Source organism: Silvimonas sp. JCM 19000 (assembly GCF_054652575.1).
The window spans coordinates 1-95,548 of record NZ_BAAIHC010000018.1 but is presented as its reverse complement, the minus strand read 5'-3'; the positions used below and the strand labels follow the sequence as shown (position 1 = coordinate 95,548).

Below are 95,548 nucleotides of genomic sequence, written 5' to 3'. Positions count from 1 at the left end.
CCATTTGCACTGGTCCTGCATGGCACAGCCTCCCCGGCTCTGATGGATGTGGGGCATAAGGATGTCGTCGGGATGGAATACCTGGAGGCAACGCTCTATGCCATGGGATTCAATGTATACGAGCTGCATCGCCGTGGGTATGCGGAATCCGAAGGCCCTTCCTGCGAATCGTTGGCGGCAAGAACCCACTCATATGATATTACTCTGGTGCACGAGGCGGATTACGATGCTTCAGCAGCACTCAAGTTGATAAGGGCACAGGCTAATGTCATTGATGAAGGCATTGTCGCTGGGCATTCTTTTGGCGGACTGGAATCGGTGCATCTTGCTGATGGTTCGAATGACATCATTGCCAGTATCAACATGGCAGGGGCGTTGACTTATATCTTCCACGATCACGTCACCCCACCATCACCTGAATTCTTGAAGCAATATGCTGTAACCCGCAAACCCACCATGTTCATCTACTCAGAAACGGATTGGTTAGCCCCCCTTCCCGCCATGCGAGCGTGGTACGCACTTCAAACCGCTCCTTCAGGGAACCGGTTTCTGGCACTCCCGACTTTAAAAGAAATCGATGGGCACGATGGAATCAATACAGGTGATGCGGCAGACCGTTGGACAGGACCCCTGCAGGAGTTCGTGCTGCAGGCTACGCACTTGGGAAACCGTTAGATCCAGTCAGAGGCTCCATTTTTCAGGGACAAACAACCCGTGGGCCGACGGTTTTATCATTGCGATCTGACCTGGGATTAATAGCGAAAAAAGAAAGTGCCGTAGCCGCGTGGCTCATTGCCCATGCGCTGCGCTTTGGAAGATTTAACCAAGTCGATAGTTTTGGGATTTTCCCAGCCAAATAATGTGAATGTGCGTTCAGCAAGGCGTACATAACTCATCCATTTGCGGCCCGTTGACCACACAAATAAAGAGTAGAAAGGAATAAAGAAAAGCATTGTCCAGAGAGCAAAGCCTGCTGAATTTAGCGCGCTATCAAAGCCGTCAGCAAATATGTTAATGCTAAATGCGAGACCTTCATTTAAAATCAATGTCATGAGTAATAAATAAAATAGCCATTTTATAGCGTTAAGCCAATGGCTACGGGTTCCACGAGAGCAGTGCGGATAAAGGGCCACCATACGATCCTTAGCGCGTTTGATTCCGTAGGCCTCAAAGTGATCGTCCTGCCATTCGACAGCAGCCTCCACTTCGTCACCTTCTGCAAAGGGTGATCGCCATACCCAGCCTCTTATCGATTTATCTCCAAGGTCAAACGTTACGAAACTGGCCTCTTCTTCCATGGAAGAAGAACTGTGCAGGGTTGCCGCAGATTGTGCTGTTAAACCAACCAAGCCTGCCGCAATTGCGATGATTCCCATTTTAGCTTTATCTGAGTCGGTAAAATCAAAAAGCGCGGTGCTTTGCTCGCACTTGTAATTTTTAATCTGCCCACTGACTAATTCCATATCCTTCCTTTTCAGGCAGCGTATCGGGTCGCTTTGAAAAGCGACTCTTGTTGCGTCTTCACATTTTTATATGCATCGGCCGCTTTATGTTTTCGCCAAAAGCACTTAATTTGCACCAGGCTTCCAGATCATTGTCACTTACCGCCCAAATCAGCACTGTCATACCTGTAGCCGCTACCGCAATCCACATCCCAAGGGACATGAAAAGAACACGTGCTCCAATAACAGCCTCTCCAGCGGCCCCGATACTCACTGCAGCCTCAGACACGCCTGTACCCATTAATCGGTCAGTGGTTGGTTATAAGGAATGTATTTTATATTATGGGCACTTATGGTTCTATTATCTTTGGTGCATAAGAAGCGGTCACTGAACACCGGCCAATTCGAAAACTACCAAATAATCGCTGCACCAATCGCATTACTTCTTCTGGAGGCAATTTTATGGTGGTCAAACATCCAGGGGCTTGTCGATGAGCTACTGCATCGCAAACCAAGTTGGCAGACAAGATAGGGGGTTATATGAGGCCGCGTATCACTGAACACGTTAGCGAAGCGAACCGGGATGTTCTAACTGCCATTGGCACAGCTACATGGCTTGCTGCGAAATGTGAAAATTATAGAAAATATAAAATAGAATCTGTTAGTCATTGGATCGAGTCGCCTATTCAATTATCACAAATAAGATTTTTCTATGACCCATTCGGCAATCCCATGGGATATGTAATTTGGGCGTGGCTTGCCCAGGACGTTGCGGAAAAGCTAATTAGCGACCCGGATTTCAGTCTTCATTTTTCAGAATGGAATGAGGGCGATCAGCTCTGGATCATCGATTTTGTAGCTCCATTTGGTCATGCAATGGATATTTCACGTGCGTTGCCGGTAACTCTTCCGGCTGCGAACAGCGTATATTTTTTGCGTGGCAATAGAGTGAAAGTTATCAGCAGGCGAGCCAGTCCGTAGCTGGACTTTCTTGCTATGAAAACCTTGCCGCTACTGCCTGGGGATAATTTCCCGGCAACTATCCTTATTTTCTAATTTGAATGAGTGACATCATGCCAAAGCTGGCGCTTCTTTTTATCCTTTCTCTCTGGTGCGCCGAAACGCTGGCAGTGGATTGCAGCGTTTTAAATACCGATACCATACATGGGAGCTTAAATAAGGGGGAGAAACGATGCTATATAATTGCCGAGGAAGCGGGTGGCCTTAGCAGTTGGGAAGTGCGCAGCGCTAATCGGGCTGTTCATATAAACATACAGAACACTGCCGGCGACGAAATTGGCCATGCCATTAACGGGCTTTATCAAGATGCTTGGCGTAATAAACGTTACGTTGCGCCCGTAAATGGCAACTATAAGCTCATAGTCAGCACGACTGATCAATCTGCTGGCGAGTTTGACCTATCTAAACGGGTGGCACTAGACGATAAGGGCCGAAAAGGTCAGCTTGAAGCTTTCGACCACTATCTAAACCAGAATGCGATTCCGTTGGTTACCGATTCGGATATGGCCTCCCTGGCGTCAAAGCTCGGTGGGAGATCTCTCATTGGTATTGGCGAGGCAGCCCACGGGGCTCGGGACTTTTGGGACTTGCGTGCCCGCGTAGTGATTGGACTCGCCGAGAGGCAATCTCTTAGAACAGTTCTTCTTGAAATGCCTTTTCATACGGGCAAATTAATGAATCAATATGCTCAGGGCAAGATAGCTTCTGCGGAGAGCGTTTTCCAGGATATTCGAAATCCTATTGCCCGATTAGAAGGCATGGCTGCTTTTTTGAAACAGATTCGTGGGTACAATGAAAACGTGAGCCAGGAGAATAGAATCCGCATTATCGGCATCGATATTCATCCTGGTCCGAATGAAGACGATCTAGTTGCGGCATTTCTCGGCAAAGTTGCGCCAGACATGAAGGGAAAAGCGGCGGATTTGATGTCAGATTCAACAATGAACGAAGTATGGCGAAGGCTTTCCGGAGATATGGTTAATACGGACGGCTGGGCAATCTTGGCGAGAGAGGGTGAAGAACTAAAATCTCAATTCGCACTGAATCACGATAAATGGATTGCCGCATCGTCAAAGGAAGATTGGCAAGATTCTTATCTAGCGGTCTCAGCCAGAACAGCCGCCATTACTGTTTTCTCGCTTCCTTTCAAAGATGCGATTCCTGCTCGCGATCAATTCATGAAAAGCGGGATTATGGATGCTTTACGTGAAACAAATAGGCCGGTGGCATTTTTGGCCCACGACGCGCATGTGTCGACTGCCCCCGATTTTTTCACGGGCCCGACCGTAGGGAGCCTCTTGCGCAAAGATCTTGGAGATCGCTACTTAGCGATAGGTACGGCGTACGATGAGGGCTCAGTATTGGCAATGTATAGGGGTGACTACCGTCTCGGTGCTGGCACGTTTAAATTTGGGCCTGCGATGGAGGCGTCACTTCCCAGTTACCTTCGAAGAGGCAAGTTGGAAACCTACGCATTAATGATGAACTTTTCTGGCGAACACAGTGCCGATGGAATCGCGGTCCTCAGTGAACCATTGCAGACCAGAATGGTGCCAATGGATAGCAGCGCTGCGGCCATTGATTTGCAATACGAGGCGATCGTTCCAAAGCGCGATTTTGACGTGTTGATCTTCAAACGAAAGATTGAGGCAGATAAAGCTCTATAACTGCGTCACTCGGACGTCAGCCACGGTGCCGTGCGTATCCATACCAGGCGCGATGTAAGCCGGTATTTCGAACGGCTCTCAAGTGTCTAGTGAGGCCGGGCCGGTTCAGATCTGTGAAACGACGCGTTGCCTGGCTTTCCTGCATCCTCGGCCATTTCAAATGGTGTGAGCTTGCCCCAGGGCGCTTACTGACCCTGTGACGTAAACACAAGTTCGCTGGGGATGCTGGTCACCCCGACGTCCCCCAGATTTGAGTAGCGTCGCGATTTAAAGTCCGATCCTTTTATGTCAGGAGACTGGACCTAAGGAAGCGTTATTCGGAAGAGCAAATCGTCGGTTTTCTGCGCGGTAAGCTCGGCGGCATGTGCGTCTTCGATGCCAAACGCCTCAAGGAGCTGAAAGCCGACCAGGAAAGTGGACAGGAACAGTAAATGCTGTCGGCTTATTTTGAAGAGTTTCGATGCCTCCCATTTTTTTCTTCCTTTAGTCATCACTTGGATTATTTATTTTTAACAAATAGAAATTTTCAAATAAATATATTACTTCCTCAGGAGGATATCCAATGAAATCAATTTTTTTTGATACGGGATTTATTTCACAAAATCCATCTCTATAGTTAATGCAAAATCGTCCAATATATCTTTGGGCTCCGGTCTTTTTGGCAATATCCCCAGTGGAATCATTCACTATTAACCAAATGCCTTCATAGTGATATTTCAAATCCCATGCATATAATGAAGCACTGCCAGAATCTTCTATCGATCTGGCCACCGCCAAGAGCGGTTCATTCCCCTCATAACGGCCAAACCTCTCGTTATTTTTTTTATAATTCTCGATATTATTAGCTATAGAAAATCTTTCAACGGCTGCGAAAAACCTATATTCCACAGGCCTGATTATTGATATAAAAATCGACACCAATACAAGATACGCGATCACGGATTCGAATTTTCTTTCAGGAAAACGAGAAATTGTGAAAATAAGCCCAAACACAAAAATGAAAATACAAATCGGAAAAAACCAGCCCAACATAATTTCAGCAAATTTTCCATAAGCCGGGAACAAAGAATTGCTTGGCATAGACAAGATTGAAAGAAAAATTGCACCTAAAGAAATTGCGTCAATTACAATTCCGAATAAAGATGAAAAAATTACGACTCTTAAAATAAAACTTTTTCTGGTTTTGCCAGGAAAAGGAAAAATTTTTCTGAAAAAACTCTTAACATTTTCATGATTTCATTACCTCTCGCACACATTCGCATGCTCAAGCAATGAGCAAGAGCGGCGCATTGAAAAATCCAAAGCAATTTGGAAAAAAATCTCCCGATTTCGCATCAGCTCTTAACGATTCGAAAAAATTCACGCGAACTGCTGCTCGCTTGTGCGTAGAGCACCGAACCAAATATACCCCCATTAATATTATGTACACAGAGTCAATGAGGAATAATATATATACCAGCGCAATGTACATGCGCTAACCTTTTATATACGAATAATAAAAAATTATTTTCGCCTTTCCCGTAAACTTTCACTTCCATACTCAATCAGCGGACTTAAAAAATACTTCGCAGGTCTTCTCTTTCCGGTTTTAACCTCAACCGTCACTTTCATGCCCGGCGTCAGATTCACCCATTTGTTATTCACGTAAATCCGGTTAGTGGGCAAAGTCAGCCGCGCCGGATAGATCAATCCTTGTTTTTATCCTGTGCCGAGTCATTGCTGACCTTGATGACTTTTCCGGTCAAATAGCCATAGCGGGTATAGGGAAACGTTTCGATCTTGATAATCGCTTCGTGCCCTGCGTCAACAAAGCCGATGCCCTTGTTATCCAAGCTGGCCTCAATTTCCAGCGTGTCATCGGGCACGATTTCCATCAGTGATTGCGCGGTTTGCTCCACGCCGCCAACGGTATGCACGTCCCGTTGTTGAACGGTGCCATCAACAGGCGCGTTGATCTGCATGCGCGTCTGACGTTGGGGGCTTTGGCCTCGTGCTGCGTGTTCTGCCCCAGTTGTTGTGACTGGTCCAGGATACCCAGTTGTTCACGGCGGAACTGGGCTAACGCCGGAGCGATTTCGCGTTGCCGTTCGTCGGTGCCTGCGAGCAATTCGTGTGCGTGGCTGTGCTGGCCCGCCAGCTCCCACTCCTGCTCGATCCGTGCCACCGATTCGCGAAAAAATGAATAATGTCGCGATCTGTGTCCCGCTCACGCCCATTTTCTCAACCTACTCGCATTCAATTATTGGAGCTGCGCTGAGACGAGGATATGCCGAAGTCGCACAATATTTCGCTCCACTAGTCTGCTAACTGCACAGCTCAAAACAGCTCTCCCTTGATCTATATCAATATTGCCTTGGGCATTTATCCGGCACGATTTCCGAACATTCAGATACTGACGTAAGCATGAACTCTAATTAGGGCAGGTTCAACCAAGGCGCATTTATCTCGCACATACAATACGGGCAAGCAATACTTTTACTTTTTTTCAACCTGATTTAAATATTTTTTTGCGTTCCGCAGAAAACCACAAGAACTCATTTTTCCGCAAGAAAATTGTTTCGCGACTTCTTTCTAATAAAATAAAATTTTAGTGCACGAAATTGTTAAATAATAAAACCCGTGAAGTTATCTATATTTTCTATTAGCTTTTAGCGCAATTTCCCGGATAAAATTAAATTTGACAAACAAACCAATTAAATCTTCAACAATAAAAATAATTTTTTGGCCATATTTTTATAGGCTCTAGCACTGCAAAAAATGCGGCCCTCGTTAACGCACTTTTTATTAACGTCAGTAAATTTAATTACCCACGCTTATGATTGATAACACATTTGGAATTCAATGCGTTTGTCTGGCCTGCTTTGCACTGCTTAATAATAATATTTTTCCTGAATTATTTTAAATCCCACTTAACATTAACGGAAATTACTATTTACCATGGAAAAAAATTCTCTCGCCCAGATCATGACCCAAAAATACCTCTTGGATGATCTGTCAACGGACAACGCCGAAGACTGGGCGTGGGAGTTCGTTCGCCGACATCCCGATTATCGCGCGCTTTATGATGCATACATGAATCTGGACGAACCTGCACGCCTCTTCAATCTGGACAGTCCTTTATTCTGGGAAACGACTCTGTTAGAAAAAAATGCAGTAGTTGTTGCGGAACTCAAACGGCGAAGCAAGTTAGAAACAAATGCAGGAGTTGTTGCGCATCTCAAACGGCGAAGCAAATTTTATTCGGGCCTTAAAAGTTGCAAGATAAAAAATTTTGATATCGCGTGGTTTTTTACTGATGTCATCGACGACAACACCCATAAAAATGATGATGCTCATGACACCGACTCCGCTCTGCACCAAATGCAGCAAATCGAAATCAATGATGAAATGACGGTGTCCGAGTACATCAAACTCTGGCAAAAAAAGGGGGAAGCCGGCGTCGGGTTTTCTCCAAAATATGGTCACGCATTGAAACAGTTTGGTCTTGAATATTTTTTTGACTATAAAAAGTCCCTGCATGAATTAAAATTGGAACACAACATTAAAGTTAATTTCTTCGTGCCATTCGTTCTCGCAGATATTGACCGGGAAGGTATGTTGACAACAGATTTCCAGACCGATATCACTGTGGATCTACGCTGGTCGGCGGATGCGCTGTCGAAAAAGCTCAAGTGCCTCCTTTTACGGCTGCAAGATGAAAGAAAAGCAAAGGTAACTGGATTTACTGTCATCAAACCCCTAAAGCAGAAAACGGACATACTGATCGATTCATTGAGAATCAGTGACGCTGTTCTGGCTGGCTACTCCCTGGCTGAGATCACAACTTACCGGTACGAGCATCCCGGTGGCGAAAGAACGATTCCAGACAAAAGTGATATCCGGAAAGAAGTCAAGAACCTACATACCAAGTCGCTCCGTTTCGCAAAATCCGGCGAATCACTGGAGCGATTGTTGTTGTTGTCAAAATATTAGGCTGTCAGCTCCGGTGATCAGATTAGGCCATAAATGAACGAGTTTCATGCGTTTCAATACTTTCGGATATCCCATATGAAAGTTTTCAGGTTTGAGTATTTCACTGAGTTTTAAATCGAATTCGTTTTCCAGAGCTGATTGGGCAATATCAACACCGTGGTATTGTTTGAGATAATTGCGGTGTTTGTTGTAGGTAACGCGGTTCTCAAGAAACGTTTTCGGGTCGAGGCCGACACGATGAAGTGCAAACGTGGTCTTATATGGCGCTTTTATCTGCTCCAGCTCTGGTACCACCCCGTTGATGATTTTCCATTCGGGATTTACTCGTGACAAACCGCGATTCAACAATTCACGCGGCGTATTGCTTTTCCAGTTTTTCACCTTGTCGAGATTGTATCGTTTGAGAATTTTGTAGCTGGCAACCACTTCAAAACGAAGCATGCGCTCCAGCAGGGAATCGAGCTTTACTTGGTCCTTTGAAGGGTGGCGCGAAAGCATGGACATCAATGCCGTGTTATCACGCTTGTTTCGTTTGATCTCTGCATGTTTACCGTAAAACTTCAGTGTAGGGTTTCCTTTGCCCAGGTCGAAGTAAACGCTGGGCGGGTTACCAAAAAATGCACTCTTTGTTTCAGTCTGCGCGGCCCATATTTTCAGCGCTTTGCAAACGTCATTCACTTGAGCGTTGCTCTCAAGCAGCGTGCATCCGTTGACGTCGACGCGTTTCAATACTATCTCGCCGTCTTTAATTGCAGAGAGTTCCTTCTTCGTTGGCGTGATGCCAAGCCGGGATAATAGATGCAGCACCATGCTGGTCGCGATTTTGCGCATGTTATTCGATCCGGCAATATTGTGGCCCTGATAGAACTTGTGCGGATTACCCTGTAACTCAATGATGCTGCCGTGCTGTATCGATCGTGCGTAAATGCAAAATTTCTGTTGGTCAATGTAGTTGGATATGGCCACCCTGTTCGAGTTCTTTACAGTTATCCATTTATCGTCATTTTTCTGCAGATATAATATGTCGCCAAATGGTTTATGCTTTACACGTATGTGGACAATAATGGTGTCAATCATTGCATTTTCCTCGTGGCTATATGTATTTCGGTATTATTGAATAATGGCTACATACGGAATTGCATGTCCTGGCTGGATATCCATATCGCATCCAGTTATGTAGCCATGTATGTCAATATCTATACAACGGGAGGGTATTACATCGTCTCGCGCTGGCGTTTTACCCAATCGAAAAAAGCTTCTTCGTCAATCAATACACGGGTGCCGACTTTGATACCGACGCCATCAAAACCGTTTTTTTTCCGATAAAACCACAGGTGCCTCAAACCTGCTGTTGTTGGCCAAGGATGAAAATCGATCCATTTGGCCAGTGGAATGAAATTGGGTTTGCGGACTGGTTTTTCCTGGTTCATGGCTCTTCTGCCGTAGTGGTGATGTCGCTATCTTGTGCGAACCACATCACGCTGCCGAGGGGAGAGATTTGCGCAAAACTCTCCCCTTTTCGTCGCTCTGGCAGAGAACAGCCCATGCGGGCACAGCACTATTCGACTGTGGATGTGCTGAATACGCGGTTGGCGATGCGTTCGACTACGGATGCATTGTGAACTGCGCTGAAGTGCGAATAGCGCTTCACCATCTGCAGCGTTTTATGCCCGAGGATTTCTGCAATTTCGGGGTCGGTAGCGCCGGACATCGCCATATAGCTGGCGGCTGTGTGGCGCAGGTCGTGATAGCGGAAATCGATGAGTTCTGCCCTGATCAGTGCGCGGCGCCACTGACTCGTGAGATCCATGGGTTTACCTGCCACGAGCCCTGGAAACAGATAATCACCGGGCGTGGGCATGCGTTCGCTTTTCCGCGCCTTCAGCAATGGCAACATTTTCTTTATCAAGGGCAGGCCGCGGATCTGTTTGTTCTTCGTCTTGTACAACGTGATCATTTCCCGGTTGAGGTCGATCTGATGCCACTGCAGATGCCAGATTTCGCTGCGGCGCGCGCCAGTCGTCAATGACAGCAACACGGCCAGATGGAGGTCGGGATAAGCAGCGCATGCCGCGAGCAGGCGTTCACGTTCCTCATCGCTGAGAAAACGGGTGCGCGCATTGTTCAATGTCGGGCGGCGGATATTGCTGACGGGATTGCGATCCAGCCATTCCCATTCCTTCACCGCTATCGTGCAGACATGAGAAAGCGCGGCGAGATAGGAGATGACGGTTGAGTTGCTGCGGTAACGTGCCTTGCCGGCCTTTTCTGCCGTTCTGGCGAGACTCTTGACGGGCTCCTTGACCAGTTTGCTGCGACACGCCGAAACCGCTGCGGTGGTGAGCTCGGCAAGTGGCGTGTCGCCAAGCTGTTTCTTCCACCAGCGTAACTGACGTTGCTGGGTCGGGATGGTGGATGCGCCCTTGTGTTGGAGCACTTCGTCCATGTAACGGTCAATTGCATCCGCCAGCGTGGTACCGCGTGATGCATTGCCCACGAAGTAACGGCCGCTACGCATTTCTGCTTCTTTTGCATTTGCCCATTCGCGCGCATCCGTTTTGCGGTCAAACGTGGCGGATAAAGGCGGAAAACCTTTGAGGCGGATTGCAGCCTGCCAGGTCTCTTTGCCCGTTTGTTTGCTGGTGCGTTTGGTGAAGGTTGCCATGATCTGTTTCCTCGTACGGCGAGTGCCGTTTTGAGTATTGGAACAATGGCCTGCAATGACCGACAAGCTCGTTTCGGGACGTTGCAGACCACGACAGAGGGCAATCACTGGCAATAAGCGGACTGTGGTAACAGCGCAACAAGCAGTGTGGGGTGGTCTTTCGTCCTGGGAAATGGACGTGAGACTACGTGCAGCACCAGAAAACGGATCTGGTTGTGGCGGCGTGTGATGGCTTGTTGCGTGGGAGTGTGTTGAGAGTGCGTTGCGGAATGCAAAAGGGGTCAGCACAAAAGCGCTAACCCCTTGAATTCGCTGGTGGGTCGTGAGTGGCTCGAACACTCGACCTACGGATTAAGAGTCCGCTGCTCTACCAACTGAGCTAACGACCCAACGAGTCCGCAATCTTAGAGACGAGCCTTACAACTGTCAACCCCTCGTCGGCGATTCATTACAAATTGAGGGCAGGCATGGCGTCGGGCGTGATGAGGGCGCCGCGATGCTGGATGACCGTGCCCGCCAATGCATTGCCGGCGGCGGCGGCCATATTGGCGTCGTAGCCGAGCAAGCGAGCGGCCAGATAAGCCGCGCCAAATGAATCGCCGGCGGCGGTGGTGTCCACCACGTGGGCTACGGGCACCGGCGGGATCGAAACCGGTGGCAAGCTGGCCACACGCACCAGCGTGTCGGCGCCGCCTTGTTTGACCACCACTTCCGGCACCGGCAATTGCCAGACCGCGGCCAGCGCCTCGGCCGCGCTTGGCGGGGTGGACTGCATGGCGATGTGGTCATCCAGCGTAATCAAGGCGATGTCACTGACGGCAAAAGCGCGTTCATACCAGGCGCGGGCGTGACTGCTGTCGGACCACAAGCGTGGACGATAGTTGTTATCAAACACCACCCGCGCGCCCCGAGCGCGCACGGAGCGGGCTGCGGCCAGCAGACTCTCGCGGCCAGCTTCGGGCAGGATGGCCAGGCTGATGCCGCTGAAGTACAGCACATCGATACTGGCAAGGTCGACTTCCAGCGGCACGGGTGCGGTCTCGAAATAAGCTTTGGCTGCGCTGGTATCGCGCCAGTAGCTGAATGTGCGTTCGCCGCGCGCATCCACCTGGATCAGATAAAGTCCAGGCATGCGGCCCGTCAGGCGTCGCACCAGCGAGGTGTCGATGCCCTCCGCTTGCCAATGTTCCAGCATCGACTGGCTGAGCGCGTCGTCGCCCAAGGCGGTGGCATAGCTGACTTGCGCCGCGTGCTTACGCAGCAAGCGCGCCAGATAAACCGCGGTGTTGAGCGTATCGCCGCCAAAACCGCGCCGCAGCAAGCCGCCCTCCCGTTCTTGCAGTTCGATCATGCATTCGCCCACCAGGGCTACGCGCAGCACTGTCATACCGAAATCCTTGAATCTTGCTTTTGATGGGTCTGATGCCAGGCTTTAACCGGCAGGGTCGTGCGGGCTCCTATGCTGCCCATCGCGCTCGCGGGCTGCAATATTCAAACCGACAGCGGGCTGCGATATAGTGCGCTACGGTCCATCAGAAGGCTGCGTCGCGGCGCGTCAAACGCGAGTGCGGTGCGCCTTTCCTCTCTTTATTGCAAGGCATGAGAACTCCCATGAAATACCTCCACACCATGGTCCGCGTGACCGATCTTGAAGCCTCGATGGCGTTTTATCGCGACGCGCTCGGCCTGCAGGAAGTGCGCCGCACTGAGCATGAGAAAGGTCGCTTTACCCTGGTTTATCTGGCAGCGCCCGGCGATGAAGAGGCGCAAGTTGAACTGACCTTTAACTGGGATCCCGAGGTCTATACCGGCGGCCGCAACTTTGGTCATCTGGCCTATGAAGTCAACGATATCTACGCCACCTGTCAACGTTTGATGGACCATGGCGTGACCATCCTGCGCCCGCCGCGTGATGGCCATATGGCCTTTGTGCGCTCGCCCGACCAGATTTCGATTGAACTGCTGCAAGCGGGTGATCGCCTTGAGCCGCAAGAGCCGTGGGCATCGATGGCCAACACAGGTTCCTGGTAAAAGCGCGGTAATCAGACACTGCCTGATGTGGGGCGTTTCTGGCACCCTGCCTCGGGCAGTCCGGGCCACCGGCTGCTTTTTTATCGTAATCGCCACTTTAATGTGGCTCCGACTTGAAGAGTGCCGATGTCCGCTTTGTTAAAGATCTTGCGTGCGGCGAATTTGCGCCCCCTGTTTGTGGGCACGTTCGCCCTGTTGCTGCCCTCGCTGGCTTGCGCCGCCACCGGTGTGGAGGGTGCCAGCCTGTCGCTGGCCTGGTGTGTCCCGTTTGCCGGGATGTTGCTCAGCATTGCGTTGTTTCCGCTGCTGGCGCCGCATTTCTGGCATGCCCATTTTGGCAAGATCGCGGCCTTCTGGGCCGTGGCGTTGTTGCTGCCGTACGCTGGCGCGTTTGGCCTTGATGCCGCTGCCCACGCGGTCGTCCATGCACTGATGGGCGAATACATTCCGTTTATTTTGCTGCTGCTCGCGCTGTATACGATCTCGGGCGGCATTCTGGTGGCGGGCGATCTACACGGCTCGGCCCGGCTGAACACCGCGCTGCTCGCGCTCGGCACGGTGCTGGCCTCGATCATGGGTACCACCGGCGCCGCGATGTTGCTGATTCGCCCGCTGTTGCGCGCCAATGCCCAGCGCCAGCATCAGGTGCATGTGGTGGTGTTCTTTATCTTTCTGGTTGCCAACATCGGTGGCGGCCTTACCCCGCTGGGCGATCCACCCTTGTTTCTCGGTTTTTTGCAGGGCGTGTCTTTTATGTGGACGGTGCAGCATATGCTGCCATCGGTGGCCTTCTGCGCCGTGGTTTTGCTGGCAGTGTTCTACGCGCTGGATCGCTATCTGTGGCGCAAGCAGACCGTGGCCATGCCGGAGACCATCACGCCGCAGCCAGTACGCCTGAGCGGTCTGTGGAATGTGGTTCTGATCGCGGGCGTAGTGGGCGCAGTGTTGCTGTCCGGCCTTTGGCAAAGCGGCATCACGCTTGATGTCTACGGCACCCCGGTCACGCTGCAAAGCCTGGTGCGCGATGGCATCTTGCTGCTGCTTACCCTGGTGTCCTTGTGGATCACGCCCAAGGCCATCCGCAGCAGCAACGCCTTTAGCTGGTTTCCCATCGTGGAAGTGGCCAAGCTGTTTATCGGTATCTTTATTACCATCGCGCCCGCCATCGCCATCCTGCGCGCGGGTGAGGCCGGGCATCTGGCGCCCTTGATCAAACTGGTCAGCGCGCCTGACGGCCAGCCAGTCGACGTGATGTATTTCTGGATGACGGGTTTGCTCAGCAGCTTTCTGGATAACGCGCCCACCTATCTGGTGTTTTTCAATCTGGCCAGTGGCGATGCGCAGCACATGATGGGGCCGTTCGCTTCCACCCTGCTAGCCATCTCGATGGGCGCGGTGTTTATGGGCGCCAACACCTATATCGGCAACGCGCCTAACTTTATGGTCAAGGCCATCGCCGAGCAGGCCGGCATCAAGATGCCCGGTTTCTTTGGCTATATGCTGTGGTCGCTGGCCATACTGCTGCCGCTGTTTGTGCTGGTCACGCTGGTTTTCTTCTAGCTTCTTCCGTCGATTTCTGTTTTGCCGCGGCACGTGCCAGACGTGCCCGGCGCGCCGCCACGCCTGGCACTTTTACATTTCCGTCCTGGATTAGCCCGGCATATTTTTCAAAATATGCCAGGATATTTTCACGGCACTTGCTAGCTCTTAAGCTGACCAAACGCGTAGATGTTGCCCGTCGTAACGTCAAGGCAACGACCGCAGCGCACATTACGCGAACTCGCAGGAACCAGTTGGCAATCCACTTTGCTTTGATATGCGTCAGAAAGACGCAGGCGACCGCTGCCTATACTGGCTCCCAATCGCTGCCCGCCGCATCATCGGCGGACATCGCCCCAGTTTGATCTTCCTTACCTTTGAGGTGAAACGTGGCTCAATCAGCGCTCCCGAACGATCTCGTCGACAAAATGCACGCCTACTGGCGCGCCGCTAACTACCTGTCGGTGGGCCAGATCTATCTGCTCGACAATCCCCTGCTCAAAGAGCCGCTCAAACGCGAACACGTCAAGCCGCGTCTGCTGGGCCACTGGGGCACCACGCCGGGTCTCAACTTTATTTACGTCCATTTGAACCGACTGATCAAAGAACAGAATCAGTCCGTCGCCTATATCGCCGGCCCCGGCCATGGCGGCCCTGGTCTGGTGGCCAATACATGGCTGGAAGGGACTTACAGCGAGGTTTATCCCAATATCGGCCCGGATGCTGATGGCATTCAACGCCTGTTCAAGCAGTTTTCTTTCCCGGGCGGCATTCCGTCGCACGTGGCACCAGAAACCCCGGGGTCGATGCACGAAGGCGGCGAACTGGGGTATGCCGTGTCGCATGCCTATGGCGCGGCCTTTGATAACCCTGATCTGCTGGTGGCCTGCGTGGTGGGGGATGGCGAAGCCGAAACCGGGCCGCTGGCTACCAGTTGGCATTCCAACAAGTTTCTGCACCCGGTCAATGACGGCACCGTGCTGCCCATCCTGCATCTGAATGGCTACAAGATTGCCAACCCGACCGTGCTGTCGCGCATTTCGCATGACGAATTGCAAAAGCTGTTCGAAGGCTATGGCTACAAGCCCTACTTTGTTGAAGTGGGCGCCGACGTCCACGATTACGCCGACATGCACCAACGCATGGCCGCCACACTCGACACCATTTATGCCGAGATCAAGGACATCCGCAGCAAGGCCAAGGCTGAGCAAGATGCGGGCAAACCGGTTACGCGTCCACGCTGGCCAATGATTATTCTGCGCAGCCCCAAAGGCTGGACTGGCCCGGTGGAAATCGATGGCAAGAAGGTCGAAGGCTACTGGCGCAGCCACCAGGTGCCGTTCTCGGACATGACGCCTGAGCACGTCAAGAACCTGGAAGACTGGCTCAAGAGCTACAAGCCGGAAGAACTGTTTACCGACAAAGGCGCGCTGCGCCCTGATCTGGCCGAACTGGCGCCGCATTACGATCTGCGCATGGGTGCCAACAAGCATGTGCACGGCCTGGCGTCACGCGATCTGCGCATGCCGGACTTCCGCGAATATGAAGTCAAGTTCGACAAGCCAGGCAATGCCGTGGCCGAAGCCACGCGTGAGATGGGCAAGTTCTTGCGCGATGTGATGAAAGAAAACCTGGAATCGAAAAACTTCCGCCTGTTTGGCCCGGATGAAAACGCCTCCAACCGTTGGCAAGATGTCTATCAGGTCAGCGGCAAGCAATGGCAGGCCGAATATCGCGACGAAGACAAAAACAATGATTTCCTGGCGCAAAACGGCCGGGTGATGGAAATCCTGTCCGAGCACACCTGCCAGGGCTGGCTGGAAGGCTATCTGCTAACCGGTCGTCACGGCTTCTTTAGCTGCTACGAAGCGTTTATCCACGTCATTGATTCGATGTTCAACCAGCACGCCAAGTGGCTGAAGACCACGCGCCATATTCCGTGGCGTCGTCCGATTCCGTCGCTGAACTATCTGCTGACCAGCCACGTCTGGCGCCAGGATCACAACGGTTTCTCGCATCAGGATCCGGGCTTTATCGATCACGTGGTCAACAAGAAGGCCGAGGTCATCCGCGTCTACCTGCCGCCTGATGCCAACACCTTGCTGTCGGTAACCGACCATTGCCTGCGTTCGCGCCATTACGTCAACGTGGTGGTGGCGGGCAAACAGCCGGCACTGCAATACCTGACCATGGCGCAAGCCATCAAGCATTGCACCAAGGGCGTCGGTATCTGGGATTGGGCTTCCAATGATCAGGACGGCGAACCCGATGTGGTGCTGGCTTGCGCTGGTGATGTTCCGACCATGGAAGCACTGGCTGCTACCGATCTGCTGCGCCAGCATTTTCCGGATCTGAAAATCCGCTTTGTGAACGTGGTCGATCTGATGACCTTGCAACCCAAGGTGGAACACCCGCACGGCCTGGATGACCACGAGTTTGATTCGGTGTTCACCACGGACAAACCGGTCGTATTTGCTTTCCACGGCTACCCATGGCTGATTCACCGCCTGACCTATCGCCGCAATGGCCATGACAATCTGCACGTACGTGGCTATATCGAAAACGGCACCACCTCCACGCCGTTCGATATGGTGGTAATGAACCAGGTCGACCGTTATTCGCTGGCCATGGATGTGATTGATCGCGTGCCGCATCTGGCCGTCAAGGGTGCGCATATCCGGCAGAAATTTGAAGACAAGTTGGTGGAACACAAGCATTACATCAACGAAGTCGGTGATGACATGCCGGAAGTCAAAGACTGGAAGTGGCCGTACTAAGCTGTAGCTAGCTTGCGGAGCACAACGAAACAGCCCGCCGTAACGCGGGCTGTTTTAACGTGTGCAAAGCCGCGCCGACATGGCAATACGCAAAAAACCGGCTGACCATTACTTTGTGCTCGCATACAATCGATCGACTCCTGGTGCGTAGCACAATGGTTACGACTACGTTGCGCGCCGTCCCCAACACCGCTGCTGGAGCCGCTTGTGTCAGACCTGGAACTGCTCAACCGACTGTGTGATCTTGCCCGTGATGTTGCTGCGCAAGAGGTCATGCCACGATTTCTGAACGTGGCCAGTGGCCGCAAGCAGGATGGCAGCCTGTTTACTGAGGCCGATCTATCCAGTCAGGCCGCATTGGTCAAAGCGCTGCCCCAGCTGGCCCCGCATCCGGTCTTGGGCGAAGAGATGACCACGCATGAGCAGCTCGATCTGCTCAACCACCATCGTGATGGCCTGTGGGTGGTGGATCCCATTGATGGCACCACCAACTTTGTGCACGGCCTGCCGTTTTTTGCGATCTCGATTGCCTTGATGCGCGAAGGCAAATCGGTGCTGGGCGTGGTGTATATGCCGGTGACGGACGAATGTTTTAGCGCAGCCGCAGGCCATGGCGCCTGGCTGAACGGCCAACCGCTGCCGCTGACCAGCCCGGACATCGTCAGTGGCGACGGCATTGCGCTGGTCGACACCAAATATCTAACCGGCCGCCTGCCCGCGCGCGTGGTCACCGTCGCCCCATTCAGCAGCCATCGCAATTTTGGCGCCTCCACCGTGGACTGGTGCTATCTGGCTGCCGGTAAGGTCGACATGATGTTGCACGGTTCGCAAAAGCTATGGGATTACGCGGCAGGCGCGCTGATTGCCGAAGAAGCCGGTTGCAGCCTGGCCACGTTCCATCACGACAATTATTGGGAAGACGTGCAGATGCAACGCTCGGTGATCGCGGCGCGCACCCCCGAGCTGTTCGCGCCGTGGCTGCATTGGGTGCGCTCTAACCTCTAACCAGGCGCGAACCGCAACACGCATAGGGTGGGTCCAGACCCACCAGGTAAAGCCGCATGCATGGATCTCTGCACGTGGCTAATGGCTTTGAGGGGTGGGTCTAGACCCACCCCATGCCGCGCCTGGTGAGTTACAACCCGCGCTCAAACGGGTACACCAGATCCAGCCCGGCGCGGGCATGGTCCAGCAGCCGGATCATGGCGCGCGACACGTCGTGCGACACAATCGGGCTTTGCAGTTTGCCTGTGCGCAGCAGATCGCAAAAATGCGCGGTCTCGTAGTTCAACCCGCTGCCCACGATGTCTTCCGACAACTCCACCACACGGCCGTCCTTGTAGTGGATGCTGGCGCGTTGCGGGCTCCACCATTTTTCATGGATCACCACGTGGCCACCCGGTGCGGCCAGCATCGCATCGCCCGCGCCGTCAACGCCCAGCCCGCAATAGATTTGCGACCAGCCTTGGGCATGCTGGCTGTTGACTGCGGCAAAGGTATCCACACCGCGCACCACTTTGCCCTGGGTCTGCACATTGGTGGCGTCGCCGAGGAAAGAAACGGCCAGATATGCACCATAAATGCCGATGTCCAGCAGCCCGCCACCCGCCATATCGGCACGGTACAGATTGTGTTCCATCGGCACGTCGGGGCTGGCAAAGCCCGCGCGCACAAACTGGATATCGCCGATCGGATCCGCTGCCAGCGCATCACGCAGCTTGCTGAACAGCGGATAAAACGGTGGCTTCATCGCTTCCATAAACAGCTTGCGATGCACCGCGGCATGCGCCAACACGGCTTCGAGTTCACCCAGGCTGGTCGCCGCTGGCTTCTCACTCAGCACGGCTTTGCCTGCCTGCAGCGCCGCGATGCTGTATTGCGCGTGGCTGGTATGTGGCGTGCCGATGTAGACCGCGTCGATATCGCTGGCCAGCAAATCTTCCAGCGATGCCGCAGCGGTGGCGCCAAATGCCTGCGCATATTGCTGCGCGTTTTCCGGATTGCGGCTCCACGCCGTCACCAGCTGCGCATTGGGCACATCCTTCAAACCTTCGGCAAACCGGCGTGCAATGCCGCCGCTACCAATCACACCAAAACGTACCAGGTCCGTGTTCGCCATGCTTGTCCTCGTCCTTATTTGTTTGATGTCGCATTCGAGCGCTGCGTTGCAACATAAGTTCTAGTCAGCTTGCTGTCTACGTCAGTCTTTTTCAAAGCGCATCAGCGCCAGGCTGCCGCGCAGATTGGGCAGTACATGAATGCGCGCATTCTGATGCATCACCACCTGGCCCGTGGCGTGCATGCCCAGTTTGTTGAGCAGGCGCCCAAAGTCATACACCGTGCACAGGTGGATGTTGGGCGTGTTGTACCACTCATAGGGGATGGTCTCGGACACCGGCATGCGCCCCAGCGCCAGTTGCCAACGGTTCTCCCAAAAACCGAAATTGGGAAAGGTGACGATGCCGGTGCGGCCGACGCGCAGCATTTCGTTAAGGATGTTCTCGATGTTGTGCATGGCCTGGATAGTCAGCGACAACACCACAAAATCGAAACTGCCATCCTCAAACGTACCGAGGCCGCTTTCCAGATCGGACTGGATGACGTTAACGCCATGCTCCACGCACGCCGTTACGCCAGCCACATCGATCTCGACGCCATAACCACGCACGCGCTTGTTGGCCGCCAGCCAGTGCAGCAACGAGCCATCGGCGCAGCCCAGATCAAGCACATTGCTGTCGGCCGGAATCCAGTCGGCCACATTGCGCAAATCGGGGCGCAGGTCTTTGTGCTGGTTTTTGATAGCAGGATGGTGAACGGCGCTCATGCGTTGATCTCCGCGGCAACGCGGTTCAGATACGCCCGCATGATGTTGATATAAGGCGCGTCTTCCATCAGGAAGGCATCGTGGCCATGGCGCGATTCAATCTCGGCATAGCTGACTTCCTTGCGTGCATCCAGCAAGGCTTTGACGATCTCGCGCGAACGCGCCGGCGAAAAGCGCCAATCCGAGGTAAACGACACCACCAGAAATTTCGCCACGGCCTGGCGCAAGGCCTCGGTCAGATCGCCATCGTAATGGCGCGCCGGATCAAAATAATCCAGCGCCTTGGTCATCAGCAGATAGGTATTGGCGTCGAAGTAATCCGAGAACTTGTCGCCCTGATAACGCAGATACGATTCGATTTCGAATTCAACGTCATAGCCATACAGATATTCGCCACTGCGCAGCAAGCGGCCGAATTTCTCGCCCATGCCGTCGTCGCTCAGATAGGTGATATGGCCGAGCATGCGCGCCAGACGCAGGCCGCGGCGTGGCACGGTGTTGTGCGCGTAGTAATCGCCGCCATGAAAATCCGGGTCGGTCAGGATGGCCTGGCGCGCCACGTCATTGAATGCGATGTTCTGCGCGGTCAGCTTGGGGGCCGAGGCGATCACCAGCGCATGGCGCACGCGCTCGGGGTAACTGATGGTCCAGCGCAGCGCCTGCATGCCGCCAAGGCTGCCGCCGATAATGGCGGCGAAGCGATAAATGCCCAGCTGATCAGCCAGCCGAGCCTGGGTCTCTACCCAGTCGCGCACCAGCACCAGCGGAAAACTCGAGCCATACGGCTTGCCGGTGGCGGGGTCGATGCTGGACGGGCCGGTCGAACCATGACACCCGCCCAGGTTATTCAGGCCAATCACAAAAAAACGGTTGGTATCGATCGGCTTGCCCGGCCCGACCATGTTGTCCCACCAGCCTGCGTTCTTGTCGCTTTCCTGGTAGCGTCCGGCCACATGGTGATGCCCCGACAGCGCGTGGCAGATCAGGATGGCGTTGGATTTTTCGGCGTTCAGCGTGCCGTAGGTCTCGTAGACCAGTTCATAACGCGGCAACACAACGCCGCTGGAGAGTGCAATCGGCGTGTCGAACACCGCCGTTTGCGGTGTGACCAGACCAACACTGCCAGAACCTTGCATGGGTGATTCCTGTGTACTGTGCGGGCCGCCCGCGTACGGGCCCCGGCGTGAGCGAGTGGATGATTTTATCCAATGCCGCCGCCCCTCGCATCAAGCAATCACCGCAGGCGCCGCACCAGATCAAGTCGGGCGCGCATCCGGGCGCGCTTGTGTTGGGGTGCCAGGTTGGCGATCATAGCGCCCTGTCCTTTCTGCGCTCTTGATCATGCCCACACTCGGCGTTGCCCTGATTACCAAAAACGCCGCCGCGCACCTGGCGCAATGCTTGCAGGCTGTGGCCTGGGCCGATCGCATTGTGGTGCTGGATAGCGGCAGCACTGATGCCACGCTGGAGATTGCGCGGGCGCACGGTGCCGAGGTGCATATCAACGCGCAATGGCCCGGCTTTGGTCCGCAAAAAAATCGTGTGCTGGCCTTGCTCGATACCGACTGGATATTGGCGATTGATGCCGATGAAGTCGTCAGCCCGCAACTGGCGGGTTCGGTGCAACAACGCGTGGCCGATACGCAAACGCCGGGCGACGTCTACAGCTTGTCGCGGTTGTCCAACTATTGCGGGCGCTGGATGAAACACTCCGGCTGGTATCCCGATCATGTCGCGCGTTTGTTCCGCCGCGGCACCGCGCATTATTCGGACGATCTGATCCACGAACGCCTGGTCTATCAGGGTGATGCGCCGGCGCTCGACGGTGAATTGCTGCATTACTCGTTTGATAACCTCGATCAGGTGCTGGACAAGGTAAACCGCTATTCCGCCGCCGGGGCCGAGCAACGTTTGCAGCGCGGCCAGCGTGCGTCGCTGGGCAAGGCGGTGTTCAAAGGCTGCTGGACCTTTGTGCGCACCTATCTTTTCAAGGCCGGTTTTCTGGACGGGCGCGAAGGTTTTATCCTGGCGGTATCGAATGCCGAAGGCGCGTACTACCGTTATCTCAAACTCATGTATCTGCAAGAACGCCCGTGAAACTCGCCATCATTGTTTCAACCTACAACCGCATCGATGCGCTCAACGCGGTGCTGAGCGCGCTGGCGCAACAGACCGGCGTGAGCGCGGGCGACTGGGAAGTCCTGGTGGCCGACGACGGCTCCGGCCCGGCTACGCGCCAGTGCATCGAGAGCTGGCAACAGCGCTTTCCATGCCGACTGGACCATGTCTGGCATGCAGACACCGGCTTCCGGCTGGCGGCCATCCGCAATCTGAGCGTCGGCCGCACCCGCGCCGATTACCTGGTGTTTCTGGATGGCGATTGTGTGCCATTCCCGGACTTTGTCGCACAGCATCGGGCGCTGGCGGAACATGGCTGGTTTGTGGCCGGCAATCGTGTCTTGCTGAGCGAACGCTTTACCCCCGAACTGCTGGCCTCGGCCGAGCCGGCTGCGCCGATCCACTGGAATGCCCTGCAATGGCTGGCGGCGCGCTACGGCGGCAAAGCCAATCGCGGCTGGCCGTGGCTACGACTGGGACTGCGCCAGATGCGCAAACGCCGGCCCACCCGTTGGCAGGTGCTGAAGGGCTGCAATATCGGCGTATGGCGCAGTGATTTTCTGGCGGTGGATGGCTTTGATGAAGCGTTCTCGGGCTGGGGGCATGAAGATTCGGACTTTGCCATCCGCCTGATCCGCGCCGGACTCAAGCTCAAGGACGGTCGCTTTGCGGTGCCGGTGCTGCATCTGTGGCACAAGGAAAACGACCGCAGCCAACAACCGGAAAACCAGCGCCGCCTGCAGGCGACCCTGAACGGCAATCACACACGGGCCGAACGGGGCTTAAGCCAATATGCCAGTGCGAACACCCGCAATCAGGCCACTGATATCCAGGGCGCGGGGGGCAGCACCTGACTCGGCGCCAGCCGCGTGCATGCAGCCCACAGCGCTCAGCCGATGTACATCAAGCAGACTGAGAGCGTGACCAAAGACCCCAGCGTGGACACCAGAATCACACTCGACACCACCGCCGCCTCGCGCCGATAAAACTCGGCCAGCATAAACGGGCCGGTTCCGGTGGGTAGCGCGCTCAGTAGCAAGGCCGAGTTGGCCCACAGCGGCGGCAGATGCAAGACGCGGAACGCCAGAAACCACGTCAGCAGCGGCTGGATAATCAGCTTGGCCACCACCAGCGCGATCGAACCATCGCGCTTGCCTTCCTGTTTTTGCGCCAGGAACAAGCCCAATGCGACCAGGGCGCACGGGCTGGCGGCACCACCCAGCAATTTCATGAAGGTATGTACGGCACCGGGCAAAGGCTGACCGCTGGCCGCCCAGCAAGCGCCCAGGATGGGCGAGACGATCAGCGGGTTGCTGGCCAGCGCCTTCAGCACTTTGAATAGCGCGTGATGCAGTTTCTTTTCGGTCTGCAGCCCCACTTCGATGCACACCACCGCCACACCAAACAGCACGCACACCACGATCAAGGTGGCGAGCAAAGCCGGCTCCAGACTGTCCTGACCCAGCGCCAGCACACACAGCGGAATGCCGATAAATCCGGTATTGGCATACGAGGCGCTCAGGCTATCGATACTCGCATCGACCAGCCGCCGTTGCTGACGCAAACGCCCCAGTAACGTAATCACGAACACAGCGGCCGAACCCGCACCAAACGCCAACAAAAAACCCGGCTGCCACACTTGTTGCCAACTGGATGCGGCGGTCACATCAAACAACAGCGCGGGTAGACCAAGCCAGACCACAAAGCGGTTGAGTTCAGACGAAGCAGCCGGGCCGAGCTTGCCGCTGCGGCGGCAGATATAGCCCGCCAGGATAAGCGCAAAGACCGGCAAAACAGCGTGGATGACGGCGGACATGGGGGCGCAGAGCCAAAGAAGAATGCGGAAGACGCCAGCTTAACCATCGCTATCCATGCCGACCAATGCTATATAGAGGGCGGATTGATACCGGATAAGCATCGATGCTGGAGACTCGTCAGCTGCAATACTTTGTGGCGCTCGCCGACACGCTGCACTTCGGCCGCGCCGCCGAACAACTGCACATGACCCAACCGCCCTTATCGCGCCAGATTGCCGCACTGGAACAGCAACTGGGCGTGCGCTTGCTGGTGCGTAATTCGCGCAGTGTGGCATTAACGACAGCGGGTCGGCGTTTGCATGCCGAGGCCACACAGATTCTGGCTGCGCTGGCGCAGGCCGAACGCGTGACCCGTTCCACGGCGCAGGGTGAGCTGGGGGAAATACGGGTGAGCTTTACCATGGCGGCAGCGTGGAACGTGCTGCCAACCTTGCTCAAAACCTGGCAGCACGGTGCGCCCGGCATTACGGTCACGCTGCGCGAGGTGACGCCCGATGTGTTGGCCGACGCGCTGGCGCGGGGCGAGACCGATCTGGCGATTACTTTTCCGTGGCGGCAACCCAGCTTGCTGCACTATCAGTCGCTGTTTAAAGAGCCCTTGTGCGCGGTGCTGCCCGCCGCGCACACGCTGGCACAACAAAGCACGCTGGATGTGCGTTCGCTGGCGGCCGAGCCGTTTATTACTTTTCCGCGCGAGGTAGCGCCCGCCTTGTATGACGCGGTATTCGGCTGCTGTATGCAGCATGGCTTTGCCCCGCGCATCCAGCTGGAAACCCGCTTGCAACAAACCATCGTCAATCTGGTGGCGGAAGGCCTGGGCGTGGCATTGGTACCCGCGTCGATGCGCAAAATGCAGCTGGCCGGCGCGGTGTTTATCCCGCTGGCTGACAGTCCTGAAGTCGAGCTGGGCTTAAGCTGGAGCGCGCATAACGATAATCCCTGCCTGCCGGTGTTGTTAGCGCTCACGCCGGCCCCATCTTGAGCACACTTGCCTTCCAGGAAAACGCTGCCATGCCTCAAACCGTCGAGCTCGCCAAATCGTATCGTCTGCTTAACCACGGCCCCACCGTGCTGGTCACCAGCGCGCATGGCGGCAAACAGAATGTGATGGCCGCAGCGTGGGCGATGCCGCTCGATTTTGCGCCGGCCAAAATGCTGGTCATCATCGACAAAAAGACCGCCACGCGTGGCTTGATTGAAGCGTCGGGAGAGTTTGCCCTTAATATCCCCAGCCGTGCGCTGGCGGAGGCCACGCTCAAGGTGGGCTCGGTGTCGGGGGCAGAGGTGGACAAGTTTGCGGCAGCGGGTTTGACCACATTTGCCAGCAGCGAAATCGGCGCGCCCCTGATTGAGGGCTGCCTGGGCTGGCTGGAATGCAAGGTGATTCCTGAGCCGCACAATCAAGAAGCGTATGACATGTTTATTGGCGAGGTGGTGGCGGCGCACGCCGACCCGCGCGTGTTCAATAACGGCCACTGGCAACACGATGAAGGCGTGCCGCGCTCCATCCATTACATCGCCGGCGGCTCGTTCTTTGAGACGGGCGATATCTTTGAAATCAAATCCGAGCGCTGATCTGCGCTGAGGGGATCACGCGTGCAGCGTGATCCCGCATCCACGATGTTATTTAGCCTTTGCCTTGGGCGTGGCCTTGCTGGCGGCCGCCTTGGGCTTGGCTTCGGCCTTGCTGGCGCCTGCCGGTTTCAGCGCGGCTGATTTGGTGGCGGCGGGCTTTGCGCTCGCCGCTTTGGCGCTGCTCGATTTTGCCGTCGCCGTTTTTGCGGTGCTGGCCTTGGTCGTGGCCGCTTTGGCCTTGGGCGCTGCCGCTTTGGTTTTGCTGGCCGTGGTTTTGGGGCTGCTGCTCGCGCTGGTGGACTCGGCGGCGGTCGCGGCGGCTGGCTTGGCGGCGGCCGATTTCGGCGCAGCTTTTTTTGCAGTCGCAGCTTTGGCCGTCGTCGCTTTGGCCGCGCCGGTTTTACTGGTGGCCGTCTTTGCGCTATCTGCTTTGGCCGTCACCGTTTTGCTGCTAGCGGCCTTGGTGGTGCTGGCCTTGGCGGTGCTGGCTTTGCTCGCACTGGCGGTTTTAGGGGCTGGGGCTTTCTTTGCAGTGGCGCTGGTCGCTGCAGCCGACTTCGCCGCCGTTTTTGCCGCCGGCTTTTCTGCCGCGGCGGTCGTGGTTTTGGCCTTGGATGCCGCTACTTTGGTTTTTGCGGCCGTCGATGCGCTTGCATCCGCTTTGGCGGCAGACTTGGGAACGGCCTTGCTACTTGCTTTGCTGGCTGGTTTTGCTGCCGCTTTGCTGGCCGGTTTTGCCGCTGCTTTGCTCGCGGTTTTCGGCGCGGCTTTGCTTGCTGGCGTTGCCGTGGTTGCGGCGCTGCTTGCGCTTGCTGCGGCCGACTCGGTGGCAGCGGCTTTAGGTTTCGCGGTTTTGGGTGTCGCGGTTTTGGCGCCGGTGGCCCGGGTGGCCTTGGGAGGAAGCTTGGCCGCAGCAACGATGCCAGGCGTAGTGGAAGTGGTTTTGCTGGTTGCGGAAGCCTTGGCCATGGTGGTCCTCATCAAGTGAATTCTGAGCATGTTTCTGCACAAAAATAGGCGGTGCCTGGGCCCGCGCCTACCAGACAACTCATTCGCGCCGCCAGACGGCGCATATCCACAGCCCCACAGGCCCATCGCCCACGAACCGCACGCCAGCTTTGCAAAGTCGCACCAGCGCCGCTGCGGATGCATTCAGCATAGCCGCTCTTGCGCGACATAAAAGTCTATGCGCCAGCTGCAATCAAATTGTGGTGTTTTCTGCCAGCGCCAACACGCCGGTTTCGCCAATCTGGCCATCGGCCGCATCGCTGCGCAACCACTGCGCTACAAAGTCGAGCAGCAAGAATTGCGCGTCGCGTTTTGCCGCGCGCACCGCGCATTCCCACACCACCAGCACGCGCCAGCCCAAGGCCTGCAGCGCGGCGATATCGCGTTGATCGCGTGCCTGGTTTTGCCGGATTTTGCCCATCCAGAATTCAGTACGTGTTTGCGGCACTTTGAAATAACGGCAGGCGTGACCGTGCCAGAAGCAACCGTGGATCAGCACCACGGCGTGGTGACGTGGCAGCACCAGGTCGGGCCGGCCGGGCAGGGTTTTGACATGCAGGCGATAACGCAATCCGCGCGCATGCAGGCCGTGGCGCAGGATCAATTCGGGGGACGTATTCTTGCCGCGTATGCCGGACATCATGCGGCTGCGGGTGGCGGCGTCCACCACGTCCACCATCACGCCACCACACGTTCCGGCACATCATCCAGCCACGGTCGCACCAGTCGCGCCACTTCGGCAAAGACCGGTACCACCACCGAATTGCCAAACTGTTTGTACGCCCGGGTATCCGAGCATGGAATGCGAAAACTATCCGGATATCCCATCAGCCGCGCGCATTCGCGCGGGGTCAACCGGCGTGGGTTACGCCCTGGGCCGGCATCCAGCAGAATCTCGGAGCCATCCTTGTAATAGCGCGCCGATAAAGTCCGCGTCACGCTGTGCGCGTTGACCAGGCCAAAGCCAAAACCATTGCCTTTGGCGCGATGTTTTTCGGCATACATCTGCAGATAGCGCCATAGCTTGTCGGTGAGGGTGTATCTGGGCTGCACCTGGCGCCGTGAGTGATCAAAAAAGCGATCCCCGTCGTGCGCCAGCAGCGGCTCGCTGCCGTCAGTGCGATGCAGGATGGCGCCCAGTTTGATGGCGCCTTTTTCCGGCAGGTCGAGCGCGTCCCAGCTAAACGGCACGGGATCGCGGAAGCCGACAATCACAATGCGTTCCCGATGCTGCGGCACCCAGTGCTGCCCATCCAGAATGCGGTAATGCACGTGGTAACCCAGCTCTTCACGCAGGGTCTGCAAGATGACGGCAAAGGTGCGGCCCTGATCATGCGAATGCAGATTCTTGACGTTCTCCAGCACAAAGGCTTTGGGCCGATGCGCCGCCAGAATGCGCGCGACATCAAAAAACAGCGTGCCCTGGGTGGCATCGGCAAAGCCGTGCGCGCGGCCGAGGGCGTTCTTTTTTGACACGCCGGCAATCGAGAAAGGCTGGCACGGAAAACCCGCCAACAGCACATCGTGCGCGGGCACGGCGGCCTCTTGCACTTGCGTGATATCGCCCGCCACGGCCTGCCCATCCGGGTAATTGGCGTGGTAGGTTTTTTGCGCGTAGGCGTCCCATTCGCTGGTAAACACGCACTGCCCGCCCGCGCCTTCAAAGGCCTGGCGCAGCCCGCCGATGCCGGCAAACAAATCGATAAAACGGAACTCATCGCCGCCGCCCGCGTAGGGCGTTTGCGCCAGCATCTGGCGTAACGCGGCGTCGACATAGGCTTTGGGTTTGCTCTCGCCATTGATCCAGCGCCCGACGGTGACCGGGTCTACGCCCAGTTGTTGCGCCACGGCGGGGCGGGAATAACGTTGCAGTACGTCGTGCAAGAGCGTGAGGGTGGGATGGGTCATGCAGCTTCCGGCGGGAATTTTTGCTGCATTATGCATGCAGTTATCCCGCCGAACCAAGCGCGGTGCGGCGTTGAGCCAGGCGTTTGCGCATGCGGTTGAGCGACATCAGCAAGGGCGAGCTCAGCACAATGGCATCGCCCATCAAGGGCACAAACAAGGTCAGGAACAATAATTTGCTGCGTTTGCTGGCCAGCGAACTGATGCCGTCTGGCAACGCAATCGGCCGATAAAATTCGCGCGTGCGCCCCAACAGGCCGCGCCGCTGCCGCGCGCTCTGGCTTTTAAGGCAGGCCAGGTAGCACACCAGCAACATCTCCAGCGCGGTGGTTTCGTACACCTTGCGTGGCATGCCCAGGCGTTGCACCCGCTGTTCCAGTTCGCGCAGAGAATCGAGCATGCGAAATTGCACTTCGGGGGCCGACCGCGAAAGCGAGCCCTCGCGTTTGCGATACCAGTACAGCGGCACATCAATCCACGCCACGCGCGGGCAGGCTTTGGCCAGCAAGGGCGCGACCACCGTGTCTTCGTAGATCAAGCCGTCAGGAAAAGGATGGGTGGCGTAGTGATGACGCGAGGCCACGCGGATGCAGGCAAAGTTGGGCAGGCGCGGCACTTTGCTCGGGGCCAGCCAACGCCAGGCATAGGGTGCGCCGCAATCGATCTGCGCATCGTGTTCAAACTGGCGGTAGCCAAAAATGACCATATCGGCTTGCGATTCCGCCTGGGTGCGCGCCACGAATTCCAGCAAGCGCGGGTCCACCACGTCGTCAGAATCAATCAGGATAATGTCATCGCCGCTGGCGGCAGCGATCCCGGTATTACGCGCATGCGACAAGCCTCGATTGGCTTGCTGGATCAGGCGGAAGCGCGGGTCTTGTGCGCAAAATGCGGCAGCCAGCAGCCCGCTGTCATCGGTGGACCCGTCATCCACCACAATGCATTCAAACTCAGTCCAGGATTGGGCTGCGATCGAACGCAGGCAAGCAAGCACATACGGCTCGACATTGTAGACGGGCACGACAACGGAATAGCGGATCGACGCTGCGGGAAGGGCCATGGTTGCTCACGCTGTAGTCGGGATCGACAAGATTATTATCAGTTTAGGCGTACATTACCTTACAACTGGCGTATTCCTCAATCGTGGATTGATGAATGTCTTATCGATCACAACGGGGCAGCGCTGCCCTCTTTTGCAGCACGATGCTCTGGCTTCTTGCGCACATAAACGGTCTTCTTGACCAGGGCCACGCGCTTGTTTTGCGCATCACGAATTTCCACGTCGAACTCGGCCAGATGTTTGTCGCCATCGGCGGTGGCAACACGGATTGCGTCGATCTGCGCCTGGTCCAGGCTAAAGCGCGCCCGCACCGTGCCACGGCCCGGCGCTTCAAAATCAATTTCGGCGCGCCGGTCCCACACGTAGTAATCGCGGCCCAGGATCTGCATCAACATGGCCATATACCAGGGATCGGTCATCGCATACAGGCTGCCGCCAAAGTGTGTGCGCATGATGTTGAGGTTGAGCCAGTACGAATGCATGGCGACATCGATGCGGCGAAAGTCCCTCGCCACATAGGTACAGCGGATACCGGCAAATAGAAACGGCGGCCACAGATTAATCAGAAAGCGCCACAGAAAAAGCTGCATGGTTCGGCTACCCCGTAGATACAAAGCAGTCGCGCAGTGTGCCCGCCGCCGGTGTGCACAGCGATCAGCAATCACCGCGACGCCCGTGTTTGAAACAGCGCGTTGGCTTAGCCGCCGGCCAGTTCGTCCGTTTTGGGATAGACGCGCACCAACAAAATCCGCGGGCCACGCATCTTTTTGATCACCAGGCTGAAGGCATCAAACTCGATGCGTTCGCCTTCATCCGGCACCCGGCCGGTCTGCAATTGCACCAGCCCCCCCACGGTATCGGCATCGCCACTTTCGATATCGACGCCTAGCGCGCGCTCCAGCGTAATCACCGGCAGATTGCCTTTGCCGATCATTGAGCCATCGTCGAGCATGGTCCAGTCGTCCTGGTTCTGCCGGAATTCGTCGCGGATTTCGCCGACCATGGCGCTGAGCAAGTTATCCATGGTGATAAAGCCTAGCGGTTCACCGTCGCCATAGGCCACGATGGCAAAGTGCGGCGCGCCGCGGCGCAAACGATCGAGCAGATCGCGCGCCATCAGCGTGGGCGGCACTACTTCGGCCGGGCGCACCAGCGGGTCGAGCGTGTTACCAAGCCGGCCATAGCGATTGGCCAGAAAAATGTCTTTGACGTGGACGATGCCCTCAACCTTGCCGACGTGATTGAGGTAGGGATAGCGGCTATACCGATGCTGCGCCATGCGGTCGAGATTGGCTTCGAGCGGCTCACGCGCATCAAGGCACACCGCTTCGCTGAACGGATGCATCAGGTCTGCTACATCCAGGGTGGGAAAGTCGAGCGATTGCGCCAGCACACGCCATTCTTTGCGGCTGCGTGACGCGTCGGGCTTGCTGCTGCGCAAGATCAGTTTGAGTTCGTCGGCTGAATAATCGCTGTCATGACCATGTTCCGGGTCCAGCCCGACCAGTTTGAGCACCAGCGACGCGCTGGTATTCAGCCCCCAGATTGCCGGATACATGGTCCAGTAAAACGCATACAGCGGCGGCGCAGTCCACAGGCCGATTTGTGCAGAGCGGCGGATGGCCAGCGATTTGGGCGCTAGTTCGCCCACCACGATATGCAGAAACGAGATGGTAAAAAACGCGATGGCAAAGGCAACACCACGAATCAGATCTTCGCTGGTAAAGCCCAGCGCGTGCATCAGCGGCTCGATCAGGCGCGCAAACGCGGGCTCACCCACCCAACCCAGGCCGAGCGAGGCCAAGGTAATGCCCAGCTGGCAGGCGGAGAGATAGGCATCGAGATTGCTATGGGTCTTTTCGAGGATGCGGCCGCGCCAGCCATAGATGCGGGCCATGGCCTTGACCTGAGTGGCGCGCAGTTTGACCAGGCCGAATTCGGCAGCCACAAAGAAACCGTTGAGGAACACCAGCGCAACGGCCAGCAACACTAACAGGAGACTACTGCTCATCAGGTCGGTGAAAGCGAAGGGGAATGGGGGTCACTCTAACATGCCGGCCCGTGCGTGAGCTGCATTGCGCATGGGGTGGGTCTCGACCCACCGTCCAAAGTGGCATAGCAAAGCGCTGTGGCCTAGCCTCGGCTTTGAATGGTGGGTCGAGACGGCGGCGCCGAGCCCCACTCTACGGATCGCGGGCAATCAACCGCTTTTTACTACGCCGCTGCGCATAGGGTGGGTCTCGACCCACCGTCCAAAGTGGCATAGCAAAGCGCTGTGGCCCAGCCTCGGCTTTGAATGGTGGGTCTAGACGGCGGCGCCGAGCCCCACTCTACGGATCGCGGGCAATCAACCGCTTTTTACTACGCCGCTGCGCATAGGGTGGGTCGAGACCCACCGTCCAAAGTGGCGTAGCAAAGCGTTGTGGCCCGGCCCTCGGCTTTGAATGGTGGGTCTAGACCCACCCTATGAACGCATTTGCGTTGGCGGTAAACGTGGGTGGAGCGGCGGGCCCCACCCCGTGGGTTAGTGGCCCAGCGCCAGTTCGAGGCTTGCGCGGTAGTGGCGCGCGGCTTCTTCGTGGCGGTCGAGCTGTTCCAGCAAGCTGGCCAGTTCGGCGTGCGCCAGTGCGGTTTTTTCGACGGCCAGGCAGGCTTCCAGGTAGTTCTGCGCTTTACCCCACAAGCTGCGTGCGTGGCACAAACGGCCCAGCGTCAGCAGCAGCTGGTAATCGTTGGGACGGGTGTGCAGCCAGGTTTCCGCCAGTTGCAGTTGCTGTACGCGCGCTTCGGCGGGCAGATGCAGACGGCCATAGCGTTCGACCAGCTCGGGCGACCACTGCAGCGCCAGTGCTTCTTCGATGATGCGGCGGGCGTCTTCCGGCGCATCGTGCGCCACCAGTTGGTCGACCATCGCCAACACAATCGCCGGCGCTTGTTTGTCGTCGGCGCTGAGCTTGCTCCACCACACTTTCAGCTCCGCCAGCGACATCGGCACACTGGACAGCAAAGACAGCTGCGCCTGGACGCGGATACGGCTCGCCTGGGCGGCGTCCAGCGCTTCGGAGCGCGACAACTGGTCCACCAGTTGCAGCACCGCTTGCGGATCGTCTTCGCGCTGGCGCAAACGCAATTCCAGCCGCATGGCCGCGGTCAGCTTGGGCGAAATCGCCCGCGCTTCGGCAATGGCGACATCGGCGTCGGCATAGCGGCGCTCATCCAGATACAGCTCGGCCATATTCATGGCCAGCGCCAGCTTTTGCGGGCCACCCAGCTTTTGCTTGAGATCGGCAAAGTGCTTGTCGCGGCGCGCAAAGTCGCGCATCGCATGGGCGGAACGCGCGGCCAGCAAACCGTTTACCGCAATCGCATCCTGCGCGGTGCTTAGCGCCAGCGCCTCGGCGGCCAGGCGTTCGGCGCGTTGATAGCGGCCTTCAAAAAACGCAATGCGCGCTTCGCGCTCCAGCTTGATCGAAGCATCCAGCCGCTGGCGTTCGCGATACTTGCGCACGCGCGTGGGCAAGCCGCCCAGCTCGGCCACCACGCGGGTGATCGCGTACACGATCACCACGGTGAGCACCACCAGCAGGATAAATACGTTGATGGAAATTTCGATGCGCCACGGCGGCACAAACAACAGCGCGTAACCGGTGTTGAGTTGCGCAAACAACGTCACACCGACCGCAAGCGCAAACAGCGCAACCAGCCAGATCAATATCTTCACGGCTTGGCCCTTTCCGCCACGGCCCGCGCATTACGCACGGCGGCCAGGCTGGTGTCGAGCGTGGGCAGCGTCAGCGTCAAAGACGCTTGCGCCAGCTGCTTCAGGCGCGCCTGCACTTCTTTGACGTTGGCCGCGCTGTTATCAAAATACTGTTGCAGATAGCTTTGCGCAGCGGCCAGGTCGGCGCTGTATGACTTCTGATCGTGGCGCAGCAAGGCGCTGCGCGCATCCAGCAAACGCAGCTTGATGTTCTCGCGCAAAAAGAAAGCCTGGTCCGGCGACAGCAGCACGGCGTCGGGCTTGTCCATGCGGCGGATGACGATCAGTTGCTTCAGCTCGTTCCAGACTTCGCTACCAAAGTCGCTGACTGCGCCGCGCGTGGCGGGCTGGTTGCCCGGCGGCACGATGGGATGGGTGTCGATGGCCAGCGGCAGACGGTCCAGCGTTTCCATCACGCTATCCAGTTGCGCGGTCATGCCGACGATATCGAGCGACGGCAGGGTTTTCAGCTTCTCGATATCTTTGCTGAGCACCTGGCGCACAGTGATGAGTTCGGGCTTGTTCAGCTCCAGCAGCTTCTGGTCGGCGCTGTTAAGCGCCACCAGCGCGGCGTCAACGCCCCCGGCCAGTTGCAGTTGCTGGCTGGCGGCGGTGAGCGTTTGTTCGATATCGGCCAGCGCGCGTTGGGTTTCGGTACGGGTGAGGCTGTCGTACAGATTGTTGAGCGTGGCCTGTTGGCCCTGCGCCTGCTGATCATGCGCGCTGAGCAGCGCCAGCTCTTGTTCCATCGTGCGCAACCGCGTTTGCGATGCGGTGAAGGCCGCTTGCGCTTCGTTGGCGCGCTGGGTTTGCACGGCCAGTTGCGCCGCCAGATGGTCTTTTAGCGCGGCGGTTTGCTGTTGCTCATAGATAAATGCGCCCGCAGCGGCGATCAGCGCCAGGCCACCCAGCACGAGTGCCACTTGCGGCGGGCCAAAGCGCCGGGGCGCGGTGTTCGGCGTAAAGGCAGCCGAGAGAGAATCTTGTTCCAGAGTCATGGCGTCCTGTTGAAATGACGGCACAGCGTGTTCACGATGCCTTGGTCCCCCGCTTCGGTCAGCACGTGCCGGCTGGCGCCATGGTGCGCCAGGACAGCGGCAATGCGCGGGTGTGGCGTGAAATACTGCATGGATTGTAGCCGCTGGACAAGCGCGGCTCCAGACTGCGTAAACAGGTAAGCCGCGGCTTCGGAGCTGGAAACGATGATGCCATCGCAACCGGCGTCCAGCAGACGCGCCAGTGTGGCGGCATCAAGCTGCGGTGGCAATCGGCGATAAGCCGACACGATATCGACCAGTGCCCGGCGAGCGATCAATGTTTGCGCCAGCAGTTCGCGCCCGCCATTGCCGCGCAAGATCAGCACGCGCTGGCCCTGGATCACATCAGGCGCAAAGGCGGCTTCGGCCAGCAGGCCTTCACTATCAAATTGCGTAGCCGGGCAGATGATCTGCTCGTCGCGCAAACCGAGTTCGCGCGCGCGGCGGGCGCTACCGGGGCCGACCACCGCCAACGGTACGTCGGCGGGCCAGGCTTGCTCCCCCAGCTGCGTAAACACGGCATCGAGCGCCGAGGGGCTGATGGCGATGGCCACGGCGTAGTCGCCCAATCGCGCCAGCGCCGCGTGCAAAGCCTGCGGGTCTTCCGGCGGCAGGATTTGCAGCAGCGGCAGGCGCACCGGGGTGGCTCCCGCTTGCTGCAACAGGTCGCACAGCGGGTCGGCCTGCGCTTGCGGCCGGGTAACCCACAGGCGGCGACCTTGCAGCGCCAACGACATCGCTTATTGGCCCAGCGTTTTAAGGATTTCGGCCGCGCCCTCGGTCAGCAGCAGATCGGCCACCTGGTTGCCCAGGCCATCGGCCGCCGCGCGCGAGCCATTGGCTTCGGCATAGACGATATCGCTGCCATCGGGGCTGGCGACAAAGCTGCGCAGGCGCAAAAAGCCATCATCATCTTCGGCAAACGCACCCAGCGGCACCTGGCAAGAACCGCCCAGGCGACGCGACACCGCGCGCTCGGCTTCCACACATGCGGCAGTGGCGGCGTGGTTCAGCGGGGCCAGCAACGCTTTCAGATCATCGCGGCTGGCCAGGATTTCGATGCCCAGCGCGCCTTGGCCCGGTGCGGGCAGGCTGTCTTCGGCACTCATCAGCGCGCGGATGCGCTCGCCCATCTCCAGGCGGATCAGGCCGGCGGCGGCGAGGATGATGGCGTCGTATTCGCCTTCGTCCAGTTTGCGCAGCCGCGTGTTGATATTGCCGCGCAACGGCTTGATGACCAGATGCGGAAAGCGTGCGCGCAGCTGGCTTTCACGGCGCAGGCTGGAGGTGCCCACCACCGCGCCGGCGGGCAAGTCGGCCACGGCGGCGTAGGTATTCGAGACGAAGGCGTCAAACGGCGATTCGCGCTCCGCCACGGCGGCCATGGCAAAACCTTCCGGCAGCACCATCGGCACATCTTTCATCGAGTGCACGGCCAGATCGGCGCGGCCATCCTGCAACGCGGTTTCGAGTTCTTTAACAAACAGGCCCTTGCCACCGATTTTGTTGAGGGTGACATCGAGAATGCGATCGCCCTGCGTGGTCATACCCAGCAGCTCAACCGTCAGGCCGGGGTACAGCGCCAGCAGACGGTCGCGGATATGGTGGGCTTGCCACAGCGCCAGCGGGCTTTCACGCGTGGCGATGACGAGACGGGTAGGAGCGGTAGTGGTCATCTTTTCAAATCACAGAGTTATGGGGTGGGTCCGGACGGGGGCGCCTGGTCCCACCGTTCAAAGCCATGGGCACATGGCGCAGCACGGCCCCAGGTTTGAACGCCGTAAGGAATTCATAGCAACCGCCACAGCACAGGCATGCGCCTTTGAGTGGTGGGTCGAGACCCACCCTATGGGTCAGTGGGCTTGATCCCAGTTAAGGCCGATGCCGACATCGGCCACCAACGGTACCTTCAGCGCCGCCACGTCGGCCATGATCTTGGGCAATTGTTCCTGCACCAGCGCCACTTCGGCATCGGGCACTTCCAGTATCAGTTCATCGTGCACCTGCAACACCAGGCGGCTGCTGAGCGTGCCGCTGCTCAGCCAGTCGTTGGTGGCCAGCATCGCCAGTTTGATCAGGTCGGCGGCGGTGCCTTGCATCGGCGCGTTGATCGCGGCGCGTTCGGCCCCGGCGCGTTGCATCGGGTTGGCGGCCTTGATGGTGGGCAGCCACAGCTTGCGGCCGAACACGGTTTCGACAAAGCCGCGCTGCCGCGCTTCGGCGCGGGTGCGTTCCATATATGCGGCCACACCGGGAAAACGCCCAAAGTAACGGTCGATATAGTTCTGCGCGGCGCTGCGTTCAATTTCCAGCGATTGCGCCAGGCCAAAGGCGCTCATGCCGTAGATCAGACCAAAGTTGATGGTCTTGGCATAACGGCGCTGTTCCGGCGACACCTCGATCGGCATCACGCTGAATACTTCGGCGGCGGTGGCGCGGTGTACGTCCATGCCTTCCTGGAACGCCTTCAGCAGCGCTTCATCGCCCGACAGATGCGCCATGATGCGCAACTCAATCTGCGAATAATCGGCCGAGATAATCTTGTGCCCCGGCGGCGCAATAAACGCCTCGCGAATGCGCCGGCCTTCGGCGGTGCGGATCGGGATGTTCTGCAGATTGGGGTCGCTGGAACTCAGCCGCCCCGTCACCGCCACGGTCTGGTTAAAGCTGGTGTGCACGCGGCCGGTAGCCGGGTTGAGCATGCTGCCCAGCTTGTCGGTATAGGTGGATTTCAGCTTGGACAGGCTGCGATGTTCCAGCAGCACTTTGGGCAGCGGAAAATCCTTGGCCAGTTCTTGCAGCACATCTTCATCGGTGGACGGCGCGCCTTTCGGCGTTTTTTTGGTCACCGGCAGGCCGAGCTTTTCAAAAAAGATTTCGCCAATCTGCTTGGGACTGCCCAGGTTGAACGGCATGCCAGCCAGTTCGTAGGCTTGCTGTTCCAGCGAGATCAAGCGCAAGCCCAGCTCATGGCTTTGCTTGCTGAGCAATTGCGCATCCAGCAGCACGCCGGTGCGTTCCATCTGGAACAACACATCGCGCACCGGCAATTCGATATCGCGATACAGCGCTTCCAGCCGCGGTTCTTGCGCCAGTCGTTCTTGCAGCGCGGCGGCCAGGCGCAGCGCGATATCGGCATCCTCGGCGGCGTAATCGGTGGCTTGTTCGATGGCGACTTCATCAAAGCCGATCTGCTTGGCGCCTTTGCCGCACAGATCTTCATATTTGATGGTGGTTTCGCCCAGTTCGCGCTCGGCCTGGTCGTCCAGATTGTGGCGTTCGTGGCTGGCCAGCACATAGGACATCAACAGCGTGTCATCGGCCACGCCGCGTAGCGTGATGCCGTGGTTGGCAAACACGTGCTGATCGTATTTAAGGTTCTGCCCCAGCTTTTTGTGGGTGGGCGATTCCAGCCACGGTTTGAGTTGCGCCAGTGTTTCATCAAACGGCAACTGGTCGGCGGCGGCGGTGCCCCGGTGCGCCAGCGGTAGATAGGCGGCCTGGCCCGGCGCAATCGCAATCGAAATGCCGACGATGCGCGCGCGCAGCGGATCAAGGCTGGTGGTTTCGGTATCCACCGACACCACGTCGGCATCGTGGATTCTGGTCAGCCAGGCGGCCAGTTGTTCGGGCGTGCGGATGGCCTCGTAATGGCGCTCCACCTTGCTGACCGGCGCGGCCACGGCTTCGGTGCCCGGCAATACGCCCGCGCCATCAGCGATGCGGGTTTCGGCCTCGCGCAGCCAGGTGCGGAAGTTGTAGCGGCGGAACATTTCCAGCAGCGTGTGCCAGTCTTCGTGCGTGGGGGCCAGGTCGAGCAGCTGGTTGGGCAGTTCCTGGGTCAGGTCGACATCGCATTTGATGGTGACCAGGCTGCGGCCGGTGGGCAGCCACGCCAGCGTATCGCGCAGGTTTTGCCCGACCACGCCGCCGATCTTGTCGGCATTGGCCACCAGGTTATCCAGCGTCTGATATTCGGCCAGCCATTTGGCTGCGGTCTTGGGGCCGCATTTGGGCACGCCGGGCACGTTGTCGACGGTATCGCCCACCAGCGTCAGATAATCGACGATCTGATCGGGCCGCACGCCAAACTTGGCCAGCACACCGGCTTCGTCCAGCACTTCTTCGGTCATGCTGTTTTCGATGCGTACGCAACCGTTAACCAGCTGCGCCATATCCTTGTCACCGGTGGAGAGGATAGTTTCGATACCCTGGGTGCAGGCCACCAGCGCCAGCGTGCCGATGACGTCATCGGCCTCAACGCCATCCACGCACAGAATCGGCACGCCAAACGCGCGCACGGCGGCATGGATGGGCTCCACTTGCGAGCGCAGTTCGTCCGGCATCGGCGGGCGCTGGGCTTTGTATTCGGGGTAGATATCGTCGCGGAACGTTTTGCCTTTGGCGTCAAACACGCAGGCGATGTAATCGGCTGGCGTGGTCTGGCGCAGTTTGCGCAGCATGTTCACAAAGCCGTAGATGGCGTTGGTGGGCGTGCCATCGGGGGCCGACAGTTCGCGGATCGCATGAAAAGCGCGGTACAGATAAGACGAACCGTCAATGAGCAAAAGCCTGGGCATCAGGGCAAACCCTCTTATACTGGAAACCGGACGACGCCCTCGCCGCCCGGCTTTATTCACAAACATCAAAAGATACGATCATGAGCTTGAAAGACAAGCTGCCGCAGTATTCTGACCCGTCCACGGCCACAGAAGACCTGCAGCAATGGCGCACCCGCGAGTCGTGGCGCGTGTTTGAAATCATGGCGGAATTTGTTGAAGCCACCGAACGGTTACAGCCGATCCAGCCCGCTGTTTCGATCTTTGGCTCGGCCCGTACGCCGGTGAGCCACCCGTATTATAAGCTGACCGAACAACTGGCCCGCTTGTTATCTGATGCCGGCTTTGCGGTGATCTCGGGCGGTGGCCCTGGCATTATGGAAGCGGCTAACAAAGGCGCGTTTGAGGGCAAGAGCCCATCGGTGGGTTTGAATATCCAGTTGCCGCATGAGCAAAGCGGCAATCCGTATCAGGACATCAGCCAGAGCTTTCGTCACTTTTTTGCGCGCAAGGTGATGTTTGTCAAACACGCCACGGCTTATGTGGTGATGCCCGGTGGCTTTGGCACGCTGGACGAGCTAAGCGAAGCGCTGACGCTGATCCAGACTGGCAAGACTCGCAAGATTCCGGTGATTCTGATGGGCAGCAGTTTCTGGGGCGGTATGGTCGAGTGGTTTAAAACCACGCTGGTTAACGAAGGCATGATTGCCGCCCACGATATGAACCTGATCCAGGTGATCGACGAGCCAGAACAAGTCGTTAACGCCATTTTTGATTTTTATGAGACGCGTGGTTTTGAAATGTCGCCCGCCGAACGCGAGATGCAGTTCTCGCTCTAAGCGACGATGGACTCCGCGGATCGGACCAGCGTAATCCGCACCGCGTCTTTAACCGTTATTTGCAGAGCACCCACAACAAAAAAGTGCCCAAGGAGAAACGCTCATGCGCCCCCTCATCAAATTAGTCCCCCTGCTGGCTTTGCTGGCGGGTTTTGCCCAGGCCGCGGCCCCCAGCAACGGCAAGACTGAACCCGAAGCGCCACCGCCGCCGCCGATGCCCGCCACCGACAGCCCGGTGCAGGCCGCCGAACAACCCGAAGTGCGCATCATTGAAAAACCCGATTCCACCGTTACCGAATATCGTATGCACGGCAAGCTGTACATGATGAAAGTAACGCCCAAGGTGGGCGCGCCGTATTACATGGTCGACCGGGAAGGCAACGGCCGTTTTAGTGAATCAGGCGATCTGGGCGGTGACAACCTGGCGCCGCCGCGCTGGGTTCTGGTTGAATTCTGATAGCGGGTTTGAAACAATGCCGGCGGGCAACCCCGGCATTGCCTTATCAGGTCAGCCCCAGCCATCCGCTGGCGCCCCTTCCCCAAGCCTGTCATGAGCGGCGCGGTCAGCCCCGGGGTCTCGTGGTTCAATCCGTTTGCACTACCGGTCAGTAGCGCCGCAACTCCAGGCACAGGTTTACAGCATGTCCGTTTTTACCACCGTAACGCCCGACGATCTGGCGCCGTTTTTAAAGCGTTATTACATCGGGCAATTGGTTGACCTTAAAGGCATTGCTGCCGGGATTACCAATACCAATTACTTTGTGACCACCACCCATGGTCGCTATGTGCTGACTTTGTTTGAAGCCCTGCAAAGCAGCGACCTGCCTTACTACGTCAATCTGACCGCGCATCTGGCGCATCACGGCATTGCGGTGGCGGCGCCCATTGCCAATATCGACGACCAATACACCGACACGCTGAATGGTCGCCCCACCCTGCTGGTGCCCTGTCTGCCTGGCACCGTGGTGGATGAGCCCAATGTGGCGCAATGCGCGCAAGTGGGTGAGATGCTGGCGCAAATGCATCTGGCCAGCCGCAGCTATCCGGCGCACATGCCCAATCCGCGCGGCGTGCAATGGTGGGCCGATACCGCCGCCGAAGTCATGCAATACCTGGACGCCGACACCGCCGCGCGCTTGCAGGCCGAAGTGGATCTGCAATTGCGCCAGGACTATACAACGCTGCCGCAAGGCGTCATCCACGCCGATCTGTTCCGCGACAATGTGCTGCTGGATGGCGACCGCATCGGTGGTTTCATCGATTTCTATTACGCCTGCAACGACGCGCTGCTGTACGACCTGGCGATTGCGCTTAACGACTGGTGCCGCACAGACGATGGCGATATCGACCGCGCGCGCGCCGAGGCGATGCTGCAGGCCTACCAGAGCGTGCGCCCGCTGGAAGCCAACGAATTTGCGGCATGGCCGGTGATTTTGCGCGGCGCGGCACTACGCTTCTGGACTTCGCGCTTGCTCGACTTTTACAAGCCCGCCACCGGCGAAATGACCTACGCCAAAGATCCGGCGCAATACGAACGGGTGATTACGCACCACGCCCAGCGCCAGGATTTCTGGCTGGTGCCGGCGCCGGTCTGACCGGCTGAACCCCACGACGGCAGCTACAGTGATGTAGCTGCCGTTGGCTTTTGCTGTAGCCGCTTTTGCGGTTGACCGATAACCCCGCTTCGAGCCTGCCATGACCGATCTGCTGCACGCCTTGTCCGAAATCCTCGACCCCGCCGGCATCCTGACTGGCGCGGCCACCGAGGGTTATATGATCGACGGCCGCCGCCGATATCACGGCCGCAATCTGGCGGTGCTGCGCCCGCGCAATACCGAAGAAGTGGCCGCCATCGTCAAACTATGCGCAGCGCATGGCGTGCCCATGGTGCCGCAGGGCGGTAACACCAGCCTGTGCGGCGCGGCCACGCCCGACGAAAGCGGCCACGCCGTGGTGATCGCGCTGGAACGCATGAACCGCGTGCTGGACGTGGATGTAGGCAACAACACCATTACCGCCGAAGCGGGCGCCATCATCGCCGATCTGCAAAACGCCGCGCGCGAGGCCGACCGTCTGTTTGCCGCCGATTGGGGCGCCAAAGGTTCGGCCCGCGTGGGCGGTGCGCTGGGCACCAACGCGGGCGGGCTTAATGTGCTGCGCTACGGCAATATGCGCGATCTGACGCTGGGCCTGGAGGTGGTGCTGGCCGATGGCCGCATCTGGAATGGCCTGCGCGGTTTGCGCAAAGACAATACTGGTTACGACCTCAAGCAATTGTTTATTGCGGGCGAAGGCTCACTCGGGATTATTACGCGCGCTACTTTCAAACTGTTTCCGCTGCCCACGGCGCAGGCCACGGCGCTGGTGCCGGTGGCCAATCCGCAAGGCGCGGTGGATTTGCTGCGCGGCTTGCAGCATCGGCTGGGCGATCGTGTTACGTCATTTGAATTGCTGTCGCGCCGCTGCTGGCAATTGCTGGCGCAATATTGCCCCGAATTGCCCAAGCCGTTTGCCGAGCTGCCCGAATGGAGCGTGCTGGCCGAGGTGTCCGATGGCGGCACCGATGACGATCTGCTGACGCGCTTTGGCGTAGCCCTGCTGGACGAAGGTGCGGACGAGGCGCTGATTGCCACCTCGCGTAGCGACGCCGCCGATTTCTGGGCGCTGCGTGAGGCGGTGCCCGAGGCGCAGAAGCGCAAAGGCGTCAGCATCAAACAGGATATTGGCGTGCCGACCTCGGCGTTTCCGCAGTTTCTGCAAGAAGCCGAAGCCGCGCTGCACGCCGCCCTACCTGGCGCGGATATCATTGCGTTTGGCCATCTGGGCGACGGCAATCTGCATTACAACGTGTTTCTTGATGACGTGACCAACGCCGCGTATCAGCACGAGCCGCGCATCAATGAAGTGGTGTACGAGATCGTGCAGCGCCACGGCGGCACCATTTCGGCCGAACATGGCATCGGCCAGCTCAAGCGTGATCTGCTGCCGCAATACCGTAGCGACGTGGAGCTGGATTTGATGCGCACCATCAAACACGCACTTGATCCGCACAAGCTGATGAACCCAGGCAAACTGCTGGCGGGTTGAGCATTCCCGCACCGATTGTTTATGCCGTCGCCAAGCCCACAAAGCCAGCGGCGGCCCGTGTAACCCCACCCAGGCACACCACCATGCTGACGATTTCCACCGCATTTGATTCCGGCGCGATTGACGTAATTTCGCTGGAAGACCCGTCCCATATCCGTCTAAACCTGCGCGCCGATAACGCGGCGCCGCTGCGCCAGTGGTTTCATTTCCGCCTGGCGGGCACGGCGTTTCGCGAATGCGTGATGCATATCGAAAACGCCGGGCAATCAGCGTATCCGGGCGGCTGGACTGATTACGCGGCGCGCGCCTCGTACGACGGCGTGGAGTGGTTTACCGTGCCCACCAGTTATGAAAATGGCGTGCTGACCATCCGCCATCAGCCGCAACGCGATTCGGTGTATTACGCCTACTTTGAGCCGTATTCGTTTGAGCGCCATCTGCAAACGCTGGGCCATGCGCAAGTGACCGGCGAAGCCGTGGTGCAAGAGCTGGGCCAGACCGTGGATGGCCGTCCGCTGGACCTGCTGCGCGTGGGTACGCCCGCTGCGGGCAAGAAAAAAATCTGGATCATCGCGCGCCAGCATCCGGGCGAGACCATGGCCGAGTGGTTTGCCGAAGGTCTGGTCAGCGCCCTGCTGGATCCGCATCATGCCGTCGCGCGCAAATTGCTGACCGAAGCGGTGTTCTACATCGTGCCCAATATGAATCCGGACGGCAGTGTACGCGGCAATCTGCGCACCAATGCAGCGGGCACCAACCTCAACCGTGCCTGGTTTGCCCCCAGCATCGAAACCAGCCCCGAGGTACTGCTGGTGCGCAATGCCATGGAACAGACCGGCGTGGATGCCTTCCTCGATGTGCATGGCGACGAATCGATTCCGCATAACTTTGTGGCGGGTTGTCAGGACAATCCTTCGTTCTCGGAACGCCAACGCGCGCTGAGCGCCACCTTCAAAGCCGCCTGGCTTGCTGCCAGCCCGGACTTCCAGGTCGAGCACGGTTATGGCGACGGCCGCTTTGGCCCGGAAACGCTGACCATGGCCACCAACTGGGTGGGCGATCGCTTTGATTGCCTGGCGTTCACCATCGAGATGCCGTTTAAAGACACCGCCAACCTGCCGGTGCCTGATGTGGGCTGGAATGGCGAACGCAGCGCACAGTTTGGCGTATCGGTGCTGACGCCGCTGCTGGCGGTGGTGCGCGATCTACGCTGAGTTTGATCGACACCGTGGCGCCGGGCTTGCTGCCGAGCGCCAGTTTGCCCGGCCTGCGGAGTGCTTCCGCCGCCGGGCTTTTTGTTGCGTGTGAGCGCTTAAGCTGATGCTCGTTATCGGCATTTAAGGTGGGGAGCGGACGAGATGCAGATGGATGCGTTGGCACGCTTTGCGGCGGCCTTGGTCGCGAAACCGGTGGCCGTCGCGCCCTTGGTCGAGGGCTTTTATGCACGGCTGTATCTCGCTAGCGCGACCGATGGCCCCGTGTGCGTGCTCAAGGTATTCAAGCAGCGCGGTCATCGCCAGGCCGAGATCGACGCACTGGCGCGCTTGGCTGCTTGCTCGGTGGCGCCATTGCCCGGCGTCATCGGACAGGGTTCGGTCGAAACGCATGAGGTGTTGGCATTGAGCTGGCTGCCCGGCATTAACCCGGACCAGTTGACTGAGCCCACCGCGCGCATCCGCTTTAACGCCGACGCGACTGCGGCGTTAGCGCAATGGCATGGGCAATCAGCCACTTATTTTGAGGACGTGGATGGCGCGCGCTATGCCACCTTTACGGATGCGTATGCCGCGTTTGTGGCGGCGCGGCAGGCGTGGCTGGCCGCACATCCGGAAAAAACGGCAGCTTGGTTGGCCGCTGCGGTGGCCCACGCCTGGCGGCGAGCTCGGCCGTTGCTGGATGCGCTGGCCGACGATACCCCCAGCCTGATTCATGACGATCCGCATCCGGGTAATTTTCTGGCCGATGCCCAGACTGGCGCATTAACGGCAGTGCTGGACCCGGGCCGTAGCCGCTTTAGCCATCGTGAGCTGGATGTGTTTCATCTGGCCGATGGCGGGCCGCAGCTGGGTCTATACGACGCTTATCTGGCGAGCTATCCCCTGCACGCGGGCTATGCGACGCGGCGGCTGTTATTCAGCGTGCTGGACGATGTCTGGCATATCGAGCGCGCAGACTGGTTTGATGAAGCGTGGATGCAGCGCAAGCTGGGCGCGCTGGATGCCGCATTAACCGCGGCTGGCCGGTGACAATAGTGCGGGGCCGGGCGGCGACTGGCGTGTGCTGATGCGGCCGCGGGCCGCTCAGGCCAGGATAGAGAGCGAAACGCGATCCGGCAGGTCATCCGCGCGACGACCCTGGCGGCGGCGATCTTGCCCGGCGCGCGTATTCAGCGGCGTGGTCACCTGCTCTTGCCGCCGTGATTGCTTCAGGCGGCGGTCTTCACCTCTGCGGCGCTCTTCGCCGTTCCAGGCCGGAGCGGGAGGCTGTGCATAGGCGGCTCGCACGTTCTGGGGACGATAAGGCGTGCGCACGCTGCCCCCGGTGCTATCGGCAATCGCCGAGGCGCCCAGCGTGCCCGTTTGAGTCGGGACCGGAGTAACAATATCCATACGCGTTCTTCCTTTTAGATCGGGTTGCTTACCTTCTCTATCGGAGGCTGGTCCAACAACTTGAGTAGATTACGAAAAAATAAGAACTTTTCTGACACTACTCCATATTCACTCGTAAAAAAAGGCACCCGAGGGTGCCCTTTTCTTACCACTTTGCATACGCTCAGGCGTCAGCCGGTTCCAGCGCCACTTTCATTTTTTGTAGCGCTTTGGCTTCGATCTGGCGAATACGCTCGGCCGAAACCTTAAATTCGGCGGCCAGTTCGTGCAGCGTGGTGCTGCCATCGTCACCCAACCAGCGGGCTTCGATAATGCGACGGCTGCGCGGATCCAGCGAATCCAGCGCGTGCAGAATGCCGTCGGATTGCAGCGTGTCGTAGGCGCGGCGTTCCAGCTGCTGGGTCGGTTCGTTATCCGAATCGGCCAGCCAGTCGATCGGCGCGTAGCCATCGTCATCGCTGTCATCGGCCATCAACGCAATATCCTGGCCGCTCATGCGCGTTTCCATTTCCAGCACTTCTTCCGGCTTGACCCCCAGATCATCGGCAATTTCTTTGGCCTGAGCGTGGGTCAGCGCGGCAAAGCCGGCCTTCATGGAACGCAGATTAAAAAACAGTTTGCGCTGCGCTTTGGTGGTAGCAATCCGCACCAGGCGCCAGTTGCGCAGTATGTATTCGTGGATTTCCGCTTTGATCCAGTGCACGGCAAACGAGTACAAGCGTACGCCGCGAGTGGGTTCAAAGCGTTTGACCGCTTTCATCAAGCCGATGTTGCCTTCCTGGATCAGGTCGGCTTGTGGCAGTCCGTAACCTGCGTAACCCCGAGCGATCGAGACCACCACACGCAGATGGGACAACACCAGCTGGCCGGCGGCTTCAAGATCATTCTCATGGGCGTAGCGGGTTGCCAGATCCACCTCTTGCTCGTGGGTCAGCATCGGTACGGCATTGACGCGCTGTACGTAGCTTTCAATGCTGTCGCCACCAGTGATAACGGGCAGTGCAACGCTATGGGCCATGTGATTCTCCTGTCTTTATCGGCGTCGTTTCAAACGACGACGCTGGATATTAGCACTCCGAACCTCAGAGTGCTAACCGAACTAAAAAGTTCAGTCGTGAATTCAAGCACACGAAACCCTATGTTGCACGGCAATATTTTTTATACAGGCGATAGCTATCAACTACCACATGCCCCGAATATAACCCTTTGTTTATCAGGGTTTTATCAGGCAACTACCGAAATTGACGTAGATGTCGGCTGACAGCGATCAGCGCGCCGACCAGGCAAAGCACCGTGGTCACCGCCAGCGTAATCGCCGCCAGCAGCCAATCCGGGCGCGCCAATGCAAAGGGTTGACCGTAGCTTTGCGCCAGTGCCAGCACCGATGGATTGAGCCAGCTGCGTGCACCTGCCACGATGCCGCACGCCAGTAGACCGCCCAATATGCCCTGCAGTGCGGCAAAGTAGACGAACGGTCTACGAATAAAAGCATCGGTGGCACCAATCAACTTGGCGACTTCGATCTCATCCCTACGGATGACGATCTGCAGACGGATGGCGTTGCCGGTAATCAGCACCAGCGCCACGGCCAGCAGCACGACCACCACCTGCAACAGTGCCATGCCTGCAGCGATCAGTTGTTGCAGCTGATGCGCCCACGCCGAATCCAGTTGCACTTGCTCCACCGCCGACTGCGTGGTCAGTTCGTTCTTGAGTGCTTCAAGCTGCTCGGCGGGCACGTCGGTGCGCGCGGTCAATACAAAAGCATCGGGCAGCGGGTTATCAGTCAGGCCAGCCAGCAGATCGGTGCCGCCCAGGCCAGCCTGCATCTGCTTCAGCGCCTCGTCTTTGCCGACAAAACGGCTGGCCGACAAGCGCGGATCGGTTTTGAGCTTTTGTTTGAGCGCTTCGATTTCTGGCGTGCCCGCGCTGACGCGCAGATAAACCGAGAGCTGCGGCTCCACCGGCAAACGCGCGGTGACGCTTTGTGCGCTCGCTATCAATAAATAGAAGCCAAGCGGAAACGCCGCCGCAATCCCGATCACCAGCAGATTAAGCAAGCTGGTAAACGGTGCCCGCAGCATGGCGCCCAAGGTGCGACTCAGCGCAATCAGATTCAGTCGTATCCAGTGTTTCATCGTGGGCTCACGCGGTGAACTGGCCGTTTTTAAGGCGCAGGATACGGCGACCGTAGTCGGCCATCAGGTTTTCATCGTGCGCCGAGATCACCAGCGTCACGCCCACCTGGTGGAAGGATTTGAACAGCTGCAGGATGTCCTGGGCGTAATCGCGATCCAGGTTGGCAGTGGGTTCATCGGCCAGCAAGATGGACGGCCGGTGTACTACGGCGCGCGCAATGCACAGCCGTTGTTGCTCGCCGCCCGACAGGCTGACCGGATTGAGCTTGTCTTTGCCGCTTAGCCCCACCTTGTCCAGCGCGGCCAGCACCCGGCGATGCCCTTCCTGATGGCCAAAGCCGATGATATCGAGCGGCAGCCGCACGTTGTCGTACACGCTGCGATCAAACAGGATTTTGTGATCCTGAAAAATCAGCCCGATATGACGGCGCACATACGGTAAAGACGCGCGGCGCATGCGCGCCAGATTCTGGTTGTTGACCAGCACCGAGCCCGCTGTGGGGCGTTCGATGCCGGCAATCAGCTTCAGCAACGTGGATTTGCCCGCGCCCGAATGGCCCGCCAGGAAGACCAGTTCGCCGTCCTGGATTTCAAAACTCAGTTGTTTGATGGCATCAAAGCCACCCGGATAACGCTTGGTGACCTGCTGAAACTGGATCATCGGCTGTCCGTGCAAGGTGATCGGAACGGGGCGCTGGTCGATATCCAACCGGGTTTATTCAAACAGCGCGTCCACATAATCTTTGGCGGTAAACGGGCGCAAATCATCAATGGTTTCGCCCACGCCCACGAAACGTACCGGCACCGGGCGTTGCTTGGCAATAGCTGCAATCACGCCGCCTTTGGCCGTGCCATCCAGCTTGGTCAGCACCAGACCGGTCAGGCCCAACGCATCGTCAAACGCCTTGACCTGGCTAACCGCGTTCTGGCCGGTGTTGGCGTCCAGCACCAGCATCACTTCGTGCGGTGCGGTGGGGTCAGCCTTTTGCACCACGCGTTTAACCTTGCGGATTTCATCCATCAAATGCAGCTGTGTGGGCAAACGGCCTGCGGTATCCACAATGATGACGTCCACTTTGCGCGCCTTGGCGGCGTTGACGGCATCAAACGCCACGGCGGCGGCATCGCCCGATTCTTGCGCAATCACCTGCACACCATTGCGCTCGCCCCACACCACCAGCTGCTCGCGCGCGGCGGCACGGAAGGTATCGCCTGCGGCCAGCAACACGCTCAGACCCTGGCTTTGATAATACTTGGCCAGTTTGCCGATGCTGGTGGTTTTGCCCGCGCCGTTAACGCCCGCCACCATCAGCACAAACGGCTTGGGACTGTTGGCGTCGATCACCAGCGGGTTTTCCAGCGGCTGGATCAGCTCCAGCAGCGCTTCTTTCAGCGCCACGCGCAGTTCGGACGCATCTTTAAGACCGCGCAGCGACACGCGATTGCGCACGTCTTTCAGCAACTGCGTGGTGGCGTCGACGCCCATATCGGCGGTCAGCAGCACCGTTTCGAGTTCTTCGTACAAGTCCTCGTCAATCTTGCCGCCGCCAAACAGGCCGGCCAGATTCTTGCCCAGCGTGTCGCGCGTGCGCGCCAGACCGGCTTTCAGCCGTTCGGACCAGCTTAGCTTGGGCTTGTCTTGCGGCTGCGCCACCACCAGCGTCGGCATCTCGCCCACGGCATCGGGCGACGGCATGATCAGCGTCGGTGCGGCTTCGGCCTCGGGCGCAGGCGTTTCGGCCGGCAGCCATTGCACGGGCGCGCCGGGCTCGACCACAGCGGCCACTTCGGGTTCGACCAGCGGTGGCGTTGGCTGCGGGGTGACATCCGCTGCGGGTGCAGCGGGCGTTTCGGGCTTGGGTTTCTTGCGGAAAAAATCGAACATGGGCTTTGCGCTTGTCCTGCAATGGCGGAAAATATCTGATTTGGCGCGATTTTAGCGCGGGGAAGGCATGGCGGCACAGCACAAAAACCAGGTTCGGCTTATTGGCGGCCAATACAAGCGGCGCATCATTCATTTTCCTGACGGAGACGGCCTACGTCCCACGCCGGATCGGGTGCGCGAAACGTTGTTTAACTGGCTGGGGCAGGATCTGAGCGGGCTGGATTGCCTGGATTTGTTTGCCGGCAGCGGTGCGCTGGGCTTCGAGGCCGCATCGCGCAATGCGCGGCGCGTGGTGATGATCGAAAAAGCCCGGCCGGTGTATCTGGCGCTGGACAGCAACCGCAAAACCATCGGCATCGAACGTGTTGATCTGTTGCAAGCCGATGCCCTGGCGTGGCTGGGCCGCACCGCTGATCAGTTCGATATCGTGTTTCTGGACCCGCCCTTTGCCACCGATCTGCTGGCGCAGGTGCTGGCGCAGCTGGCCCCGAGGTTAAAGCCGAACGCCGTCGTCTATGCGGAATGCGCCGCGTGGCCCGATCTGGCCGGCTGGACGCTGTCAAAAGAGCTTAAAGCTGGCGCGGTACGCTGCGGCTTGTTGCAGCGGGCGGACAGCACGTCGGGCGATGCGATCTGAACAGCGGCGTATTGCCGTTGTCCCAGCTGTCATAAACATGGGACAATCCGGCCCCGTTTCAAACATCTTGTTTTTGAAGGAAGAATGCCATGGCGCTGATGATCACTGACGAGTGCATCAACTGTGATGTCTGCGAACCCGAATGCCCCAATAGCGCAATCTCGCAAGGTGCCGAGATTTACGAGATTGACCCCAACCTGTGCACCGAGTGCGTCGGCCACTACGACGAGCCGCAATGTCAGCAGGTCTGTCCGGTGGACTGCATTCCGCACAATCCCGATATGAAAGAGAGCAAAGAAGAGCTCTATCAAAAGTACATGATCATTTCGGCGGCTTGATAGCGCGTTCGCAGTCCGCCCTGTCCCTTGGCGGACCAGAAAAAACCGGCACCTTTACGCTGCCGGTTTTTTTACGCGCATCGCTCGCGTTCCCGATCAGGCGGAAGCGGCGCACACCGCCACGTTGCGCTGCGCCTGGCGCGACCACTTCAGTGCCACCAGTCCACCCAGCATCGCCAGCGCCGAGGCCAGCAGCAGCGGCCGCGTACCCCATTGATGATCGATCCAGCCTGACAACGCCGAGCCGCCCGACATGCCCAGGTACAGCGCCGAGGCATTCAACGCCAGCACCATCGCGCGGGCATCGGGGGCCAGTTCCACCAGGCGGCGCTGTTGCGACGGCATGAACAGATCGTTGGCGACGGCCCAGGCCATCAGCATCGCAAAGGCGCTAACGGCAAACGGCGGCAGCATATAGCCGCTTAGATAGATGATGGCCAGTGCGCTCAGCGCTAACGTCAACGCCTTGTCGGCAGTCCAGCGGTCGGCCGCAGCGCGGGCAAAAAAGTTGCCGAGGATGCCCGCCACGCCAAACGTCACCAGCGCGATTTCCAGCACGCCGGGCGCCATGCCGAAGTGTTCGTGCAGCAGCGGCACAATTAGCGTGTAGCTAATAAAAAAGCCGCCCATTTCAAACATCACCACCGCCACGCCGCTGGCAATGCCCGGTTGCAGCAACAGCCGCGCCAGATCGGGCAAAGGCAAGCGCGAACCCAGGCCACCATCGCGCACCAGCAGCAACACCGCCAGCGCCGTACTGACGTTGAGCGCCGCCACGCACATAAACATGACGCGCCAGCCCACATGCGCGGCCAGCCAGGTGGTGAGCGGCAGGCTGACCACCGAGGCAATCGTCATCCCCATAAACACGGTAGCCAGAGCGCGGCCGTGATGTTCGCGCGCCACCAGCGTGGTGCCGATGGCGGATGCCACCGGGCCAATGGCCGCCGCGCCCAATGCGGTGAGCACACGCGTCGCCATCAGCGTAGCGACGTCCTGCGCCAAGGCGGATGCCAGCGCGCCCAGCATCGCCACCAGCAACCCTGTTATCAACAGGCGGCGGCGCGGCAGATGGCCAAACAGCATCTGGATTAACGGGGCGGCAATGGCAAAGGTCAGCGCAAACACCGCCGTTAGTGGCGCGATCTGCGCGGGCGTGCTGTGCAGGCCTTGGGCAATGGCGGGCAGGCCGCCAATCGCGGCCATGGTATTGGTGCCCATGGTGAAGTACGCCGCGGTCAGCGTGTACAGCGCGGCGGTGCGTGCGGAAGTCGGAGTAGATTCGGCCATGATGACGTCATATCAGAAAGACAATGCCGCCACTCTACGCAGCGCCCAGCTATCCATATAATGGATTATTCGTATACCTGACATAACGCCCATGGATTTGCGCAGCCTGGATTTAAACCTGCTGGTGTCGCTGGATGCCTTGCTGGAAGAACGCAATGTCACGCGTGCCGCCGCGCGTTTGCACCTCAGCCAGCCCGCACTCTCGGCGCAGCTGGCGCGCCTGCGGTTGAGCTTTAATGATCCCTTGTTGATACCGGCGGAGCGCGGTCGTGGCATGGTGGCCACCGCGCGCGGTCTGCAATTGCACGCCGAACTGGCGCCCTTGCTGCAGTCGCTGGCGCGCGTGGTCAGCCATCGGCCGCAATTTGATCCGCTCACGCATGAGCAGGTGTTTCATATCGCCGCCAGCGACAACGCCACCGCCGTGATCGGCCTGCCGCTGATCGAAGCCTTGCGCACGCATGCCGGCGAAAAAATCCGCCTGGCTTTCCACAATCTGGAACCCGACCGCATCGCCAGCCAGCTCGAAAACGGCGAGATCGACTTTGTCATCGCCTCCAGCCGCACGCTGCCGCCGCAAGTACGCTCGCTGCTATTGCTGGATCAGGGCTGCGTGCTGGCGCAGCGCAAGGGCCATCCGCGCGGCAACCAGGCGGTGAGCGTGGACGAATACTGCACGCTCAAACATATATTGGTATCGCAGGATGGTGGCGGCCTGTATGGCTTTGCCGATGAGGCGCTGGCGCGGCTGGGGCGCACGCGCCAGGTGGCGTTGTCGGTGCAGCATTTCACCGTGGTGCCGTTGATTTTGCAGCGCACCGACTATGTGAGCATCTTGCCCACACCGCTGGTGCAGCGGCATCTGCATGTGCTGGATGCGTTTGAGGTGCCGTTTGAGGTGCCGATCAGCAATTTCAGTCTGGCGTGGCACCCGCGCAACCAGCAAGACGGCGCCAGCATCTGGTTACGCCAGCTGGCGCTGCGCACCATTCGTGATGTAGCGCAGCCCGAGCTGTATAGCGTGTTTAGCGCCGTCACTTAAGGTGCGGTTTCTTCCACCTGCTGGGTGAACTGCACGCGATGCATTTGCGCATACGCGCCGCCTTTATCCATCAGCTCGGCATGGCGGCCCGCTTCCACGATGCGACCCTGGCTCATCACCACAATGCGGTCGGCGTTTTCGATGGTGGACAAGCGATGCGCGATCACGATGGTGGTACGGTCCTGCATCAGGTTTTCCAGCGCGGCCTGCACTTTGCGCTCGGATTCGGTATCCAGCGCACTGGTCGCCTCATCCAGAATCAACACCGGCGCATCTTTATAGATGGCGCGCGCAATGGCCAGACGCTGGCGCTGCCCGCCGGACAAACGCACGCCGTTTTCGCCCAGCATGGTGTTAAAGCCTTCCGGCATCGCTTCGATAAAATCGAGCGCGAAGGCGGCGGTGGCGGCGGCGCGGATGCGTTCCAGATCGGGCGCGGCGTCGCCATAAGCGATGTTGGCAGCCACCGTATCGTTAAACAGGATCACATCCTGGCTGACCATCGCAAACTGGCGGCGCAGATCATGGATGCGGAACTGGTTAACCGGCACGCCATCCAGCGTAATGCCGCCGCTGGTGGCTTCGTAAAAGCGCGGCAGCAAATTGGCCAGCGTGGTTTTGCCGCTACCCGAACTACCCACCAGCGCCACGGTCTGGCCCGGCGCGATATCCAGCGAAACATGGTCCAGCGCGGGCCGGTTGTTGCCGCCGTAATCAAAGCTGACGTCGTCCAGCTTCAGCGCGCCTTTGGCCCGGCCGATTTCTTGCGTGCCGTCGTCCAGTTCTTCGGTTTCATCCAGCACGCCAAACACGGTTTCAGCCGCCGCCAGGCCGCGATGCAGGCTTTCGTTGATGCGGGTGATGTTCTTGATGGGCGACTGGATCATCATCATCGCCACCATAAACGACACAAACGCACCCGCCGTCAGCTGGCCCTGTTGGGCGCGCAGGCTGGCGTAATACACGATAAACGCCAGCGTGATGCCGATCAGCAACATGATCACGCCCGAGTTCATGCTCGACGTGGCCGCGCGTTTTACCGTCAGCGTGCGCACGCTATTGTTGACGCGCAAAAACCGCGTCAACTCAAAGCGAAAGCCGCCAAAAATCTTGACCATGCGTTGGCCGGACAGGCTTTCATCCAGAATGCGCGTCATATCGCCCATGCTGGATTGCGTCTCGCGCGAAATCCGGCGTTGACGACGGCCCACAATGCGGATCGACAGCGCCACCCCAGGAATCAGAATCAGACACAGCAAGGTCAGTTGCCAGTCGCGGTACAGCATCAGCCCCAGCAAAAACACGGTGGTGACGGAATCGCGCACCAGCGTGGTCATTACCTGCACGCCCGCATCCATAATCTGGCTGACGTCATAGGTGACGCGCGACACCAGCACGCCGGTCGACGATTTGTCGTAATAGCGCACCGGCAATTTAAGAAAGCGGCTGAACATCTTTTCGCGCAGGTCGTACATCACGCGCGCCGAAATCCAGGCGCTGCCGTAATCGCTGCCAAAGTTGGTCACCAGCCGGATCACGGCCAGGCCAAAAATCTCCAGCGGCAGATCCCACGCTTCGGAACGCGCCAACGAATCGGCACGCAAATTCTGGTCAACCAGCGGCTTGAGCAAGCTGGTCAGATACACATCCACGCCAGCCGCAGCGGCCAGACAGAAGATCGACAATGCCACCACGGGCCAGTACGGCTGGATTTCTCTTAACAGGCGGAAATACAGGGCTCGGCTAGAGTTCATGCCCGGACTCATCAAAAAACAAACCGCGAGTATAACCGCTGATGGCCGCGCCGCCGCCTACCAGTCACCCCATTGGGATTGCAGCACCGCCAGCACGGCCTGGCCCGCGGTTTCGGTTCTCAGAATGCGCGGGCCTAAGTGGATGCCGACAAACCCGGCTTGCTGCGCAGTCATTTCCTCTGCGCCGGTCAGGCCGCCTTCGGGCCCGACCAGCACGGCGGCGTGCGTAACCGGCGTGGTCAGATCGCGCAAACGCGTGACCGCGCCGGGGGCCAGCGTCAGCTTGAGCAGGTCGGCGGGCAGATCGCGCAATACCGATTCCAGCGTGCCCACCGCGCGGATTTGCGGCACGCGGGTGCGGCCGCTTTGCTCGCAGGCCGCTTGCGCAATCGATTGCCAATGCGCCAGCCGGCGCTCGGCGCGTTCGCCACTCAGGCGTTGCTGGCTGTACTGGCTGTAGAACGGCCAGATTTCCGTGACGCCCACTTCGGTGGCTTTCTGCACGGTAAAGTCCATGCGCTCATTGGCCGATACCGCTTGCAGCAAAATGCTGTGGATGGCCGATTCGCGTTCGATCGGCTGGTGCTCCGTCACCAGCACGCCCACCTCCCGCTTACCCATCAGGCTGATGCGGGCGCTGTATTCGCCGCCCTGGCCATTAAACAGCGTGATCGATTCGCCCGGCTGCATGCGCAGTACCTGCACATGGCGCGCCACGGTTTCGGGCAGATTGAATGCGCTTTCCAGCGCCAGCGGATGGTCAACAAAAAAACGAGGCATGGCAGCAGTATCTATATAAGGCGGCATCGCGATGCCCGGATTGTGGCCCGGTTTGGCCGCACAACGCCAGCCACTGTCACGGCACATTTGGATAAGGATTGCGCCATGACTCGGCGCAAGCGTTGTGGCTACAATGCAAGACTCCTCCGACTCCCACCCTGCGCTGACCTCACCATGCCCGAGACCGACCACGATTATCTAGAACGTATCCTCACCGCCCGCGTGTACGACGCCGCCATTGAAACCCCGTTGGACGCGGCGCCGAATCTGTCGCGCCGAATTAACAACACGGTGTTGATCAAGCGCGAAGACATGCAGCCGGTGTTCTCGTTCAAGCTGCGTGGCGCTTACAACCGCATGGCGCAGCTGACGCCAGAAGAACTGGCGCGCGGCGTGGTCACCGCCTCGGCCGGTAACCATGCGCAAGGCGTGGCGTACTCGTCACGCGTACTCAAATGCAAGGCCACCATTTTTATGCCGGCCACCACGCCGCGCATCAAAGTCGATGCCGTGCTGCGCAATGGCGCCGAAGTGGTGTTGATCGGCGATTCGTTCTCGGACTGTTATGACTCGGCCGTGCAGCGTGCCGAAGAAACCGGCGCCACCTTCGTGCATCCGTACGACGATCCGTATGTGATTGCCGGCCAGGGCACCATCGGCATGGAACTGCTGCGCCAACACACTGGCAAGATCGATGTGATTTTTATCCCGGTGGGTGGCGGCGGGCTCATCAGCGGCATCGCGTCGTACATCAAACGACTGCGCCCCGAAACGCGCATCGTCGGCGTGGAACCCACCGATGCCAACGCCATGTATCTGTCGCTCAAGCTGGGCGATCGCGTGGTGTTGCCGCAAGTGGGCATCTTTGCCGATGGCGTGGCGGTCAAGCAGGTGGGCAGCGAAACCTTCCGCCTGGCGCAAAAGCTGGTGGATGAAGTCATCCTGGTGGATACCGACGCCATGTGCGCCGCGATCAAGGATGTGTTTGAAGAGACCCGCTCCATTCTGGAACCGTCCGGTGCGCTGGCGGTGGCCGGGGCCAAAGCCTGGGCCGCGCGCGAAAACGCCACGGGCCAGACCTTTATCACCATCGCCTCGGGCGCCAACATGAACTTTGACCGGCTGCGTTATGTGGCCGAGCAAGCCGAACTGGGCGAACAGCGCGAAGCCGTCATCGCAGTCACGCTGCCGGAACGCCCCGGCGCATTCCGCACGCTGTGCAGCGCCATCGGCGCCCGCAATATCACCGAATTCAACTATCGCTACGCCGATACTGAACAGGCGCATGTGTTTGTCGGCCTGTCGATCAACAAGCGCAGCGAAGTGACGGCGCTGATCGAAAACCTGGCCGAAGCCGGCCTGGCCGCGATTGACCTCACCGACAACGAACTGGCCAAGCTGCACATTCGCCATCTGGTGGGCGGCCACGCGCCGCATGTGGATAACGAACGCGTGCTGCGCTTTGAATTCCCCGAACGCCCGGGCGCGCTGCTTAACTTTCTGAATACCATGAGCACGGAATGGAATATCTCCTTGTTCCATTACCGCAATCACGGCGCGGACTACGGCCGCACGCTGGTGGGCATGCAAGTGCCGCCATCGGACGAAGCCGCGTTTGCCGCTTTCCTCGAAAAACTGGGCTATCGCTACTGGGTGGAAACCGACAACGTCGCTTACAAGCATTTCCTCGGCTAAGCGCTGTCGATATTTGATCCACGTTTGTTGATAAGCCAGAGAGAACGACCATGCAGCGATATCGCGTAGGTGGCGCCGTGCGCGACCGCTTGTTGGGTTTACCGGTCAAGGACATCGATTGGGTGGTGGTCGGCGCCACGCCCGAAGCCATGCTTGCCGCCGGCTACAAGCCGGTGGGCAAAGACTTTCCGGTGTTCTTGCACCCCAAAACGCGCGAAGAACACGCGCTGGCGCGCACCGAGCGTAAATCCGGCCCCGGCTATAAAGGCTTCCAGGTTTACGCCGCGCCCGACGTCACGCTGGAAGAAGACTTGCTGCGGCGCGACCTGACCATCAACGCGATGGCCGAGAACGACGCCGGCCACGTCATCGACCCGTTTAACGGCAAAGCCGATCTGCAAGCGCGCCTGCTGCGCCACGTTTCCGATGCGTTTATCGAAGACCCGGTGCGCATCTTGCGGCTGGCGCGCTTTGCCGCCCGCTTCGACTTCGACGCCGCCCCCGAAACCATGACGTTGATGCGGCAAATGGTCGCCAATGGCGAAGTCGACCATCTGGTGCCCGAACGCGTGTGGCAAGAAGTGGCACGCGGGTTGATGGAACAGAAACCCTCGCGCATGTTCCGCATCCTGCGCGATTGCGGCGCGTTGGCGCGCGTGATGCCCGAAGTGGACGCGCTGTTTGGCGTGCCGCAACCCGAACAACATCACCCCGAAATCGACACCGGCGTGCACGTAATGCTGGTGCTCGACTACGCCGCCGCTGAAGACCTGCCGCTGACCGCACGCTACGCCGCGCTGTGCCATGACCTTGGCAAAGCCACCACCCCCGCCGACATCCTGCCGCACCATATCGGCCACGAGTCACGCGGTGTCGAGCTGGTGGAACAACTCAGCGCCCGCCTGCGCGCCACCAGCGAATGCCGCGACCTGGCCGTGATGGTCTGCCGCGATCACACGCTGGTACACCGCGCGCTGGAACTGCGCGCCAACACCGTGCTGGACCTGCTGCAACGCAGCGACGCGCTACGCAAACCCGACCGCTTTGCGCTGATGCTGCGCGCCTGCCGCGCCGACGCCCGCGGCCGCACCGGCAAAGAAGACACGCCGTACCCGCAACTGGACTATCTCACCCACCTGCTGAACGCCGCGCGCGCCGTGGATGCGGGCGCGATTGCCAAGGCGCTGGACGATAAATCGAAGATTCCCGACGCGGTGGCGCTGGCGCGGCTGAATGCGATCAAGGCAGCAATGCCGCCGAAGGACAGCTAAGCCCACATCGCGGATGGCCGCCAGCACATAGGGTGGGTCACGACCCACCATGCAAAGCCGTAACCCATTGCGCAGCACGTGGCCGATCACTTTGCCTGTTGGGTCAAGACCCACCCTATCGCAGCTGATGGTGATATCGCAGTGACATCGCCAGCGCGCCACGGGCAACGCACAAAGCCCCATGCCCCAGCGCGAACATCGGCCGGGTTATCATTCAGCCTGCCTAACCCAAAGACCTCGCCCCATGATTGCCTCCAACGACCTCATCGCCGCCATTGCCACCGCTCCCGGTCGGGGTGGGGTGGGTGTTATTCGTTTGTCGGGCCAGGGGCTGGCGGCGGTGGTGGCGGGCTTGATCGGGCGGGCGTTGCAGCCGCGGCATGCGCATTTTGCAAAGTTTAAAGCGCAGGACGGCGCGGTCATTGATGAGGGCCTGGTGTTGTATTTTCCCGGCCCGGCCTCGTTTACCGGCGAGGACGTGCTGGAGCTGCAAGGCCATGGCGGGCCTGTCGTGTTGCGCATGTTGTTGGCGCGTTGCGTTGAGCTGGGCGCGCGGCATGCGCAGCCGGGTGAATTTACCCGGCGCGCGTTTCTTAACGGCAAGCTCGATCTGGCGCAGGCCGAGGCCGTGGCCGATCTGATTGATGCGCAATCCGAGGCCGCTGCGCGTTCGGCGCTCAAATCGCTGGATGGCGCGTTCTCGCGCGAGATCAACGCGCTGACCGAGCAGATGATTACGCTGCGCATGTTGGTCGAAGCGACGATTGATTTCCCGGAAGAGGATATCGATTTTCTTGAAGCCGCCGATGCGCGCGGCAAATTGCGCTTGATCGATGCGCAGTTGGCGCGCGTGTTAGCCACCGCTAGCCAGGGCCGTATGTTGCGCGAAGGGCTGCATGTGGTGCTGATCGGCCAGCCCAATGTGGGCAAGTCCAGTTTGTTGAATGCGCTGGCCGGCACCGAAGTGGCCATCGTCACCGATATCGCCGGCACCACGCGTGACACGGTGCGCGAGCTGATCCAGCTGGATGGCGTGCCTTTGCATGTGATCGACACCGCCGGTTTGCGCGAGACCGAAGACGCCGTGGAAAAAATCGGCATTGCGCGCACGTGGCAGGCGCTGGAAAAAGCCGATCTGGCTTTGCTGTTGCTGGATAGCCGCGAAGGTATTACCGCGCACGACGAGGCCATCCTGCAGCGTTTGCCCGCGCAATTGCCGGTGCTGCGCGTGTTCAACAAGATTGATCTGACTGGCGAGCAATCGGGCGCGGTGGACGATTACGAAGTGCACGTTTCGGCCCAGACCGGCGCCGGGCTGGACACCTTGCGCCAGCGTTTGCTGGCCCTGGCCGGTTGGCATGGCGCCAACGAAGGCGTGTTTATCGCGCGGGAGCGCCATCTGGACGCCATCCGCCGCGCGGCCGGGCATGTTGATTCAGCAGCGCATGCCTTCCATGCGCTGGAATTGTTTGCCGAAGAACTCCGGCTGGCGCAGCAAGCGCTGAATGAGATTACCGGCGAATTTACTTCGGATGATTTGCTCGGCGTGATTTTCAGCCGCTTCTGCATCGGCAAGTAATCGCCGCTGAGGCGGCTGCGGATTGCCGCATCAGGATTGTCGATGTTATAAAGCCGCGTCGGAAAAGGCAGGCCTGGTTTGGTAAGCCCAGGCTCTTTCGGTAACGAAAGCTCTGGTCTTTGGCCTCGCGCACAGGATCCCCACGACGAATATTTGACGCTGTACTGGCGTCGGGATGTTCGTCCGTGTTGGCTCCCACCCTGAGGAACGCTCCGGTCGAACATATTCATTTCGACATGGAGATTCCTGTGTATCCGCAACATTCCCCTTTGTTTGACGTCATCATCGCCGGCGCTGGCCCAGTCGGTCTGTTTCTTGCCTGCGAGCTGCGCCTGCAAGGCGTTTCAGTGCTGGTGCTGGAGCAAGCCAGCGATCCACATAGCGCACTTAAACAGCTGCCATTCGGCTTGCGCGGTTTGTCCGCGCCCACGCTCGAAGCCTTGTACCGGCGCGGTTTGCTCGATGCACTGCGTGCAGCACAAGCAGCCAACACCAGCGCTGACGACACCGCGCGCGCGGCGCATTGGCTGCAACAGCCGCGCCAGCCCGCCGGGCACTTCGCGGGCATTCCGTTTTATCTGGATGACGTCGATAGCAGCCGTTGGCCCTTCCGCTTGCCCAGCCCGGCGGGCACCCAGCTGGCCGTCACCCTCGACACGCTGGAAACAGTACTGGCACAGCGCGCCAGCGAACTCGGTGTCGATATCCGCCGTGGCTACCGCGTCAGCGGATTTGAAGCCAGCGCGGACACTGTCGTGGTCGAAGCGGGCGCGCAGCGTTTTAGTGGACGCTGGCTGGTTGCGTGCGATGGGGGCCGCAGCAGCGTGCGCAAGCTGGGCGGCTTTGCCTTCGAGGGCACCGCGCCTGAATTCACCGGCTATTCCATACAGGCCGAGCTGGCCGATCCCGCGGTACTGACGCCAGGCCGCCATTACACCGCCGAGGGCATGTATACCTATGCCCGCCCCGGCACGCTGGCCCTGGTCGACTTCGATGGGGGCGCCTTTCATCGCAGCCAGCCGCTGACCTTGGCGCATGTGCAATCCGTGCTACGTCGGGTGTCCGCCGCCCCGGTAACCCTGACGCGGCTGGAGCTCGCGACCACCTGGACCGACCGCGCATGCCAGGCCACGGCCTATCGCCACGGCCGCGTGTTGCTGGCGGGCGATGCGGCGCATGTGCATTCGCCGTTGGGTGGGCAAGGGCTGAATCTGGGCGTGGGCGATGCCATCAACCTGGGCTGGAAGCTGGCCGCCTGCGTGCGCGGCGATGCCCCGGTCGATCTGCTCGATACTTATCAACAAGAACGCTATCCGGTGGGTGCGGCGGTGCTGGACTGGTCGCGCGCGCAAGTGGCCTTGATGCGGCCCACGCCCAGTACGCGGGCGTTGGCCGCAGTGCTGCGCGAGGTGATTGCCACGCCCGATGCCGCCACCTGGTTTGCCGAGCGCATCTGGGGCGTGTCACTGCGCTACGAAACCGGCGGCGAACCGGCCGCTACGCACCCGTTGGTGGGGCGCAGCACGCCGGATTTCCAGCTGCAGGACGGCACTCAGCTGGGCAGTTTGCTGCACGATGGCAAAGGCTGCTTGCTGTGTTTTGGCCCCAGTGCCAGTGGGTCCGCGTTGATTGCGCCGTGGCGCGCGCGCGTCAACTTCCTGGCCGCCCCGGTCAAAGACAGCCTCGGTCTAAGCGCTGTATTGCTGCGGCCCGATGGCGTGGTGGCGTGGGCCAGCAGCGTGGACGCCCCGCTGGAGGCCGATGCCAGCCTCAAGGCTGCGCTGCAGCGCTGGTTTGGCCTGCCCCACCCGGCACCCCGCGCGATCACCACAGATAGCGTCCCTTGATCTGGCCTTGCAGCGCGTTATAGCCGCCTGCGCCACTTTGCACGCCCACATCCGCCCACCAGCGCCAATGGGTACTGGCCAGATATTCGATGCCGGCTTTGATCTCATATCGATCGGCCGGGATGTTTTGCGCAATCGGGGTGCCGTCAAACGTGATTGCGGCGGTACCAAACCGATGCCACCAGTTGCCTTCCAGATACGGTGCCCAACTCGAACCGTCTGTGCGTTTGAAATTGCCGTAAGCGCGCGCACCGAGGCGGCTGTTAAACACATCGGTATTGCGGCTTTGCACCCGCGTGCCATTGACTTCGGTGTGATCGTCCTGCACCAGGTCGGTGTAGACCAATTGCGCTTGCGGACGCAGATGCCAGTTGTCGCTGATGACGATATCGGTGCCGGCTTCGAGCGAGCCACTCCAGCTATGGCTGTCGTAATGCTCGTCCGGCAGATCATCGCCATGCACGTGATTGCTGAAGCGCGCGTATTGCCACCAGGTATCCAGATAAGGACCGCTGGGATAGGCGCTGTCCTGGCCGTACCAGGTGGCGTAAACACCCACGGCATAGCCGCTCAGTTGCCCATCGGCCTTCACCGCCAGGCCTTGCGCCGCGCTATCTGAACTGGCCGTGGCATAGCCCGCCATTACCCCTGCGCGCAGTTGGCCCTGGTCCAGATTGCCGTGCCAGACATCCACGCCCATTTGCAGCACGGTGGCATCGCTATCGATATCCAGTACGCCGGCGGCGGCGGAACTGCGACTACGGCCGCTGACCAGCCTGGCCCAGGCGGCATCGGGATTATGCTCGGCCGGGTTGGGGCCGGGGATTTGCGTATCGGGCATGCGATCGTGCAGCGAGGTCACAAACAGCGTGCTGGCCAGGCTTTGGTTGGCCAGATAGCCACCGGGTTCCGGCCGGACTTGCGGCGTGGGCGCCGGGCTGGGGCCAGGCGCGGGCGTGGGGGCAGGCGTCGGCGTTGGCGTGGGGCTCGGCGCCGGGGTGGGGGTCGGTGTGGGAGTAGGCGATGCGGATTCCGACCGCAGATACCAACTGCCGTCGCTGGCGTCTTTGGCCAGCTGGTATTCCCACGCCCCGGCCACCGCGCGGCCTTGCAGGGTAAACGTACCCGACGAATCGCCGCCCACCGCCACCACGCGAATGCCGCGATCTGTTTGCGCGCCCAGGCCATGCAGATTGTTGACGCTGACCCGGGTATCGCCCTGGGTGCCGCCTTGCACGATCAGTTGATCGGTGGCCGAGGTGTCGTCGCCCAGCACGCTATTCATCTGCAGGCGGCCGCCGTTACTGCTGTAGTTGCCTTTGACCGTGAGCGTATTCCCCGCCGTGCCACCAGCCAGATTGATCAAACCGTTGTTGCTCAGATCGCCATTGATGGTCAGGCCATTGCTGGTTACGGCGCCCACCACGGCTCGGCTGACGTTCTGGCGGCTGGCGCTGGGCGTGACCGCATCGACGGCCGCGATGGTGCCGTTATTCAGCACGCTGCCGGCAATCTGGCCCAGCCCGGTCAGGGTGGCGCCACTGGCAATCTGCACGGTGCCGCTACTATCCAGCCGCCCGCTGGCATCGCTGCCTACGCGCAAGGTGCCGGCGTTGACCTGGGTGTCACCGCTGTAACTGAGCCCGCTGTTGACGGTCAGGATGCCGTTGCCGGTCTTGACCAGACTGCCACTGCCGCCGATGGCGTTGGCCAGGGTCCAGTCGTTGTTATTGCTTAATACCAGCGTGCCTTGATTGCTGACCGTGCTGCCGCCCAGGCTGCCTGCCTCCTGCGCCGTCAATTGGGCGCTGGGGTCGATTTGCAGTGCGCCGCTCCAGCTCGGGTTGGCCCGCGCGAGGGTCAGCTGCGAACTGCCGCTGACACTCAATCCGCCCGCGCCGATCAGGGCGTTGGCCAGGGTGCCGCTGGCGTTATTCATGATCAGGGTTCCGTCGATGGCGATATCGCCAGTGCCCAGGCCATCGCTGTGATCCAGTCGCGCCTGCGCGTTGGCAGCGATATGCACAGCGGCGGTCAGCGCGCTGTTGCTGCTGCTCACCCCCAGCGTGCCGCCCGCAATATCAATCGCACCCGCACCATTGAGCGCACCATCCACCTGCCCGCCCTGGGTAATCGACAAGGCACCGTTCTGCACCGACAGCGTGCTGCCTGCGGCGCTGTTCAGGCTGCCCACGGTTTGCGCATGGCCGTTCAGATCCAGCCCCGCGTTGGCGGCCAGGCTCAGGGCGCTGGTATTGCCCAGCGCATGGTCTTGCTGCAACTGCGCGGTGCCGCTGCTGATGCGGGTGGCGCCGCTGTAGTCATTGTTGGCATTAGCGATCAATACGGTGCCGCTGGCTTGCACATCAATGCCACCCGCGCCGGTCAGGCGTGCGCTCAGCGTGTTATCCCCGGTGGGTGCATTCTGTAGCACCAGCGTCTGGCCGCTTTGCAGATCGAGTTGGGTCAGGTTGTAGCCCAACCAGATGCCGTCGTTCTGCACGCTGGCGTTGTAGTTGTAATCCGCAATGGCCAGGGTGGTGCCCGCGCCGTCCTGCACATCAAGGCTGACTGGTGTGGTGACGGGGGTGACCCCATCGGCTTGCATCAGCGCCAGCGTCGCCCCCACCCCGCTCACCGTACCAGCCTTGACCACCTGCAAGGTGCGCAGGCTGTCCTGATCAAAAAACGAGGGTTGGGACGGGATGACCGGTACGGTCTCGCTGCTGGGCAATTGCGCCGCCAGCGTGCCGCCGGCCGTGGCATCCAGCGTGTTGACGCTCAGCGGCAGCGTGGTGTTGGAAGGCGCAAACTGCAGCGTGCCGTTATCCAGCGTCAATCCGCCCAGGCTGCGTGGCGCGCTCAGCAGCAGCACGCCATTCTGCGAAACGCGAACGCTGGCCTGGCCCAGCACCGCTGCCGCAGTCGCATCCAGCGCCAGCGTGCCGCGCTGCAGCCATACCGTACCGCTAAAGGCGGAACCGGCGCTGCTGGCAAAGCCAAACTGATCGCTGTTCTGCGCCATTTCGGCAATCAACACGCCATTGCCGGTCAGCGCGTTGCTGAACACCGACACGTTGTCGTACAGATCGAGCCAGCTGTTGGCCCCGTTCAGAAATACCGTGCCGCTGCCCAGTTCATTGGCGTGTGCGCTATCCAGCCACGCCACGCCGCGGATATCCCACAGGCCGTTGAAGGCGCTGTTATCGCCGGTCAGCACCACAGTGTTGCCACTGATGCGCACCGTGCCGCTCCCGGCCACATCCGGCAGCAAAAAGCCGCTGTTAAACGCCGCGTCCACGGTGGCGCCGCTGGCAACATTCAACTGATGAGTGCCGGCAGATTGCTGGTCGAGCATGGTGAAAGTGCCGGCGTTCACCAGCGTGTTGCCGCTCAGGAATTGCGCCAGCGACACGCTGAGATTGCCCGCGCCGGTCTTGACCAGATCGCCGCTGCCGGACAGGCGATTGGCCCAGGTCACGTCATCGGAGCGGTCAAACACCACGGTGCCATCGCTATCGATATCGGCGCTGACACTGCCATGGGTGGCGCCATCGCCAATGCGCAAAGTGCCCGCCACGACGTCGACACCCCCATTGTTGATCTGCCCGCTCAGGGTCAGCGTGCCGCTACCGGTTTTTTCAAAGGTGCCGCTGCCCACGATCTGGCCCGCCCAACTGCTGTCGGTTGCAATATTGGCGCTAAGGGTGGCGCTGCCCAAGGTGATCAGACCGTCCCCACTCAGGCCATTGATGTGTTGGTTCAGGTTGTTCAGATCAAAGGTGCCGCCGCTGGCCACCTGCAGCCCGCTGCTGCTGTTGATGGCATCCACCACGCCAGCCTTGAGCGTGCCCTGCTGGATGACGCTGGCGCCGCTATAACTGGCCGCCACGCCATAGGTGAGCGTGCCACTGCCGGTTTTGGTGATGCCGCCGCCGGTGGTGGCGCCGCTCGCGTCCGCCAGTACCACATCGAGTTGCGCATTGGCCGCAGTGCCGTCGACTTCAAAATAATGCGCGGCCCCATCCGACAAGGCGATGTTGATGCCGCTCACGCTCATGTTCTGGCCATCGGCCTGGTTGCGCAGTGTGCCGCTGTTCCAGTTGAGGTTATGGATGCTGCTGGCTGCATTAGTCCCGATGGCGCTGCTGGCCAACGTGCCGCCGTTCAGGTTGATGACCGCGCTGACCGCGCCGCTGCCGGTCAGGTCGCCCATGGTCAGCGTATCGGCACTGACCGTGCCCCCGGTCAGATCAAGCAGGCCCGAGGCGTTGGCGGTACTGGCGCCTGCGCCGATCTGGCCGAGGGTGAGTTGGGTGGCATTGACCGTGCCCGCATGGACCGTGAACGTGCCCTGCGCGCTGCCGGCGCTGGCGCTGCCGACCAGCAACTGCCCCACCTGGATGTCGGCCGTACCACCGCTCAAATCCAGTACGCCCGTGGTCTGGATCGAGGCCGTCGCCGCGTCGACACCAATCTGGAGCGCCGTGGCGGCACTGCTGCCGTCTTCGCCACGTAATTTGAAGCTGCCATTGCTGGAGCCGCTGCCAAAGTTGATGGTGCCACTCGAATCCGATTGCCCGACCACAACATTGGCCACATTCAACACCGTGCTCTGCGCCAGCGTCAGCACGCCGGTGGCAAACTGCACCCCGCTGCCGATCACCACCTTGTGCCCGGCGCCGGTAAACACCAGGCTATCCAGCCCCGACATGTCCAGCGTCTGGCTATTGCCGCTGGTGCTGCCGCCCAGCAACCAGTCGGCTGCGGTCGGCGTGTACCGCAACTGCCCGCCCGCGCCGGTAATGACGCCATCCACCCCGTCGTTGACCACGATGGAACCGGTGGTGACCGTGGTCGCACCCACATCAAAGCTGGGGACGCTGCTGGTCAGGTTGATATCGGCCGCGCCAGCCAGTCCGGGCAAGAGCATGATGCAACGGCTCAGTAAGCTAAGCCGGGGTTGCCCACGGTAAGCAGGGCCCCGCCGGGTTGACGCTGACAATGCAGTAGCGCTGCAAGTCGCAATTTTATTCATCATGATGATTGCGCCCGTAAAAGTCTGTAGTGAAGCTGTTTTGGGTCTTACCGGAATTGTCTTAAATCAAGTTTTCCTGCAAGCACTACAGCCCGCTAAACAGCGCGGCGCAAATCGAAAACGATATAAAAGCGTTGAACGGCATAAAAAACGCTCGGCTGCCACTGATCCAGCCAGCAAGACGCCGCGCTAGGTAAGGCGAGGCGCTGTCGCTAGAATAGCGACTCCGCGCGCCGCCCCCCGATGGCCAGCCCGACCAGCCCGCCTGGCCCTGGCTGAGCTGTCAGCCGCTGGCCTGCCCTTGTCGGGCCAGGCCGCAGCGACGCGGACGTTTTAGCGATAGGAAAAACATTGAACCATCCCGCCTCCTCGTCCTTGCATCCGCATGCCAGCTCCACGCTGGCGCCGGGTGCAATCGCCCGTGCCTGTGGCATCGACTTTGGCACCTCCAATTCCACCGTCGGCTGGATGCGGCCAGGGGCAGCGCCGCTGCTGGTGCTTGAAGACGGCAAGACCACCTTGCCTTCGATGCTGTTTTTTAACGCGGAAGAAGACAACATCAGCTATGGCCGCGTGGCGCTGAATGAATATCTGGAAGGCTACGAAGGCCGCCTGATGCGTTCGCTCAAGAGCATATTGGGTACCGGCCTGATGGATTTGCAGACCGAGGTCCAGGGCCAGAGCCTGTCGTTCCGCACCATTCTCAGTCACTTTATCGGCGAGCTTAAACGCCGCGCCGAGCAGGCCGCCGGCCGTGGGTTCGAGCACGCGGTGCTGGGCCGCCCGGTGCATTTTGTCGATGACGACCCGGTGGCCGATCAACTGGCGCAAGACGTGCTGGCTGATATTGCGCGCTCGGTGGGGCTGAAGCATGTCGAGTTCCAGTACGAGCCAATTGCCGCGGCGTTTGATTTTGAACGCACGCTGCAGCGCGAAACCCTCACCCTGATCGTCGATATCGGCGGCGGTACCTCCGACTTTTCGCTGCTGCGCCTGTCGCCGGAGCGTGCCCGCCAAAGCGATCGCCTGGGCGACATCCTGGCCAACGGCGGCGTGCATATCGGCGGTACCGACTTTGATAAACAACTAAGCCTGGCCTGCGTGATGCCGCTGCTTGGTTATCGCAGCCGCTTGAAAAACAACTCCGAAGTGCCGTCCAGTTATTACTTCAACCTGGCCACCTGGCACACCATCAACTTTGTTTACACGCGCAAGATCTGGTCCGAATTGCAGGATGTCTTTCGCGATTCCGGCCCCGATACGCGGATATTGCTGGATCGCTTGTTCGGCTTGATTTCGGAACGCGCTGGCCACTGGCTGGCGATGCGGGTGGAAGAAACCAAGATTGCCTTGTCCGGCCAGGACCAACACATATTGCCGCTGGACCGCATTGCCGAAGGCCTGACCCATACCGTGGCGCGCGCTGAATTTGAAGACGCCATCGATGGCCAGATCAGCCGCATCGAAGACACCGTCAACGGGCTGCTTAAAGACGCTAACCTGCGCGCCGACCAGGTCGATACCGTGTTCTTTACCGGTGGTTCGTCCGGCGTGCCGTTGTTGCGCCAGCGTGTCGCCGCTTTGCTGCCCGCCGCGCAGCACGTGGAAGGCGATCTGTTTGGCAGCATCGGCAGCGGTCTGGCTATCGATGCCCTGCGCAAGTTTGGTTAAGCGCAGCGCTCGGATTACTCGCTCTAACTCGCCGTCCCCCTAAGGAGAAATCTGCAGATGTATACCGTGCATGGCCTCGCGATGTCTGGCAATTGCTACAAGGTCAAACTGGCGCTGAGCCAGTTGGACAAGCCGTTCCAGTGGAACGAAGTCGATATGAAAAACGGCGCGCATCGCACGCCCGCCTTTCTGGCGATGAACCCGAACGGCAAGGTGCCCGTGCTGCAGATCGGCGCCAGCACTTATCTGCCGGAATCGAATGCGATTCTGTATTACCTGGCCCAGGGGTCCAGTCTGTTTCCGGAAGATCGCTGGGAGCAGGCGCAGGTGATGCAATGGTTGTTTTTTGAGCAGTACAGCCACGAGCCGCAACTGGCTGTGGCCCGCTTTATTGTTTACTTTGCCGACCGCCCCGCCGCGCGCGAAGACGAGTTGCAAAGCTGCATTGCCGGCAGCCACAAGGTGCTGGCAGTGATGGAACAGCATTTGCAGGACAAGCGCTTTTTTGTCGGCGACAAGTACAGCATTGCCGACATCGCGCTGTACGCCTATACCCATCGCGCGCACGAAGGCCTGGTGGATTTGAGCGCCTACCCGGCGATCAACGCATGGATCGACCGCGTGGCCGCGCAACCGGGGCATGTGCCGATGGGGTGAAGCTGAGGCGCCCATAGGGTGGGTCTAGACCCACCGCCCAAAGTGGCGGGACGCGCCAGTGTGGCGCGAGCACATGGCTTTGGATGGTGGGTCTTGACCCACCCTATGCCTTACTCACTTTTCTGAGCAGTTGGCGCAGCAGTTTGAGGCCAACCGGCCATTCGCCGTGGCCGGAGTCAACGTTGATGTGGCCGACGCCCGACAGCGGCACCAGCTCGCTGCCCCAGGCCTGCGACAATGCCACCGCACGATCGAGCGAGCACGATGGATCATTGTCGCTGGCCACCAACAAGCTCGGAAATGGCAGTTCCCGAGCCGGCAACGGCATAAAGCCGCGAAAGCTGTCCGGCGCTTCGTCACGCGTGACATCGGCCGGCGCCACCAATAATGCCGCCGCCACATGACGCGCTTTTGACGACAGCGCCGCCCAGTGCCCGACGGTGATGCAGCCCAGGCTATGCGCCACCAGCAGCGTCTGGCCCTCGACCGGAATCTGTTGATCCAGACCCTTGACCCACGCCGCCGCCTGCGGGTTTTCCCAATCGCGTTGCTGCACCCGGCGCAGCCCGGGATATTCATCGCACCAGCGGGTTTGCCAGTGGTCTTCGCCCGAATCGCGCCAGCCCGGCGCCACCACAATGTGATTGCCGCGTTCCAGCCAGCGGGTAATCGGTTCGGTCGTTGTCATTGGTGTTTCATCCTCTTCCCAGCGGGCGCGGTTCGCCCAGGTGAAAGCCCTGCAGCAGGTCGGCGCCGGCATCCAGCGCCAGCTGTTGTTGGTCCGCGGTCTCGATGCCTTCGACCACCACCAGCGTCTCCAGCTCGTGCAGCAGTTGCACCAGGCGCGGCAGGGCGCGACGCAGTTTGGGCGATTCGACCGCCTGGGCGATCAGCACGCGGTCGAGTTTTACAATGTCCGGTTCCAGCTGCCACAGCCGGTCCAGGTTGGCGTGGCGGCTGCCAAAGTCGTCGATGGCGATGCGGTAACCCACGCGCCGATAGTTATCCACCGCATCACGCACGCGGTTGACTTCGCCCTGCGCGATTTCGTCCTCAACGATCTCCAGCACGATGCGTTGCGGCTGCCAGTTCACCGTGTGCAGCACGCGCTCGAACACCACGCCATGGCGCTCCACGCCGGTGAGCAAACGCGGATGCACGTTGAGGTACAGATCGCTCTGCCCACTCTGAAAGGTGGCGTTGTTGTACAGATGCAGCGTGCGGCACAAGCGGTCAAACGCAATGATCTGGCCATGGCTGGCGGCGGCGGCAAAGGCAGCGGGCGGGGCCAGTGGACGGCCGCGCGCGCTGGCGCGCAACAAGGCTTCTTGCGCGACGGCCTGGCCTTGCGCGTTAAAGATGGGCTGAAACACGCTGGCCAGTGTCAGCCCCAGCGCGCGTACGGTAATGCCGCGCGTGGCGTCGATGCCAAATTCGGCATCGGGCCAATCGGTGCGGATAAAGTCCGGTAACGGCACTTTCAGCACATTGCTGTCGGGCGTTACGCCGCTTACATCGATCATCTCGGCGTGGCTTCCTGTGTTTTTAGCGCGCAAAAAAAGCCAGGCCGTCGCAGACCTGGCTGGCGGTAACGGCGCGCTGCGTAATGCGATGGCGCGACGGACAGATTACTTGTTGGGCTGCGGCGTCAGACGCAGATACGGCCGCACCGCGTTGTAGCCCTTGGGAAAGCGCTGCGCGATTTCGGCTTCGTCCTGCAGCGACGGCACGATGACCACGTCGTCACCATCCTGCCAGTTGGCGGGAGTGGCCACTTTGTGGTGGTCGGTCAGTTGCAGCGAATCAATCACACGCAAAATCTCGTTGAAATTGCGGCCGGTGGACGCCGGGTAAGTCAGCGTCAGGCGGATTTTTTTGGTCGGGTCGATCACGAACACCGTGCGCACGGTGGCATTGGCCAGCGAGTTGGGGTGGATCATGTCGTACAGCGTGGCCACGGTTTTGTCGGCGTCAGCCAGGATGGGGAAATTAACGCGCGTGTTTTGCGTTTCGTTAATGTCGGCAATCCATTTGTGATGCGATTCCAGCGGATCAACGCTCACGGCCAGGGCTTTGACATTGCGCTTGGCAAACTCGTCTTTCAGCTTGGCCGTGTAGCCCAGCTCGGTGGTGCACACCGGGGTGAAATCAGCCGGATGCGAGAACAGCACAATCCAGCTATCGCCGGCCCATTCATGAAAATGGATGGGGCCTTCAGACGATTCTTGCGAGAAATCGGGGGCGATGTCGCCGAGACGCAGAGTCATGGTATTTGCTCCTGGAACGTTGCGGGCGTCGCCCACGCGGGGCGACGCGCATTCAGAACGGACGGCTGGGATCAGCGACCAGCGTTATAAATTTGATCGAACACGCCGCCATCGCTGAAGTGGGTTTGCTGGGCTTTGGTCCAGCCACCAAACACATCATCGATATCAAACAGCGCCACTTTCGGGAACTGATGCGCGTACTTGGCGTAAACGTCCTTGTCGATCGGGCGATAGAAGTTACGCGCGGCGATTTCCTGGCCTTCCTTGCTGTACAGGAACTTCAGATATTCTTCGGCCACTTTGCGCGTGCCCTTCTTGTCGACCACTTTGTCCACCACAGCCACCGGCGGCTCGGCCTTGATCGAGATGGTCGGTGCGACGATGTCGAACTTGTCTACGCCAAATTCTTTTTGCGACAGCACGGCTTCGTTTTCCCAGGCCAGCAACACGTCACCGAGGCCACGCTGGGTAAACGAAATGGTGGAACCGCGCGCGCCGGTGTCGAGTACCGGCACGTTCTTGTACACCTTCTGGATGTAATCCTTGGCCTTGTCGTCGCTGCCGTAGGTCTTCTTGGCCCAGCCATACGCGGCCAGATACGCCCAGCGCGCGCCGCCGCTGGTCTTGGGGTTGGCGGTAATCACTTTGACGTCCGGACGGATCAGATCGGTCCAGTCCTTGATGTTCTTAGGGTTGCCCTTGCGCACCAGGAACACGATGGTAGAGGTGTACGGGGTGGCGTTATCGGGCAGCTTTTTTTGCCAATCGGGCGACAGCAGCTTGCCTTTGTCGGCCAGCACATCGATGTCATACGCCAGCGCCAGCGTAACTACGTCCGCCTGCAGGCCATCCAGCACCGAACGCGACTGCGCGCCCGAGCCACCATGCGATTGGCGGATCGATACGTCGTCACCGGTTTTGGCTTTGTAGTACTTGGCAAACGCTTTGTTGTAATCCTGATAGAGCTCACGGGTCGGGTCATACGACACGTTGAGCAATTCAAAGCTGGCGGCCAAGGTGGAAGTGGCAGACAGAGCAATTACAACCGAGGCGAGCAGGGGCTTCAAACGCATGGCGGGCGGTCCTTATAAGCATGTTTTATTTAAACAGCCCAAATCTTGCCATTGCGTTATTAAGGAGTGAAAGACTAATAAAGCAGCTTTTTATAATTACGAGAAATAAACTGTTAAATCATGGGCTAACGTCAGGTGACAGGCCAAACGCACGGTATCGGGCGTGTCGATCTCACCGGTTGCGGCATCCGGCACAATGCGCGCCAGCACATTGCGCTCCATCTTGCCCATGGCCAACGGCGCAGGCTGCGCGGCATGCGCAATCCGCACCCGGCACGCGCCACACGTGCCCTGCCCGCAACGCCAGGCCAAAGGCAAACGCCCCGACATCGCTAACGGCCGCACCACATCAATCAGGCGCATACCGGCGCTGGCCGTCGCCACCACCGGCGCATCCAGCCGATCAGATACAAACGTCAATGTGATCATGCGGACTCATAGGGTGGGTCGAGACCCACCATCCAAAGCGGCCCGTTGGGACAGCAAGGTTGTGAGCATCACCTGTGGGGGACGGGCTTGATCTACCCAAGGCGCGGCAAATTGAAACAACAGCGTTCAAATCATGGGGTTTGAGTGGTGGGTCCAGACCCACCGTATGCGGCGGCGCAGATCCACCCGGTACCAGCGGGACCATCCGGCAGCCATGGGCTATGGCTTCTTGTACGCCACGCAATCGACCTCGACTTTGCAGTCGATCACCATGCTCGACACCACACAAGCCCGCGCCGGTGGGTTCTCGCCAAAGTATTCCTTGAACACTTTATTAAACGACTGAAAATCACGCGGATCATCCAGCCACACGCCGCAGCGCACCACATGCTCCACGCCGTAACCCGCTTCATGCAGGATGGCGATCAGGTTCTGGATGGTCTTGTGCGATTGCGCGACGATGCCGCCATCGATCACTTCGCCGTTTTCCATCGGGGTCTGGCCGGACACAAACAGCCAGCCATCCGCACCCGCCGCGCGGGCAAACGGCAGATGCTGGCCGCCGGTGCCGGTGCCGCTGGTGCCGATACGAATAATGTCGCTCATCTTGTTTTCCTCGGGGTTCATACCGTGCCCACACGGCCACGGCGGATAAAGCGGCCAGCGCGGGCCGCCGTCGGTTGTTTGTCTTGCGCGCTCAGCTGGCCGTTGACCCACACCGCGTGGATGCCATCGGCGGCTTGCTGCGGTTGGGTAAAGGTGGCGGTATCGCGCACGCGGGCGGGGTCGAACAGCACCAGATCGGCCCAGTAGCCCTGGCGGATCAGCCCGCGCTCGGTCAGGCCAAAGCGCGCCGCCGACAGTCCGGTCATCTTGTGGATGGCGGTGGGCAAATCGAACAGTTTTTCTTCGCGCACGTAATGCCCCAGCACGCGCGGAAACGCGCCCCACAAGCGTGGATGCGGCAGCGGATCATTCGGCAAACCATCCGAGCCGATGGTGGTGGCCGGATGGCGCAGCACGTTTTTGACGTCGTCCTCGTCCATGCCGTGATAGACCGCGCCGGCCGGTTGCAGCCGTTGCGCGGCCGTCAGCAAATCCACATTCCACTCGGCGGCGATCTCGGCCAGCAGACGGCCGCCTTGCTCCGGCTGCGGCTCAGACCAGGTAATCAGAATGTCGAAATCGCTGGTCACTTGTTTGAGGTCCAGCGTGGACGAGCTGGCCGCATACGGATAGCAATCACAGCCCACATGCTGCGTGGTGCGCGCGGCATCCAGCGCCGCCAACACTTCACGCGTGCGGCCCCAATTGGCTTTGCCGGCGCATTTAAGATGCGAAATCACCACCGGCACGCGCGCATGCAGGCCGGTGGCAAAGGCTTCGTCCATCGCGTCGAGGATTTCGGCGAATTCGCTGCGCAAATGCGTGGTATAGATGGCGCCTGCTTCGGCCAGCGGTTCGGCCAGCGCCATCACTTCGCTGGTGGGCGCGGCATAGGCGTTGGCGTAGGCCAGGCCGGTGGATAAACCGAGAGCGCCATGCACCAGCGCTTCTTGTAGCTGATCGCGCATGGCCTCGATCTCGGCAGGCGTGGCAGCGCGGTCCAGCCGGTCGTGCATCTGGTTTTGCCGCAGCGCGGTGTGCCCCACCAGCGCCGCCACATTGACGGCCGGCTGCGCGGCGTTGACCGCATCCACATAGGCGGCAAAGGTCGGATAACTGAAGGCGTCAGCCGTGCCCAGCAAGTTCATCGGATCAGGCGGATCACCGGCCAGCGTCACCGGGCTGGCGCTGATGCCGCAATTGCCCACCACCACCGTGGTCACGCCTTGCGACAACTTGGGCCACATTTGCGGCATGCGGATCACGTTGGTGTCGTCGTGCGTGTGCACATCAATAAAACCGGGGCTAAGCACCAGGCCGCTGGCGTCGATATTGTGTGGCGCGCGCCAGTGTTCCAGCTCGCCGATGGCGACGATGCGGCCCTGGTGCAGCGCCACATTGGCTTGATAAGGCGCGCTGCCGCTGCCATCGATCAGCGTGGCGTTACGGATCAGCGTGTCGCAGGTGGCGGTCATGTTGCGGTCTTCCTAATCGCCCAGCGGATGGCGCGCATCGGCGCCACCGCGTTCGGCATCGAGTACAAATTTGATCCGGCGCAGCAGTTCCTGGCTGTGCTCGGGTTGCAACTGCGCCAGCGCGGTGGCCAGCACATCCAGCGCCAACAACATCGCATAGCGCGAGCTGGACGGCTTGAAGACAAAATCGGTTTCCAGCGCCTGGATCGGGATATGCCAATCAGCACGTTGCGCCAGTGGTGACCCCAGCGCGGTGATGGCAATCAGGCGCGCGCCATATTCCTGGGCGATGCCCACGCTGTGTAATAACTCGCGGCCCTGCCCGCTCACCGAAAACGCCAGCACCACGCAGCGCTTATCCAGCGTGGCGGCCACCATGCGTTGCAGTACGGCGTCTTGATAACTGGTAATGGGCACGCCCAGACGCATCAGGCGATTACGCGCTTCGTCGGCCATGATGGATGAACTGCCGCCCATGCCAAAGGCCAGCACCTGGCGCGCATCGCGCAAGGCCTGCGCGGCGGCAGTGATGGCTTCGCGGTTAAACAAGGCGCGGTTACGCTGCAACAGCGTGACGATATCGTCGAGGATGACGTCGGCCGGTTCTTGCTGCGCGGCATCGGCGCGCGGGGCCAGAAAGCGGCTGCCGATGGCGCTGGCCTGCGCCAGCCAGCGTTTGAGTTCGCGCACATCGGCACAACCCAGCGCGCGGGCAAAGCGCGTGACGCTGGCCTTGCTGACCCCGGCCTGGGCGGCCAGCGCATCGATGCTGGCGGCGCTGGCGGCAGGCAGATCGGCCAGGATCAGTTGGGCAATTTTTTGTTCGGTGGCACTCAACGCGGCACTGCGCTGGGCGATGCGGCTGACGATGTCGAACGGAGGCAGTGCATGTGGCATGGCGTAACCATTTAGCCGGGCTGTGCTTGACTGATACTTTATATCAGACCAGATTGGCGTTTATCAAAAGCTTGTGACCAACATCAGACCAGTGGCGGCTTCCATGAATGATACAAACTATCAAGGCGGATTAATCGATAACCTCAACAAGGGCCTGGGTGCCCTGCCGGACCCGATCAGCCCGGCACAAACCCAAGGCCTGGGCTGGCGCTTGCTCGACGAGGAAATCAGCTTGCCCGCTGCCGTGTTATATGACGGCGTGATGCAACAAAACCTGCAGTGGATGCAGTCGTTTGTTACCCAGTACGGCGTCAAACTGGCGCCGCATGGCAAGACCACCATGGCGCCCAAATTGTTTGCGCGCCAGCTCGACGGCGGCGCCTGGGGCATTACGCTGGCCACGGCGCAACAAACGCGTGTGGCCTACGCGCATGGCGTACGGCGCGTGATCATGGCCAACCAGCTGGTGGGCAAACGCAATATGGAAATCATCGGCCAGTTAATCGCCGATGCTGATTTCGAGTTTTTCTGTCTGGTGGATAACGCGGATGGCGTCGAGCAACTGGGTCGGTTTTTTGGCGAGCGCGGCCAGACCTTGAATGTGTTGCTGGAACTGGGCGTGGCCGGGGGCCGCACTGGCGTGCGTGATGCCGCCCAGCAAGCCGCGGTGCTGGCGGCATTGGCGCGCTGGCCCGAGGCGCTGCAGCTGGCGGGGGTCGAAATCTACGAAGGCGTGCTGAAGCAAGAAGCCGACATCCGCGCGTTTTTGCAGCGGGCGGTGGCCGTGCTGGCCGAGTTGGCGGACGCGGGCCAGATCAAGCGCACGCCGGCATTGCTGTCGGGTGCGGGCTCGGCCTGGTATGACGTGGTGGCCGAAGAATTCGCCCCGGCGCGTGTGGGCATGCCGCTGGATGTGGTGCTGCGGCCGGGTTGCTATCTGACCCACGATGTCGGCATATACAAAACCGCGCAGGCGCAGATCGAGATCCGCAACCCGGTGGCGCATCAGATGCGCACATCGCTCAAGCCCGCGCTGCAACTATGGGCGTATGTGCAATCGATTCCTGAACCCGACAAAGCCATCGTCGGGCTGGGCAAGCGCGATGCGGCGTTTGATGCCGGTTATCCAACGCCCGCACAGCGCTATCGACCATGCGATGCACTGCCGCAGGACGTGCCAACGCATTGGCAGATCACCGGCATGATGGACCAACACGCTTATCTGCAGATCGCGCCCGGCGATGAGATCAAGGTGGGCGATATGCTGGCGTTTGATATCTCGCACCCGTGCCTGACATTTGATAAATGGCGCCAGGTGCTGGTGCTGGATGAACGCTACCAGGTGGTCGATATCGTCCAGACGTACTTCTAAGGCATAGGGTGGGTCGCGACCCACCGCCCAAAGCCATCGCAACGTGAACTGAAACCGGCATACCACTTTGCAGGGTGGGTCTTGACCCACCCTATACCTATCCCCTTGGCATACGGTGCACACCTGATGCCGCGCCCATCGATGTTAACGTTAACATCGGTAACTCAACGTTCGGTAATACAAAAAAAGCGGGCCGATTGCCGCCAATAAGCGCGTCGGCCAACTACAAAGGCTACAGAGACGTGTAGTCAAACCCGTTCAGGAGTCAGAAAGATGGTGCAAGGAACCATGTTGCTGGTTTACGCATTGGTGGCGATCGTGTTGTTGATCGTGCTGATCGCGCGCTTCAAGCTCAATCCGTTTGTTACGTTGCTGGTGGTGTCGTTTGTGTTGGCCGTGTCGGTGGGCATGCCGATGACCACCATCGTCAAATCGTTTGAAACCGGCGTCGGCAACGCGCTGGGGCATATTGCGCTGGTGATTGCGCTGGGCACCATGCTGGGCAAGATGATGGCCGAATCGGGCGGCGCGGAACGCATCGCCAAAACGCTGATCAGCTGGTTTGGCGAAAAAAACGTGCATTGGGCCATGGTCACGATCGCACTCATTGTCGGCCTGCCGGTTTTCTTTGAAGTCGGCTTTGTGCTGTTGATTCCGATTGCCTTTAACGTGGCCAAACGCACCGGTACCTCGATGGTGCTGGTGGGCTTGTCGATGGTGGCGGGCTTGTCGGTGGTGCATGGTTTGATTCCGCCGCACCCGGCCGCTTTGCTGGCGGTGACGGCATACAAGGCTGATATCGGCCGCACCATCCTGTATGCGCTGATTGTCGGTATCCCCACCGCCATCCTGGCGGGCCCGGTGTTTGCGTTGCAGATCAGCAAATACGTCAAGCTGACCGGCGACAATCCGATGATGGCGCACTTTGCCACCGACGAAAAAGACCGCGAGCTGCCCAGCTTTGCCATCACGCTGGCGACCATTTTGCTGCCGGTGTTTTTGATGCTGATCGGGAGTTGGGCCGATGTGTTCTTCGCCCCCAAAACGCTGCCCAACGATATGCTGCGCCTGGCCGGCAACTCGGTGATGGCGCTGCTGATTTCGGTGCTGGTGAGCTTCTGGACGCTGGGCCTGGCCCGCGGCATGAGCCGGGAAACCATCCTCAAGTTCAGCAACGAATGTCTGGCCCCCACCGCCACCATCACCTTGCTGGTTGGCGCGGGCGGCGGCTTTGGTCGCATCCTGATGGACAGTGGAATTTCCAAAGTCGTGGTCGATATGGCGACCAGCGCGCATATCTCGCCGCTGTTACTGGGCTGGATGGTGGCGGCGCTGATCCGCCTGGCCACCGGCTCGGCCACGGTGGCCATGACCACCGCCTGCGGCATCGTGGCGCCCATTGCCGCGGCAGCGGGGGCGCGGCCGGAATTCATGGTGCTGACGACTGGCGCGGGTTCGCTGATTTTCAGCCACGTCAATGACGGCGGATTCTGGTTGGTCAAAGAGTATTTCAATATGACGGTACCGCAGACTTTCAAGACCTGGTCGGTGCTGGAAACGATTATTTCGGTGGTGGCACTGGGCTTGACCCTGGCGCTGGCCACGGTGGTTTGATGCAGTCCCGCAGCCGGGCTGCGGGCCGATGTGGAGTAACAACATGATCTTGATTCTGATGGGTGTGTCTGGCAGCGGTAAAACCACGGTGGGCGAGCTGCTGGCCAAAAAGCTGGCGTGTGGGTTCTCGGATGCCGATGTGTTTCACAGTCCCGGCAATATCGCCAAGATGCATGCGGGCATACCGCTCAACGACGATGATCGCTGGCCGTGGCTGGCTGCCATCCGTGCCGCTATCGTCGACTATCGCAACAAGGGCGAAACGCATGTGTTTACCTGTTCCGCCCTCAAGGAAATCTATCGCGAGAAGCTGGTCAGCCCGGGCGAAAGCGATGTCGTCTTTGTGCATCTGACCGGCACGGGCGAATTGCTGGCCCAGCGCCTGGCGCAACGCAAAGGCCATTTCTTTGATCCGCATTTGTTGCAAAGCCAGATCGATCTGCTGGAACCGCCGGCCAATGCCATCGTGGTGGACATTACGCCGTCGCCGGAAGAGATTGCCGATGAGGTTTTGCGCCAGCTCAAGACGCGTCAGTAAGCGCCGCCAGACGTAACTGCAAAAACGGCCGCTCCATCATGGGGCGGCCGTTTTTTGTTGAGCACGGTTTAGCTGACAACGCTGGCTCTTTCTTACAACACTTTTGGTGCAAAAGCCGCCGCCTCTCGTGTCACCGTTCAGAAACATTCCACGGCGTGTTGTGATCTGCATCACTGCGGGCATAATCCCGCGCAATGCCAACGTCATAGATTGGTAACAAAAACAACACGACCTTCCCGGTCCACGGTGTACACAACTTATTGATTCAAGGGGCTCAGGCATGCGTTTCGGCATCGTTACCGATTCCTGCTGCGATCTGCCGCGCGCGTTTCTGGACGAGCACGGCATCGTTATTCTTCCGATCACCATTACCGGCGCCGACGGCAAACCGTTTGTAGACGGGCGCGACTCCGCCGCCACGCTCAAGTTTTATAAAGAACGGCTGGCCAAAGGCGACACCACATTTGAATCGGCACCGCTCAGCGCCGACGACATCAAAAAGCTGTTTCTCGAACGGCTGGTGGTTGAGTACGACTATGTGTTCTGCCTGACCGTGATGGCCAGCCGCAGCCAGATCAACGCCAACGCCAGCCAGGCCGCATTGCAGATGCTGGGCGCCTACAAGCCAATACGCGAAGCCGCGGGCGTGGCCGGGCCGTTTTCCTTGCGCGTGTTTGATAGCTACAACTTGTTTACCGGTCAGGGTTTGATCGTGGCCGAAGTGGCACGGCTGGCGCGTGAGGACAAATCGTCGCTGGAAATCATCCGCCAGATCGAACGCCTGCAAGCCACCACGCAAGCCTTCCTGATCCCGGAGAATTTGGGCCAGTTGCGCCAGCAAGCGCGGCGCAAAGGCGACAAGAGCGTGGGCCTGATGTCGTACATGATGGGCTCGGCGCTGGACATCAAACCCATCGTGCGCGGGTTTCAGGGCGACACCACGCCAGTGGGGCGCATCCGGGGCTTTGAAGCGGGCTGCAAAAAGCTGTTCGACACCGCAGTCGAGCATATTGAGAGTGGTCTGGATGCGCCGTTTGTTTGCGTTAGCTACGGCGGCGACCCGGCCCGGCTGGACAAGATGCCAGGCTATGCCCGCCTGAAGCAGACGGCCGAGGCCAAGGGGGTGACGGTGCTGGCCAGCGAGATGAGCCTGACTGCGGGCGTGAATATCGGCGGCGGCGGGCTGTCGGTGGCCTTCGCCTCACCGCGCGAAGCGGTGTTTGAGTAATTCTGTGGATAAGCTGTGCACAACAGGCACAGGGTGGGTCTAGACCCACCCCTCAAAGCCATATGCCACGCGCACCGAGCCTGGCTTACCACTTTGGATGGTGGGTCTGGACCCACCCTATGCGTACCAATAGCTCGCGCTCAGAACAAGCGTTCCGCATACAGCGCGGTGGGGAACATGGCGTCCCAACCGTGTTCGCCGTAGGGCAGGCCCTTCATCTGGTTGCACACATTGGCCAGCGTGGCAAAGAAATTGCCCTGTTCCGGCGTCACCTGCGCCAATTGGCCGGGCATACACAACAGCGGTTTGCCGCGCAGGTTATCGGCCAGTTGCGGTTGCAACTGCTTATGCGCTTTGCCGACGTATTTGATCATCACCGGAATCTGCCCGCGCACCGCCAGTTGCTCCGGCGTCAGGCGGGGGTTAAAGCGGTAATCCTCATTGCGCTCGCCGCTGGTTGTAAACAAATCATCGCCAAACACGCCATCCTTGTGGAACACCGCAGTAATGCCCGGCTTGTGATCGCCAAACACCATGATCAACAGCGGGCGTTTGCGCTTGGCGGCCGACTTTTGTAACTGGTCAACAAACACGCTCATATCGTTGATGGCCAGATCCAGCCGCTTCAGATAATCGCCATCGCCATTGTCATCGTGCGAGGCATCGTATTTGCCGTGCGTCATCACGGTGGCCATAAACATCATGTTCTTTTGCGTGCGCGGGCTGCCGTCGTAAAGCGCCATTGCCTTTTGATACAGCAACTTGTCGTCGGGCCAGCCTTCTTCTTCCCAGTCCATTTCATCGACAAAATGCGTCTCGTCAAAGCCGAACTTGGGATAGACGATATTGCGTTTCCAGAAGGTCGAGTAGTAATCGTGCAAGCCGTAGGTGTGGTAACCGGCGTGGTCAAAATGGCTGACGATGGTGTGGGCGTGTTCGGCGTACTGGTTGGCAAAGTTTTGATAATCGATGCCGGGAAAGACCTTGCTCGACAGCCCGGTCAGCACTTCAAATTCAGCCTCGGCGGTGCCGCCGCCGTAAACCGGGCTGACCATATCGGTCATGCTGAAACCCTTGTCCAGCAAACGCAGCATAGGCGTCTTGAAGCGGGCATCGGCGGTGGTAAAGCAGGATTCGCACAGGATGACAAAGACGTCGGGTTCGGTGGCGTCAAACTGGCGCAATTCGCCAGCCGCATAGAAATTGTGCGGGCCATGCGCGGGCGGCGGCACGGTTTCGGCATTCAGGTACAGATGGCCGATGATGCCGTTGGCACGGGCATTCTCGCGAAAGTTGTAGGAGTGATATTGCGTCTTGAGGCCGTACAGCAGTTGCGGCGTCAGATAGTCATCCAGCCGCTGCGGGTTATCCATACGGATAAAGAACATGATCGGCAAAATAAGCGCCGGCACCAGGCGCCACGACACAAGGCGCGGATGGCGATACAGGCCATACCCCAGCGCCAGCAGCGTGAGTGCCACGTAGCCGATCAGATGCCAGTCGGCATAGCCGGTCAGGGCCGCGCCTTGCGACACCTCGAACAGATCGCGCGTCAGCAGCGGCTCGCCGGTGGCGTCTTCCTTGATCCAGCTGCCATTAGCCAGCGCACCTTCCAGCCCGATGCAGGCGGCGACGGCAGACCAACGCTCCAGAAACGCATACAGCACAAAAAACAGCAGCAACTGAAACAGGATGCGGGCGCCATCCCATTCGGTATCAACCAGAAAACGCAGTGCCACCACCGCCACAAACGGCGCGGCGGGTGAAAATCGTGGCCAGGCGCGTTCGAGCCAGGGCGGCACAATACGGGGCCGGACACGTTGCCAGCGCGGCGCCAGCAGTGCGGTGGGACTAAGAATACGCATATCGAACGGTTCGGGCCCGGGCTGCGCAAGGCGCAGCGTAAATCAAAAGGCAGGCACCATAGGCGCTCCACCATTTTGCGAAAAGGTGAATTTTTACAGTTTTATGAACTGACCCAGACCAGACCCGCCGAGCGGCCTGCAGGTTCCCGGCTTGCGGGCAGATTTACGCTTCCTTATCATTCGCTCAGCTTACCCAGCCGCAAATGCACCCGCCTGGCCGGTGGCTGCGCCACATTGGCGCACCACCCCGTGTAGCGCCGACCCTGGCCAACACGCCGCCGCCCCCTCGTTTGCCAGCCTGTTTTTAATTCCATGCCCGGTCGGCGTGGCAGATGGCGCTGCGGTAGGCGTCGTATGTCATGCATGAACCGTGCCTGACAACGAGATCATCCATGACGACTTCTGCCCAGACGCCCGCCAATTCGACGGCGCGCGTGGCGGTCGCCAGCTTTATCGGCACCGCCATCGAGTTTTTTGACTTCTATATCTTTGCCACCGCCGCGGCGCTCATCATCGGCCCGACTTTTTTCCCCAAAGAATCCGGCACCGCGCAGGCGCTGAATGCCTTTGTCACCTTCGGCATCGCCTTTCTGGCACGCCCGCTCGGCTCCGCCTTGTTTGGTCACTTTGGTGACCGCATCGGCCGCAAATCCACGCTGGTGGCCTCGCTCACGGTGATGGGTGTATCCACCACCCTGATCGGCTTCTTGCCCGGCCACGATACCATCGGCGATCTGGCGCCCTTGCTGCTTTGCGTGTTGCGCTTTGGTCAGGGCATAGGCCTGGGCGGCGAATGGGGCGGTGCCGCCTTGCTCGCCACCGAGAATGCCCCGGCGGGCAAACGCGCCTGGTTTGGCATGTTTCCCCAACTCGGCCCCTCGGTCGGTTTCTTGCTGGCGAATGGGCTGTTCCTTGGCCTGGCGGTGGCGCTCAGCGACGATCAGTTCAAAGGCTGGGGCTGGCGCGTGCCGTTTGTGTTTAGCGCCGTGCTGGTGGCACTGGGCTTGTACGTGCGGCTCAAGCTGCACGAGACCCCGGTCTTTGCGCAGGCCATGCAACGCCAGCAACGGGTCAAAGTGCCGCTGGCCGTTTTGTTCAGCCGCCACTGGCTGCCGGTGTTGCAAGGCGCATGCTCGATGGTGGTGTGCTACGCGCTGTTCTACATCTCCACCGTGTTCGCGCTGTCATATGGCACCAAGACGCTGCATTTCAGCCGCCCGCAATTCCTCGGCATGTTGTGCTTTGCCGTGCTGTTTATGGCGCTGGCCACGCCACTGTCGGCCTGGGCTAGCGACCGCTTTGGCCGCAAGCCGGTGTTGTTGCTGGGCACCGCCCTGGCGATGGCCTCCGGCTTTGCCATGCAACCGCTGCTGGGCGCCGGCAGCTTCGGCCCCGTCACGCTGTTTCTGGTGATCGAACTGTTCCTGATGGGTTTTACCTTCGGGCCGATGGGCGCTTTGCTGCCGGAGATCTTTCCCACCCAGGTGCGCTACAGCGGCGCGGGCATCGCCTATAACCTGGGCGGCATTCTGGGCGCCTCGATTGCGCCCTACATTGCCCAGGTACTGGTCGAACGCGGCGGCCTGAGCTGGGTGGGTGGTTATGTGTCGGTGGCGGCCTTGCTCAGTTTTCTGGCCGTGCTGAGCATGCGCGAAACCCGCGAGGCAGATCTGGCGCACGTTAGCGCCGTAGCTGCCGGTCAGCTCGGCGCGGAGGCCGTGGCTGAGCGCGCTGGCGCATAACCGGGCGCACGCGGGTGGCACAGCAGTTTGCGTGGCCGCCCGCAACGCCTAGAATAGCGGCCGATACTTATCGGCTCACTTTGGAGAATTCAATGGCCAAGCTCGTGCTGGTTCGCCACGGCGAATCACAATGGAACCTGGAAAACCGCTTTACCGGCTGGATCGACGTGGACATCACCGAAAAAGGCGCCGATGAAGCCCGCGACGCTGGCCGTCGTCTCAAGGAAGCCGGCATTCATTTTGACGTCGCGTTTACGTCGGTGCTCAAGCGCGCCATCCGCACGCTGTGGCATGTGCAGGACGCAATGGACCTGCTGTGGATTCCGGTCATCAAAGACTGGCGCCTGAACGAACGCCACTACGGCGCGCTGTCCGGCCTTAACAAAAAAGAAACCGCCGCACTGCATGGCGATGAGCAAGTGCATATCTGGCGTCGTAGCTACGACGTGCGTCCGCCGGCACTGAGCCCGGATGATGAACGCGACAGCATCAGCGATCCGCGTTACGCCGGCCTGAGCCGCGAACAAGTGCCGCTGACCGAATGTCTGCAAGACACCGTGGCCCGCGTGCTGCCAGCCTGGTACGAAACCATCGCGCCGCAACTGGCCGCTGGCAAAAACGTACTGATCGCCGCCCATGGCAATTCGCTGCGTGCGCTGGTCAAGCATCTGGAAAACATCGCCGACGACGCCATTGTTGCCGTGGAAATCCCTAACGGCGTGCCGCTGGTGTATGACTTTGATGCAGAAATGAAGCCGACCCGCCTCGGTTTCATGAAAGACTGATTTGCATGGCCGCCGCTGGCTGACAGCGCTGGCCGTGGATAAAAAAAAGCCGACGCTGTCGGCTTTTTTATTGCGTGCTCGCTGCGCCAACTATCCCGCCAGCCTGGCCAGTGCCTCGCGGCTGGGGGCAAAGAAGGCGCCCCCGGTCACCGCACGGCTATAGGTCAGCAGGTGGTCGACGCGGCCGTCCGAGGTGGGCGCCACCATGCGCGCCAACATTTTCTCGAACACATCGGGCGTGCGACAGTAAGACGCAAACAGCAAGCCCTTCTCACCACCCGGTGTGCCATAAGGCATGGAGTGGCGCAGCATTTCCAGTTCTTTGCCGTCTTCCTCTATCACTACGCGGGCGATATGCGCAGTCAGCGGTTTGTCCTCGTCCGACAATTCTTCGTCATGCGCCTTGGTGCGGCCCATTACGGCTTCTTGCTGTTTGACGGCCAGCGCATTCCATTGCTGCATGCGGTGCACATAGCGTTGCGTATGCACATAGCTGCCACCGGCCCAGGCCGGGTCTTCTGCGCCGACCAGCGCGGTTTCAGCACGGTCGTCATCGCCGTGCGGGTTTTCGGTGCCATCAACAAAACCGGTCAGGTCGCGCCAGTCGCGGTATTTAAACCCGCTGACCGATTCGACCACTTCAAACCACGGCTGCAACGAGGTGGCAAAGCGGTCGGCAAATTCGTACACCAGATCGTAGCGTTCGCCGCGCACGTGCAGCAGCAGATCGCCTTCGGTGGCCGGGGCCGGGTGGATGGCGCCGGCTATGTGTGGAAAACCTCTGAAGCGTGCCGGGCGGGCCACGCCAAACAGATCGGGCCAACTCTGCTCGCCGATCGCCAAAACCGCGGCAAACCGCGCTTCCGGATAAACCGCCGCCACTTCATCGGCGTGCAGCGGCAACTGGCTAAGCAGATGGCGCAGTGGATCATCGGCCGGGCGGCCGAGGCGGCGGCGTAGCGTCAAGAAAATAACGTGGCTGGAGCCCTCGGGCAGGATGCCGCGCTGAGGGGTGGACATAACAACTCACTTTCCTTCCTGGGCGAATTCCCAGATGCGTGGCAACCAGTCCACATAGTTCTGAAAGCTGTGATCACCGCCTTCGATGACGGTCTGGCGACTGAGCGGATAGCGCTCCACCGCCTCGCGGTAATCCAGCGTGGTGTCGCCGGTCTGCACCATCAGCCAGTACTGATCGGGTTTGCTGACCGGGCGCTCGTATTTGCGCAGCTGATCACCGTAGCCGACGTCGATATGGTGGATCTCGCCGGTCTGATAATTACGTTGTGGGCCGATATAGTGCCGCAAAAGTTCGTACGGCCGCACCGCCGGGTTGATTAATACCGCACGGCCACCGCCTTCCTCGACCGCCCAGTTGGCAAAATAGCCGCCCAGCGAACTGCCGATAAAGCACACCGGCTCGCCGCCCAGTTTGTCGATCGACGCCTGGATCACGCGGCCTGCGGCCACCGGCTCCATGGGAATTTGCGGGCAATGAAAATAATCGGCCAGGCTTTGCTCGGCCATCCACACCGCCGTGTCTTGCGCTTTTTGCGAGAACGGACTGGATAAAAAGCCGTGGAGATACATCAAGTGGACCATGGAGTTCTTGCGCCTTATGGGATCAATACAGTGGAGCCCGTGGTTTTGCGGGCCTCCAGGTCGCGATGCGCGTGCGCGGCATCGGCCAGGGGATAACGTTGGTTCACCGTGACGCGGACCCGGCCGCTGGCCACGATGGCAAAATAATCAGCCGCCATGGCCAGTAATTCGGCGCGCGTGCTGGCGTAATTGCCCAGCGTGGGGCGGGTGAGATAGAGCGAGCCCTTGCTGGCCAGCAGATTGGGCGAAAACGGCGGCACTGGGCCCGAGGCATTGCCAAAGCTGACCAGCAGCCCGCGTGGCGCCAGACTGGCCAGCGAGCCCTCAAAGGTGGCCGCGCCGACGCCGTCGTACACCACCGGCACGCCTTTATTGCCGGTAAGCAAATGCACGCGCTCGGCAAAGTGTTCGTTGGTGTAATCGATAACGTGATCGCAGAACGGCCGCGCCAGCCGGCATTTGGCCTCTGAGCCGGCGGTGCCGATCACCGTAGCGCCCAGCGCTTGCGCCCACTGGCAGGCAATCTGGCCCACGCCCCCCGCTGCGGCATGAATCAACACCGTCATGCCGGGTTTGACTTCAAAGGTTTGCTTGAGCAGGTATTGCGCCGTCATGCCGCGCATCAGCGAGCCTGCGGCAATTTCGTCCGGAATATCGTCCGGGATAGGCACCAGTTTGTTGGCAGGAAAATTGCGATGCCGGGCATAAGAACCGAGCGGCCCGCTGGGATACGCCACGCGGTCGCCGATTTTGAGATCGCTGACGCCTGCACCCAGCTTTTCGACCACGCCCGCGGCTTCCTGGCCGAGGCCGGAGGGCAGTTTGACCGGATACAAGCCACTGCGATGATAGGTATCGATGAAGTTAACGCCGATGGCGGTGTGGCGCAGCTGGACTTCACCGGGGCCAGGATCAGCCAGTTCGACGTCGGCCAGTTGCATGACCGAGGGATCGCCGACCGTATCGAGGCGGATGACTTGGGTCTGCATCGGTTTTTGTCTCCATTGATTTTGTAATCATCATAGCGTCACTACATGACGTCTGAATGGACGGCTTCAAGTGAGCGCGTCAGAACCGGTTACAGCAGGTTTCATGCCTGCCCGCACATCAACCTGGTCGATTCCGCTGCAAACCGCTAGCTCTCTGACGGAATGCAACAATTTGAGTTCGCGCGCTGCTTGACCAGTTAGCCAGTTGTTTGGCTGCTGCGGGCAACGAATCGCGATGGTGCATTGCATCAATGCCGTAGTCGGCCAGGCGCTACAACGGTGCGCGATCATAACGGAGCCGCACCAACAAACCATCCGGAATAACGACCATATTTATAATTATTTTTTGTTCCATCAAACGTAACGCTAAAGTAGCGGGCCGTCGCAAGCGCCCCGGCCTGCGCGCTATTATTCGACCGGTCGGGTCAACCTTGCCGCGCCCGACGTCGTTGCCTATGTAACCCCCCGCCCCCTTGCACAGGAGCAGTAATGGAATATCGCAAACTTGGCCGTACCGATCTCGACGTCAGCCTGATCGGCCTGGGTACCATGACCTGGGGCGAACAGAACACCGAAGCCGACGCGCACGCCCAGCTGGATCTGGCGCTCGACCTCGGCGTGACGCTGGTCGATGTCGCCGAGATGTACCCGGTGCCGCCACGCGCCGAAACCGCTGGCCTGACCGAAACCTATATCGGCACCTGGCTGGCAAAAACCGGCCGCCGCAAAGACATCGTGCTGGCCACCAAAGCCGCGGGCCCGGTGCGCCAGCCGCATCAACCGCGCCATATTCGTGGCGGCGAAACCCACCATGACCGCCGCAGCCTGACCGAAGCCGTGGACGGCAGCCTGCGCCGTTTGCAGACCGATTACATTGATCTGTACCAACTGCATTGGCCCGATCGCAGCACCAATACCTTTGGCCGGCTTAACTATCCGTGGATTGAAGATGAATACACGGTGCCGGCCGAAGAATCGCTGCAAGTTCTGGCCGATCTGGTAAAGGCCGGCAAGATCCGCCACGTCGGTTTGTCCAACGAAACGCCGTGGGGCGTTGCGCAGTTTTTGCGTGCGGCGGAAAACGTCGGCTTGCCGCGCGTGGTCAGCATCCAGAACCCGTACAGCTTGCTCAACCGTGCGTTTGAAATCGGCCTGGCCGAATTCAGCCATCGCGAACAAGTGGGCCTGCTGGCGTACTCGCCGATGGCGTTTGGCGTGCTCAGCGGCAAGTACATCGACGGCACCGGCCAGAATGGTCGCGTGGCCATCTATGAACGCTTTAGCCGTTACAGCAAGCCCGAAGCCAAAATCGCCACCGCCGATTATGTGAACCTGGCGCGCGAACACGGCCTGAGCCCGGCGCAGATGGCGCTGGCGTATGTGAATACGCGGCCGTTTGTAACCAGCAACCTGATTGGCGCCACCACGCTGGCGCAGCTCAAGGAAAACATCGAGAGCATCAGCGTCAAGCTCAGCGACGACGTGCTCAACGCCATCGAAGCCATCCACACCAAACAGCCAAATCCGGCGCCGTAATGCCTCAGCAGGGCGAGCCATGTGCTCGCCCTTTTTTATCTCTCTGGAAACCGTATGGAATTGTCTTTACTGGCCTTACGCCCGTTTCGCCATTTGCTGGCCAGCCGTTTGTTTACCGCGTTGTCATACCAGATGCTGGCGGTGGCCGTGGGTTGGCAGATGTATGCGCTGACGCACAGCGCATTTAGCCTGGGCCTGATCGGCATTGCGCAATTTGCGCCGCAATTATTGTTTACGCTGGTGGTGGGCCATGTGGCCGACCGCTATGACCGGCGCCGCGTGGTGGCGATTTGCCAGACGCTGGAATTTATCGTCGCCGCCGTGCTGGCCGCCGCCAGTCTGGCCGAGCAGCTGAGCCCCAGCGCCTTGTATATCGCCGCATTCTGCATCGGCACCGCGCGCGCGTTCGAGACGCCCAGCCTGCAGGCGCTGGTGCCCAGTCTGGTCACCGAAGCGCAATTGCCGCAGGCGCTGGCCACCAGTTCGGGGCTGATGCAGGTGGCCATCATTACCGGCCCGGCGCTGGGCGGCTTTATCTATGCCGTCGGCCCCGATGCGGTGTATCTGACCACCGCGATTTTCTGGCTGGTGGCGGCCATTTCGATGTTTACGCTGCCGCTGGTGCGCAAACAGGCACATCGCCCGCCCGCCACGCTGGAATCGCTGTTTGGCGGCATCCGTTATATCCGCGAACGCCGCATTATCCTGGGCGCCATTTCGCTGGATCTGTTTGCGGTATTGCTGGGCGGCGCGACGGCTTTGCTGCCGATTTTTGCGCGCGACATTCTGCATACCGGCGCGTGGGGCATGGGCATTTTGCGTTCGGCCCCGGCCATAGGCGCGTTGAGCATGTCGTTTTATCTGGCGCGCCGTCCGCTGCGTCAACACGTTGGCAAGATCATGTTTGGCGCGGTCGGCTTGTTTGGCGTGGCCACCATCGTGTTTGGCCTGTCGCATTCCTTCGGCATTTCGCTGGCGGCGCTGGTGGTGCTGGGCGCGTGCGACATGATCAGCGTGGTGGTGCGTTCGTCACTGGTGCAGCTGGAAACGCCCGATGCCATGCGCGGCCGCGTCAGCGCGGTCAGTTCGATATTTATCGGTGCGTCCAATCAGTTGGGCGAGTTTGAATCAGGCACCACCGCCGCCTTGCTCGGCCCGGTGCCCGCGGTGGTAGTGGGCGGCATCGGCACGTTGATCGTGGTGGCGTTGTGGATGCGCTGGTTTCCCGAGCTGACGCGGCGGCAATCGCTGGCGGTGGGCGCGGACTAGGTTCTCTGGCAACAAGACCGGCGCGCTACCAGCCCAAGGCGTGGCGCGCCGTGTAGATCAGCAGTCCCACCAGCCCACCCACCACGGTGCCGTTGACGCGAATGTATTGCAGATCGACGCCCACATTCAGTTCCATGCGTTCCACCAGCACGCGGTTATCCCAGGCTTTGAGCTGATCGGCAATAAAGCGGCCAATTTCGCTGCGATAACGCGCCAGCGAACGCGCCGCAAAGCCGCGTATCTGGCCATTCAGCCAATCGGCAAACGCTTGGTCTTCGTGCAGACGCCGGCCAAATTGTTTGATAGCGCTGCCCATTTTTTGCTGGATTTGCGATTGCGGATGCGCCAGATCAGCCTGCAGGCTTTCCAGCAAGTTGTGCCACATGCTGTTCATGCGGTCTTGCAGCTCGGCCGACGCCAACAGCTTATCGCGCCAGTCCGATAACTTCTGCTGCAGCGACGGGTCTTGCCGCAGCTTGTTGGTCAGCTCCACCAGTTGCTCATCAAAGCTTAAACGCAGGCTGTGCGCGGGGTTCACCAGCACGGTTTCCAGTTCGTTAATGCCCGCCGCCACCAGCTTGCGCGCCAGATAACGCCCGCTGGTGCCATCCAGCGCCACCCAGCGCAGCACGCTGAATTCTTTGGCGATGATGTCGGCCAGGTATTCTTGCGTGGTGGTGGATTGCAGCCGTTCCAGCAGCTCGCGAACCACGCCATCGAGCATATGTTGATGCTTGCCCTGGGCGCGCAGCACTTGCAGCAACGATGCCGCCGCTTGCGAAAAATCCGCCTTGCCCAAGGCCTTCAGCGCCATCTCGCGCGCCATCGCGGTCAGGCGCGGGTCATCCAGCGTGGTCAGCACATAGCTTAGAAAGTACGTGCCGGTGGCGGTCAGATCACGCTTGGCGCCGGGCCGCGCCAGCCAGATGGCGATGCGGCGCGCCGGGTTAAAACTGTCGATGCGCACCAGCAATTGTTCGGGCTGCAAAAAGTGCGTTTCGATAAACAGGCCCAGGCTATCGGCGATGCGGTTTTTATTGCGCGGGATAATGGCGGTGTGCGGAATCGGTATGCCCAGCGGATAGCGAAACAGTGCGGTAACCGCAAACCAGTCGGCCAGCGCGCCAATCATGGCGGCCTCGGCAAAGGCGGCGGCATAGCCCAGCCAGGGATAGCTGGATTCAAACCTGAGGCAAAGCAGATACAGCACGGTCACGCCGGCCAACAAGCCGCTGGCGAAGCTGCGCATACGGCGCAAGCGCATGGCTTTGGCGATTTCGGCCTGGAGCTGGAGCGGCGCGGCTGCCGTCATGAGTAGCCTTTCTGTGCGGTGCGAAGAGTTTTCATGATAGCGCGCGGTCCATGGCGCGGCTGTGCGGCGGTATCCTACGCGGTCTTGTACGCATGCTAAAATTGCACGCTCCGCCGCCCCATAAAGCCTTGAGAATCAACCCGATGACGCGCCTCGCCGATCTGCAGCACCAGCTTAATCAACGCATCCTGATCCTGGATGGCGCCATGGGCACCATGATCCAGCGCCACAATCTGCAAGAGGCGGATTATCGCGGCACGCGCTTTGCCGACTGGCCCAGCGACGTCAAAGGCAATAACGATCTGCTGGTGCTGACGCAGCCCGCCATCATCGGTGGCATCCACCAGGCGTATCTGGATGCGGGCGCGGACATTATCGAGACCAACAGCTTTAACGGTACCCGCATCGCCATGGCCGATTACGGCATGGAAGAGCTGGTGTGGGAAATGAACTTTGCCGCCGCGAAACTGGTAAAGGACCTGTGCGTGGCGCAGACGGCAAAAACGCCGGAAAAACCGCGTTATTGCGCCGGCGTGCTCGGCCCCACCAACCGCACGTGCTCGATTTCGCCCGACGTCAACGACCCGGGCTTTCGCAATGTGACGTTTGACGAGCTGGTGGAAAGCTATACCGAAGCCATCGACGGCCTGGTCAAAGGCGGCGCCGATATCCTGCTGGTCGAAACCATCTTCGACACGCTGAACGCCAAGGCGGCGGTGTTCGCCATCCACAAATACTTTGACGATCATCCCGAGCAAGAAAAGCTACCGGTGATGGTGTCGGGCACGATTACCGATCAATCGGGCCGCACGCTGACCGGCCAGACCACCGAGGCGTTTTACAACAGCCTGGAACACGCCGACGCCATCACCTTTGGCCTGAACTGCGCGCTAGGCCCCGATTTGCTGCGCCAGTACGTGGAAGAAATGGCGCGCGTATCGGCCACCTATGTCTCGGTGCACCCGAATGCCGGTTTGCCCAATGCCTTTGGCGGTTACGATCTGGATGCCGAAACCATGGGCGTGCAGGTGCGCGAATGGGCCGAAGCCGGTCTGGTTAACGTGATTGGCGGCTGCTGTGGCACCACGCCCGAGCACATTGCGGCCATCTACAAAAACGTCAAAGACATCGCGCCGCGCCCGCTGCCGCAGATTGAACGCAAATGTCGTTTGTCCGGGCTGGAGCCGTTCAACATCGGCGACCGCGATCTGTTTGTGAACGTGGGCGAACGCACCAACGTCACGGGCAGTAAAGCCTTTGCCCGGCTGATCCTGAATGGCGATTACGCCACCGCGCTGGATGTGGCCCGGCAGCAAGTCGAAGCCGGCGCGCAGATTATCGATATCAACATGGACGAGGGCATGCTCGATGCCCACAAAGCCATGGTCACCTTTTTGAACCTGGTCGCCGCCGAGCCCGATATCAGCCGTGTGCCCATCATGGTGGATAGCTCGAAGTGGGATGTGATCGAAGCGGGCCTTAAATGCATTCAGGGCAAGCCGATCGTCAATTCGATCTCGATGAAAGAAGGCGTCGACAAGTTCAAGCAACAAGCGCGTTTGCTGCGGCGTTATGGCGCGGCGGTGATCGTGATGGCGTTTGATGAAGTCGGCCAGGCCGATACCTACGCCCGCAAGATCGAGATTTGCGAGAAGAGCTATCGCATTCTGGTGGACGAATGCGGCTATCCGCCCGAAGACATCATCTTTGACCCGAACATCTTTGCCATCGCCACCGGCATCGAAGAACACGCGCGCTATGGCCTCGACTTTATCGAGGCTACCGGCTGGATTAAACAAAACCTGCCGTATGCCAAGATTTCCGGCGGCGTATCCAATGTGTCGTTCAGCTTCCGCGGCAACAACAAGGTGCGCGAAGCCATCCACGCGGTGTTCCTGTATCACGCCATCCAGCAAGGCATGACCATGGGCATCGTCAACGCCGGTGCGCTGGAAGTGTATGAAGAAGTGCCCGCCGAATTACGCAACCGCATCGAAGACGTGGTGTTGATGCGCGATGCCGGGCCCGATCCGCTGGCCGCCACCGAGGCCCTGATTGCGCTGGCCGAGAGCTTTCGCGGTGACGTCAATCAGGCCAAGGGCGAAGACCTGAGCTGGCGCGAAGGCAGCCTGCAAGAGCGCATCACCCACGCGCTGGTCAAAGGCATCACCACGTTTATCGTGGAAGACACCGAAGAGGCGCGCCAGGCCGCCGAACGCCCGATCCACGTGATCGAAGGCCCGCTCATGAACGGCATGAACCACGTCGGCGATCTGTTTGGCGCGGGCAAGATGTTTCTGCCGCAGGTGGTTAAATCGGCGCGCGTGATGAAAGCCGCCGTGGCGCATCTGGAGCCGTTTATCGAGCAAGAGAAGATCGATATGGGCCTGCAGGACGCCCCGGCCAAAGGCAATATCGTGATGGCCACGGTCAAAGGCGATGTGCACGACATCGGCAAAAACATCGTGGGCGTGGTGCTGCGCTGTAACAACTACAAGGTGACCGATCTGGGCGTGATGGTGCCGGCGCAAAAAATCCTCGATACCGCCAAAGAAATCGGCGCGGACATGATCGGTTTGTCCGGCCTGATTACGCCTAGCCTGGAAGAGATGTCGCATGTGGCCAAAGAAATGCAGCGCCAGGGCTTTACGTTGCCGCTGCTGATCGGCGGCGCCACTACGTCCAAGGTGCATACCGCCGTCAAGATCGAGCCCGGTTATCCGGCCGGCACCGTGGTGTATGTGCCCGATGCGTCGCGCGCGGTGGGGGTTTGCTCCAACTTGTTAAGCGATGAACTGAAGCCCGAGTTTGTCGGCAAGCTGCGCAATGAATATCAGAACATCCGCACCATCCACGCCAATCGCGGCGCCAGCAAACTGATCAGCCTGGCGCAGGCGCGCGCCAATGCGTTCAAGCCCATGATCGACTGGGCGCATTACAACCCGCCCAAGCCGAAGCAACTGGGCGTGTTCAAATTCGAGAACGTGCCGCTGAGCGAAATCGCCCCGCTGATCGACTGGAGCCCGTTCTTTAATGCCTGGGAATTGTTCGGCAAATATCCGCGCATTCTGCAAGACGAAGTGGTGGGCGAATCGGCGCGCGCTTTGTTTGCCGATGCGCAAACCATGCTGACGCAGATGGTGGCCGAAGGCTGGGTAACCGCATCGGGCGTGGTGGGTTTGTGGCCCGCCAATCGGGTGGGCGACGATATCGAGATTTACGATCCGGCAAGCGGCGCCACGCTGATGGCCTGGCACACCTTGCGCCAGCAAAACGCCAAGGCCGAAGGCAAGCCGAACTGGGCGCTGGCCGATTTCATCGCGCCCAAAGACAGCGGCAAGGCGGATTACATCGGCGCGTTTGCTGTCACCGGCGGCCTGAATATCGAGCCGCATGTGGCGCGCTTTGAAAACGCCAATGACGATTACAACGCCATCATGGTGAAGGCGCTGGCAGACCGCTTTGCCGAGGGCTTTGCCGAATATATGCACCGCAAAGTACGGACGGAATTGTGGGGCTATGCGCCCGACGAGAATCTGGATGTGGACGCGCTGACCGATGAGAAATACGTCGGCATCCGCCCCGCGCCCGGCTATCCGGCCTGCCCCGATCACACCACCAAAACCGATCTGTTCCGCGTGCTGGATGCGGAATCGATTGGCATGCAGTTGACCGAGGGCTACGCCATGCTGCCGACGGCGGCGGTCAGCGGCTTCTACTTTAGCCACCCGCAAGCGCAGTACTTTGCCGTGGGCAAGATCGAGAAAGACCAGGTGGAAGACTACGCCGCCCGCCGCGGCGTGAGCGTGGAACAAGCCGAACGCGATCTCGCCCCCAACCTCGGTTACAACGCATAAATGCATGGGGTGGGACTCGGCGTCCCCGTCTGGACCCACCTCCCAAAGTGGTATGCCAAGCTCACCGTACGTGGCATATGGCATTGAGTGGTGGGTCTTGACCCACCCTTGTATCTTCCCCCCGTGGTGATTCAAGCTTGCACCACACGAACCCGGGGC

General features: G+C 59.6%; 80 protein-coding genes and 1 tRNA gene. 37 read left to right on the top strand and 44 right to left on the bottom strand.

The features are described 5' to 3' along the window. The coding region (locus ACYQ1A_RS15705; RefSeq protein WP_499363454.1) for an alpha/beta fold hydrolase at positions 1 to 675 on the top strand (675 nt) is incomplete at its 5' end. A 77-nt stretch (positions 676 to 752) separates the two neighbouring features. On the opposite strand, the gene ACYQ1A_RS15700 is transcribed toward ACYQ1A_RS15705, so the two are convergent. After that, a complete protein-coding gene (locus ACYQ1A_RS15700; protein ID WP_499363453.1) occupies positions 753 to 1,463 on the bottom strand; it encodes a putative type VI secretion system effector in 711 nt (236 codons plus the stop codon). Between the two features lie 519 nt (positions 1,464 to 1,982). On the opposite strand from ACYQ1A_RS15700, the gene ACYQ1A_RS15695 reads away from it, so the two are divergent. Both ACYQ1A_RS15695 and ACYQ1A_RS15690 read left to right on the top strand, forming a co-directional pair. Continuing rightward, complete coding sequence (locus tag ACYQ1A_RS15695) at positions 1,983 to 2,423, top strand: toxin-activating lysine-acyltransferase (RefSeq protein WP_499363451.1); 441 nt, start codon at positions 1,983 to 1,985, stop codon at positions 2,421 to 2,423. A gap of 92 nt (positions 2,424 to 2,515) precedes the next feature. Beyond that, on the top strand, positions 2,516 to 4,129 hold the full coding sequence (locus ACYQ1A_RS15690; protein WP_499363449.1) for an erythromycin esterase family protein: 1,614 nt from the start codon (positions 2,516 to 2,518) through the stop codon (positions 4,127 to 4,129). Positions 4,130 to 4,612: 483 nt separating this feature from the next. Here the strand turns inward: ACYQ1A_RS15690 and ACYQ1A_RS15685 are convergent, their stop codons facing one another. Together ACYQ1A_RS15685 and ACYQ1A_RS15680 are read right to left on the bottom strand one after the other, a co-directional pair. After that, positions 4,613 to 5,209, bottom strand: a complete 597-nt coding sequence (locus ACYQ1A_RS15685) for a hypothetical protein (protein WP_499363447.1) — start codon at positions 5,207 to 5,209, stop codon at positions 4,613 to 4,615. A gap of 605 nt (positions 5,210 to 5,814) precedes the next feature. Continuing rightward, complete coding sequence (locus ACYQ1A_RS15680) at positions 5,815 to 6,090, bottom strand: beta-barrel domain-containing protein (protein WP_499363445.1); 276 nt, start codon at positions 6,088 to 6,090, stop codon at positions 5,815 to 5,817. 976 nt (positions 6,091 to 7,066) lie between these two features. Here ACYQ1A_RS15680 and ACYQ1A_RS15675 point away from each other — a divergent pair. Beyond that, a complete protein-coding gene (locus ACYQ1A_RS15675; RefSeq protein ID WP_499363444.1) occupies positions 7,067 to 8,101 on the top strand; it encodes a transcriptional regulator domain-containing protein in 1,035 nt (344 codons plus the stop codon). Here ACYQ1A_RS15675 and ACYQ1A_RS15670 read toward each other — a convergent pair. The 5 genes from ACYQ1A_RS15670 to ACYQ1A_RS15650 all read right to left on the bottom strand — a co-directional run bounded on the left by ACYQ1A_RS15670 (position 8,090) and on the right by ACYQ1A_RS15650 (position 12,153). Beyond that, complete coding sequence (locus tag ACYQ1A_RS15670) at positions 8,090 to 9,178, bottom strand: phage/plasmid replication protein, II/X family (protein ID WP_499363442.1); 1,089 nt, start codon at positions 9,176 to 9,178, stop codon at positions 8,090 to 8,092. The genes ACYQ1A_RS15675 and ACYQ1A_RS15670 overlap by 12 nt on opposite strands. A 137-nt stretch (positions 9,179 to 9,315) precedes the next feature. Then, on the bottom strand, positions 9,316 to 9,531 hold the full coding sequence (locus ACYQ1A_RS15665; protein ID WP_499363441.1) for a hypothetical protein: 216 nt from the start codon (positions 9,529 to 9,531) through the stop codon (positions 9,316 to 9,318). Positions 9,532 to 9,659: 128 nt separating this feature from the next. After that, positions 9,660 to 10,766 (bottom strand): tyrosine-type recombinase/integrase, encoded by a 1,107-nt coding sequence (locus ACYQ1A_RS15660; protein WP_499363439.1) that lies wholly within the window; start codon positions 10,764 to 10,766, stop codon positions 9,660 to 9,662. Positions 10,767 to 11,079: 313 nt separating this feature from the next. Further along, a tRNA-Lys gene (locus ACYQ1A_RS15655) sits at positions 11,080 to 11,155 on the bottom strand. A gap of 59 nt (positions 11,156 to 11,214) precedes the next feature. Further along, positions 11,215 to 12,153, bottom strand: a complete 939-nt coding sequence (locus ACYQ1A_RS15650; protein WP_499363437.1) for a sugar kinase — start codon at positions 12,151 to 12,153, stop codon at positions 11,215 to 11,217. A gap of 224 nt (positions 12,154 to 12,377) precedes the next feature. On the opposite strand from ACYQ1A_RS15650, the gene ACYQ1A_RS15645 reads away from it, so the two are divergent. From ACYQ1A_RS15645 to ACYQ1A_RS15630, 4 genes are all read left to right on the top strand, one after another. Then, a complete protein-coding gene (locus ACYQ1A_RS15645) occupies positions 12,378 to 12,797 on the top strand; it encodes a VOC family protein (RefSeq protein ID WP_062221732.1) in 420 nt (139 codons plus the stop codon). A gap of 126 nt (positions 12,798 to 12,923) precedes the next feature. Beyond that, on the top strand, positions 12,924 to 14,357 hold the full coding sequence (locus ACYQ1A_RS15640) for a sodium:proton antiporter (RefSeq protein WP_499363435.1): 1,434 nt from the start codon (positions 12,924 to 12,926) through the stop codon (positions 14,355 to 14,357). Positions 14,358 to 14,725: 368 nt separating this feature from the next. Beyond that, entirely contained in the window at positions 14,726 to 17,113 is a 2,388-nt protein-coding gene (locus tag ACYQ1A_RS15635) for a phosphoketolase family protein (RefSeq protein WP_499363433.1), read from the top strand. A 216-nt stretch (positions 17,114 to 17,329) separates the two neighbouring features. Continuing rightward, positions 17,330 to 18,118: an inositol monophosphatase family protein gene (locus ACYQ1A_RS15630; protein WP_499363459.1), complete on the top strand. Its 789-nt coding sequence runs from the start codon at positions 17,330 to 17,332 to the stop codon at positions 18,116 to 18,118. Between the two features lie 130 nt (positions 18,119 to 18,248). On the opposite strand, the gene ACYQ1A_RS15625 is transcribed toward ACYQ1A_RS15630, so the two are convergent. From ACYQ1A_RS15625 to metX, 3 genes are all read right to left on the bottom strand, one after another. Next, a complete protein-coding gene (locus ACYQ1A_RS15625) occupies positions 18,249 to 19,232 on the bottom strand; it encodes a Gfo/Idh/MocA family protein (protein WP_499363431.1) in 984 nt (327 codons plus the stop codon). An 81-nt stretch (positions 19,233 to 19,313) separates the two neighbouring features. Beyond that, positions 19,314 to 19,937 (bottom strand): methionine biosynthesis protein MetW, encoded by a 624-nt coding sequence (gene metW / locus ACYQ1A_RS15620; protein ID WP_499363429.1) that lies wholly within the window; start codon positions 19,935 to 19,937, stop codon positions 19,314 to 19,316. Further along, on the bottom strand, positions 19,934 to 21,073 hold the full coding sequence (metX, locus tag ACYQ1A_RS15615) for a homoserine O-succinyltransferase MetX (protein ID WP_499363427.1): 1,140 nt from the start codon (positions 21,071 to 21,073) through the stop codon (positions 19,934 to 19,936). The genes metW and metX overlap by 4 nt, the downstream gene beginning before the upstream one ends. Positions 21,074 to 21,278: 205 nt before the next feature. Here metX and ACYQ1A_RS15610 point away from each other — a divergent pair, with 205 nt between their 5' ends. Both ACYQ1A_RS15610 and ACYQ1A_RS15605 read left to right on the top strand, forming a co-directional pair. Continuing rightward, the gene (locus ACYQ1A_RS15610; RefSeq protein WP_499363425.1) at positions 21,279 to 22,034 is read left to right on the top strand and encodes a glycosyltransferase family 2 protein; all 756 of its coding nucleotides are present in this window, start codon (positions 21,279 to 21,281) and stop codon (positions 22,032 to 22,034) included. After that, positions 22,031 to 22,909 carry a glycosyltransferase family 2 protein gene (locus ACYQ1A_RS15605; protein ID WP_499363423.1) on the top strand — a complete coding sequence of 293 codons (879 nt, stop codon included), beginning with the start codon at positions 22,031 to 22,033 and terminating at the stop codon, positions 22,907 to 22,909. The genes ACYQ1A_RS15610 and ACYQ1A_RS15605 overlap by 4 nt, the downstream gene beginning before the upstream one ends. A gap of 35 nt (positions 22,910 to 22,944) precedes the next feature. Here ACYQ1A_RS15605 and ACYQ1A_RS15600 read toward each other — a convergent pair whose 3' ends face one another. Further along, positions 22,945 to 23,871 carry an AEC family transporter gene (locus ACYQ1A_RS15600; protein WP_499363421.1) on the bottom strand — a complete coding sequence of 309 codons (927 nt, stop codon included), beginning with the start codon at positions 23,869 to 23,871 and terminating at the stop codon, positions 22,945 to 22,947. Between the two features lie 104 nt (positions 23,872 to 23,975). Between ACYQ1A_RS15600 and ACYQ1A_RS15595 the strand changes: the two genes are divergently transcribed. The 3 genes from ACYQ1A_RS15595 to ACYQ1A_RS15585 are packed head-to-tail and all read left to right on the top strand — an operon-like array spanning position 23,976 to position 26,435. Next, positions 23,976 to 24,854, top strand: coding sequence for a LysR family transcriptional regulator (locus ACYQ1A_RS15595; protein ID WP_062221736.1), 879 nt, complete (start codon positions 23,976 to 23,978; stop codon positions 24,852 to 24,854). Positions 24,855 to 24,883: 29 nt separating this feature from the next. Continuing rightward, positions 24,884 to 25,447 carry a flavin reductase family protein gene (locus ACYQ1A_RS15590; RefSeq protein WP_499363419.1) on the top strand — a complete coding sequence of 188 codons (564 nt, stop codon included), beginning with the start codon at positions 24,884 to 24,886 and terminating at the stop codon, positions 25,445 to 25,447. Between the two features lie 28 nt (positions 25,448 to 25,475). After that, a complete protein-coding gene (locus tag ACYQ1A_RS15585) occupies positions 25,476 to 26,435 on the top strand; it encodes a hypothetical protein (protein ID WP_499363417.1) in 960 nt (319 codons plus the stop codon). A gap of 213 nt (positions 26,436 to 26,648) precedes the next feature. On the opposite strand, the gene ACYQ1A_RS15580 is transcribed toward ACYQ1A_RS15585, so the two are convergent. From ACYQ1A_RS15580 to polA, 10 genes are all read right to left on the bottom strand, one after another. Continuing rightward, positions 26,649 to 27,134 carry a very short patch repair endonuclease gene (locus ACYQ1A_RS15580; RefSeq protein WP_062224443.1) on the bottom strand — a complete coding sequence of 162 codons (486 nt, stop codon included), beginning with the start codon at positions 27,132 to 27,134 and terminating at the stop codon, positions 26,649 to 26,651. Next, positions 27,134 to 28,207 carry a DNA (cytosine-5-)-methyltransferase gene (gene dcm, locus ACYQ1A_RS15575; RefSeq protein ID WP_499363456.1) on the bottom strand — a complete coding sequence of 358 codons (1,074 nt, stop codon included), beginning with the start codon at positions 28,205 to 28,207 and terminating at the stop codon, positions 27,134 to 27,136. Before dcm ends, ACYQ1A_RS15580 begins: the two co-directional genes overlap by 1 nt. 196 nt (positions 28,208 to 28,403) lie before the next feature. Then, positions 28,404 to 29,420, bottom strand: a complete 1,017-nt coding sequence (locus tag ACYQ1A_RS15570) for a glycosyltransferase family 2 protein (RefSeq protein ID WP_499363415.1) — start codon at positions 29,418 to 29,420, stop codon at positions 28,404 to 28,406. A 107-nt stretch (positions 29,421 to 29,527) separates the two neighbouring features. After that, positions 29,528 to 30,010, bottom strand: coding sequence for a DUF4442 domain-containing protein (locus ACYQ1A_RS15565; RefSeq protein WP_499363413.1), 483 nt, complete (start codon positions 30,008 to 30,010; stop codon positions 29,528 to 29,530). Between the two features lie 107 nt (positions 30,011 to 30,117). Beyond that, on the bottom strand, positions 30,118 to 31,431 hold the full coding sequence (locus ACYQ1A_RS15560; protein WP_499363412.1) for a hemolysin family protein: 1,314 nt from the start codon (positions 31,429 to 31,431) through the stop codon (positions 30,118 to 30,120). A 513-nt stretch (positions 31,432 to 31,944) separates the two neighbouring features. Then, positions 31,945 to 33,141 carry a heme biosynthesis HemY N-terminal domain-containing protein gene (locus ACYQ1A_RS15555; protein WP_499363411.1) on the bottom strand — a complete coding sequence of 399 codons (1,197 nt, stop codon included), beginning with the start codon at positions 33,139 to 33,141 and terminating at the stop codon, positions 31,945 to 31,947. Further along, positions 33,138 to 34,178, bottom strand: a complete 1,041-nt coding sequence (locus tag ACYQ1A_RS15550) for a uroporphyrinogen-III C-methyltransferase (RefSeq protein WP_499363409.1) — start codon at positions 34,176 to 34,178, stop codon at positions 33,138 to 33,140. The genes ACYQ1A_RS15555 and ACYQ1A_RS15550 overlap by 4 nt, the downstream gene beginning before the upstream one ends. After that, on the bottom strand, positions 34,175 to 34,954 hold the full coding sequence (locus tag ACYQ1A_RS15545) for a uroporphyrinogen-III synthase (RefSeq protein WP_499363407.1): 780 nt from the start codon (positions 34,952 to 34,954) through the stop codon (positions 34,175 to 34,177). The genes ACYQ1A_RS15550 and ACYQ1A_RS15545 overlap by 4 nt, the downstream gene beginning before the upstream one ends. A gap of 3 nt (positions 34,955 to 34,957) precedes the next feature. Then, positions 34,958 to 35,893, bottom strand: a complete 936-nt coding sequence (hemC, locus tag ACYQ1A_RS15540) for a hydroxymethylbilane synthase (protein ID WP_499363405.1) — start codon at positions 35,891 to 35,893, stop codon at positions 34,958 to 34,960. Between the two features lie 177 nt (positions 35,894 to 36,070). Further along, positions 36,071 to 38,797, bottom strand: coding sequence for a DNA polymerase I (gene polA, locus ACYQ1A_RS15535; RefSeq protein ID WP_499363403.1), 2,727 nt, complete (start codon positions 38,795 to 38,797; stop codon positions 36,071 to 36,073). An 80-nt stretch (positions 38,798 to 38,877) separates the two neighbouring features. On the opposite strand from polA, the gene ACYQ1A_RS15530 reads away from it, so the two are divergent. From ACYQ1A_RS15530 to ACYQ1A_RS15505, 6 genes are all read left to right on the top strand, one after another. Further along, entirely contained in the window at positions 38,878 to 39,615 is a 738-nt protein-coding gene (locus ACYQ1A_RS15530; protein ID WP_499363401.1) for an LOG family protein, read from the top strand. A gap of 103 nt (positions 39,616 to 39,718) precedes the next feature. Further along, the gene (locus tag ACYQ1A_RS15525) at positions 39,719 to 40,072 is read left to right on the top strand and encodes a DUF2782 domain-containing protein (RefSeq protein ID WP_499363399.1); all 354 of its coding nucleotides are present in this window, start codon (positions 39,719 to 39,721) and stop codon (positions 40,070 to 40,072) included. Positions 40,073 to 40,256: 184 nt separating this feature from the next. Beyond that, positions 40,257 to 41,210, top strand: a complete 954-nt coding sequence (locus tag ACYQ1A_RS15520) for a homoserine kinase (protein ID WP_499363398.1) — start codon at positions 40,257 to 40,259, stop codon at positions 41,208 to 41,210. A 100-nt stretch (positions 41,211 to 41,310) separates the two neighbouring features. Continuing rightward, positions 41,311 to 42,702, top strand: a complete 1,392-nt coding sequence (locus ACYQ1A_RS15515) for an FAD-binding oxidoreductase (RefSeq protein ID WP_499363396.1) — start codon at positions 41,311 to 41,313, stop codon at positions 42,700 to 42,702. A gap of 83 nt (positions 42,703 to 42,785) precedes the next feature. Further along, entirely contained in the window at positions 42,786 to 43,916 is a 1,131-nt protein-coding gene (locus ACYQ1A_RS15510) for a M14 family metallopeptidase (protein WP_062225406.1), read from the top strand. A gap of 150 nt (positions 43,917 to 44,066) precedes the next feature. Next, on the top strand, positions 44,067 to 44,948 hold the full coding sequence (locus tag ACYQ1A_RS15505; protein ID WP_499363394.1) for a phosphotransferase: 882 nt from the start codon (positions 44,067 to 44,069) through the stop codon (positions 44,946 to 44,948). Between the two features lie 54 nt (positions 44,949 to 45,002). Here the strand turns inward: ACYQ1A_RS15505 and ACYQ1A_RS15500 are convergent, their stop codons facing one another. The 5 genes from ACYQ1A_RS15500 to ftsY form a co-directional block, all read right to left on the bottom strand. Further along, positions 45,003 to 45,311 (bottom strand): hypothetical protein, encoded by a 309-nt coding sequence (locus ACYQ1A_RS15500; RefSeq protein WP_499363392.1) that lies wholly within the window; start codon positions 45,309 to 45,311, stop codon positions 45,003 to 45,005. A gap of 163 nt (positions 45,312 to 45,474) precedes the next feature. Next, a complete protein-coding gene (gene rpoH, locus ACYQ1A_RS15495) occupies positions 45,475 to 46,329 on the bottom strand; it encodes an RNA polymerase sigma factor RpoH (RefSeq protein ID WP_499363390.1) in 855 nt (284 codons plus the stop codon). 214 nt (positions 46,330 to 46,543) lie between these two features. Continuing rightward, positions 46,544 to 47,449, bottom strand: coding sequence for a permease-like cell division protein FtsX (gene ftsX, locus ACYQ1A_RS15490; RefSeq protein ID WP_062225290.1), 906 nt, complete (start codon positions 47,447 to 47,449; stop codon positions 46,544 to 46,546). 7 nt (positions 47,450 to 47,456) lie between these two features. After that, on the bottom strand, positions 47,457 to 48,110 hold the full coding sequence (ftsE, locus tag ACYQ1A_RS15485; protein ID WP_499363387.1) for a cell division ATP-binding protein FtsE: 654 nt from the start codon (positions 48,108 to 48,110) through the stop codon (positions 47,457 to 47,459). 54 nt (positions 48,111 to 48,164) lie between these two features. Then, the gene (gene ftsY, locus ACYQ1A_RS15480; RefSeq protein ID WP_499363385.1) at positions 48,165 to 49,334 is read right to left on the bottom strand and encodes a signal recognition particle-docking protein FtsY; all 1,170 of its coding nucleotides are present in this window, start codon (positions 49,332 to 49,334) and stop codon (positions 48,165 to 48,167) included. A gap of 67 nt (positions 49,335 to 49,401) precedes the next feature. On the opposite strand from ftsY, the gene rsmD reads away from it, so the two are divergent. Both rsmD and ACYQ1A_RS15470 read left to right on the top strand, forming a co-directional pair. After that, positions 49,402 to 49,971: a 16S rRNA (guanine(966)-N(2))-methyltransferase RsmD gene (gene rsmD / locus ACYQ1A_RS15475; RefSeq protein WP_499363383.1), complete on the top strand. Its 570-nt coding sequence runs from the start codon at positions 49,402 to 49,404 to the stop codon at positions 49,969 to 49,971. An 89-nt stretch (positions 49,972 to 50,060) separates the two neighbouring features. Continuing rightward, positions 50,061 to 50,309 (top strand): YfhL family 4Fe-4S dicluster ferredoxin, encoded by a 249-nt coding sequence (locus ACYQ1A_RS15470; protein WP_062225675.1) that lies wholly within the window; start codon positions 50,061 to 50,063, stop codon positions 50,307 to 50,309. 96 nt (positions 50,310 to 50,405) lie between these two features. Here the strand turns inward: ACYQ1A_RS15470 and ACYQ1A_RS15465 are convergent, their stop codons facing one another. Next, the gene (locus tag ACYQ1A_RS15465) at positions 50,406 to 51,599 is read right to left on the bottom strand and encodes an MFS transporter (RefSeq protein WP_499363381.1); all 1,194 of its coding nucleotides are present in this window, start codon (positions 51,597 to 51,599) and stop codon (positions 50,406 to 50,408) included. Between the two features lie 91 nt (positions 51,600 to 51,690). On the opposite strand from ACYQ1A_RS15465, the gene ACYQ1A_RS15460 reads away from it, so the two are divergent. Continuing rightward, positions 51,691 to 52,641, top strand: a complete 951-nt coding sequence (locus ACYQ1A_RS15460) for a LysR family transcriptional regulator (RefSeq protein WP_499363379.1) — start codon at positions 51,691 to 51,693, stop codon at positions 52,639 to 52,641. On the opposite strand, the gene msbA is transcribed toward ACYQ1A_RS15460, so the two are convergent. Together msbA and ACYQ1A_RS15450 are read right to left on the bottom strand one after the other, a co-directional pair. Further along, entirely contained in the window at positions 52,638 to 54,395 is a 1,758-nt protein-coding gene (gene msbA, locus ACYQ1A_RS15455; RefSeq protein WP_083459072.1) for a lipid A export permease/ATP-binding protein MsbA, read from the bottom strand. The two genes, ACYQ1A_RS15460 and msbA, sit on opposite strands and share 4 nt — an antisense overlap. Positions 54,396 to 54,452: 57 nt before the next feature. Beyond that, positions 54,453 to 55,175, bottom strand: a complete 723-nt coding sequence (locus ACYQ1A_RS15450; RefSeq protein ID WP_499363377.1) for a 16S rRNA (uracil(1498)-N(3))-methyltransferase — start codon at positions 55,173 to 55,175, stop codon at positions 54,453 to 54,455. Positions 55,176 to 55,349: 174 nt separating this feature from the next. On the opposite strand from ACYQ1A_RS15450, the gene ilvA reads away from it, so the two are divergent. The 4 genes from ilvA to ACYQ1A_RS15430 all read left to right on the top strand — a co-directional run bounded on the left by ilvA (position 55,350) and on the right by ACYQ1A_RS15430 (position 61,567). Next, positions 55,350 to 56,870 (top strand): threonine ammonia-lyase, biosynthetic, encoded by a 1,521-nt coding sequence (gene ilvA, locus ACYQ1A_RS15445; RefSeq protein WP_062224786.1) that lies wholly within the window; start codon positions 55,350 to 55,352, stop codon positions 56,868 to 56,870. Positions 56,871 to 56,920: 50 nt separating this feature from the next. Further along, positions 56,921 to 58,141: a multifunctional CCA addition/repair protein gene (locus ACYQ1A_RS15440; protein ID WP_499363375.1), complete on the top strand. Its 1,221-nt coding sequence runs from the start codon at positions 56,921 to 56,923 to the stop codon at positions 58,139 to 58,141. Positions 58,142 to 58,385: 244 nt separating this feature from the next. Further along, entirely contained in the window at positions 58,386 to 59,720 is a 1,335-nt protein-coding gene (mnmE, locus tag ACYQ1A_RS15435; RefSeq protein ID WP_499363373.1) for a tRNA uridine-5-carboxymethylaminomethyl(34) synthesis GTPase MnmE, read from the top strand. A 248-nt stretch (positions 59,721 to 59,968) separates the two neighbouring features. After that, positions 59,969 to 61,567 carry an FAD-dependent oxidoreductase gene (locus ACYQ1A_RS15430; RefSeq protein ID WP_499363371.1) on the top strand — a complete coding sequence of 533 codons (1,599 nt, stop codon included), beginning with the start codon at positions 59,969 to 59,971 and terminating at the stop codon, positions 61,565 to 61,567. Here the strand turns inward: ACYQ1A_RS15430 and ACYQ1A_RS15425 are convergent. Beyond that, positions 61,545 to 66,500 (bottom strand): autotransporter outer membrane beta-barrel domain-containing protein, encoded by a 4,956-nt coding sequence (locus ACYQ1A_RS15425; RefSeq protein WP_499363369.1) that lies wholly within the window; start codon positions 66,498 to 66,500, stop codon positions 61,545 to 61,547. The genes ACYQ1A_RS15430 and ACYQ1A_RS15425 overlap by 23 nt on opposite strands. Before the next feature lie 456 nt (positions 66,501 to 66,956). Between ACYQ1A_RS15425 and ACYQ1A_RS15420 the strand changes: the two genes are divergently transcribed. Together ACYQ1A_RS15420 and ACYQ1A_RS15415 are read left to right on the top strand one after the other, a co-directional pair. After that, positions 66,957 to 68,276: an Hsp70 family protein gene (locus tag ACYQ1A_RS15420; RefSeq protein WP_499363367.1), complete on the top strand. Its 1,320-nt coding sequence runs from the start codon at positions 66,957 to 66,959 to the stop codon at positions 68,274 to 68,276. A gap of 57 nt (positions 68,277 to 68,333) precedes the next feature. Next, positions 68,334 to 68,933: a glutathione S-transferase family protein gene (locus tag ACYQ1A_RS15415; RefSeq protein WP_499363365.1), complete on the top strand. Its 600-nt coding sequence runs from the start codon at positions 68,334 to 68,336 to the stop codon at positions 68,931 to 68,933. A 103-nt stretch (positions 68,934 to 69,036) separates the two neighbouring features. Here the strand turns inward: ACYQ1A_RS15415 and ACYQ1A_RS15410 are convergent, their stop codons facing one another. The 8 genes from ACYQ1A_RS15410 to ACYQ1A_RS15375 all read right to left on the bottom strand — a co-directional run bounded on the left by ACYQ1A_RS15410 (position 69,037) and on the right by ACYQ1A_RS15375 (position 75,680). Then, a complete protein-coding gene (locus tag ACYQ1A_RS15410) occupies positions 69,037 to 69,621 on the bottom strand; it encodes an RBBP9/YdeN family alpha/beta hydrolase (RefSeq protein WP_499363363.1) in 585 nt (194 codons plus the stop codon). 7 nt (positions 69,622 to 69,628) lie between these two features. Continuing rightward, positions 69,629 to 70,456 (bottom strand): EAL domain-containing protein, encoded by an 828-nt coding sequence (locus tag ACYQ1A_RS15405; RefSeq protein WP_499363361.1) that lies wholly within the window; start codon positions 70,454 to 70,456, stop codon positions 69,629 to 69,631. Positions 70,457 to 70,561: 105 nt separating this feature from the next. Further along, on the bottom strand, positions 70,562 to 71,200 hold the full coding sequence (locus ACYQ1A_RS15400) for a peroxiredoxin (RefSeq protein WP_499363359.1): 639 nt from the start codon (positions 71,198 to 71,200) through the stop codon (positions 70,562 to 70,564). 71 nt (positions 71,201 to 71,271) lie between these two features. Beyond that, complete coding sequence (locus tag ACYQ1A_RS15395; RefSeq protein ID WP_499363357.1) at positions 71,272 to 72,273, bottom strand: sulfate ABC transporter substrate-binding protein; 1,002 nt, start codon at positions 72,271 to 72,273, stop codon at positions 71,272 to 71,274. Positions 72,274 to 72,369: 96 nt separating this feature from the next. Continuing rightward, a complete protein-coding gene (locus ACYQ1A_RS15390) occupies positions 72,370 to 72,702 on the bottom strand; it encodes a hypothetical protein (protein WP_499363355.1) in 333 nt (110 codons plus the stop codon). A gap of 219 nt (positions 72,703 to 72,921) precedes the next feature. Then, positions 72,922 to 73,308: a RidA family protein gene (locus tag ACYQ1A_RS15385; protein ID WP_062225048.1), complete on the bottom strand. Its 387-nt coding sequence runs from the start codon at positions 73,306 to 73,308 to the stop codon at positions 72,922 to 72,924. A 17-nt stretch (positions 73,309 to 73,325) separates the two neighbouring features. Next, the gene (locus ACYQ1A_RS15380; protein WP_499363353.1) at positions 73,326 to 74,783 is read right to left on the bottom strand and encodes an N-acyl-D-amino-acid deacylase family protein; all 1,458 of its coding nucleotides are present in this window, start codon (positions 74,781 to 74,783) and stop codon (positions 73,326 to 73,328) included. A 12-nt stretch (positions 74,784 to 74,795) separates the two neighbouring features. Beyond that, positions 74,796 to 75,680, bottom strand: a complete 885-nt coding sequence (locus ACYQ1A_RS15375) for a MurR/RpiR family transcriptional regulator (protein WP_499363352.1) — start codon at positions 75,678 to 75,680, stop codon at positions 74,796 to 74,798. A 103-nt stretch (positions 75,681 to 75,783) separates the two neighbouring features. Between ACYQ1A_RS15375 and ACYQ1A_RS15370 the strand changes: the two genes are divergently transcribed. The 4 genes from ACYQ1A_RS15370 to ACYQ1A_RS15355 all read left to right on the top strand — a co-directional run bounded on the left by ACYQ1A_RS15370 (position 75,784) and on the right by ACYQ1A_RS15355 (position 80,432). Next, positions 75,784 to 77,052 carry an amino acid deaminase gene (locus ACYQ1A_RS15370; protein WP_499363350.1) on the top strand — a complete coding sequence of 423 codons (1,269 nt, stop codon included), beginning with the start codon at positions 75,784 to 75,786 and terminating at the stop codon, positions 77,050 to 77,052. Positions 77,053 to 77,325: 273 nt separating this feature from the next. Then, positions 77,326 to 78,666 carry a GntT/GntP/DsdX family permease gene (locus ACYQ1A_RS15365; RefSeq protein ID WP_499363348.1) on the top strand — a complete coding sequence of 447 codons (1,341 nt, stop codon included), beginning with the start codon at positions 77,326 to 77,328 and terminating at the stop codon, positions 78,664 to 78,666. 43 nt (positions 78,667 to 78,709) lie between these two features. Further along, complete coding sequence (locus ACYQ1A_RS15360) at positions 78,710 to 79,204, top strand: gluconokinase (protein ID WP_062224946.1); 495 nt, start codon at positions 78,710 to 78,712, stop codon at positions 79,202 to 79,204. A 280-nt stretch (positions 79,205 to 79,484) separates the two neighbouring features. Continuing rightward, positions 79,485 to 80,432 carry a DegV family protein gene (locus tag ACYQ1A_RS15355; protein ID WP_499363346.1) on the top strand — a complete coding sequence of 316 codons (948 nt, stop codon included), beginning with the start codon at positions 79,485 to 79,487 and terminating at the stop codon, positions 80,430 to 80,432. A gap of 140 nt (positions 80,433 to 80,572) precedes the next feature. Here the strand turns inward: ACYQ1A_RS15355 and ACYQ1A_RS15350 are convergent, their stop codons facing one another. After that, positions 80,573 to 82,297 carry an LTA synthase family protein gene (locus ACYQ1A_RS15350; protein WP_499363345.1) on the bottom strand — a complete coding sequence of 575 codons (1,725 nt, stop codon included), beginning with the start codon at positions 82,295 to 82,297 and terminating at the stop codon, positions 80,573 to 80,575. Between the two features lie 392 nt (positions 82,298 to 82,689). Here ACYQ1A_RS15350 and ACYQ1A_RS15345 point away from each other — a divergent pair, with 392 nt between their 5' ends. Further along, positions 82,690 to 84,039 carry an MFS transporter gene (locus ACYQ1A_RS15345; RefSeq protein WP_499363344.1) on the top strand — a complete coding sequence of 450 codons (1,350 nt, stop codon included), beginning with the start codon at positions 82,690 to 82,692 and terminating at the stop codon, positions 84,037 to 84,039. Between the two features lie 92 nt (positions 84,040 to 84,131). Beyond that, positions 84,132 to 84,824 carry a 2,3-diphosphoglycerate-dependent phosphoglycerate mutase gene (gpmA, locus tag ACYQ1A_RS15340; RefSeq protein WP_499363343.1) on the top strand — a complete coding sequence of 231 codons (693 nt, stop codon included), beginning with the start codon at positions 84,132 to 84,134 and terminating at the stop codon, positions 84,822 to 84,824. Between the two features lie 90 nt (positions 84,825 to 84,914). Here gpmA and ACYQ1A_RS15335 read toward each other — a convergent pair whose 3' ends face one another. Genes ACYQ1A_RS15335 through ACYQ1A_RS15325 form a run of 3 tightly spaced genes read right to left on the bottom strand, consistent with a single transcriptional unit; the run spans position 84,915 to position 87,415 of the window. Beyond that, positions 84,915 to 85,844, bottom strand: a complete 930-nt coding sequence (locus tag ACYQ1A_RS15335) for a Dyp-type peroxidase (RefSeq protein ID WP_499363342.1) — start codon at positions 85,842 to 85,844, stop codon at positions 84,915 to 84,917. A 6-nt stretch (positions 85,845 to 85,850) separates the two neighbouring features. Beyond that, positions 85,851 to 86,426 (bottom strand): YqiA/YcfP family alpha/beta fold hydrolase, encoded by a 576-nt coding sequence (locus ACYQ1A_RS15330; RefSeq protein ID WP_053938345.1) that lies wholly within the window; start codon positions 86,424 to 86,426, stop codon positions 85,851 to 85,853. Positions 86,427 to 86,440: 14 nt separating this feature from the next. After that, positions 86,441 to 87,415, bottom strand: coding sequence for a quinone oxidoreductase family protein (locus ACYQ1A_RS15325; protein WP_499363340.1), 975 nt, complete (start codon positions 87,413 to 87,415; stop codon positions 86,441 to 86,443). Between the two features lie 489 nt (positions 87,416 to 87,904). Here ACYQ1A_RS15325 and ACYQ1A_RS15320 point away from each other — a divergent pair, with 489 nt between their 5' ends. Together ACYQ1A_RS15320 and ACYQ1A_RS15315 are read left to right on the top strand one after the other, a co-directional pair. Next, the gene (locus ACYQ1A_RS15320) at positions 87,905 to 88,951 is read left to right on the top strand and encodes an NADP(H)-dependent aldo-keto reductase (protein WP_499363339.1); all 1,047 of its coding nucleotides are present in this window, start codon (positions 87,905 to 87,907) and stop codon (positions 88,949 to 88,951) included. 54 nt (positions 88,952 to 89,005) lie between these two features. Next, a complete protein-coding gene (locus tag ACYQ1A_RS15315; protein ID WP_499363337.1) occupies positions 89,006 to 90,220 on the top strand; it encodes an MFS transporter in 1,215 nt (404 codons plus the stop codon). Positions 90,221 to 90,245: 25 nt separating this feature from the next. Here the strand turns inward: ACYQ1A_RS15315 and ACYQ1A_RS15310 are convergent, their stop codons facing one another. Then, a complete protein-coding gene (locus ACYQ1A_RS15310; RefSeq protein WP_499363336.1) occupies positions 90,246 to 91,532 on the bottom strand; it encodes a DUF445 domain-containing protein in 1,287 nt (428 codons plus the stop codon). Between the two features lie 143 nt (positions 91,533 to 91,675). Between ACYQ1A_RS15310 and metH the strand changes: the two genes are divergently transcribed. Continuing rightward, on the top strand, positions 91,676 to 95,389 hold the full coding sequence (metH, locus tag ACYQ1A_RS15305; protein WP_499363334.1) for a methionine synthase: 3,714 nt from the start codon (positions 91,676 to 91,678) through the stop codon (positions 95,387 to 95,389). Positions 95,390 to 95,548: the final 159 nt, after the last annotated feature.

What these genes read in the sequence shown, in the direction of transcription:
- ACYQ1A_RS15415 (WP_499363365.1), top strand. Translation starts at nt 68,334, where the DNA reads ATGTATACCGTGCATGGCCTCGCGATGTCTGGCAATTGCTACAAGGTC.
- ACYQ1A_RS15695 (WP_499363451.1), top strand. Translation starts at nt 1,983, where the DNA reads ATGAGGCCGCGTATCACTGAACACGTTAGCGAAGCGAACCGGGATGTT.
- ACYQ1A_RS15685 (WP_499363447.1), bottom strand. Translation starts at nt 5,209, where the DNA reads ATGCCAAGCAATTCTTTGTTCCCGGCTTATGGAAAATTTGCTGAAATT.
- ACYQ1A_RS15425 (WP_499363369.1), bottom strand. Translation starts at nt 66,500, where the DNA reads ATGCTCTTGCCCGGACTGGCTGGCGCGGCCGATATCAACCTGACCAGC.
- ACYQ1A_RS15410 (WP_499363363.1), bottom strand. Translation starts at nt 69,621, where the DNA reads ATGACAACGACCGAACCGATTACCCGCTGGCTGGAACGCGGCAATCAC.
- ACYQ1A_RS15520 (WP_499363398.1), top strand. Translation starts at nt 40,257, where the DNA reads ATGTCCGTTTTTACCACCGTAACGCCCGACGATCTGGCGCCGTTTTTA.
- ACYQ1A_RS15690 (WP_499363449.1), top strand. Translation starts at nt 2,516, where the DNA reads ATGCCAAAGCTGGCGCTTCTTTTTATCCTTTCTCTCTGGTGCGCCGAA.
- ftsX (WP_062225290.1), bottom strand. Translation starts at nt 47,449, where the DNA reads ATGAAACACTGGATACGACTGAATCTGATTGCGCTGAGTCGCACCTTG.
- ACYQ1A_RS15320 (WP_499363339.1), top strand. Translation starts at nt 87,905, where the DNA reads ATGGAATATCGCAAACTTGGCCGTACCGATCTCGACGTCAGCCTGATC.
- ACYQ1A_RS15310 (WP_499363336.1), bottom strand. Translation starts at nt 91,532, where the DNA reads ATGACGGCAGCCGCGCCGCTCCAGCTCCAGGCCGAAATCGCCAAAGCC.
- ACYQ1A_RS15570 (WP_499363415.1), bottom strand. Translation starts at nt 29,420, where the DNA reads ATGGCCCTTCCCGCAGCGTCGATCCGCTATTCCGTTGTCGTGCCCGTC.
- ACYQ1A_RS15700 (WP_499363453.1), bottom strand. Translation starts at nt 1,463, where the DNA reads ATGGAATTAGTCAGTGGGCAGATTAAAAATTACAAGTGCGAGCAAAGC.
- ACYQ1A_RS15680 (WP_499363445.1), bottom strand. Translation starts at nt 6,090, where the DNA reads ATGCAGATCAACGCGCCTGTTGATGGCACCGTTCAACAACGGGACGTG.
- ACYQ1A_RS15375 (WP_499363352.1), bottom strand. Translation starts at nt 75,680, where the DNA reads ATGCCACATGCACTGCCTCCGTTCGACATCGTCAGCCGCATCGCCCAG.
- ACYQ1A_RS15610 (WP_499363425.1), top strand. Translation starts at nt 21,279, where the DNA reads ATGCCCACACTCGGCGTTGCCCTGATTACCAAAAACGCCGCCGCGCAC.
- ACYQ1A_RS15355 (WP_499363346.1), top strand. Translation starts at nt 79,485, where the DNA reads ATGCGTTTCGGCATCGTTACCGATTCCTGCTGCGATCTGCCGCGCGCG.
- ACYQ1A_RS15580 (WP_062224443.1), bottom strand. Translation starts at nt 27,134, where the DNA reads ATGGTGGACGTGGTGGACGCCGCCACCCGCAGCCGCATGATGTCCGGC.
- ACYQ1A_RS15440 (WP_499363375.1), top strand. Translation starts at nt 56,921, where the DNA reads ATGCAGCGATATCGCGTAGGTGGCGCCGTGCGCGACCGCTTGTTGGGT.
- rpoH (WP_499363390.1), bottom strand. Translation starts at nt 46,329, where the DNA reads ATGGCCCATAGCGTTGCACTGCCCGTTATCACTGGTGGCGACAGCATT.
- ACYQ1A_RS15565 (WP_499363413.1), bottom strand. Translation starts at nt 30,010, where the DNA reads ATGCAGCTTTTTCTGTGGCGCTTTCTGATTAATCTGTGGCCGCCGTTT.
- rsmD (WP_499363383.1), top strand. Translation starts at nt 49,402, where the DNA reads ATGGCGGCACAGCACAAAAACCAGGTTCGGCTTATTGGCGGCCAATAC.
- ACYQ1A_RS15450 (WP_499363377.1), bottom strand. Translation starts at nt 55,175, where the DNA reads ATGCCTCGTTTTTTTGTTGACCATCCGCTGGCGCTGGAAAGCGCATTC.
- ACYQ1A_RS15335 (WP_499363342.1), bottom strand. Translation starts at nt 85,844, where the DNA reads ATGTCCACCCCTCAGCGCGGCATCCTGCCCGAGGGCTCCAGCCACGTT.
- ACYQ1A_RS15345 (WP_499363344.1), top strand. Translation starts at nt 82,690, where the DNA reads ATGACGACTTCTGCCCAGACGCCCGCCAATTCGACGGCGCGCGTGGCG.
- ACYQ1A_RS15550 (WP_499363409.1), bottom strand. Translation starts at nt 34,178, where the DNA reads ATGACTCTGGAACAAGATTCTCTCTCGGCTGCCTTTACGCCGAACACC.
- dcm (WP_499363456.1), bottom strand. Translation starts at nt 28,207, where the DNA reads ATGCTGGCGCAAACGCCCTACGCGGGCGGCGGCGATGAGTTCCGTTTT.
- ACYQ1A_RS15380 (WP_499363353.1), bottom strand. Translation starts at nt 74,783, where the DNA reads ATGACCGCCACCTGCGACACGCTGATCCGTAACGCCACGCTGATCGAT.
- ACYQ1A_RS15660 (WP_499363439.1), bottom strand. Translation starts at nt 10,766, where the DNA reads ATGGCAACCTTCACCAAACGCACCAGCAAACAAACGGGCAAAGAGACC.
- ACYQ1A_RS15395 (WP_499363357.1), bottom strand. Translation starts at nt 72,273, where the DNA reads ATGCGTTTGAAGCCCCTGCTCGCCTCGGTTGTAATTGCTCTGTCTGCC.
- ACYQ1A_RS15645 (WP_062221732.1), top strand. Translation starts at nt 12,378, where the DNA reads ATGAAATACCTCCACACCATGGTCCGCGTGACCGATCTTGAAGCCTCG.
- ACYQ1A_RS15510 (WP_062225406.1), top strand. Translation starts at nt 42,786, where the DNA reads ATGCTGACGATTTCCACCGCATTTGATTCCGGCGCGATTGACGTAATT.
- ACYQ1A_RS15590 (WP_499363419.1), top strand. Translation starts at nt 24,884, where the DNA reads ATGCCTCAAACCGTCGAGCTCGCCAAATCGTATCGTCTGCTTAACCAC.
- ACYQ1A_RS15315 (WP_499363337.1), top strand. Translation starts at nt 89,006, where the DNA reads ATGGAATTGTCTTTACTGGCCTTACGCCCGTTTCGCCATTTGCTGGCC.
- ACYQ1A_RS15360 (WP_062224946.1), top strand. Translation starts at nt 78,710, where the DNA reads ATGATCTTGATTCTGATGGGTGTGTCTGGCAGCGGTAAAACCACGGTG.
- ilvA (WP_062224786.1), top strand. Translation starts at nt 55,350, where the DNA reads ATGCCCGAGACCGACCACGATTATCTAGAACGTATCCTCACCGCCCGC.
- ACYQ1A_RS15460 (WP_499363379.1), top strand. Translation starts at nt 51,691, where the DNA reads ATGGATTTGCGCAGCCTGGATTTAAACCTGCTGGTGTCGCTGGATGCC.
- ACYQ1A_RS15600 (WP_499363421.1), bottom strand. Translation starts at nt 23,871, where the DNA reads ATGTCCGCCGTCATCCACGCTGTTTTGCCGGTCTTTGCGCTTATCCTG.
- ACYQ1A_RS15530 (WP_499363401.1), top strand. Translation starts at nt 38,878, where the DNA reads ATGAGCTTGAAAGACAAGCTGCCGCAGTATTCTGACCCGTCCACGGCC.
- ACYQ1A_RS15545 (WP_499363407.1), bottom strand. Translation starts at nt 34,954, where the DNA reads ATGTCGTTGGCGCTGCAAGGTCGCCGCCTGTGGGTTACCCGGCCGCAA.
- ftsY (WP_499363385.1), bottom strand. Translation starts at nt 49,334, where the DNA reads ATGTTCGATTTTTTCCGCAAGAAACCCAAGCCCGAAACGCCCGCTGCA.
- ACYQ1A_RS15325 (WP_499363340.1), bottom strand. Translation starts at nt 87,415, where the DNA reads ATGCAGACCCAAGTCATCCGCCTCGATACGGTCGGCGATCCCTCGGTC.
- gpmA (WP_499363343.1), top strand. Translation starts at nt 84,132, where the DNA reads ATGGCCAAGCTCGTGCTGGTTCGCCACGGCGAATCACAATGGAACCTG.
- ACYQ1A_RS15465 (WP_499363381.1), bottom strand. Translation starts at nt 51,599, where the DNA reads ATGGCCGAATCTACTCCGACTTCCGCACGCACCGCCGCGCTGTACACG.
- ACYQ1A_RS15595 (WP_062221736.1), top strand. Translation starts at nt 23,976, where the DNA reads ATGCTGGAGACTCGTCAGCTGCAATACTTTGTGGCGCTCGCCGACACG.
- ftsE (WP_499363387.1), bottom strand. Translation starts at nt 48,110, where the DNA reads ATGATCCAGTTTCAGCAGGTCACCAAGCGTTATCCGGGTGGCTTTGAT.
- ACYQ1A_RS15515 (WP_499363396.1), top strand. Translation starts at nt 41,311, where the DNA reads ATGACCGATCTGCTGCACGCCTTGTCCGAAATCCTCGACCCCGCCGGC.
- ACYQ1A_RS15385 (WP_062225048.1), bottom strand. Translation starts at nt 73,308, where the DNA reads ATGAGCGACATTATTCGTATCGGCACCAGCGGCACCGGCACCGGCGGC.
- msbA (WP_083459072.1), bottom strand. Translation starts at nt 54,395, where the DNA reads ATGAACTCTAGCCGAGCCCTGTATTTCCGCCTGTTAAGAGAAATCCAG.
- ACYQ1A_RS15330 (WP_053938345.1), bottom strand. Translation starts at nt 86,426, where the DNA reads ATGGTCCACTTGATGTATCTCCACGGCTTTTTATCCAGTCCGTTCTCG.
- ACYQ1A_RS15675 (WP_499363444.1), top strand. Translation starts at nt 7,067, where the DNA reads ATGGAAAAAAATTCTCTCGCCCAGATCATGACCCAAAAATACCTCTTG.
- ACYQ1A_RS15470 (WP_062225675.1), top strand. Translation starts at nt 50,061, where the DNA reads ATGGCGCTGATGATCACTGACGAGTGCATCAACTGTGATGTCTGCGAA.
- ACYQ1A_RS15350 (WP_499363345.1), bottom strand. Translation starts at nt 82,297, where the DNA reads ATGCGTATTCTTAGTCCCACCGCACTGCTGGCGCCGCGCTGGCAACGT.
- metH (WP_499363334.1), top strand. Translation starts at nt 91,676, where the DNA reads ATGACGCGCCTCGCCGATCTGCAGCACCAGCTTAATCAACGCATCCTG.
- ACYQ1A_RS15505 (WP_499363394.1), top strand. Translation starts at nt 44,067, where the DNA reads ATGGATGCGTTGGCACGCTTTGCGGCGGCCTTGGTCGCGAAACCGGTG.
- hemC (WP_499363405.1), bottom strand. Translation starts at nt 35,893, where the DNA reads ATGACCACTACCGCTCCTACCCGTCTCGTCATCGCCACGCGTGAAAGC.
- ACYQ1A_RS15405 (WP_499363361.1), bottom strand. Translation starts at nt 70,456, where the DNA reads ATGATCGATGTAAGCGGCGTAACGCCCGACAGCAATGTGCTGAAAGTG.
- polA (WP_499363403.1), bottom strand. Translation starts at nt 38,797, where the DNA reads ATGCCCAGGCTTTTGCTCATTGACGGTTCGTCTTATCTGTACCGCGCT.
- ACYQ1A_RS15370 (WP_499363350.1), top strand. Translation starts at nt 75,784, where the DNA reads ATGAATGATACAAACTATCAAGGCGGATTAATCGATAACCTCAACAAG.
- ACYQ1A_RS15500 (WP_499363392.1), bottom strand. Translation starts at nt 45,311, where the DNA reads ATGGATATTGTTACTCCGGTCCCGACTCAAACGGGCACGCTGGGCGCC.
- ACYQ1A_RS15560 (WP_499363412.1), bottom strand. Translation starts at nt 31,431, where the DNA reads ATGAGCAGTAGTCTCCTGTTAGTGTTGCTGGCCGTTGCGCTGGTGTTC.
- ACYQ1A_RS15670 (WP_499363442.1), bottom strand. Translation starts at nt 9,178, where the DNA reads ATGATTGACACCATTATTGTCCACATACGTGTAAAGCATAAACCATTT.
- ACYQ1A_RS15365 (WP_499363348.1), top strand. Translation starts at nt 77,326, where the DNA reads ATGGTGCAAGGAACCATGTTGCTGGTTTACGCATTGGTGGCGATCGTG.
- metW (WP_499363429.1), bottom strand. Translation starts at nt 19,937, where the DNA reads ATGAGCGCCGTTCACCATCCTGCTATCAAAAACCAGCACAAAGACCTG.
- ACYQ1A_RS15525 (WP_499363399.1), top strand. Translation starts at nt 39,719, where the DNA reads ATGCGCCCCCTCATCAAATTAGTCCCCCTGCTGGCTTTGCTGGCGGGT.
- ACYQ1A_RS15390 (WP_499363355.1), bottom strand. Translation starts at nt 72,702, where the DNA reads ATGATCACATTGACGTTTGTATCTGATCGGCTGGATGCGCCGGTGGTG.
- ACYQ1A_RS15625 (WP_499363431.1), bottom strand. Translation starts at nt 19,232, where the DNA reads ATGGCGAACACGGACCTGGTACGTTTTGGTGTGATTGGTAGCGGCGGC.
- ACYQ1A_RS15650 (WP_499363437.1), bottom strand. Translation starts at nt 12,153, where the DNA reads ATGACAGTGCTGCGCGTAGCCCTGGTGGGCGAATGCATGATCGAACTG.
- metX (WP_499363427.1), bottom strand. Translation starts at nt 21,073, where the DNA reads ATGCAAGGTTCTGGCAGTGTTGGTCTGGTCACACCGCAAACGGCGGTG.
- ACYQ1A_RS15640 (WP_499363435.1), top strand. Translation starts at nt 12,924, where the DNA reads ATGTCCGCTTTGTTAAAGATCTTGCGTGCGGCGAATTTGCGCCCCCTG.
- mnmE (WP_499363373.1), top strand. Translation starts at nt 58,386, where the DNA reads ATGATTGCCTCCAACGACCTCATCGCCGCCATTGCCACCGCTCCCGGT.
- ACYQ1A_RS15665 (WP_499363441.1), bottom strand. Translation starts at nt 9,531, where the DNA reads ATGAACCAGGAAAAACCAGTCCGCAAACCCAATTTCATTCCACTGGCC.
- ACYQ1A_RS15400 (WP_499363359.1), bottom strand. Translation starts at nt 71,200, where the DNA reads ATGACTCTGCGTCTCGGCGACATCGCCCCCGATTTCTCGCAAGAATCG.